General features: G+C 33.6%; 148 protein-coding genes and 2 tRNA genes (1 of these 150 only partly in view). 82 read left to right on the forward strand and 68 right to left on the reverse strand.

The window, feature by feature from the left end; all coding sequences use genetic code 11:
* The 4 genes from WDZ98_RS01390 to WDZ98_RS01405 form a co-directional block, all read left to right on the forward strand.
* The coding region (locus tag WDZ98_RS01390) for an Ig-like domain-containing protein (protein ID WP_368058316.1) at positions 1-3,789 on the forward strand (3,789 nt) is incomplete at its 5' end.
* A gap of 218 nt (positions 3,790-4,007) precedes the next feature.
* Complete coding sequence (locus WDZ98_RS01395) at positions 4,008-4,898, forward strand: tRNA (adenine-N1)-methyltransferase (RefSeq protein ID WP_368058314.1); 891 nt, start codon at positions 4,008-4,010, stop codon at positions 4,896-4,898.
* Positions 4,899-4,953: 55 nt separating this feature from the next.
* Complete coding sequence (locus tag WDZ98_RS01400) at positions 4,954-5,817, forward strand: NAD(P)H-hydrate dehydratase (RefSeq protein WP_368058312.1); 864 nt, start codon at positions 4,954-4,956, stop codon at positions 5,815-5,817.
* Between the two features lie 5 nt (positions 5,818-5,822).
* Positions 5,823-7,175, forward strand: coding sequence for a M20/M25/M40 family metallo-hydrolase (locus WDZ98_RS01405; protein WP_368058310.1), 1,353 nt, complete (start codon positions 5,823-5,825; stop codon positions 7,173-7,175).
* Here the strand turns inward: WDZ98_RS01405 and WDZ98_RS01410 are convergent.
* The gene (locus WDZ98_RS01410; protein ID WP_368058308.1) at positions 7,172-7,588 is read right to left on the reverse strand and encodes a DoxX family protein; all 417 of its coding nucleotides are present in this window, start codon (positions 7,586-7,588) and stop codon (positions 7,172-7,174) included. The two genes, WDZ98_RS01405 and WDZ98_RS01410, sit on opposite strands and share 4 nt — an antisense overlap.
* A gap of 95 nt (positions 7,589-7,683) precedes the next feature.
* Between WDZ98_RS01410 and WDZ98_RS01415 the strand changes: the two genes are divergently transcribed.
* Complete coding sequence (locus WDZ98_RS01415) at positions 7,684-8,280, forward strand: proteasome subunit beta (RefSeq protein ID WP_368058306.1); 597 nt, start codon at positions 7,684-7,686, stop codon at positions 8,278-8,280.
* A gap of 28 nt (positions 8,281-8,308) precedes the next feature.
* Here the strand turns inward: WDZ98_RS01415 and WDZ98_RS01420 are convergent, their stop codons facing one another.
* The 5 genes from WDZ98_RS01420 to WDZ98_RS01440 all read right to left on the reverse strand — a co-directional run bounded on the left by WDZ98_RS01420 (position 8,309) and on the right by WDZ98_RS01440 (position 12,314).
* Complete coding sequence (locus tag WDZ98_RS01420) at positions 8,309-8,785, reverse strand: PUA domain-containing protein (RefSeq protein ID WP_368058304.1); 477 nt, start codon at positions 8,783-8,785, stop codon at positions 8,309-8,311.
* Positions 8,782-9,792 carry a homoserine dehydrogenase gene (locus tag WDZ98_RS01425; RefSeq protein WP_368058302.1) on the reverse strand — a complete coding sequence of 337 codons (1,011 nt, stop codon included), beginning with the start codon at positions 9,790-9,792 and terminating at the stop codon, positions 8,782-8,784. The genes WDZ98_RS01420 and WDZ98_RS01425 overlap by 4 nt, the downstream gene beginning before the upstream one ends.
* A gap of 136 nt (positions 9,793-9,928) precedes the next feature.
* Positions 9,929-10,333: a peptide-methionine (R)-S-oxide reductase MsrB gene (msrB, locus tag WDZ98_RS01430; protein WP_368058300.1), complete on the reverse strand. Its 405-nt coding sequence runs from the start codon at positions 10,331-10,333 to the stop codon at positions 9,929-9,931.
* A 35-nt stretch (positions 10,334-10,368) separates the two neighbouring features.
* Positions 10,369-11,988 (reverse strand): FAD-dependent thymidylate synthase, encoded by a 1,620-nt coding sequence (locus WDZ98_RS01435; protein WP_368058298.1) that lies wholly within the window; start codon positions 11,986-11,988, stop codon positions 10,369-10,371.
* Between the two features lie 32 nt (positions 11,989-12,020).
* Positions 12,021-12,314, reverse strand: a complete 294-nt coding sequence (locus WDZ98_RS01440; RefSeq protein ID WP_368058296.1) for a hypothetical protein — start codon at positions 12,312-12,314, stop codon at positions 12,021-12,023.
* A gap of 132 nt (positions 12,315-12,446) precedes the next feature.
* Here WDZ98_RS01440 and WDZ98_RS01445 point away from each other — a divergent pair, with 132 nt between their 5' ends.
* Entirely contained in the window at positions 12,447-13,319 is an 873-nt protein-coding gene (locus WDZ98_RS01445; RefSeq protein WP_368058294.1) for a CdvA-like protein, read from the forward strand.
* Positions 13,320-13,375: 56 nt separating this feature from the next.
* Entirely contained in the window at positions 13,376-15,295 is a 1,920-nt protein-coding gene (gene acs / locus WDZ98_RS01450) for an acetate--CoA ligase (RefSeq protein ID WP_368058292.1), read from the forward strand.
* On the opposite strand, the gene WDZ98_RS01455 is transcribed toward acs, so the two are convergent.
* The 3 genes from WDZ98_RS01455 to WDZ98_RS01465 all read right to left on the reverse strand — a co-directional run bounded on the left by WDZ98_RS01455 (position 15,296) and on the right by WDZ98_RS01465 (position 18,432).
* Positions 15,296-15,826: a PAS domain S-box protein gene (locus WDZ98_RS01455; RefSeq protein WP_368058290.1), complete on the reverse strand. Its 531-nt coding sequence runs from the start codon at positions 15,824-15,826 to the stop codon at positions 15,296-15,298.
* Between the two features lie 212 nt (positions 15,827-16,038).
* On the reverse strand, positions 16,039-16,272 hold the full coding sequence (locus WDZ98_RS01460) for a hypothetical protein (protein WP_368058288.1): 234 nt from the start codon (positions 16,270-16,272) through the stop codon (positions 16,039-16,041).
* 42 nt (positions 16,273-16,314) lie between these two features.
* Positions 16,315-18,432, reverse strand: a complete 2,118-nt coding sequence (locus WDZ98_RS01465) for a CDC48 family AAA ATPase (RefSeq protein ID WP_368058286.1) — start codon at positions 18,430-18,432, stop codon at positions 16,315-16,317.
* A 365-nt stretch (positions 18,433-18,797) separates the two neighbouring features.
* Between WDZ98_RS01465 and WDZ98_RS01470 the strand changes: the two genes are divergently transcribed.
* The 7 genes from WDZ98_RS01470 to WDZ98_RS01500 all read left to right on the forward strand — a co-directional run bounded on the left by WDZ98_RS01470 (position 18,798) and on the right by WDZ98_RS01500 (position 21,519).
* A complete protein-coding gene (locus WDZ98_RS01470) occupies positions 18,798-18,929 on the forward strand; it encodes a hypothetical protein (RefSeq protein WP_368058284.1) in 132 nt (43 codons plus the stop codon).
* Entirely contained in the window at positions 18,930-19,361 is a 432-nt protein-coding gene (locus WDZ98_RS01475; protein ID WP_368058282.1) for a universal stress protein, read from the forward strand.
* A complete protein-coding gene (locus WDZ98_RS01480; protein WP_368058280.1) occupies positions 19,362-19,796 on the forward strand; it encodes a universal stress protein in 435 nt (144 codons plus the stop codon).
* Between the two features lie 346 nt (positions 19,797-20,142).
* Positions 20,143-20,358 carry a hypothetical protein gene (locus WDZ98_RS01485; protein WP_368058278.1) on the forward strand — a complete coding sequence of 72 codons (216 nt, stop codon included), beginning with the start codon at positions 20,143-20,145 and terminating at the stop codon, positions 20,356-20,358.
* Positions 20,359-20,572: 214 nt separating this feature from the next.
* Positions 20,573-20,764, forward strand: a complete 192-nt coding sequence (locus tag WDZ98_RS01490) for a hypothetical protein (protein WP_368058276.1) — start codon at positions 20,573-20,575, stop codon at positions 20,762-20,764.
* Positions 20,761-20,961, forward strand: coding sequence for a hypothetical protein (locus tag WDZ98_RS01495; protein WP_368058274.1), 201 nt, complete (start codon positions 20,761-20,763; stop codon positions 20,959-20,961). The genes WDZ98_RS01490 and WDZ98_RS01495 overlap by 4 nt, the downstream gene beginning before the upstream one ends.
* A 204-nt stretch (positions 20,962-21,165) precedes the next feature.
* Positions 21,166-21,519, forward strand: a complete 354-nt coding sequence (locus tag WDZ98_RS01500) for a hypothetical protein (protein ID WP_368058272.1) — start codon at positions 21,166-21,168, stop codon at positions 21,517-21,519.
* Between the two features lie 424 nt (positions 21,520-21,943).
* Here the strand turns inward: WDZ98_RS01500 and WDZ98_RS01505 are convergent, their stop codons facing one another.
* Positions 21,944-24,646 (reverse strand): HAD-IC family P-type ATPase, encoded by a 2,703-nt coding sequence (locus WDZ98_RS01505; RefSeq protein WP_368058270.1) that lies wholly within the window; start codon positions 24,644-24,646, stop codon positions 21,944-21,946.
* 106 nt (positions 24,647-24,752) lie between these two features.
* Here WDZ98_RS01505 and WDZ98_RS01510 point away from each other — a divergent pair, with 106 nt between their 5' ends.
* Positions 24,753-26,063, forward strand: a complete 1,311-nt coding sequence (locus WDZ98_RS01510; protein WP_368058268.1) for an alpha/beta fold hydrolase — start codon at positions 24,753-24,755, stop codon at positions 26,061-26,063.
* Between the two features lie 231 nt (positions 26,064-26,294).
* Here the strand turns inward: WDZ98_RS01510 and WDZ98_RS01515 are convergent, their stop codons facing one another.
* From WDZ98_RS01515 to fen, 3 genes are all read right to left on the reverse strand, one after another.
* The gene (locus tag WDZ98_RS01515) at positions 26,295-26,690 is read right to left on the reverse strand and encodes a CBS domain-containing protein (RefSeq protein WP_368058266.1); all 396 of its coding nucleotides are present in this window, start codon (positions 26,688-26,690) and stop codon (positions 26,295-26,297) included.
* 16 nt (positions 26,691-26,706) lie between these two features.
* On the reverse strand, positions 26,707-26,970 hold the full coding sequence (locus WDZ98_RS01520) for a hypothetical protein (RefSeq protein WP_368058264.1): 264 nt from the start codon (positions 26,968-26,970) through the stop codon (positions 26,707-26,709).
* Positions 26,971-27,103: 133 nt separating this feature from the next.
* Positions 27,104-28,126, reverse strand: coding sequence for a flap endonuclease-1 (fen, locus tag WDZ98_RS01525; protein WP_368058262.1), 1,023 nt, complete (start codon positions 28,124-28,126; stop codon positions 27,104-27,106).
* Positions 28,127-28,222: 96 nt separating this feature from the next.
* On the opposite strand from fen, the gene WDZ98_RS01530 reads away from it, so the two are divergent.
* The 9 genes from WDZ98_RS01530 (at position 28,223) to WDZ98_RS01570 (ending at position 33,784) form a co-directional block, all read left to right on the forward strand.
* On the forward strand, positions 28,223-28,486 hold the full coding sequence (locus WDZ98_RS01530; RefSeq protein WP_368058260.1) for a hypothetical protein: 264 nt from the start codon (positions 28,223-28,225) through the stop codon (positions 28,484-28,486).
* 44 nt (positions 28,487-28,530) lie between these two features.
* Positions 28,531-28,612: transfer RNA gene (locus WDZ98_RS01535), tRNA-Ser, on the forward strand.
* Between the two features lie 307 nt (positions 28,613-28,919).
* Complete coding sequence (locus WDZ98_RS01540) at positions 28,920-29,195, forward strand: hypothetical protein (protein ID WP_368058258.1); 276 nt, start codon at positions 28,920-28,922, stop codon at positions 29,193-29,195.
* Between the two features lie 552 nt (positions 29,196-29,747).
* Complete coding sequence (locus WDZ98_RS01545; protein ID WP_368058256.1) at positions 29,748-29,993, forward strand: hypothetical protein; 246 nt, start codon at positions 29,748-29,750, stop codon at positions 29,991-29,993.
* 18 nt (positions 29,994-30,011) lie between these two features.
* Positions 30,012-30,413 (forward strand): putative toxin-antitoxin system toxin component, PIN family, encoded by a 402-nt coding sequence (locus WDZ98_RS01550; RefSeq protein ID WP_368058254.1) that lies wholly within the window; start codon positions 30,012-30,014, stop codon positions 30,411-30,413.
* Between the two features lie 258 nt (positions 30,414-30,671).
* Positions 30,672-31,724 carry a hypothetical protein gene (locus tag WDZ98_RS01555; RefSeq protein WP_368058252.1) on the forward strand — a complete coding sequence of 351 codons (1,053 nt, stop codon included), beginning with the start codon at positions 30,672-30,674 and terminating at the stop codon, positions 31,722-31,724.
* A gap of 229 nt (positions 31,725-31,953) precedes the next feature.
* Complete coding sequence (locus tag WDZ98_RS01560; RefSeq protein ID WP_368058250.1) at positions 31,954-32,577, forward strand: hypothetical protein; 624 nt, start codon at positions 31,954-31,956, stop codon at positions 32,575-32,577.
* Between the two features lie 212 nt (positions 32,578-32,789).
* Positions 32,790-33,377, forward strand: coding sequence for a hypothetical protein (locus WDZ98_RS01565; protein WP_368058248.1), 588 nt, complete (start codon positions 32,790-32,792; stop codon positions 33,375-33,377).
* A 200-nt stretch (positions 33,378-33,577) separates the two neighbouring features.
* Complete coding sequence (locus WDZ98_RS01570) at positions 33,578-33,784, forward strand: DUF2061 domain-containing protein (RefSeq protein WP_368060916.1); 207 nt, start codon at positions 33,578-33,580, stop codon at positions 33,782-33,784.
* Here WDZ98_RS01570 and WDZ98_RS01575 read toward each other — a convergent pair.
* Positions 33,777-35,015 carry an MFS transporter gene (locus tag WDZ98_RS01575; protein WP_368058244.1) on the reverse strand — a complete coding sequence of 413 codons (1,239 nt, stop codon included), beginning with the start codon at positions 35,013-35,015 and terminating at the stop codon, positions 33,777-33,779. The two genes, WDZ98_RS01570 and WDZ98_RS01575, sit on opposite strands and share 8 nt — an antisense overlap.
* A 175-nt stretch (positions 35,016-35,190) precedes the next feature.
* Here WDZ98_RS01575 and WDZ98_RS01580 point away from each other — a divergent pair, with 175 nt between their 5' ends.
* The 5 genes from WDZ98_RS01580 (at position 35,191) to WDZ98_RS01600 (ending at position 37,012) form a co-directional block, all read left to right on the forward strand.
* Positions 35,191-35,376: a hypothetical protein gene (locus WDZ98_RS01580; protein ID WP_368058242.1), complete on the forward strand. Its 186-nt coding sequence runs from the start codon at positions 35,191-35,193 to the stop codon at positions 35,374-35,376.
* Positions 35,377-35,433: 57 nt separating this feature from the next.
* The gene (locus WDZ98_RS01585; RefSeq protein WP_368058240.1) at positions 35,434-36,078 is read left to right on the forward strand and encodes a nitroreductase family protein; all 645 of its coding nucleotides are present in this window, start codon (positions 35,434-35,436) and stop codon (positions 36,076-36,078) included.
* A gap of 53 nt (positions 36,079-36,131) precedes the next feature.
* Positions 36,132-36,365: an Lrp/AsnC ligand binding domain-containing protein gene (locus WDZ98_RS01590; protein ID WP_368058238.1), complete on the forward strand. Its 234-nt coding sequence runs from the start codon at positions 36,132-36,134 to the stop codon at positions 36,363-36,365.
* A 23-nt stretch (positions 36,366-36,388) separates the two neighbouring features.
* Positions 36,389-36,565: a hypothetical protein gene (locus tag WDZ98_RS01595; protein WP_368058236.1), complete on the forward strand. Its 177-nt coding sequence runs from the start codon at positions 36,389-36,391 to the stop codon at positions 36,563-36,565.
* Positions 36,566-36,631: 66 nt separating this feature from the next.
* Entirely contained in the window at positions 36,632-37,012 is a 381-nt protein-coding gene (locus tag WDZ98_RS01600) for a hypothetical protein (RefSeq protein ID WP_368058234.1), read from the forward strand.
* Positions 37,013-37,162: 150 nt separating this feature from the next.
* Here the strand turns inward: WDZ98_RS01600 and WDZ98_RS01605 are convergent, their stop codons facing one another.
* Positions 37,163-37,489 (reverse strand): hypothetical protein, encoded by a 327-nt coding sequence (locus WDZ98_RS01605; RefSeq protein ID WP_368058433.1) that lies wholly within the window; start codon positions 37,487-37,489, stop codon positions 37,163-37,165.
* A gap of 53 nt (positions 37,490-37,542) precedes the next feature.
* Positions 37,543-38,010, reverse strand: coding sequence for an SRPBCC family protein (locus WDZ98_RS01610; protein WP_368058232.1), 468 nt, complete (start codon positions 38,008-38,010; stop codon positions 37,543-37,545).
* A gap of 74 nt (positions 38,011-38,084) precedes the next feature.
* Between WDZ98_RS01610 and WDZ98_RS01615 the strand changes: the two genes are divergently transcribed.
* The 4 genes from WDZ98_RS01615 (at position 38,085) to WDZ98_RS01630 (ending at position 40,530) form a co-directional block, all read left to right on the forward strand.
* Entirely contained in the window at positions 38,085-39,371 is a 1,287-nt protein-coding gene (locus WDZ98_RS01615) for an exonuclease SbcC (protein ID WP_368058230.1), read from the forward strand.
* Positions 39,372-39,396: 25 nt separating this feature from the next.
* On the forward strand, positions 39,397-39,795 hold the full coding sequence (locus WDZ98_RS01620) for a Mov34/MPN/PAD-1 family protein (RefSeq protein WP_368058228.1): 399 nt from the start codon (positions 39,397-39,399) through the stop codon (positions 39,793-39,795).
* A 75-nt stretch (positions 39,796-39,870) separates the two neighbouring features.
* Positions 39,871-40,209 carry a hypothetical protein gene (locus tag WDZ98_RS01625; protein WP_368058226.1) on the forward strand — a complete coding sequence of 113 codons (339 nt, stop codon included), beginning with the start codon at positions 39,871-39,873 and terminating at the stop codon, positions 40,207-40,209.
* Between the two features lie 9 nt (positions 40,210-40,218).
* Entirely contained in the window at positions 40,219-40,530 is a 312-nt protein-coding gene (locus tag WDZ98_RS01630; RefSeq protein ID WP_368058224.1) for a hypothetical protein, read from the forward strand.
* Here the strand turns inward: WDZ98_RS01630 and WDZ98_RS01635 are convergent, their stop codons facing one another.
* On the reverse strand, positions 40,531-41,898 hold the full coding sequence (locus tag WDZ98_RS01635) for an ABC transporter permease (RefSeq protein ID WP_368058222.1): 1,368 nt from the start codon (positions 41,896-41,898) through the stop codon (positions 40,531-40,533).
* Entirely contained in the window at positions 41,895-42,944 is a 1,050-nt protein-coding gene (locus WDZ98_RS01640; protein WP_368058431.1) for an ABC transporter permease, read from the reverse strand. Before WDZ98_RS01640 ends, WDZ98_RS01635 begins: the two co-directional genes overlap by 4 nt.
* A gap of 94 nt (positions 42,945-43,038) precedes the next feature.
* Between WDZ98_RS01640 and WDZ98_RS01645 the strand changes: the two genes are divergently transcribed.
* The 3 genes from WDZ98_RS01645 (at position 43,039) to WDZ98_RS01655 (ending at position 44,059) form a co-directional block, all read left to right on the forward strand.
* Positions 43,039-43,392: a CxxC-x17-CxxC domain-containing protein gene (locus tag WDZ98_RS01645; RefSeq protein ID WP_368058220.1), complete on the forward strand. Its 354-nt coding sequence runs from the start codon at positions 43,039-43,041 to the stop codon at positions 43,390-43,392.
* 80 nt (positions 43,393-43,472) lie between these two features.
* Entirely contained in the window at positions 43,473-43,670 is a 198-nt protein-coding gene (locus WDZ98_RS01650; RefSeq protein WP_368058218.1) for a YwbE family protein, read from the forward strand.
* A 146-nt stretch (positions 43,671-43,816) separates the two neighbouring features.
* A complete protein-coding gene (locus tag WDZ98_RS01655; protein ID WP_368058216.1) occupies positions 43,817-44,059 on the forward strand; it encodes a hypothetical protein in 243 nt (80 codons plus the stop codon).
* Here the strand turns inward: WDZ98_RS01655 and WDZ98_RS01660 are convergent.
* The 3 genes from WDZ98_RS01660 to WDZ98_RS01670 are packed head-to-tail and all read right to left on the reverse strand — an operon-like array spanning position 44,056 to position 45,509.
* Positions 44,056-44,391 (reverse strand): arsenate reductase family protein, encoded by a 336-nt coding sequence (locus WDZ98_RS01660; protein WP_368058214.1) that lies wholly within the window; start codon positions 44,389-44,391, stop codon positions 44,056-44,058. The genes WDZ98_RS01655 and WDZ98_RS01660 overlap by 4 nt on opposite strands.
* 56 nt (positions 44,392-44,447) lie before the next feature.
* Positions 44,448-44,615 carry a hypothetical protein gene (locus WDZ98_RS01665; RefSeq protein WP_368058212.1) on the reverse strand — a complete coding sequence of 56 codons (168 nt, stop codon included), beginning with the start codon at positions 44,613-44,615 and terminating at the stop codon, positions 44,448-44,450.
* A gap of 54 nt (positions 44,616-44,669) precedes the next feature.
* Complete coding sequence (locus WDZ98_RS01670; protein WP_368058210.1) at positions 44,670-45,509, reverse strand: carboxypeptidase regulatory-like domain-containing protein; 840 nt, start codon at positions 45,507-45,509, stop codon at positions 44,670-44,672.
* 205 nt (positions 45,510-45,714) lie between these two features.
* Here WDZ98_RS01670 and WDZ98_RS01675 point away from each other — a divergent pair, with 205 nt between their 5' ends.
* On the forward strand, positions 45,715-46,374 hold the full coding sequence (locus tag WDZ98_RS01675; protein WP_368058208.1) for a hypothetical protein: 660 nt from the start codon (positions 45,715-45,717) through the stop codon (positions 46,372-46,374).
* A 191-nt stretch (positions 46,375-46,565) separates the two neighbouring features.
* Here the strand turns inward: WDZ98_RS01675 and WDZ98_RS01680 are convergent, their stop codons facing one another.
* Positions 46,566-47,246 (reverse strand): PAC2 family protein, encoded by a 681-nt coding sequence (locus WDZ98_RS01680; RefSeq protein WP_368058206.1) that lies wholly within the window; start codon positions 47,244-47,246, stop codon positions 46,566-46,568.
* Between the two features lie 221 nt (positions 47,247-47,467).
* Here WDZ98_RS01680 and WDZ98_RS01685 point away from each other — a divergent pair, with 221 nt between their 5' ends.
* Positions 47,468-50,467: an SNF2-related protein gene (locus WDZ98_RS01685; protein ID WP_368060906.1), complete on the forward strand. Its 3,000-nt coding sequence runs from the start codon at positions 47,468-47,470 to the stop codon at positions 50,465-50,467.
* Here WDZ98_RS01685 and WDZ98_RS01690 read toward each other — a convergent pair whose 3' ends face one another.
* Positions 50,468-51,082: a hypothetical protein gene (locus tag WDZ98_RS01690; RefSeq protein ID WP_368058202.1), complete on the reverse strand. Its 615-nt coding sequence runs from the start codon at positions 51,080-51,082 to the stop codon at positions 50,468-50,470.
* 85 nt (positions 51,083-51,167) lie between these two features.
* On the opposite strand from WDZ98_RS01690, the gene WDZ98_RS01695 reads away from it, so the two are divergent.
* The 8 genes from WDZ98_RS01695 to WDZ98_RS01730 all read left to right on the forward strand — a co-directional run bounded on the left by WDZ98_RS01695 (position 51,168) and on the right by WDZ98_RS01730 (position 59,954).
* Positions 51,168-51,791, forward strand: a complete 624-nt coding sequence (locus WDZ98_RS01695) for a superoxide dismutase (RefSeq protein WP_368058200.1) — start codon at positions 51,168-51,170, stop codon at positions 51,789-51,791.
* A 379-nt stretch (positions 51,792-52,170) separates the two neighbouring features.
* Entirely contained in the window at positions 52,171-53,742 is a 1,572-nt protein-coding gene (locus WDZ98_RS01700) for a hypothetical protein (protein WP_368058198.1), read from the forward strand.
* A gap of 197 nt (positions 53,743-53,939) precedes the next feature.
* Complete coding sequence (locus tag WDZ98_RS01705) at positions 53,940-55,001, forward strand: iron ABC transporter substrate-binding protein (protein ID WP_368058196.1); 1,062 nt, start codon at positions 53,940-53,942, stop codon at positions 54,999-55,001.
* A gap of 19 nt (positions 55,002-55,020) precedes the next feature.
* On the forward strand, positions 55,021-56,625 hold the full coding sequence (locus WDZ98_RS01710; protein ID WP_368058194.1) for an ABC transporter permease: 1,605 nt from the start codon (positions 55,021-55,023) through the stop codon (positions 56,623-56,625).
* 4 nt (positions 56,626-56,629) lie between these two features.
* On the forward strand, positions 56,630-57,742 hold the full coding sequence (locus WDZ98_RS01715; protein WP_368058192.1) for an ABC transporter ATP-binding protein: 1,113 nt from the start codon (positions 56,630-56,632) through the stop codon (positions 57,740-57,742).
* Between the two features lie 113 nt (positions 57,743-57,855).
* A complete protein-coding gene (locus WDZ98_RS01720) occupies positions 57,856-59,154 on the forward strand; it encodes a hypothetical protein (protein ID WP_368058190.1) in 1,299 nt (432 codons plus the stop codon).
* A gap of 121 nt (positions 59,155-59,275) precedes the next feature.
* Positions 59,276-59,650, forward strand: a complete 375-nt coding sequence (locus WDZ98_RS01725; protein ID WP_368058188.1) for a hypothetical protein — start codon at positions 59,276-59,278, stop codon at positions 59,648-59,650.
* Positions 59,651-59,702: 52 nt separating this feature from the next.
* On the forward strand, positions 59,703-59,954 hold the full coding sequence (locus WDZ98_RS01730) for a hypothetical protein (protein ID WP_368058186.1): 252 nt from the start codon (positions 59,703-59,705) through the stop codon (positions 59,952-59,954).
* A gap of 16 nt (positions 59,955-59,970) precedes the next feature.
* Here the strand turns inward: WDZ98_RS01730 and WDZ98_RS01735 are convergent, their stop codons facing one another.
* The 3 genes from WDZ98_RS01735 to WDZ98_RS01745 all read right to left on the reverse strand — a co-directional run bounded on the left by WDZ98_RS01735 (position 59,971) and on the right by WDZ98_RS01745 (position 62,112).
* On the reverse strand, positions 59,971-60,114 hold the full coding sequence (locus WDZ98_RS01735) for a DUF5679 domain-containing protein (RefSeq protein WP_368058184.1): 144 nt from the start codon (positions 60,112-60,114) through the stop codon (positions 59,971-59,973).
* A gap of 198 nt (positions 60,115-60,312) precedes the next feature.
* Positions 60,313-60,720: a hypothetical protein gene (locus tag WDZ98_RS01740; RefSeq protein WP_368058182.1), complete on the reverse strand. Its 408-nt coding sequence runs from the start codon at positions 60,718-60,720 to the stop codon at positions 60,313-60,315.
* A gap of 75 nt (positions 60,721-60,795) precedes the next feature.
* Positions 60,796-62,112 (reverse strand): HD domain-containing protein, encoded by a 1,317-nt coding sequence (locus WDZ98_RS01745; protein WP_368058181.1) that lies wholly within the window; start codon positions 62,110-62,112, stop codon positions 60,796-60,798.
* A 112-nt stretch (positions 62,113-62,224) separates the two neighbouring features.
* Between WDZ98_RS01745 and WDZ98_RS01750 the strand changes: the two genes are divergently transcribed.
* Positions 62,225-62,629 carry a hypothetical protein gene (locus WDZ98_RS01750; protein ID WP_368058179.1) on the forward strand — a complete coding sequence of 135 codons (405 nt, stop codon included), beginning with the start codon at positions 62,225-62,227 and terminating at the stop codon, positions 62,627-62,629.
* Here the strand turns inward: WDZ98_RS01750 and WDZ98_RS01755 are convergent.
* Together WDZ98_RS01755 and WDZ98_RS01760 are read right to left on the reverse strand one after the other, a co-directional pair.
* Positions 62,626-63,180 carry a DnaJ domain-containing protein gene (locus tag WDZ98_RS01755; RefSeq protein WP_368058177.1) on the reverse strand — a complete coding sequence of 185 codons (555 nt, stop codon included), beginning with the start codon at positions 63,178-63,180 and terminating at the stop codon, positions 62,626-62,628. The two genes, WDZ98_RS01750 and WDZ98_RS01755, sit on opposite strands and share 4 nt — an antisense overlap.
* A gap of 10 nt (positions 63,181-63,190) precedes the next feature.
* Entirely contained in the window at positions 63,191-63,634 is a 444-nt protein-coding gene (locus tag WDZ98_RS01760; protein ID WP_368058175.1) for an Lrp/AsnC family transcriptional regulator, read from the reverse strand.
* A gap of 122 nt (positions 63,635-63,756) precedes the next feature.
* On the opposite strand from WDZ98_RS01760, the gene WDZ98_RS01765 reads away from it, so the two are divergent.
* The gene (locus WDZ98_RS01765; protein WP_368058173.1) at positions 63,757-63,984 is read left to right on the forward strand and encodes a tetratricopeptide repeat protein; all 228 of its coding nucleotides are present in this window, start codon (positions 63,757-63,759) and stop codon (positions 63,982-63,984) included.
* A gap of 75 nt (positions 63,985-64,059) precedes the next feature.
* Positions 64,060-64,557 carry a tetratricopeptide repeat protein gene (locus WDZ98_RS01770; RefSeq protein WP_368058171.1) on the forward strand — a complete coding sequence of 166 codons (498 nt, stop codon included), beginning with the start codon at positions 64,060-64,062 and terminating at the stop codon, positions 64,555-64,557.
* Here WDZ98_RS01770 and WDZ98_RS01775 read toward each other — a convergent pair.
* Positions 64,544-64,717 carry a hypothetical protein gene (locus WDZ98_RS01775; protein ID WP_368058169.1) on the reverse strand — a complete coding sequence of 58 codons (174 nt, stop codon included), beginning with the start codon at positions 64,715-64,717 and terminating at the stop codon, positions 64,544-64,546. The genes WDZ98_RS01770 and WDZ98_RS01775 overlap by 14 nt on opposite strands.
* A gap of 75 nt (positions 64,718-64,792) precedes the next feature.
* Between WDZ98_RS01775 and WDZ98_RS01780 the strand changes: the two genes are divergently transcribed.
* A complete protein-coding gene (locus WDZ98_RS01780) occupies positions 64,793-65,890 on the forward strand; it encodes a radical SAM protein (RefSeq protein ID WP_368058167.1) in 1,098 nt (365 codons plus the stop codon).
* Here the strand turns inward: WDZ98_RS01780 and WDZ98_RS01785 are convergent.
* The 4 genes from WDZ98_RS01785 to WDZ98_RS01800 form a co-directional block, all read right to left on the reverse strand.
* Positions 65,887-66,192, reverse strand: a complete 306-nt coding sequence (locus tag WDZ98_RS01785; RefSeq protein WP_368058165.1) for an MTH1187 family thiamine-binding protein — start codon at positions 66,190-66,192, stop codon at positions 65,887-65,889. The genes WDZ98_RS01780 and WDZ98_RS01785 overlap by 4 nt on opposite strands.
* 256 nt (positions 66,193-66,448) lie before the next feature.
* On the reverse strand, positions 66,449-66,724 hold the full coding sequence (locus WDZ98_RS01790; RefSeq protein WP_368058163.1) for a hypothetical protein: 276 nt from the start codon (positions 66,722-66,724) through the stop codon (positions 66,449-66,451).
* A gap of 47 nt (positions 66,725-66,771) precedes the next feature.
* Positions 66,772-67,062 carry a hypothetical protein gene (locus tag WDZ98_RS01795; RefSeq protein WP_368058161.1) on the reverse strand — a complete coding sequence of 97 codons (291 nt, stop codon included), beginning with the start codon at positions 67,060-67,062 and terminating at the stop codon, positions 66,772-66,774.
* 26 nt (positions 67,063-67,088) lie between these two features.
* Positions 67,089-67,916 carry an MqnA/MqnD/SBP family protein gene (locus tag WDZ98_RS01800; protein WP_368058159.1) on the reverse strand — a complete coding sequence of 276 codons (828 nt, stop codon included), beginning with the start codon at positions 67,914-67,916 and terminating at the stop codon, positions 67,089-67,091.
* Between the two features lie 83 nt (positions 67,917-67,999).
* Between WDZ98_RS01800 and WDZ98_RS01805 the strand changes: the two genes are divergently transcribed.
* The 3 genes from WDZ98_RS01805 to WDZ98_RS01815 all read left to right on the forward strand — a co-directional run bounded on the left by WDZ98_RS01805 (position 68,000) and on the right by WDZ98_RS01815 (position 72,999).
* On the forward strand, positions 68,000-68,902 hold the full coding sequence (locus tag WDZ98_RS01805) for a sugar isomerase (protein WP_368058157.1): 903 nt from the start codon (positions 68,000-68,002) through the stop codon (positions 68,900-68,902).
* Between the two features lie 48 nt (positions 68,903-68,950).
* A complete protein-coding gene (locus tag WDZ98_RS01810; RefSeq protein ID WP_368058155.1) occupies positions 68,951-71,143 on the forward strand; it encodes an elongation factor EF-2 in 2,193 nt (730 codons plus the stop codon).
* 80 nt (positions 71,144-71,223) lie between these two features.
* The gene (locus WDZ98_RS01815; protein ID WP_368058153.1) at positions 71,224-72,999 is read left to right on the forward strand and encodes a cation:proton antiporter; all 1,776 of its coding nucleotides are present in this window, start codon (positions 71,224-71,226) and stop codon (positions 72,997-72,999) included.
* A 193-nt stretch (positions 73,000-73,192) separates the two neighbouring features.
* Here the strand turns inward: WDZ98_RS01815 and WDZ98_RS01820 are convergent, their stop codons facing one another.
* Positions 73,193-73,411, reverse strand: coding sequence for a hypothetical protein (locus tag WDZ98_RS01820; RefSeq protein WP_368058151.1), 219 nt, complete (start codon positions 73,409-73,411; stop codon positions 73,193-73,195).
* 211 nt (positions 73,412-73,622) lie between these two features.
* Here WDZ98_RS01820 and WDZ98_RS01825 point away from each other — a divergent pair, with 211 nt between their 5' ends.
* Together WDZ98_RS01825 and WDZ98_RS01830 are read left to right on the forward strand one after the other, a co-directional pair.
* A complete protein-coding gene (locus WDZ98_RS01825) occupies positions 73,623-73,931 on the forward strand; it encodes a hypothetical protein (RefSeq protein WP_368058149.1) in 309 nt (102 codons plus the stop codon).
* Positions 73,932-74,269: 338 nt separating this feature from the next.
* Positions 74,270-74,395 carry a hypothetical protein gene (locus WDZ98_RS01830; RefSeq protein WP_368058147.1) on the forward strand — a complete coding sequence of 42 codons (126 nt, stop codon included), beginning with the start codon at positions 74,270-74,272 and terminating at the stop codon, positions 74,393-74,395.
* Here WDZ98_RS01830 and WDZ98_RS01835 read toward each other — a convergent pair.
* The gene (locus tag WDZ98_RS01835; RefSeq protein ID WP_368058146.1) at positions 74,392-75,663 is read right to left on the reverse strand and encodes an RAD55 family ATPase; all 1,272 of its coding nucleotides are present in this window, start codon (positions 75,661-75,663) and stop codon (positions 74,392-74,394) included. The two genes, WDZ98_RS01830 and WDZ98_RS01835, sit on opposite strands and share 4 nt — an antisense overlap.
* Before the next feature lie 220 nt (positions 75,664-75,883).
* Here WDZ98_RS01835 and WDZ98_RS01840 point away from each other — a divergent pair, with 220 nt between their 5' ends.
* From WDZ98_RS01840 to WDZ98_RS01855, 4 genes are read left to right on the forward strand one after another with little or no spacing between them, the layout of a single operon-like run.
* Entirely contained in the window at positions 75,884-76,783 is a 900-nt protein-coding gene (locus WDZ98_RS01840; RefSeq protein ID WP_368058144.1) for a hypothetical protein, read from the forward strand.
* Between the two features lie 43 nt (positions 76,784-76,826).
* Positions 76,827-77,405, forward strand: coding sequence for a hypothetical protein (locus tag WDZ98_RS01845; RefSeq protein ID WP_368058142.1), 579 nt, complete (start codon positions 76,827-76,829; stop codon positions 77,403-77,405).
* A gap of 40 nt (positions 77,406-77,445) precedes the next feature.
* Positions 77,446-77,673, forward strand: a complete 228-nt coding sequence (locus WDZ98_RS01850) for a hypothetical protein (RefSeq protein WP_368060908.1) — start codon at positions 77,446-77,448, stop codon at positions 77,671-77,673.
* Positions 77,674-77,710: 37 nt separating this feature from the next.
* Entirely contained in the window at positions 77,711-77,941 is a 231-nt protein-coding gene (locus WDZ98_RS01855) for a hypothetical protein (protein ID WP_368058138.1), read from the forward strand.
* 1 nt (position 77,942) lies between these two features.
* Here the strand turns inward: WDZ98_RS01855 and WDZ98_RS01860 are convergent, their stop codons facing one another.
* Together WDZ98_RS01860 and WDZ98_RS01865 are read right to left on the reverse strand one after the other, a co-directional pair.
* Entirely contained in the window at positions 77,943-78,368 is a 426-nt protein-coding gene (locus tag WDZ98_RS01860; RefSeq protein ID WP_368058136.1) for a hypothetical protein, read from the reverse strand.
* Positions 78,369-78,469: 101 nt separating this feature from the next.
* Positions 78,470-78,694, reverse strand: coding sequence for a hypothetical protein (locus WDZ98_RS01865; protein ID WP_368058134.1), 225 nt, complete (start codon positions 78,692-78,694; stop codon positions 78,470-78,472).
* A gap of 506 nt (positions 78,695-79,200) precedes the next feature.
* On the opposite strand from WDZ98_RS01865, the gene WDZ98_RS01870 reads away from it, so the two are divergent.
* The 3 genes from WDZ98_RS01870 to WDZ98_RS01880 all read left to right on the forward strand — a co-directional run bounded on the left by WDZ98_RS01870 (position 79,201) and on the right by WDZ98_RS01880 (position 81,470).
* A complete protein-coding gene (locus WDZ98_RS01870) occupies positions 79,201-80,331 on the forward strand; it encodes a hypothetical protein (RefSeq protein WP_368058132.1) in 1,131 nt (376 codons plus the stop codon).
* A gap of 393 nt (positions 80,332-80,724) precedes the next feature.
* Positions 80,725-81,102, forward strand: a complete 378-nt coding sequence (locus tag WDZ98_RS01875) for a DUF6659 family protein (protein WP_368058130.1) — start codon at positions 80,725-80,727, stop codon at positions 81,100-81,102.
* Between the two features lie 50 nt (positions 81,103-81,152).
* Positions 81,153-81,470, forward strand: a complete 318-nt coding sequence (locus WDZ98_RS01880; RefSeq protein WP_368058128.1) for a hypothetical protein — start codon at positions 81,153-81,155, stop codon at positions 81,468-81,470.
* On the opposite strand, the gene WDZ98_RS01885 is transcribed toward WDZ98_RS01880, so the two are convergent.
* Together WDZ98_RS01885 and WDZ98_RS01890 are read right to left on the reverse strand one after the other, a co-directional pair.
* The gene (locus WDZ98_RS01885) at positions 81,467-81,673 is read right to left on the reverse strand and encodes a hypothetical protein (protein ID WP_368058126.1); all 207 of its coding nucleotides are present in this window, start codon (positions 81,671-81,673) and stop codon (positions 81,467-81,469) included. The genes WDZ98_RS01880 and WDZ98_RS01885 overlap by 4 nt on opposite strands.
* Complete coding sequence (locus WDZ98_RS01890; RefSeq protein WP_368058124.1) at positions 81,657-81,890, reverse strand: hypothetical protein; 234 nt, start codon at positions 81,888-81,890, stop codon at positions 81,657-81,659. Before WDZ98_RS01890 ends, WDZ98_RS01885 begins: the two co-directional genes overlap by 17 nt.
* Before the next feature lie 82 nt (positions 81,891-81,972).
* On the opposite strand from WDZ98_RS01890, the gene WDZ98_RS01895 reads away from it, so the two are divergent.
* Positions 81,973-82,248, forward strand: a complete 276-nt coding sequence (locus WDZ98_RS01895) for a DUF5615 family PIN-like protein (RefSeq protein WP_368058122.1) — start codon at positions 81,973-81,975, stop codon at positions 82,246-82,248.
* Here the strand turns inward: WDZ98_RS01895 and WDZ98_RS01900 are convergent.
* On the reverse strand, positions 82,240-82,806 hold the full coding sequence (locus WDZ98_RS01900) for a hypothetical protein (protein ID WP_368058120.1): 567 nt from the start codon (positions 82,804-82,806) through the stop codon (positions 82,240-82,242). The two genes, WDZ98_RS01895 and WDZ98_RS01900, sit on opposite strands and share 9 nt — an antisense overlap.
* Before the next feature lie 16 nt (positions 82,807-82,822).
* Positions 82,823-83,056: a hypothetical protein gene (locus WDZ98_RS01905; protein WP_368058118.1), complete on the reverse strand. Its 234-nt coding sequence runs from the start codon at positions 83,054-83,056 to the stop codon at positions 82,823-82,825.
* 78 nt (positions 83,057-83,134) lie between these two features.
* Here WDZ98_RS01905 and WDZ98_RS01910 point away from each other — a divergent pair, with 78 nt between their 5' ends.
* Entirely contained in the window at positions 83,135-83,383 is a 249-nt protein-coding gene (locus WDZ98_RS01910; protein ID WP_368058116.1) for a hypothetical protein, read from the forward strand.
* Here WDZ98_RS01910 and WDZ98_RS01915 read toward each other — a convergent pair.
* Together WDZ98_RS01915 and WDZ98_RS01920 are read right to left on the reverse strand one after the other, a co-directional pair.
* Positions 83,380-84,204, reverse strand: a complete 825-nt coding sequence (locus WDZ98_RS01915) for a hypothetical protein (RefSeq protein WP_368058114.1) — start codon at positions 84,202-84,204, stop codon at positions 83,380-83,382. The genes WDZ98_RS01910 and WDZ98_RS01915 overlap by 4 nt on opposite strands.
* Before the next feature lie 36 nt (positions 84,205-84,240).
* Positions 84,241-86,055 (reverse strand): CBS domain-containing protein, encoded by a 1,815-nt coding sequence (locus WDZ98_RS01920; protein WP_368058112.1) that lies wholly within the window; start codon positions 86,053-86,055, stop codon positions 84,241-84,243.
* 140 nt (positions 86,056-86,195) lie between these two features.
* Between WDZ98_RS01920 and WDZ98_RS01925 the strand changes: the two genes are divergently transcribed.
* Positions 86,196-86,621 (forward strand): bifunctional nuclease family protein, encoded by a 426-nt coding sequence (locus tag WDZ98_RS01925; protein WP_368058110.1) that lies wholly within the window; start codon positions 86,196-86,198, stop codon positions 86,619-86,621.
* Between the two features lie 60 nt (positions 86,622-86,681).
* The gene (locus WDZ98_RS01930; RefSeq protein ID WP_368058108.1) at positions 86,682-86,900 is read left to right on the forward strand and encodes a hypothetical protein; all 219 of its coding nucleotides are present in this window, start codon (positions 86,682-86,684) and stop codon (positions 86,898-86,900) included.
* Here the strand turns inward: WDZ98_RS01930 and WDZ98_RS01935 are convergent, their stop codons facing one another.
* Positions 86,901-87,095 (reverse strand): hypothetical protein, encoded by a 195-nt coding sequence (locus WDZ98_RS01935; protein WP_368058106.1) that lies wholly within the window; start codon positions 87,093-87,095, stop codon positions 86,901-86,903.
* Positions 87,096-87,131: 36 nt separating this feature from the next.
* Between WDZ98_RS01935 and WDZ98_RS01940 the strand changes: the two genes are divergently transcribed.
* Both WDZ98_RS01940 and WDZ98_RS01945 read left to right on the forward strand, forming a co-directional pair.
* Entirely contained in the window at positions 87,132-87,521 is a 390-nt protein-coding gene (locus WDZ98_RS01940; RefSeq protein ID WP_368058104.1) for a hypothetical protein, read from the forward strand.
* A 163-nt stretch (positions 87,522-87,684) separates the two neighbouring features.
* Complete coding sequence (locus WDZ98_RS01945) at positions 87,685-87,933, forward strand: hypothetical protein (RefSeq protein WP_368058102.1); 249 nt, start codon at positions 87,685-87,687, stop codon at positions 87,931-87,933.
* On the opposite strand, the gene WDZ98_RS01950 is transcribed toward WDZ98_RS01945, so the two are convergent.
* Positions 87,930-88,190, reverse strand: a complete 261-nt coding sequence (locus WDZ98_RS01950) for a hypothetical protein (protein ID WP_368058100.1) — start codon at positions 88,188-88,190, stop codon at positions 87,930-87,932. The genes WDZ98_RS01945 and WDZ98_RS01950 overlap by 4 nt on opposite strands.
* A gap of 628 nt (positions 88,191-88,818) precedes the next feature.
* A complete protein-coding gene (locus WDZ98_RS01955) occupies positions 88,819-89,910 on the reverse strand; it encodes a DUF1297 domain-containing protein (RefSeq protein WP_368058098.1) in 1,092 nt (363 codons plus the stop codon).
* Between the two features lie 95 nt (positions 89,911-90,005).
* Between WDZ98_RS01955 and WDZ98_RS01960 the strand changes: the two genes are divergently transcribed.
* From WDZ98_RS01960 to WDZ98_RS01970, 3 genes are read left to right on the forward strand one after another with little or no spacing between them, the layout of a single operon-like run.
* Positions 90,006-90,149, forward strand: a complete 144-nt coding sequence (locus WDZ98_RS01960) for a hypothetical protein (RefSeq protein WP_368058096.1) — start codon at positions 90,006-90,008, stop codon at positions 90,147-90,149.
* Between the two features lie 58 nt (positions 90,150-90,207).
* Positions 90,208-90,765 carry a UbiX family flavin prenyltransferase gene (locus WDZ98_RS01965; RefSeq protein WP_368058094.1) on the forward strand — a complete coding sequence of 186 codons (558 nt, stop codon included), beginning with the start codon at positions 90,208-90,210 and terminating at the stop codon, positions 90,763-90,765.
* Between the two features lie 7 nt (positions 90,766-90,772).
* Entirely contained in the window at positions 90,773-91,201 is a 429-nt protein-coding gene (locus WDZ98_RS01970) for an SRPBCC family protein (RefSeq protein WP_368058092.1), read from the forward strand.
* On the opposite strand, the gene WDZ98_RS01975 is transcribed toward WDZ98_RS01970, so the two are convergent.
* Genes WDZ98_RS01975 through WDZ98_RS01985 form a run of 3 tightly spaced genes read right to left on the reverse strand, consistent with a single transcriptional unit; the run spans position 91,198 to position 92,715 of the window.
* A complete protein-coding gene (locus WDZ98_RS01975; RefSeq protein WP_368058090.1) occupies positions 91,198-91,401 on the reverse strand; it encodes a twin-arginine translocase TatA/TatE family subunit in 204 nt (67 codons plus the stop codon). The genes WDZ98_RS01970 and WDZ98_RS01975 overlap by 4 nt on opposite strands.
* A 24-nt stretch (positions 91,402-91,425) precedes the next feature.
* Entirely contained in the window at positions 91,426-92,217 is a 792-nt protein-coding gene (gene tatC / locus WDZ98_RS01980; protein ID WP_368058088.1) for a twin-arginine translocase subunit TatC, read from the reverse strand.
* A 30-nt stretch (positions 92,218-92,247) separates the two neighbouring features.
* Entirely contained in the window at positions 92,248-92,715 is a 468-nt protein-coding gene (locus WDZ98_RS01985) for a hypothetical protein (RefSeq protein ID WP_368058086.1), read from the reverse strand.
* 282 nt (positions 92,716-92,997) lie between these two features.
* On the opposite strand from WDZ98_RS01985, the gene purS reads away from it, so the two are divergent.
* From purS to WDZ98_RS02015, 6 genes are all read left to right on the forward strand, one after another.
* Positions 92,998-93,264, forward strand: a complete 267-nt coding sequence (purS, locus tag WDZ98_RS01990) for a phosphoribosylformylglycinamidine synthase subunit PurS (protein ID WP_368058084.1) — start codon at positions 92,998-93,000, stop codon at positions 93,262-93,264.
* Between the two features lie 132 nt (positions 93,265-93,396).
* Entirely contained in the window at positions 93,397-94,077 is a 681-nt protein-coding gene (gene purQ / locus WDZ98_RS01995; protein ID WP_368058082.1) for a phosphoribosylformylglycinamidine synthase subunit PurQ, read from the forward strand.
* Complete coding sequence (gene purL / locus WDZ98_RS02000) at positions 94,074-96,239, forward strand: phosphoribosylformylglycinamidine synthase subunit PurL (protein ID WP_368058079.1); 2,166 nt, start codon at positions 94,074-94,076, stop codon at positions 96,237-96,239. Before purQ ends, purL begins: the two co-directional genes overlap by 4 nt.
* Positions 96,232-97,668: an amidophosphoribosyltransferase gene (locus tag WDZ98_RS02005; RefSeq protein WP_368058077.1), complete on the forward strand. Its 1,437-nt coding sequence runs from the start codon at positions 96,232-96,234 to the stop codon at positions 97,666-97,668. The genes purL and WDZ98_RS02005 overlap by 8 nt, the downstream gene beginning before the upstream one ends.
* A 51-nt stretch (positions 97,669-97,719) precedes the next feature.
* Entirely contained in the window at positions 97,720-97,998 is a 279-nt protein-coding gene (locus WDZ98_RS02010) for a DUF427 domain-containing protein (RefSeq protein WP_368058075.1), read from the forward strand.
* Positions 97,999-98,033: 35 nt separating this feature from the next.
* On the forward strand, positions 98,034-98,420 hold the full coding sequence (locus tag WDZ98_RS02015) for a hypothetical protein (protein WP_368058073.1): 387 nt from the start codon (positions 98,034-98,036) through the stop codon (positions 98,418-98,420).
* A 16-nt stretch (positions 98,421-98,436) separates the two neighbouring features.
* On the opposite strand, the gene WDZ98_RS02020 is transcribed toward WDZ98_RS02015, so the two are convergent.
* Positions 98,437-98,637, reverse strand: coding sequence for a hypothetical protein (locus WDZ98_RS02020; protein ID WP_368058071.1), 201 nt, complete (start codon positions 98,635-98,637; stop codon positions 98,437-98,439).
* Between the two features lie 194 nt (positions 98,638-98,831).
* On the opposite strand from WDZ98_RS02020, the gene WDZ98_RS02025 reads away from it, so the two are divergent.
* From WDZ98_RS02025 to WDZ98_RS02045, 5 genes are all read left to right on the forward strand, one after another.
* Positions 98,832-99,905 (forward strand): L-threonylcarbamoyladenylate synthase, encoded by a 1,074-nt coding sequence (locus WDZ98_RS02025; RefSeq protein ID WP_368058069.1) that lies wholly within the window; start codon positions 98,832-98,834, stop codon positions 99,903-99,905.
* Between the two features lie 117 nt (positions 99,906-100,022).
* Complete coding sequence (gene purC, locus WDZ98_RS02030; protein WP_368058067.1) at positions 100,023-100,847, forward strand: phosphoribosylaminoimidazolesuccinocarboxamide synthase; 825 nt, start codon at positions 100,023-100,025, stop codon at positions 100,845-100,847.
* Positions 100,848-100,868: 21 nt separating this feature from the next.
* Positions 100,869-101,171 (forward strand): hypothetical protein, encoded by a 303-nt coding sequence (locus WDZ98_RS02035; protein WP_368058066.1) that lies wholly within the window; start codon positions 100,869-100,871, stop codon positions 101,169-101,171.
* A gap of 326 nt (positions 101,172-101,497) precedes the next feature.
* Positions 101,498-102,001 carry a helix-turn-helix domain-containing protein gene (locus tag WDZ98_RS02040; protein ID WP_368058064.1) on the forward strand — a complete coding sequence of 168 codons (504 nt, stop codon included), beginning with the start codon at positions 101,498-101,500 and terminating at the stop codon, positions 101,999-102,001.
* A 152-nt stretch (positions 102,002-102,153) separates the two neighbouring features.
* Positions 102,154-102,558, forward strand: coding sequence for a PPOX class F420-dependent oxidoreductase (locus WDZ98_RS02045; protein ID WP_368058062.1), 405 nt, complete (start codon positions 102,154-102,156; stop codon positions 102,556-102,558).
* An 81-nt stretch (positions 102,559-102,639) separates the two neighbouring features.
* Here the strand turns inward: WDZ98_RS02045 and WDZ98_RS02050 are convergent, their stop codons facing one another.
* The 18 genes from WDZ98_RS02050 to WDZ98_RS02135 form a co-directional block, all read right to left on the reverse strand.
* Entirely contained in the window at positions 102,640-103,032 is a 393-nt protein-coding gene (locus WDZ98_RS02050; protein WP_368058060.1) for a histone, read from the reverse strand.
* 101 nt (positions 103,033-103,133) lie between these two features.
* Entirely contained in the window at positions 103,134-103,619 is a 486-nt protein-coding gene (locus WDZ98_RS02055; RefSeq protein WP_368058058.1) for a DUF4352 domain-containing protein, read from the reverse strand.
* A gap of 119 nt (positions 103,620-103,738) precedes the next feature.
* Positions 103,739-104,122 carry a nuclear transport factor 2 family protein gene (locus WDZ98_RS02060; RefSeq protein ID WP_368058056.1) on the reverse strand — a complete coding sequence of 128 codons (384 nt, stop codon included), beginning with the start codon at positions 104,120-104,122 and terminating at the stop codon, positions 103,739-103,741.
* 861 nt (positions 104,123-104,983) lie between these two features.
* On the reverse strand, positions 104,984-105,169 hold the full coding sequence (locus tag WDZ98_RS02065) for a hypothetical protein (protein ID WP_368058054.1): 186 nt from the start codon (positions 105,167-105,169) through the stop codon (positions 104,984-104,986).
* A gap of 61 nt (positions 105,170-105,230) precedes the next feature.
* Complete coding sequence (locus tag WDZ98_RS02070; RefSeq protein ID WP_368058052.1) at positions 105,231-105,680, reverse strand: DUF2299 family protein; 450 nt, start codon at positions 105,678-105,680, stop codon at positions 105,231-105,233.
* A gap of 121 nt (positions 105,681-105,801) precedes the next feature.
* Positions 105,802-106,029: a hypothetical protein gene (locus WDZ98_RS02075; protein ID WP_368058050.1), complete on the reverse strand. Its 228-nt coding sequence runs from the start codon at positions 106,027-106,029 to the stop codon at positions 105,802-105,804.
* A gap of 11 nt (positions 106,030-106,040) precedes the next feature.
* Entirely contained in the window at positions 106,041-106,289 is a 249-nt protein-coding gene (locus tag WDZ98_RS02080; protein WP_368058048.1) for a hypothetical protein, read from the reverse strand.
* Positions 106,290-106,480: 191 nt separating this feature from the next.
* A tRNA-Asn gene (locus tag WDZ98_RS02085) sits at positions 106,481-106,554 on the reverse strand.
* Positions 106,555-106,626: 72 nt separating this feature from the next.
* Entirely contained in the window at positions 106,627-106,914 is a 288-nt protein-coding gene (locus WDZ98_RS02090) for a hypothetical protein (protein ID WP_368058046.1), read from the reverse strand.
* Positions 106,915-106,930: 16 nt separating this feature from the next.
* Positions 106,931-107,488, reverse strand: coding sequence for a 50S ribosomal protein L6 (locus tag WDZ98_RS02095; protein WP_368058044.1), 558 nt, complete (start codon positions 107,486-107,488; stop codon positions 106,931-106,933).
* Positions 107,478-107,870 carry a 30S ribosomal protein S8 gene (locus WDZ98_RS02100; protein ID WP_368058042.1) on the reverse strand — a complete coding sequence of 131 codons (393 nt, stop codon included), beginning with the start codon at positions 107,868-107,870 and terminating at the stop codon, positions 107,478-107,480. The genes WDZ98_RS02095 and WDZ98_RS02100 overlap by 11 nt, the downstream gene beginning before the upstream one ends.
* A 6-nt stretch (positions 107,871-107,876) precedes the next feature.
* Complete coding sequence (locus WDZ98_RS02105) at positions 107,877-108,056, reverse strand: 30S ribosomal protein S14 (RefSeq protein ID WP_008300270.1); 180 nt, start codon at positions 108,054-108,056, stop codon at positions 107,877-107,879.
* Complete coding sequence (locus WDZ98_RS02110; RefSeq protein WP_368058040.1) at positions 108,056-108,577, reverse strand: 50S ribosomal protein L5; 522 nt, start codon at positions 108,575-108,577, stop codon at positions 108,056-108,058. The genes WDZ98_RS02105 and WDZ98_RS02110 overlap by 1 nt, the downstream gene beginning before the upstream one ends.
* Positions 108,578-108,581: 4 nt before the next feature.
* Positions 108,582-109,298, reverse strand: a complete 717-nt coding sequence (locus WDZ98_RS02115) for a 30S ribosomal protein S4e (RefSeq protein ID WP_368058038.1) — start codon at positions 109,296-109,298, stop codon at positions 108,582-108,584.
* Positions 109,298-109,756, reverse strand: a complete 459-nt coding sequence (rplX, locus tag WDZ98_RS02120) for a 50S ribosomal protein L24 (RefSeq protein WP_368058036.1) — start codon at positions 109,754-109,756, stop codon at positions 109,298-109,300. The genes WDZ98_RS02115 and rplX overlap by 1 nt, the downstream gene beginning before the upstream one ends.
* A gap of 4 nt (positions 109,757-109,760) precedes the next feature.
* Entirely contained in the window at positions 109,761-110,183 is a 423-nt protein-coding gene (locus tag WDZ98_RS02125) for a 50S ribosomal protein L14 (RefSeq protein WP_368058034.1), read from the reverse strand.
* Positions 110,183-110,506 (reverse strand): 30S ribosomal protein S17, encoded by a 324-nt coding sequence (locus WDZ98_RS02130; RefSeq protein WP_368058032.1) that lies wholly within the window; start codon positions 110,504-110,506, stop codon positions 110,183-110,185. The genes WDZ98_RS02125 and WDZ98_RS02130 overlap by 1 nt, the downstream gene beginning before the upstream one ends.
* On the reverse strand, positions 110,503-110,531 hold the 3' portion of the coding sequence (locus WDZ98_RS02135; RefSeq protein ID WP_368058030.1) for a ribonuclease P protein component 1. It continues 238 nt past the right edge of the window; 29 of the gene's 267 nt are visible here — the last part of the coding sequence; its start codon lies beyond the right edge, outside the window; its stop codon occupies positions 110,503-110,505. The genes WDZ98_RS02130 and WDZ98_RS02135 overlap by 4 nt, the downstream gene beginning before the upstream one ends.

Raw genomic sequence — 110,531 nt, forward strand, 5'->3', positions numbered from 1 at the left:
ATCTATGTTGCAGATACAAACAACAACAGAATTCAAAAATTTGATTCATCTGGTAACTTCATCTTAAAATTTGGACAACAAGGTAAGAATGATGGTCAATTCAAAGCACCAAGTGGAATAGCACTTGATTCTGCAGGAAACATCTATGTTGCAGATACAAACAACAACAGAATTCAAAAATTTGATTCATCTGGTACATACGTTTCGCAGTTTGGAAGATCTGGATCTGGAGATGGTCAGTTCCGTGTTCCTCAAGGAATATTTGTTGACAACTATAATCGAATATTGGTATCCGACACTGGCAATCATAGAATTCAGCAATTTGATATCTCTGGAAATTTTGTTCTAAGTTTTGGTTCATTTGGTACGGGTGCAGAGCAATTCAAGTATCCACAACAAATTACAATGGATGGATTGCGGGGATTTGTTGCAGATACAAACAACAATCGCATTTGGTCTTTTTATTTTCCTGAACCTCCTATCGCAGATGAACAGCGAGTATCTACTACAGAAGAAACGCCAATCTCAATTACACTTACGGCAACTGATGCAAACAATGACTCTTTGACATACTCTGTTGTATCATCCCCAATCCATGGGATACTAACTGGGACAGCACCGCTATTGACATACAGCCCAAATCCAGATTATTTTGGAACTGACTCGTTTACATTCAAGGCAAATGATGGAAGTCAGGACAGTAATGTGGCCACTATCCTCATTGACATAGGAAACATAAATGATCCCCCAACAAGTAACAGTCAAGCAGTTACAACAAATGAGGATACACAGTTGGCAATTACTGCTACAGCGTCAGATCCGGAGGGAGATGCACTTGAGTTTATTATGATCAACACAGTACAGCATGGAACAATTTCAGGTACGTTACCAAATGTGATCTATACGCCAGAATTAAATCATTATGGCTCTGACAGTTTTTTATTTAAAGTAAATGATGGTCTTGTGGACAGTATTACATCTACAATATCTATCACCATAAATCCAGTAAATGATCCTCCAATTGCATATGATGTTAATGCAACACTAAATGAAGATACTTCAATTTACACAAGCAGTATTCCTTACCAACAATCAGATGTAGAAAATGATTCACTGTCGTTGATTATTGTGTCATCCTTATCTCATGGTACTTTATCAGGTGATCTTACTGATTTAATCTATACGCCAGATCCGAATTATTATGGAATGGATTGTTTGACATTCAAGTTTAATGATGGTGAATTTGACAGTAATGTGGCTACTGGTTGTGCTATAATTCTTCCAGTAAATGATCCTCCTGTAGCAGATGCTCAATCCATACAAACAGATGAAGACATTCCAATTGACATTACGCTAACTGGCGCTGATGTAGAAAATGATTCTCTGACATATCAAATAGTTTCACAACCATCTCATGGCATTCTTTCAGGGGATGTACCAAATATTACATACACGCCAGATCAAAATGAACATGGACTTGATAGTTTTACTTTTCGAGTTTATGATGGAAGTGAGTATAGTACATCTAAAATAATCTCAATTACAATCAATCCAGTAAATGATTCACCAGTTGCACATTCTATGAATTTTACAACTGCTGAAGATACTCCGTTTGTAAATACAATTCCAGTTGCAGCAGATGACGAAGATTCACCGCTGACCTATATTCTTATCAGCCCACCGTCACACGGAACCCTTTCAGGGGATCCACCATTTATGACATATACTCCAGATTTGGATTATTTCGGTTCTGACAGTCTTCAATTTATGGTGAATGATGGAGAATTAGACAGTAATATTGCCACATTATACATGGCTATAGGTCCAGTAAATGATCAGCCTACAACATTTTTGCAATCACTTACAACAGACGAGGATATTCCACTTGATGTTATTTTACAAGCCTCAGATCCAGACAATGATTCATTAGAATATGAAATAGTTCATAACCCACCACACGGCTTGATTTCTGGCACTCTGCCAAACGTTACATATACGCCAAATCAAAATTACTATGGAACAGATAATTTTTCATTTAAGGTAAATGATGGTATTTCTGATAGTAATACATCAACCATATCAATTACAATCAATCCAATAAATGATGTACCAATTATACATGATGTTGACATAACTACACAAGAAGATACGCCATATCAAGGTATGAACGAATACTTGAAAATTTCATCAGATGTAGAAGATGATCCTCTGACATTTGTTTTACTGTCCCCACCAACTCATGGGGTTTTATCCGGAACAATTGGCAACCTTACGTATACTCCTACCACTAACTATTTTGGTTCAGACTGTGTTATGTTCAAGGCAAACGATGGTAAAATTGACAGTAATGTAGCATCTGCATGTATGACGATACAGTCAGTAAATGATCCTCCTGTAGCAGATGATCAACAAATCGCCATGGAATCAAACACTCTACAATCAATCACATTAACTGCAACAGATGTTGAAGATGATCCTCTTTCATATGTGATAGTTTCATCACCTGCACACGGGACTTTATTTGGACTTGCACCAGAAATAAAATATTTGCCAAATAGAAATTATATTGGTATTGACACATTTACATTCAAAGCTGATGACGGAAATGCTACTAGTGTATATGCCACAATATCGCTTACAATAAACCAATCAACAGAACAACAAACAGAACAACAAACAACCTCAACTGGAAATTCTAATAGTTTTACAATCCCAAGAATCTCAAAGGTCACTATCGATACAGAATCGGGAAATTCTCTTTTCTATGACTTTACAGGTTCGATAAATACACTAAGGGCAACAACTGGTGAAAAAATAACATTACAAGCAACGCTTGATGATGTAGAAGCCAGCAAAGGAATAATTCATTTTGGCATGTATACAAATATTCGAAAAACAACTTCTGACATCAAACACAGTAACGCATACGTTGTTTTTGATATTGGATCTCCGCTAAAAGTTGTAGATACAGATAAGATTTTCAAAGATATTCAACTTGATACCTCGTATCGTGATAAATCGATGATAGTAGATATAACATTTACATTTGATAAACCCATGAAGGAATCTGACATAATATTGGAGGTGTGGAATCAAGGCCGACATCCACGATATGAGACAATCCAATCATCTTTGATAGTGGAGTCATCTGATTATTCTGAATCTAACGTTTCTGGATCTGTAGTGATGGCTGAGACAAAGTTAACGGAACCGATAAGAGTGTTTTCTACTGCTGGGGGAAAAATCATTGAAGTGAAAAATAACGGAGTTTTAACTCTAAAAACTAAAGATGTTGGAATAAAAATTGACGGATTTATAGAAAATTCAGTACGTCGTGATAAAATTGATTTGATGATTTTGGGGCCTGATGACTCTGTTTACAAAACAAGTGGTTTTGTAAACCGTGATAACTCATATTCTGTCATAGGCAAGCTCAATACCAAATGGGCAAGTGGTTTTTATGACATTCTAGTTAGCTACAATGAAAAAGAAATAGAAAAAATCAGATTTTTTGTGACAGACAAGGAAATGCCAGATGGACAATATCCTGCAATTTTATCCCAACCTGAAAAAATTTCTGCTGTTTCTCAATATCTTAATGGTAACATGACAAAAGAGAAACTTAGTTTACATTTTCAAAATATTGGCTGGTCTGAATCTAGGATAAATGACTTTATTGCAAACAACAGCCTAGTACAAACAAATCCGTACACATTTTACATTCTGGCAGGGTTGATTCCATTACTGTATGTGCTAGTAAGTGTCTTGAGTACGAAAAAAACCTTGTAATCAAAATCTTATACTGGATATGCTGTATGGTTCAACAGTGACACTTGGATAGATTTTAAAAATAGAAAAAGCTTCATAATTCGGCAATATTCGTCATTTTTGAGGAAATCAGAGAGAACCCGTCGGAATAATCATCAGCACAAGTCTTCAATAGTTCAAGTAATTAACACTTTGACTTTAACCAGTAGATTCTTATCTAAAATTTTTAGGAAAAACCCATGGCCAAGATTAAACAAAATTCTCCAGTGTTATTCTTCTATAACAATTCCAAAAAATGGCTAACAAAAATCTCAAAAAAAGAATCTTTTCACACACATATTGGAGTAATAAAACACTCTGATGCTATTGGCAAGGAGTATGGTTCTAAATTAATCACTAACAAGGACAAGTATGTCTATCTTCTTGAACCAACAATGTATGACTATGTAATGAAAATTCAACATGGAACCCAAATCGTGTATCCAAAAGACATTGGTTATATCATTACAAGGGCTGGAATTGGTGATGGACAAAAAATTTTGGAAATTGGAACTGGCAGTGGTTCACTGACTTCCTTTATTGCAAGCATTGTAAAACCACGTGGACATGTTTACACTTTTGATGTTGATGAGAATTTTATGAAAATTGCTGAAAAGAATATTAGAAAAGCTGGTGTTTCAAAATATGTTACACAACATAATTTGGATTTAAAGATTGCAAAAAAAATGCCTCTGGAAGATATGGACGTAGCATTAATTGATTTGGGTGATCCGTGGGTTGTAATACCTCAAGTAAGACAAATGCTAAAAGGCAGTGGATGTGTCTTTGCTATTTGTCCTACCATGAACCAATTAGAAAAATTGACTATGGCATTAGTTGAAAACGAGTTTACTGATATTGAATCTACTGAACACATTATCCGAACCATAGAGGCTAGAGAAGGAAAAACTAGACATTCTTTCATGGGAATAGGACATACGACGTATCTATGTTTTGCAAGAAAGGCTTTTTTTGATAGAGATTCTAGAAAATCATCAGAAGAGCCAAAAACTGTTCCTGAAATAGATAAGAAAATACCAAAGATAAAAAAATCAACAACTACCAAAAAATCTGTCAAAAAAACTTCCTAAACCTTACTCGATCTTCAAAACAAGATTTATTCATCTATTTTTTAGAGTATATTGTATGGTAAGAAAAAACCTCACTTTGTCTATTGTTAAAAAATTCATTCCAGTACGCAAAGCCAAATCCCGAAAAGGCGATAATGGTATTGTCCTAGTCGTAGGTGGCAGCTACATTTACCATGGAGCTCCAATATTATCTTCCATTGCCGCATTGAAATGTGGTACTGATCTAGTATACACGTCTGTTCCAAAAATCAATGTTACTCCAACACGTGCCATCTCTCCAAATTTGATAGTGATACCTTTAGTTGATCAAAAATTAACTTTGGGGGCTGTGAATAAACTAATTGGTGCACTGCCACATAATTTACAATCTGCAACAATCGGAATGGGACTTGCAGTACAAGAAAAAAACTCTCTGTTACATTTTGTAAAGTCTTTACTTGATAGAGATGTGAGATTGTCTTTGGATGCAAGTGCTTTGATTCCTGATGTCCTTCCTCTTTTGGAAAACAAAAACGTGGTAGTGACTCCACATGCTGGAGAATTTAAGAGACTATTTGGTGAATCTCCTTCAAACTCAAAAAATGAACGAATTAAACTTGTAGAAAACAAAGCAAAGGAATTTGGAATTACTGTTTTACTAAAAGGCGCAATGGATGTGATTTCTAATGGAACTACTACGTATCTTTATGAGAAAAAAATACCTGCAATGACTGTTGGCGGAACTGGAGATGTTCTCTCTGGTTTGGTTGCAGGTTTATTGTCAAAGAATCGCAATGCCTTGGAATCTGCCGCTGCTGCAACATTCATCAACGGCTTGGCAGGTAAGGCAGCACAAAAGAAACTAGGATTACACATGACATCTATGGATCTTTTAAATGAAATTCCTAGCGTTATGAAACCATTTGATAAAATTGTATGACAAGCATGAATTCCATAAAATACATTGACGCAAATATGGGTAGTTTGATCTCCGATCTTCAATTATTGATTCGTCAACCCAGTGTCTCTGCAAAAAATGAAGGTATTGAAGAATGTGCCAAGTTAGTTCAAAAACTATTGAAAAAATCTGGAATAAAGTCCGAAGTCTTACGATTAAAGAAAAATATTGCACCTATTGTTTATGGTGAAATAAAATCCAAGCAAAACCCATCAAAAACTTTGATGTTTTACAATCATTATGATGTGCAACCTGCTGAGCCATTTGATTTGTGGGATGATCCTCCATTTAGTGGCATTAGAAAGGGAAACAAGATTTTTGGACGTGGTTCATCTGATGATAAAGGTGAGTTAATCACCCGCATCAAAGCTGTTGATGCATGCCTTAAGACAACTGGTGATGTACCATGTAACATCAAATTTGTAATTGAAGGCGAAGAAGAAATTGGTAGTACTCACATTGAAGATTATTTGAAAAAATACAAAAAGAAATTCTCTTGTGATGGCGTCATATGGGAATTCGGATATGTTGATTCTAAAAACAGACCTATCATTGGTCTAGGGATGAAAGGATTGCTCTTTGTCGAATTATCTGTCAAAGAATCCATCAGAGATGCTCATTCAAGCTTGGCAGTCTTGATAAAAAATCCTGCATGGAGATTAATCGATGCAATCAAAACACTAAGAGATTCTGATGGAAAAATTCTCATCAAAGATTGGTACAAAGAGGTTACTCCTTTATCAAGAGGTGATTTGAAAATAATTCAAAAAGAACCATTTGATGAAACTGTATTTAAAAAAGAATTTGGAATCAAATCTTTTGTAGGTAATAAAAAAGGAATGGCTGCAAAAAGAGCCCTGGTTGGAGATGCTACTTGTAATATCGCAGGATTTGTTTCTGGATATACTGGTGATGGCGCAAAAACTGTTCTTCCAGGGGAAGCATTGGTGAAAATTGATTTCCGATTAATTCCAAAAATGGATCCAAAAAAACAAGTGTCACGATTAAAATCTCATCTAAAATCAAAAGGTTTCTCTGATGTTAACATCAAGGTTTTTCATGGTGAAGCAGCTGCTAGAACAGACTCTTCAGATCCTTTTGTGTCTCATGTTAAGAATGCAGCAGACAAATCTTTTGGTAAATCTATTCTGAATGTTTCAAATGCTGGAACTGGTCCAATGCATCCTTTTGTTGAGATTCTAAAAGCTCCGTGTATTTCTATTGGAAGTACATACATGTTTTCTCGAATTCATTCTCCAAATGAATTCACCAGAATTGATTTGTTAAAGAAAACAACAAAGTGTATGTGTCTGATTATGGATAATTTTGGAACTTCCTAGTGTAGGCATCTTGGTAGTTTTTTGACAATCTGAGCTAGAGATATTCTTCCAGGACCGACTATCATAATTACTAGTGCTGATGAAAGTAAAATCAAATCAATCTCGACTCCCCCATTTCCAGTTATACTTTGTGCACCTTTGACTAGGAAAATTGCTCCTAACATGACAATGGAAATCATTGACGCTGATAATCTACTGAGAATTCCAATGATTATCAAAATTCCTGGAACTAATTCAGCTAACGCAATTGGAATTTGTAACTCTGCAGGAAGACCCATGTTTGGCAAATTATTAGCAAACCCAGGATCAAACTTTGATATTCCATGAAGTATAAAGATCACACCTAATGCTGATCTTAATCCAATAAACACAACGTCGTTTAGAGTCTTCTCTTTAATCTCAGCAGTAGTCAATGCAATACACTGCAATTTTCAGTATAATTATTTTGCTCATATGTTGCTCGTATAATGTAGAAAGCCCTTTATTATGCGGCAAAATTATTTGAATTATGTCAATGTATATGCCAGGAGCAACCGCTGTTGGGATTACTTTTGATGGTGGCATAGTTTTAGCTAGTGAAAAAAGGATCGCGTTTGGAAATTTTCTAGTAAGCAAATCTACAAAGAAAACATTTTCTATTACTCCTAAAGTTGGCGCAACTTGTGCTGGTCTTGTCGCAGACATGCAAATTCTTACTTTACAAATTGCAGCTCTTGCAAAAATTAGAAAAATGGATCTAAAAAGAGATGTACCACCAAACACTGTTGCTAAAATGATGTCAAATATGATGTATGAACGAAGATACTTTCCGTTATTAACACAAGTAATTGTCGGTGGTGTAGTTGACAAACCAATCATGTACACACTTGATCCTTTAGGTTCAGTACTACCTGATGAATATGCCGCAGTAGGAACAGGAGCTGAGATGGCTTTAGGTGTGTTAGATCCTCAATTCAAACCAAACATGTCTAAAGATGAAGCAATTGATTTAGCAAAACGCGCAGTTCGTTCAGCAGCACTGAGAGATTCAGCAAGTGGTGACGGATTAGATGTGCTTGTAATTACCAAAGACGGCACTGAAGAATTTACAGAATCTATCAAATAACATCCCTGTTAATTCTAGAAATTATATTTTAATCGTAAATTGTTTTACCTGTTTCCCAGAATCTATCTGATATGTAATGCATGTTTTTCAGAACTTCGCCTTTTTCCATATTTTCTAATTCTGTACTAGCAACTAGTGCTTTTCCAATTGCCAGAAATTTATGTTGAGATTCTTCAACTATGCATACAAGCTTGTCTTTTTCAAATTCTGTGAATGATTTTATTCCTGGTCTCATTAGATTTGCTCCTTTGCACATGAATTTGACTGCGCCCATGTCGACTGTAACTGATGGGAATCTCTTCAAAGTTTCGGTTTCTGATAAAAATGGAACATAGTCATCGTTGATTTTCAATATTTTTATTCCGTTACCTGTGATAATTTGTGCGTCATCTAAAATTTGATGTACTTTAACATTTTTTATTTTAGGAAATTCAATTCCCCATTTCTCTGAAACTGCTTTTAATAATGCTACAGTTTCGCTTTTTGAAATTAAATTAGATTTCAATTTCTTGCAATCTCTTGTCTGATGTCTAACAAATCTCTTAGAATTGAACTGGCAGTCTCCATGCCTCCTGCACCTTTTCCAATAATTGTTTGTGTGCCTGAATGCTCTGATGTAAATGCAATAGCGTTTAGAGTTCCATTGACACACAGAGGATCATTGTTTGACACTTCTTTTGGTTCAACTACAAGTTCCTTGTCACATGAAGCAATTAATTTTATTGCGCAATTGTTTTTAGATGCTTTTTTAATATCTTCCACTGTAACATTTCGTATTCCTACGCAATTGATATCTGGAAGTGTCACTTTCATATTCATTACCCAATTTGCAAGGATGACTAGTTTTGCTGCAGCATCTAAACCATCCAAGTCTAGCGATTCATCAGCCTCTACATACCCTTTATCTTTTGCGTCTTTTAATGCGTCATCAAACGATAATCCTGTTGCCATGTTTGTTAAAATATAATTTGTTGTACCGTTTAGTATTCCCGCAAACGATGTTATCCTTTCCCCCCTGAGACTGTTTTTAGCATAATCAAGAATTGGCGTCCCTCCGCCTACAGTACCACTAAATTTGAACATGACCTGATTGTATGTAGCAAGTTCCAATAACGATGGAAAAGCTAGGGCCAATGGTCCTTTGTTTACTGAAATTACATGCATGCCCTTTTTCATAGCCATAATGATGTGGGTCATCCCTGGTTCTGCATCTTTGTAATTACTAGCCGTCGTTTCAATGAGAACATCAGCTTCAATATTTTTGAGCATGTCTATTCCATCCATTGAATTTTTTGTATTTGCATAGTTTTTTACAGTGCCAAATTTTTTCTTTACTTCAACAAGTTTGTTAAAATCTAACCCTGATTGATCTACTGCACTTCCTTTACTGTCAAACACTCCTACCACTCTTGGTTTTAGTCCATATTTTGCATATAGATCATCTGCTCTAGAATCAAATAATTTAACTAAACTTTGTCCTACTACCCCAAAACCACATAATATTATTCTCAAATCATTTCGTTCCTTTCTGTTGTTTTATTGTGGCTCATTTTATTCCTCTTGATTTTCTTATCATTAATTGTGTTTTATTAATAATTTTTGAATATCGTTTCACAAAAATCACATTGATTTTATTTTATGACTAAATTCAGTCATCTGAGTCTTTTTCATGTTGCAGTGAGATGGAATTAATACAATATCTTTGGTTTGTGGGTTTTGGGCCATCATCAAATACGTGACCTAGGTGTGCCCCACATTTGTTACAATTAACTTCTGTGCGAACCATCCCGTAATCTGTATCTGAAACATATTCGATTTTATCTTCTGATATTGGCTTCCAAAAACTAGGCCAACCTGAACCTGAATCAAATTTTGTATCTGATGAAAAAAGTTCTTCCCCACAACAAGTACATTTGAAAATACCTTCAAGTTTGATGTTGTTATATTTTCCAGAAAATGGTGGCTCTGTTCCGTGATTTATGCAAATTTCATATTGATCTGGCGTAAGGCGTTCTTTCCATTCTTGTGGTGTTTTTATTATTTTTTCTGCCATGTTGTATTTTGTTTCTCCAGATATTAGAATATTGTTTACTTTTTAAGATTTTTTCTCTTTTCTTCTGTTCTTTTCTCAGATTCAAATCTTTCTAGGTCATATTCTTTCATATCTACATATTTCATAATTTTACTTAGATTTGGATGTACTTTGTTTATCTGTTTGAACATTTGTTGTGCGACTCTTCTATAATCAACATGACCTTGAGGCACTGTACGCAATTCTATTAAATGACATGCTTCTCTAAGATTGAATTTCATAAAATATGGATAATTGTATCCAAAGTTGACCACATACTGTGCTTGCTCTGGAAATTTCTTTCTCATATTTTCAAATGTTTCTTTAGTTTTGTTCATGCACTCTTTGTAATCTTTCTCTATGCCTAGAATTTTAATTTCATTTGGCATGTTATATCCATGATCAGTTGTAAGTAATTGTCTTTCTAATGTCAAGGCTCTGTGTCTATGAAAGTCTCTAAACATTCCAAAATTATTACACAAGTCAAACGTGTAATAGATATTTTCAAATGCTCTTGATGGCCTGTGTCGTCTGTTAGTTCTAATTTTTACAAATTCATTCATAATTTTCTTTTTGTTTTCTTTTGACATTTTTTTTACATATTTTAAAATGTCTTGATATGATGTACTTGGTGATTGCTCATACATTATACCAGTGATAATTTTATCAATGGCAGAGTTTTCTGGTTCGTAATCTACAAGTTTAGTAATTGTACCTTTTTTTGGATTTGGTTTAATCTCTCTTAGAGTTATTCTCCTAGATGTGTTTTTAATGTCCTTGAGATATTTTTGAAATGCTTTACCGTATTTGTCATCTGCTCTTCTAACAAATGACTTGATTGTTGTGTCGAGCTCTTTTTTGATTTTTGAGGCTAAATCTTGCTCTTCTTTTAGTTCTGATGAGCCTAAAATTGTTAAAAGATACTCGAATGCACGTCCATTTCCTGTAATTCCAACATTTGTTAATGTTGATGCTGGCAATAATCCTCTTAGAATATCTAGAGCTTTTGCTTTTGTTGAACCTTTGTAAATCATGTTTGCTGATTTTACATCTGTATCATTTTTTAATTTAGAAAATAATTTTTCTTTTCCATCAGTAGAATCTTTGAAACTGTATTTTTCAATTGGATATTTTTCTCTAACATAGTTTATCATCGGTTCAATATTTTTTGAATAAACATCAAATGAAAAATTACAACTTTCTTCATACATGTCTGCAAAACGAGATTTTGAAATCTCATCATCTCTGTAAAATCTGTATCTCCCATTTTCTTTTTTATTCCATGCAACATACCTTGATGATTTTTCTAAATAAGATAATCCTATTCGTCTGTCTTCAATTTTTTTTACTGCAATGTTTGACAATCCTTCTATTGCAATTTGCGCTTCTCCTAATTCTGCAACAGAATCATCTCCATATTCTAAAAGTACTCTATTGTAAAATTCCTCTCCTCTGTTCTTGTTTTTTAAAAACTCATCAAGAAAAATACGTCTCATGCTTTTGTCAGTTCTACTGTATCTTGACATCAATGCACCACGATCAACTTGTCTTGGAGTAATTATTGCAAATACATTTCCTTCTGTATTTGAAAAATGATCTGATAGAATTTTTCTTTCTTTATCTGAAAATTCTGGCAATACTAGTGTGCCTTTTCTCAATTATTAATAGTCTATTTCTTTTTTCCAATTTGAATTAGATCGGGACCTTTGTCTCTATTCTTGTCTTGACCTTTAGCTTGCCATCTTAACAAAACTTCTTTGAAAGATGCTGCATCTGCTTCATTTTCAGTATACATCAATGTCGTAACCCAAAAACCATTTTTGGCAGTTTTTCCTCCAACTGAATTCATCCAAAAATCACTTGGCAAATTCTCCATGGCTTTATTGTTTGGATCTTTTGTGGTTTCAGTCCATCTACTTGCTACAAAATTCAATATTTGTTCAAGTTCTTCTTTTTGAATCATGAGCCTGTTATTTCACCTCTAAATTTTAAAATTACTACAAAATACGGAATTTTAGTTTGTGAATTTAATCTTACTAAAACTAATAACATTACTTACACTTTGTCGGTTATACAAATCTCTTAACTATCTCACATGACACACGACGATATCGAAATTATCGGTAAAAACGTCAAAGACATGTACGGAACGTTCATGGGTAAAGTCGTAGGAACAATAACTGATATTGATGGCAGCATACAAACCGTTGGTATTGACTGCGGTTCTCAGGGATTACAGCAAATCCAATATGAGCAACTTGTAGTCCAAGGTGAAATTGTTATATTCATTCCAAAATGGCGACTTGACTCACAAAGACTCATTCGTGAAAAACAATTAACTCTACGTCGTCTAAAGGCATTGATTGATATTGTTTCAGAAAATGATGACATGAAAGCTGATGCAGAAATCATTCATGAAAAATACAAGTCAAAACTTACATCATTAGATGAAACAGAAAGTGAAATCAAAGCTATTCTTGAGACACGCTTAACAGAGTTAGATGAACAAATGAAGTCTGCAAAAATGTTATCATTTGATGCAAAAGTACAATACAAGAGCAACGAAATCTCTGAATCCACATTTGAGACTGTGAAATCATGCACAACTGAGGTAATTGAGCATGTAACTCACGAAACAGCAGAAATTGCAAATGTGAAAAGAAGAATTGCTGACCTTGAATCAGAAATGCACGAGGTAACTAACCCTTCAACACAAATCCAAGAATCTACCGCTACATCTCTGGAGACTACTGAGCAACAAATAGTTCAGACAATACTTCCAGAAGCCCCCACACAACCAATAGAGACACATTCAGAACCAATAGCAGCTGAGGCTCAATTCACGCCACGATACTCAACTGAATCTGAAGTCACATTTGCCTTTCCAGAACCACCCAAACAGGTGACACCAGTAACTTCCAAAGACGACAAAGACAATGATTGGCTTGCAAGAATGGAAGCACAATAATTTTTTTTAATTTATTTTTTTAACACTTAGAAAGATCTAAGTTCATACACTTTTTGATGCCTGAAATTTATTTCATAGGTCTTGGAAATCATGATACAAGTGTAAGGGAAAAGGCTAATTCTGATTTTGTATCGTTTTGGGATGAACAAGCAAAGAATCTCTCATGGTTTACTCCTTGGCAAAAAACCCTTGATTGGAAGCCTCCTTTTGCAAAATGGTTCCCTGGAGGCACGATTAATGCATCTTTTAACACTCTTGATGTACATCAGAGCACAAAAGCAAACAAACCTGCAATTCTATGGGAGGGCGAAAATGGCGATTCTAGAATTATTACATATGGTGAAATGTTTGTACAAGTAAAAAAATTCTCAAATGTACTAAAATCACTTGGAGTAAAAAAAGGTGATCGAATTACAATTTATCTGCCAATGATTCCTGAACTGACAATTACAATGCTTGCATGTGCTAGAATTGGTGCTGTTCACACTGTAGTGTTTTCCGGTTTCAGTGCATTATCTGTCAAGGATAGAATTGATGACTCAAAATCTAAAATAATCATAACTGCTGATGGCGGTTATAGAAGGGGAAACGTAGTCAAACTCAAAGAAGTGGTAGATGATGCAATTCAAGATCTTGATTTTGTTGAACATGTTGTGGTTGTTAAAAGAACAAAAAATGAAATTCAAATGTTTCCAAAAGATCAGTTTTGGGATGATTTAATGAATGATGTTTCTGATGTGTCTGATGCTGAAAAATTAGACAGTACTCACCCGCTCTACATTTTGTATACTTCTGGAACTACTGGAAAACCAAAAGGTGTGTTGCATGGAACAGGTGGGTATCTCACTCATTTGTATTCTACTTTCAAATGGGCTTTTGATATCAAAGATTCTGATATCTTTTTTTGTACCGCAGATATTGGTTGGGTAACAGGTCATAGTTATGTTGTCTATGCACCATTACTTCATGGTGCAACCCAAGTGATGTATGAAGGCGCCCCTGATTATCCAAATGCAACAAGAATGTGGGATATTTTACAAAAATACAAAATTACAATTTTCTATACAACTCCTACTGCTCTTAGAATGTTTATGAGATTTGGTGATGATGTTCCTAACTCATTTGATCTCTCGTCATTGAGATTACTTGGTACCGTAGGTGAGCCAATAAATCCTGAAGTTTGGAAGTGGTATTTCAAAACTATTGGAAAAGAAAAATGTCCTATCATTGATACTTGGTGGCAAACTGAAACCGGGGGAATGTTGATTTCTCCTCTTCCTGGCTTGGAGACAATTGCACTAAAACCCGGCTCTGGAACGCATGCTATTCCAGGCGTGAATCTTGATGTAGTTGATGAAAATGGGACAAGTGTTTCAGCAAATACTAAAGGATATCTTGTAATCAAAAACCCTTGGCCTGGAATGCTTTTGACATTGTGGGGTGATGATGAAAAATACAAAGAAGTTTACTGGTCAAAATATGCGAATTGTTACTATCCAGGGGATTATGCACTAAAAGATGATGATGGGTATGTCTGGTTATTGGGACGAGCAGATGATGTTCTAAAAATTGCAGGTCATCGTATTGGAACTGCTGAGCTTGAGAGTTGTATTGTTTCGCATAGTGATGTTGCTGAATCTGCAGCATGTGGAATTCCTGATGAAATCAAAGGTGAAGTAATAATCGCATTTGTTGTTTTAAAACATGGTGTGGTAACTGATTCTAATGTTTTAGAAAAAGAAATTTCTGATAAAATAAGATCTGATATAGGTGCGATTGCAATTCCCAAACAAATCTATTTTGTTTCAAAACTTCCAAAGACAAGGAGTGGAAAAATAATGCGTAGATTACTAAAGGCTATTGCCAGTAATGAAAAAATTGGTGATGTTAGTACTCTGGAAGATGGTACGGCTGTCACTGAAGTACAAAATGTATATGATGAACTTCAAAAATCTATCAAAGAAATTTCTAAATGATTATTTTTTTATCTCATCAAAATTAATATTTGATAGCATCTCAAACATTTTTTTTAATCCGTCGTATTCTGATTTTGAATTTTCATCTAACTGATCATATTCTTTTTCTTTAATTTCCTCTAGTTTTGAATTGGATTCTTTGAAAAAATTTTTATATTCTTTTATTTTTTCATCAGTTAATTCTGACAAATCAAAAATCACTGTGTTGCTTCCTAGTACATTATCTTTGTCGTCATACAAGCTTGTTGCCTGCAATAGCCCTGAAAATGTTTCACCGTCTTGTTTTTTGAATGTAATTTTTCTATCTGTTACTTTACCTGTGTCAAACCATATTTTCAGTGAGTCATTCATGTCTTTCCAGGCGTCTTTTGGTACATGTTCGAAGATTGATTTGCCTATAATCTCTGATTTGGCATAGCCTAATTTTGCGGCATACGTTGAATTACAGTCTAAAATTATGCCTATTGAGTTGATTCTTCTCCACATGACTGGTGCGTCTTTGAGTGTTTTTCTTGCTTCTGTTTGAGACATTTTTTGAAATTAGTTTGACTAGTTATTAAACTGAAATATTTTCAAAACCGCTGGTTGGGTTGGAAAATTTACATTAATTTTTTCAGACTTTTTACTTTAATGAAATACTGCATTCTAAAGAGGTCTTAATTAGACTCTTTTCTGATTATGTTTTAACTATTTTTTCCATCAGATTGCTTTAGAACTACATAGATCCATTTATTATTCCATTTTTATTTTCCAGCAAAGAAATTATTCATAACTGTTTGATACACTAAATTACAATTTTCATAGTCTTTCAACAATTTTTCATAAATACCATCTAATAGATTAAGCTGTTCTACCATTATCATCTGCTGATTTATCTCTGGAGTTGGGATTTCAATGATTCCTAACTTTCCTGTCATGATGATGAAGATTATGCGAGTGATTAGATTTGAACAGATTTTTGAAAGATCTGTTTGCAAATCCTGATGAATCACATGCTACTAAAATATTTTTAAAATTTATCATAATGGTTTTGTCTTTTTTATTTCATCTAAAGATTGCTCTAAATCTTTTTGAGCTATTTTAATTGACTTGACATCTTTTTCTTTGTTTTCAACAAATCTCTTAACCCCCAAAAGTGCTGCACGATTACACACCTCTTCAATCTCTGCACCACTAAACCCTTTTGCCATATCTGTCAGTTTTTTCAGATCAACATCTTTTGCAAGTGGTTTGTTTTTTGTGTGAATCTTAAATATCATCTCTATGCCATGTGCATCTGGATTTGGAACTTCAATTATTCTATCAAATCTTCCAGGTCTTAAAAGGGCAGGATCCACAATATCCAATCTATTTGTGGCACCAATTATCAAGACATTGTGTAATTCTTCCAATCCATCAATTTCTGTGAGAATTTGTGACACCACGCTCTCTGTAACGTGAGACCCTGAATCACTGCTGCCTCTTTTTGGAACAAGTGCATCAACTTCATCAAAAAATATTATACATGGCGCTGCCTGACGTGCTTTTCTAAAAATCTCCCGTACGCCTTTTTCTGATTCTCCAACCCACTTTGATAATAGCTCTGGACCCTTTATGCTGATAAAGTTTGATTCTGTAGTTGTTGCAACTGCCTTTGCAATCAATGTTTTTCCAGTTCCAGGTGGCCCGTAAAGCAATATCCCTTTTGGGGCTTTGATTTGAGCATATTCAAAGGCATCCTTGTACTTTAGAGGCCATTCAATTGCTTCACGTAGTGTTTCTTTTAATTGATCTAGCCCACCTACATCATCCCAGCTGACATTAGGTGTTTGAACCAGTACCTCTCTTAGAGCCGATGGTCTTACTTCTTTTAGTGCATCTGTAAAATCTTCGCCAGTTATCTTAATTTTTTGCAAAATTTCCTTTGAGACTTTTTCTTCTTGTATATTAATTTCAGGTAAAATTCTTCTAAGTGATCTCATTGCTGCTTCTTTACAAAGTACTTCCAAATCGGCACCAACAAATCCGTGAGTTGTTTTAGATATTTTTTTAAGATCTACTTTTTTATCCAATGGCATTCCGCGAGTGTGAATGTTTAGAATTTGTAGTCTTCCTTCCTCATCTGGAATTCCAATTTCTATCTCTCTATCAAATCTACCTGGTCTTCTAAGAGCAGGATCAATAGAGTCTGGTCTGTTAGTAGCTGCAATTACTATTACTTTTCCCCTGCTTTTCATACCATCCATCAAAGTCAATAGTTGAGAGACAATTCTTTTTTCAAGCTCCCCTGAAACCTCTTCTCTTTTAGGTGCAATAGAGTCAATTTCATCTATGAAAATTATACTGGGAGCGTTTTCTTCTGCCTGTTTGAAAATATCACGCAATTTTTCTTCACTTTCACCATAATGCTTTGCCATAATCTCAGGACCGCTAAGCGAAGTAAAATGAGAATTTGTCTCACCAGCTACTGCCTTTGCCAGTAGAGTTTTTCCAGTTCCCGGAGGACCATATAACAAAACTCCTTTTGGGGAATCTATTCCTATTTTTTCAAATAATTCTGGATGTCTCATTGGTAATTCAACCATCTCGCGAATCTTTTGGATTTCATTTTTCAATCCTCCAAGATCATCGTATGTTATTCGTGGTATGGATGGGTCATCTAGTTTGGTGATTTCACCTAGCTTGAATATTGTATCATCAGTCACACATACTGGTTTTGATGGTTTTGTATTGGTTATGACTAGCTGAATTTTACTTCCCATCTGTGTATTTACAATAACTGTATCACCTGTCGTAAATACATGTCCTTGGTAAAGTGAAGACATGTACTCCTGTAATCCATCTGCATGAATTTTTTCAATTGGGGATAGTGTGATTTGTTCTGCATCCACTCCTTCAACTGAATTGACAGAAAGATTTTCTCCTATGCTTGCCCCGATGTTATACCTAGTTAAACCGTCTATGCGGATAATATCACTACCATAATCTTCTGGAAATCCTGACCATAATCTGACATGACTTTTTTTCTTTGACGTTAGTTCTAGAATTTGTCCCGGTTGCCAATCATTCTCTTCTATTATCTTAGGATCTACAACAGCCACCCCTTTTCCAACATAAGCTTGTGGCATCTCTTCAATTTTTAATTCAATTTCAGACATGTCTTTTTGATATAACGGTCATTAGTTATGCTATATTCTTACATAATTATAAATGGTAAAATAGATTATCGTAATTGACATTCATCGTTTGTTTTAATATATTAAAAAATAATTTTTGTCATCAAACTAGATAGAAAATAAAGTTATGTAACCGATGTATTAGTTTTAGACAATACAAAATTTTGGATTTTATTATCGCTTCAGTTTTAAGTCCCTTTTTGCATATCTTTTCTCTTTGTTATGATCATCCACCCAATTTGGTTCTCACCAAGCTCACAATAACGAGTACATGCCAAACATCTTACTTTATGGTTTGCTAATCTTCCATAAACATCATTCATATATCAAACAAGTCATACTAAATCATGTCAGAAAAAGATGAATCAGAAAAAGAAAACATTGATGCAGAACAGGAGGAAATGAAAGAAGAACAGCATGAACTTGACTTGAAAGAAAATTATGAAAGTGATGAAGAGTATGAGGAGTCAAAAGATTAAATGAGTTTTAAAGAAGTTCTAGTAGCATATGATGCATCAAGTTTTTCAGACAGAGCGTTTAGAAAAGCACTAGATATTGCAGATCCAAAAAGCAACATCACAGTATTAACTGTGATTACTGGAATGTATCAACCATCAATAGGATTTTCTATGAAATTGAATAAAGATTTGTTGGAAAAACAAAATAAAGTACTCAAGAAAATATTTTTAAAATTACAAGCCATTGCCAAGAAAAAAGAAATTAAACTTTCTTTAAAAATTATTCAAGGTAATTCCGTATCAAATACAATCATTAAATATGTAAATTCACACAAATATGATTTGATTGTAATTGGTTCACATGGAAGAACAGGTTTGAATAAATTAATTCTTGGAAGCGTTGCAAATAGTGTAGCACAGCAAGTCAAATGCGCAGCAATGGTGGTAAAATAAATGGTTTTTAACAATATCCTAGTTCCATATGATGGTTCAGTTTCTTCCCTACGTGCTTTCAATAAGGCAATTGAATTATCTAAACAACATAACTCTCACATCAAAGTAGTTAGTTGTCTTGACATTGGAAATTTGGGCGGGTGGTATATCGATAAACGAATCAATAAAGACATCATGAAAAAGGCAAAAAAGATAACAGAAGATTTATTTTCTAAATTAGACAGTATTGCAAAAAAGAACGCTGTATCAGTAGATTTCAAAATTATAGAGTCAAATAACACTGTGAAATCCATCATATCATTTACAAAATCTAAAAAAATTGATCTTGTAATTATGGGGTCTTCAGGTAGGGGCAGTTTTGATAAAATATTGCTGGGCAGTGTAAGTAATGGTGTTCTGCAAAAAGCAAAATGCTCAGTATTAATCACAAAATAACTGTAATCTTTGAAAAATGAAATTTCATTTATAAATAAAATAGTAATCTCTTATGAATTTCATAAAACTCATTCCAGGTATTTGAAAAAATCTGGTTCACAGTCCTGCCATTTTGCGAAAATTGAATTGCATGCCAAGAAAGTTTTACGAAAAGGAAAGATCAACAACACATGATTATCACAATAACTGTTTTCATCGGACTAAGTATTCTTTTATGATTTCTATTAATCAAACCTTGATCAAAGACATTAGATTAAGCATCCTCAATGAAAATTTATATTCACATCTGTACGTATCTGTTTTTTATCTATTAATAATGGATTTATTTCTATGTAAATGATCATTTTTGTCTATTATTAATAAAACTCTCAAAGAACTACTTCCATTATCATTTACTTCTACTCCCGCAGTTAGCATTAGAAAAGAAAACGAGGTTTGGGTTGCAACAAGCATGTTGATACATTATTTAGAATCTTTTACGGATTCTCTTGTTGTAACTGAAGATAAAGAAATACCAATCGGGATAATTGGAGGTAAGGAAATAATTAAAAATATTTTTTAAAAATGCATCATCGAATTTTTTTGATGATACTACTGTTGAACAAATTTTTAACAAAAATCTAATAATATTATCTGAAGATACTACTCTCAATGAACTTCTTACCACATGGAAGAAGACTAGGCGTGCATTTTCCATAATTCCAAATTATTTGGGAGGATATTCAGCCATATCTGGGAGAAAATTGTTAGAGATCGGAGCGAACTGTGTTACGGATTTGACTATTTCCGAATTACCCAAAAAACAGATAGTTTCATTTGATAAAAACAGTACAATGAAAGAAATCATACAATTAATGCTAGAAAAAAATACAAGAAAGCTGTTACTGGAAGACACAAATTATTTTATCAGTGATCGTTTACTAATTCAGAGCATTGCTCAAGATTATGATTTTTTTTTAGAAATGTGAAATTCTTAGAAAGGAGATTTGAAGAGTCATTCAGACTTGAGGAATCTGTAAAAATTTCTAAAGATATGAATTTGGCAGAAATTTCAAAGAAAATGTATTCGATGCAGCACCCATACGTGATCTATAAAGACCAAGTAATTACGCCTTGGGATATTTGTATGAGTTTAGAATCCCATAGAATTGAGTTTGTCGGATAAAACGATAAAGTTTGATTTAGATTTAGAAAACAAGGTATGTATCAAGGTCCATGCATGAATCAGTGTCAATAGTGAAAAAATTTTGGACAAAACCAGATATTTGTGCCTATTTTGGGAGGGTTTCCTGTGATCTCAACCTATTTTACAATTATAAGCATCATTATGTTATAATGTTAAATACCGTTCTAATTACAAATTCATGAAATGGATAGAATCAAGTTAATTTCTGGATACGATTCTAAAATAGTAAGAGAAACACTAGATAGAATTCTCAGAGATAAACAAAATGAGTTCAGGGAACTGGCAGAAGTACTAAAAGTTCCAAGAGGCTCAGAAGACTGGGAGGTAATAATATTGAAGTTTTGCCTTGATTTTGAGGACTGCTTGAACATATGGACCAACTTAGAAGAGCCAAACTCAGTTAAAAATACAAAATGCATGACAATAATGCGTGAACTTGCAAGAGGCAAGAAAAATCTCAAAGATGTAATACATCTACAAAACATAGCATATACAATATTCAAGGAATTTCATGAGACCTACAAGAGGCTCAAGTAATTTTGATGTACAGAATAAAAATATTCAGTATTTTCGTAAGGGAAGATCCATAATAGAACATACAACGTACAAACCAAAGTCAGCACAGGAAATCTCCGTTGAGATAAATCCCAACCAGTATGGTTTACAAGAGAATTCAAATACCATATGACAATAAACTGCTACAGACAAGCAGATGATTAGTCAGGATGGAAAAAGTTCTTTTTGTACAAAAGCAAAATCAAGGGAATTCAGAATAGTTACGACAGTGGTGTAATGGAATTTGAATTAATTTTCAACAAATAATTTTTTTCAATACCATCAATGAAATTTATCTTAAATTTCATATTTTTATGAAAGAATTATTCCTCAAGTAATGGATGCCAGAGACAAAAAGATAAAGAAACACTGCAAATGCAAAACCAAAAGAACCAAAATGTTTGGACTATACATGTTTACTCATCTTGTTGCCAACAATTTTTTTTACCTCAATTATTAAAAACGTTGTAAGGGACACTCCAAGTATCTTTAACCACCACTCTATGCTGATTGGCTGGCTCTGAAATATCTCGTTCATGAAAGGCACATATGTAAAAACAACCTGCAACAGAATCATAATCCCGACTCCAACAAAGATCATCTTGTTTGAGAATGGAGCAAGCTTAGCAATTGATTTGGTCAAAGATCTGCAGTTAAACAAGTAAAACGCCTCTACCATAACAATTGTGTTTACTGCAATTGTTCTTGCCTCATTTACATTACTGCCCTCAATTATTGCCCATTCAAACAGACCATAAACAGATACCAGAATACAGATGCTGACTATGGCTATCTGGATTATCAACCCTCTTGCAAGTATTGGCGAGTTGGGCTTTCTAGGAGGACGCTTCATCACGTCTGGTTCCTTTGGCTCAAAGATGAGCATCATTCCAAGTGCCAAGGCAGTAGTCATGTTGATCCATAAAATCTGCACTGGAAGAATGGCCATGATGAAACCGGCAAAGATAGAGGCCAGTATAATCATACCCTCACCAAAGTTTGTGGGAAGCGTCCAGGCTATGAACTTGATCAGTGTGTCGAGGATCCGTCTTCCCTCCTCTACTGCTGCCTTGATTGATGCAAAATTATCATCAGTTAAAATTATGTCAGATGCCTCCTTTGCTACATCCGTACCAGAAATTCCCATCGCGATTCCCACATCAGCCTGCTTTAAGGCCGATGCGTCGTTTACGCCATCACCGGTCATGGCAACAACATTTCCCTTGGCTTGAAGTGCCTTGACTAGAGAGAATTTCTGCTCAGGCAGGACCCTTGCAAAGACATCAGTCTTGTGGGCAACCTCGATTAGTTCCTCAGCAGAGTAACCCTGCAGTTGACTGCCTGTTACTGATATGATCTCGCATTGCTTTCCATGTACTTTCCTATTGAGGCCGATCTGATTCCCTATGCTGACTGCCGTATTCATGTTATCACCTGTTATCATTTTAACACATATCCCTGCGTTCTGGCATTCCCTTATTGCGTCGATTACTTCAGGTCTTGGAGGATCCAGCATTGCCTGAAATCCTAGAAAGACCAGCCCGCTTTCCACATCGGAGGTGGTTATGCTGTTTTTTACAGTATTCTTTTTGGCAAAACCAAGCACCCGCAGTCCCTTTGAGGCCATGTCTTCTGCAATTTTTGATAGTTCTGCAACGTCGTTTCCTGAAAGTTTCTCACCGGAGTGATCAATTAACTGGTGTGAAGACATCGAAAGAATCTTTTCAACAGATCCCTTTACGTAAACTATCCTGTTTTCAGAATCCTCATGCAGTGTTGCCATAAACTGTAGGTGAGACTCGAAGGGAACCACATCTATTCTGGACATCAATTTCAAGGCATGTTTTAGGCCTGCCTTGTGTGCAGATGTAATCAATGCAACTTCTGTAGGATCGCCCTTTGCCTCCCAACTCTTTCCTTTCTGAACCAACTCAGAATCATTACACAATAGACCCGCAGTAAGACATTCTCTTAATGCCTCGTGTTCGTTTAGGGTTACATCGCTCTGCTCATATGTAATATGTCCTACTGGCTCAAACCCAGTTCCCGACAACTCAAAGAATTTTCTGCCAGCATAAATCTCAGACACTGTCATCTGATTCTCGGTGATTGTTCCTGTCTTGTCTGAGCATATTATTGTGGTGCTACCCAAAGTCTCAATTGCTGAAAGCTTGCGTATTATGGATCCTCTCTTTGCCATGTAGCCTACCCCTATTGCAAGAGTTATTGTCATGGCAGCTGGTAGTCCCTCAGGGATTACAGATACTGAAAAGGCCACTATTTCCATGAACGATTCTGTTGTCGAAGTTTGGGTGACCAACACTCTAAATACAAATGTCAGAATGGAAAGGCCAAGTATTACAAAGAGAAGAGTCTTGCTAAAATGAGACATTCTCTTGGTAAGTGGAGTCTCAATTTTTTGGGCCTCGGTTATTGTCTGAGATATCTTTCCGGTTTCAGTATAGTCACCTGTAAGTGTGATTATCCCTATCCCATAACCGTTCGTAACCAAGGTTCCTCCATATGCCATGTTTTTGCGCTCCGCAAGATCTGTGTACTGACTAAAAACGCTAGAATTTTTCCGAACAGAAACTGATTCGCCAGTAAGGATAGACTCGTCAATCTTTAGATCCTTTATGTGGTATAGGCGCATGTCTGCTGGAACCTTGTCTCCTGAGCGAAGCTGTACTATATCTCCTGGAACGATCTGGTTTGATAACAACCTGATCTTTTCCCCGTTTCTGATTACTGTGTTTTCGCTCTTTACAACTCTCGCGAGGGCCTGAATTGTCTTACCTGCCTTGCGTTCCTGTATAAAGCCGATAAATGCGTTAGCTATCACAACCCCAAAGATTACGCTAGTATCTATCCACTCCTGCAGTACTGCAGTTATGGAACCTGCTACAACAAGAATCAAGACCAGCGGCTGCCTAAACTGCAAAAGAAACGATAGTACATGACTCTTTTCCTTTCCTACAGAAATTGTATTGTTTCCAAACCTTTCCAGTCTACTGTTAGCCTCATTAAGGTCTAAGCCTTGCTTGGGATCAGTCTGCAGAATCTCTGCAACTTTATCGGTTGACAGAGAATGCCACGATTCCTTTGACAATTCTTGCAGTCTGTGATCTGGCTGCCCATATGTAATTAGATTATCCAAAGAAATCATTTTAATACTGAAGAACATCAATATATGTCAGTTTTTAAAAACATCATAATTGAAAGATCAGATAAGTTATAATGATCCGTTTTCCAAGTTCGCATGTTTTGCAGCAAACGCATTTGGTTTCCAAAGCCAGTATGGTCTTGCACTTTTCAACTCGTTTTCCAAGGCAGTGCAAACTGCATCTTCCCTGCAGGAACTAACAAGCAAAAAGATTCAAGGAGAATTTAGAAAAACCTTTGATGCCCAATTACAAACAGCCATAAAAGATTCTGTTTTTTCTGAATCCCTATCCGAACTGCTCAGATCTTATACTGACTTTGCATCAACTGTTCATCATGATAAGATGTACAGGTACATTGAAACCATGATTGGCAATTACGATTCTCTAGTAGAGCCTGTCAGGGACAGCGTCAACCGGACCCCTTCGGAGGTAGTTCCAATGAGTGGAAAGTTTGAGATACACCACTACAAGACACAGTTTCCAAAAAAATTCAAAACGCCAATTCTTGTAGTAGGATCACTGATCAACAGGCACTACATTTTGGATTTGCTTCCCGAGACAAGCGTGATTAGACACTTTCACCAACTTGGCTTTGACGTATACGCCACAGACTGGAGAATGCCCACAGTCAACGACGAAAACATGTCGCTTGAAAGCTATGCGCACGACTATCTTGAGAAAGCAATTGAAAAAGTGCAAGAGATTTCCGGCTCCAAGGATGTAACCCTGTTTGGGTATTGCTGGGGAGGAATACTTTCCCTGATATACTCTACATTGCATCCAGAGAACGTAAGAAACTTGATCCTTCATGCAACTCCAACTGACTTTGGAAAAAAGCCAACTGTCCTCGAGTCTTGGATCAAGCATTTTGATGTCAAAAAGTTTGTAAAAACATTTGGGAACGTTCCATCATCGTTTCTCAACGTTGCATTCATTCTGAGGAATCCGTTGGAGGCTAGCCTAAAGTACTACTTTTATTTCAGTCAGCCCCGTACAGCAAAGGAGATTGTACAGTTTTTTGCAGTAGAGTCCTGGCTCTATGACAGCGTCCCAATTATTGGCAAGGCCTTTGAGCAAATCATACAGGACATCTACAAGAACAACCTCCTGATTCAAAACAAGATGGTGCTTGACAAAAACCCAATTGATCTCAAAAAGATCATCATGCCCATACTGAATATAGTCGGAACAAACGATGATCTTGTCTCTGCAGAGTCAAGCAGGACAATTATAGATGTAGTATCAAGCAAGGATAAAAAGACACTCGAATTTCCAACCGGCCATGTGGGACTGTGTATCAGCAAGTCCGCACACAAAAAGCTGTGGCCCCAAGTAGGCAAGTGGCTCACAAAACACTCCTAAACAAACACACATGTCAATGATTTGCAGATGCAAAATTAGATTTCTGCCCCCTCACAATGATAATACCCTGATAATACCTTTTTTATTTTTGTAATTTTGGGATTGTTCTAGAATCATCATTGTAACAAAAAGGATTTGATAAAATCAAAAACAGAGATTATCACATCATCAAAAATGTGTAAAACAGTCTTTACACTTCAAAATTCGGTTGATTCTGATTTTGATGTTCAATTAAGGTTTTGAGATCAATTCAAGAATATCTCTAAACGTTACGATGCCTTCAAGAACATCTCCATGGTTAACTAAACAACAAGAAGTGTCAGTTTTTAGCATAGAATTTAGAATCTTCTCAAGATCATCATCAGGAGAACAGTGAGGAATTCGCATACTGCCAATATTTCCAATTTTAAATTCTAATTTATGTATGGTTCGTATTCCAATGGACCTATTACCTTGATGCTCTGATGTTGTAATATATTCTATTATATGCGCAGGTGTGAGAACTTGTTTTATTTTTCCCTTATTCATCACAGGAAGATGATCTAATCTTTTCGGGGTCATTATTTTCTTGGCATTACTGAGATATTTTTCTGAAGATATTGTTATGGGGTTTTTAGTGTAAATCATTTTGGCTTTTATTGATTTATTGCCTTTTTTTTTTGAATCTGCTCCCTCTGTGTTGTTTCATAAAATATACAATTGATTTTATTTTGATAAAATCCTCATCTGGTATTCCGTATCCTAATTCTACTGTAGATGCCACTTGCAAAATTTCAATTTTTCTGCCTAGCATGAATGCGTGATAAACCTCATCTTCTCCTGCTTTCTGTGTGTCTTTACTCGTAAATTCGTGCCCAAATTCTACTGCAAAGTCTTTTTGATTGATTTTTTGACCTACCTTTAGCATCGATAGGCATTTTGCATATTGCGGTCTAACTTTTACACCAGTCTTTTTGTGGATTAAATTTTTTTAGAACTTTGTAGAATTGCTTGACCATAAAATTAGTCAAACTATGAAGTATGAAAGATGAATTTGTTAGCTAAAACCACTGATCTAGATTCTGGCTCTTTTTTTCAAGTGCTTTTTTTAATCTGTTCAATGTGGATTGAATTCGATCCTCAGAAAAACTCCTTTCTTTGACTAGGTAGTTGGTTATTCCTTCATAATCTACTTCGTTAAACACAATTTCATCTACATCTGCAACTTCTGGATTTAGAAATATTTTTCTTATCTGTTGAAAATCTATCGCTTCTAACTGTTCTTGAATTTGTGGAATATCTTCTAATCTTGAATATTGTTTAATTAATTTCATTGCAGTCTTTGGTCCGATTCTTTCAAAACCATTAGGATTAAAATCAGTACCAATTAAAATTCCAACATCAATTAATTCTTCTCTTGTTATTCCAATTGCGTCAAGAGTTTTTTGTGTTTCAATGATTTCTGGAAGTACCTCAATGTATGTATTTCTATTTGGAATCTTGCGTCTGCCACTGTTTGTAAAATTTCTTACTAGTCTTTTAGCTCCACACAATATGGAATCATAATCTTGACTTGCAGAAGCAAATGCCTGACCTGTGTTTGTTAAATGAGCTGCAGTTGCTTCTCCTTCAGATGGTGCTTCAATATATGGAATCCCAAAATATGTGAGAAATTGTTTTGATTCTTTTACCATTCCATCTTTCATACTAGTTGTTTGCTGTGCAAATTTTCTTGCGTCTTCCATGTTCCCTTCTGCAACTGCTTTTTCGTATTTTACAGTAGCATCTTTTTTGATTTGTTTTCTACGCTCAATTTCTGCAGTTTTTAATGATGGTGGTTTGCCATCAAAAACATACACTGGTTTTATTCCCAATGATAGAAAATTGACATTTCTGTATAGTAATCCACTTAGGTGACTGGTGATTCTTCCTTCTCCGTCTGTTAACTGTAATCCATCTGGTCCCCTAATACTTGCTAAAAACTGGTAAATTGCATTGTATGCATCTATTGCAATAACTTTGTTTGAAAATGCCTCAAGTGTGGTCTTTTCTCTTACTACCAACTCCTTTAGGTTTAATCCCATGGAATATGTGGTTGATTTGGAGGTATTTTGTGTTTATCTTTCAAAAAGATCGGCCTCTTGAAATCGATTTAATATGGAAATTACATGACATTAAGAATGACTGTTAATTTTCCCTCTCATTTAAAAGATAAAATTTTTGAAATTCGTTACTCTCATGATGATTCTGTTTCAAAAATATTATCATACTTTCCTTTTTCCGAATCTGAAAAACAAGAAATAATTTCCGTTCTGAATATTAGCATCTTTGATGGATTTAATTCAATTTTTACAGATACTGTAAGTGATGAAGAATGGGGAAAAACAAAGGATCAAATAAAAAAGAAGTTTCAAGATGAATTATTTGATATTGACAATTCATGATATTTTCTAATTTGCTTTATTATGGAGCAAATCTTACCCTCTGTGCCGGGATAGCCAAGTGGTACGGCGGCCGTCTCGAAAATGGCTACGCGCAAGCGTGCAGGGGTTCAAATCCCTTTCCCGGCGTTCATACTATCATAAAATATTCATTTTATGAATGGCATAACCTGAAGACTATCAAAAAATTCTCAATAGATGAATTATGCAAAAATGTTTGTTCAAATGAACGCACAATTCTGGTGTTTGTTCAAATGAACATTTTCCAATTATACACTTCAACTGTAAAATACATTCAATCTGAATTGAAGTAAATGATAAATATCATGAAATTAATAATATCATACTCTAATATTTGATGTATAATTTCTTATTTAGATAGAGAGTTTAAAATGTGCTAGTAAAGCTTATGAATTGGTATTCAATATCATATCTTATGAATTATTTTCTAACTATGTTTTTCTTTGGATTATTATTTATGTTTTCAATTCCAGATGTTACTGCACAATATATTGGAAATGTTTCTACCAGTGCATCTGATTCTGAATTAGAAGAACGACTTGGTACATCTGTTTCCAAATTTCATCAAATTAGTAAAGAAAAGAAAGAATATGAACAACAATCAATGTTGATAATTTCATTAATTGTACTTTCTTTTGTTATTGGTTATGCAATATACCATGCTTTCAGACACAATAAAAAAGGACATTAATTTCGACAGATACTTAGATGGTTATGGGTTTGGGTTAGAACATATAAGATGTAGACAAGACGTAGTATTAATTAAAAAATACAATGACATTCCAAATTTTGTTTTAACATACTCATTAATTCTTTTCATAGATTCTTTTTCAGAATCTCCAAAAACAAAAAACCTTTCAATTGCTGAATTCTTAAATAATTTTATTAACTCACACAATTTCTAGTAATCATTGGAAGAAGATAAAGTCTATTATCCTGAAATTAGTTCATCCCCTAACTGAGAGATTAAGATCACGGTTTGTATGGAGCAGGGGCAGACGTTACCACATCATGGCAAAGCTAGACCCAGTCAAGATCACATGGATAAGAAGTCGTTTTGATGAGACAGCAAAGATACTATGTGTACAGTCAGATAGATTTCAATAATGAATCAGAGAAAATCGAGATAATGTTGGACGAATCGTTATAATGTGCAAATCCGTGATAGCTAAACTATATAAGGTAAGAAAGTAAAATATTACTACAGGTAAGAAAAATGTCACAAGAACTTGAAATAACAACCATGAGCGAGAAGGGTCAAATTGTGATCCCACAACTATTTAGAAAGGAAATGAACCTAAAGGCAAAAACAAGGTTTGTCGTAATGCGCAAGGGAGACATCATAGTAATGAAAACACTTCGTGTTCCTGACGTGCAAAAGGAATGGGATCGTATCTTTAACAAGATGGATTCTAAGAAGATCAAGGTATCAGATGAAGAGATAATAGCTAAAGTCAAAAAGTATCGAAAGGCTAAGCGTAAAAAGTAGCACTGTGAGATGTTTTAGATGTATCGTATTGTGCTTGATACAAACGTCTTGATCAGTGCAATGTTTCATAACGGGAAACCAAGACAGCTTTTGAAGAAAGCCATAGATGACGAGAAATATGTTCTAGTTACATCCCGTGATATAATCAACGAAGTGTCTGGTGTTATACGTAGACCTAAGTTCAAAATGACAAACGATGAAATTAATGATGTATTGATTGCACTTGCATCTTCCAGTGATATCAAAATGATAACTTCAAAGTTCAAAGTCTCAGATGATCCTGATGACGACATGATTATCAATACAGCATACGATGGAAATGCGAATTATATCGTTTCAGGAGATGATGATCTTCTCAGGATAAAAGAATTTAAGAATATTAAGATAGTTACCGTTGCCCAAATGCTCAAGATCTTGTAAAATAATTACTAATTGTACAGTTGTTCCTTATCTGATACACTTTGAGTGTATGCTGATGTAACATCACTCAATACTTTCATCGTCGTAACAGATATCAGAAAAAACTAGATGTTACATTTGATAAAAAATACAATGATGTTGTATCAATTCTGGACTGACACTTAGCATATAGATACTATCTATATCGATAGTATGCGATCACATACTATCTATGTACTGAGCGCGACTTAATAGAGTATTCCAATATTGGAAATGGTAATGACTATGAATAACAAAAAAGCAACAATAGTGTTGGCATCTTCGGTATTGATAGTGTTGGCCTTTGTTCCAATGCAACTTAATGCATTTGGAGTCGATGAAAATCAAGCAAGCGGTTCATTAACTATTATTGAGCAAACAAAGATACCAAAATCCATAAAATCTTTTGAAGTAAAAAACTTTGAACCTGAGAATATTCGTAACGATATAAGCAAAAACCATCTCTCGATCAATTACAAGGGAGACCAGTATGACTTGCGATTATTTGAGGACAGAAGTATTTTGGATGAAAACTTTAAAGCTTATGAAATGGTTGATGGGTCTGAAACTGTAGTCTCCATAGATCATATCAAAATCTATACTGGCTATGTGAGTGGCGATTCAGACAGCAGGGTAAGCTTGGTAGTTTCAGATGACAATGTATCTGGTTTTATCAAAACCGCAGATACTGAAATTGCAATTGAGCCATTATCCTTCATGGATAAAACACTTCAGGGAGACAAGCAGATCATGTATGATCTTTCCGATCTTACATCAAATCTTGACTTTGGTGATGATGTCAGACACATGCCAGATATGAAAGCGGAATCTAAAACAGTGGATTGGATTGAAGACGGCATTATTCCACTAGCAAGTGCCGACCCTGGTCACCAAGCTGGTCTGATAGTAGTTGCAGATACTGACTACATCACATTACACGGCGGATCCTGTACCACGCAGATCCTGACAATTGTAGGCGGCATGAACTCTATCTATTATGATACTGAGGCAACAATGAACTTACTTTCAGTTGATTGTGCGGGAAACACCTATCTTGACAGCAGCTCGATTGGTGGTAACCTGACTGATCTGGAAGAAGAGTGGGATGGTCTTGGCACTACAAGGGACATGGTCTTGGCTTTCCTAGGAGATGACAAGGACTATGGCGGCCTTGGAGAAGCATGGGACATTCCTGGAATTGATGATCCGACGAATAATGGATATGCAGTTATGCAAATGGTCGATGATACGTACGTCACAGACGGTTATGATGCACGGTATATTTATCGTTGATTTCCGCATCTGTGTGTTGTGCGCCCATAAGATGGCCTGATTCATGAGTCGCCAGTACTTTTTGTTCTAGCAAAGTACATGAAAGGCGGCGTCTCTTTAAATGAAGATGATTTTACCGATGAATTCCACAGCGGAAGCATAACCGAAATCAATAGCGCAGCTGACTCCTACCTCTAAGCACAACACCCCATTTTTTCTTTTTAATATGAGATAACAGTGAAAAAATATCATGAAAACTAGTTTTCTGATAATCTTTGCACTTGTCTTTGTATTCCCCGTAGCCTTTGGCCAATACATGGGTGGATCATCTGAAATGTTAGAAGAACGTCTCGGAACTGATTTGCTAAAAGAAAGGGAATGCATTGAAAATCCTGATGAAAAACCTGCAAAGAACTTTGTATTCTTTGATTGTAATTGGGTAGAAGTTCCATACGGCTGGATCTTCAAGGATGGTATGTGGCAAGAAGATCCTTCTGTTCAGAGACTTGGACCTGCACCCCTTCCAACCTGTCCGCGAATTGATATCTGTACATGTGATGGAAAGGATATCTATTACAATTCAACAGATCAACAATGCCACTCGTCTCCCTATATGCCCTCCTCCAACCAAGAACTGTGCGAAGAGTTTTCACAGATGAAGTTTGAAGGCTGGAATTTTAACACCAAATACTGCGATTGGGTACCTCTTTCTGACCCATATGAGACTGATGAATCAATGAAACTTGCATCTAAAAAAGTTGGAGTGGGCGGATTGGGAATTGACCCTGAATTTGATATTGCAACAATACTTGTTGGGATGGCAACTGCAATGGGAGTTGCATTGGGACTGTTGTTCTACTGGAGAAGAAAATGAAAACCAGACTCTTTAGGCACATATGCGTCCAAATTTGACCCCAAAACGTAGCTGAATCCCCGTGGTGCGGATACCATCCGGTCAAATCTTAATTTTTGACATGTGGGGGCGTCAAACTTTTTGTACCGTTCACTTTCCCGGCGCTATGGCTTTGACACAAATTTCAAAACCATTACTTTTTGGCATGTTTTTATCGACATTGTGATTACATAATGAAAGAGATGCAAAAATGTCCATTGTGTCAAACAAAGTATAGCGATATTACCAAAGTTTGTCCACTAAAACACTGCTCCAATTGTGGCTCACTTAAAGTACTGATACATAAGAAAAGAAGTTTTCAAACCTCAAGAGCAAAACAGAATTTTGTTTTTGTTTTGCCGCCTTTTGGATTCTTTGTTTTAGTTTATGGTTATCTTTTTGTACGTGGAGATTTGATTCCTTTTCTTAGCATTGTTGCAGTTTTTTCTGCATTTTTTATTGCTGTTTTGTTTAAAATCACAATAAAGAATGTCAATTGTACCAAATGTAATGCAAGAAATTTCCCTTTTGTAAGTAACATCCATCTTGACGCAATTAAACAAAATGGCACTTTGGTTGATGAGGATATGACAAAAAAAATATCTAAAATAGTTCTTGATGGACTCTCAACAGAACAGCGAAAACATAACAAAAAAGACCTTGTTGTAAGGATAATCGGTGCGTCATCTCTGGTAATCATTGCAATTTTTGGAACTTTTTTTATAAATTCTGATGATATTCTATTAGGGGAAATCATAGATGTGATAAAATCTTTTCAATAGTACATCCGTGAATTAAAATTAATCTATACAGAATAATAATATTTTTGCTCAAAAAATATGTTAGAATAATTGAACAACTCTATTTCTTGGCATTGTTTTTTCAACTACTTGCTTAAAAGGATGTTTAGAATATGTCTGGACAACACAATGAATATACTAAAACACTACTCTGACGATTATTGGAAAATCAGAAACGAACTTTGGCAAAAACTATCATATATCGTGGTACAACTACAATACTGTTGTTTGCCTTGAGTTATATTTTGACCAATAGCCTGTATGATACATCTTTGATTACTATACTATTCAATATTTTTGCAACTGTGATTTACTATTTTCATGAAAGAATGTGGGGTAAAATCACGTGGGGCGTCAATCAAAATAAAGAAATTTTAGATATCAAATAATCTTCTGTGACAGTCGATGTTTCAAATAACATCTAAACATTACTAGTGCTAGTATTATCAATATCGCTGCAACTCCAAAAGAAATTGAATAGTTTATAGCATTAGAAAGAAATCCTGCAGTCAAAGAACCAAAAAATATTCCTATTCCAATCATGAAGCTATGTACTCCTAAGTATGTTCCTTCAAATCCTCTTGGAATGGCTTTGAATAAGATTAATGAATTTGCAGTACTGTATATCGAAAATGCACCTACCATTAGACATGATGATATTACTGCAGCAAGAAATGGCTCTATCCCCATCATCTGTGGGATTAGAGTAACTGCAATTACAATTCCGAGTATTCTTGGTATGTAAGCTAATTGTATGGCCCGTTCTTCTGAAATTTTTGCTATCATTTTAGGAACCAAAAAGAAAATTACAAGCAATGTTACTGTTTGGATCATGTATACTAGAAAAACTTGAGAATCTGTAAATTCATATTTTTTTAAAAATGGAATGAATGCAGTAAAGTACGTATTACTTCCAAAATAAAATAAAAAATTTGAAAACAACAAGATTCCAATTTCATGTGTGATTTTACCTTTGAAAACTGAAATGATGTGTTTAAAGTCGTGAATTTTTGGAACTTTTGGATATATGATTTGAAAGTGATATCTGTTATAGCTGAAAATGTGTTTTAGACCATGAATTGAATGAACCAGTGTCTCTCTCTCAATCAGGTTTTTCCTTTCCACTGCCATGCTTAGTATCACTGCAATGATGCTTACTATTGCACAGAAAATAAAATACGGTCTTAGATCGAAAAATGATTCCCATATCACTCCAACCAAAAATGCTATGAGACTACCAAAACTTGAAATAATTGAAATTCTTGAAAACAAAACTCCCCATTGGTTGTTTGAAACTGATTCCATCACTAAAAGATGTGTAACTGGGTTTTTTCCAATTATGAAAAATCCCATAATTGCTGAAAGAATAAAGACCATGCTAATTTCTGATACAAAAAACATTGTCAAACTAGATGCAGATATTACTGAAAAACAGATGATTAAAATTCTTTTTTTTATGTGATACTTGTCAATGACTTTTCCCCAAAAGATAGACCCTAATGAAGAAAGTCCATAATGCACTGCAATTACAATTCCAACGTCTGCAACATTTCCACCAAGAAATAACACAAACAAGGGTATTGCAATATGTATGCCTTCAGCTGTGATGCTTGCTGGCATTATGAAGAACATCCATTTTTTTGTGGAAATCATGAGATTATTCAATTCAGGTGAAATATTGTTTTTGAAATTAGATAGTCAAATTTATGGTACAAAGAAACAATGTTTTGTCTAGTGTGTATGCGATAAAACTAGAACTGCAAATGTTTAAAGTCCTATCTCCTCCAAATCGTATATGACCGAGCAGATAGGATCAAAAATTAAAGAATCTGGAATTTCAACTGCAGAATTGATATCTCATTTTAGAGAAAAATGCAAAATCTGTGGGCATCATAGAATTATGCATAACGAATTAGGTGCATGTGAAGGCGTAATGAATAAGCCTTGTACTTCTGGATGTGATTCTTTTGACGCAGAATAGCCTTTAATGATATTTGAGTTTGCAATTCTTTAATAGGTTATTTTCTGTACCATATCTGTGGATAAACCCAAAGAAGAAAAGATTTACCCTTTAGGATATGAACCACAAGAAATTCCTGAGTCACTTGATGATGACGTTAGAAATAATCTACTGAATTTTATTTTAAAATCTGGACCTTCGGAAGTTGTAGACACTGATTTGTTTGCTGTGATGGCAAAGCGACGTTCGACAAGAAAATTTTCAGATAAACCTGTAGAGACTACAAAAATCGATAAAATTATTGCTGCTGCTGATACGGCTCCTACTGCTGGAAACTATCAAGGATTTGAAATATTTTATGTGAAAAGCCCAGAAAAGAAAAAACTCCTAGTTGAAGCATGTAATAAGCAACCTTATGTTAACGCACCAGTTGTCCTAGTCTTTTGCAAAAATCCTTCAAGAGTAAAATTTGATTTTCCAGATTATGTACTAAAGAAATTTGCCATACAAGATGCAACTCTAGCTGCAGGATATTCACAACTTGCTGCTCAGGCACTAGGATTGAGTTCAATTTGGATAGGAATGTTTGATGAGCAAAAAGTGATGGATGTAATTGGAACTGATCTAGTTCCTTCATCTGTTCTGTGCATTGGTTATCCTGAACAAACTAAATTCCCTAAACCTAGAAGAAACCTAAAAGATTTGGTTCATGTAACTTGGTAATCTTTCACTTATAATCACCCATCTTTAAATAATCATGGATTGTTGTTTATTTTATGACTGATGCATATGTGATGCTTAACTGTGAGTTGGGTGCTGAAACAGAAATCCTAGAACAATTAAAGGAAATTGAACAAGTTGTAGATGTCTTTGAAACAATTGGAACCCATGATATGTTGGTGAAATTACAAGCAGAAAACTTTGAAAAAATACGAGAGATTGTTTCATGGAATATTCAAAAACTCAAAAATGTTCGTTCTACTGCGACATTGATAAAAAAAGATAATTAAGATTAGTTCCCTACCAAATAACATTGACTGATGAAAAAAATGATATTGATAAACTCATTGACAATATGATTACTAGCGGAGACGACCTTGTAAACAACCTCAAGTCTGTTTTACCAAAATCCCTATCTGAATCAATGATGATGTTTCATGAGTCAAACGTTACAAATCTAAAGAAAATCAAAGAATTTCTTAATAAATAGATCTAGGAGGATTGGATCCTGTGATTTCTACTATATCTTTTTTAATCATTATCGGTGTATTGTACTATGAATAGATCCAGGACTGTTTCTATTACTGTGGAAAAGAAAACAGGTGATGCCTTTGATGCCATACTACAATTACCGTCAAAAATGATGCCTGATGCTAAAATCGCATCCGATGGATGGTGGTCATTTACTGGCCCCCATGGAAAATCTAAATTAAAATTCAATGAAAATAGGTCTCTTGGACTATTAAATCATCAGTATGTTGATGAAGAATCTTCTTGGACTGTCCCGATGCGTGTCATTTCCAATGGTGATTTCTCTGAAGTGGTAATTACTTTTAACAAACCTGAAGAACTAACTGATGAACAATTTGATAAGCGTATGACTGAGATTGGTGATATGGTAACTTCGATGAAGCATATTATCGAATCTGAATTCTAGTGTCGTACAAATTATTCTTCAAGCTTAAATGCAAATTTGGTAATAGTAAAACTGAGAAAAATGCCATATGAAGAAGTATGTTATCAGAGATTAGAAGAGGATAATCCTGAGGATTATGAGAAGTTAAAATCTAAAAAATCACCTCAAAATTCAGTCTTTATCTGAATCATCATCTTGATTTCTACTTGGACCTACCATGTCTTTTGGATTCACCTTATTATCCCAGTCTCCTCTCACACCTTTTATCAAAGCAGTAATTCCACCACCAATAAATCCAACCACTAATCCAAAAAATAACATCTGATCAACTATTTTAAATGAGCAATTGATTTCTACTGGAGGCAAGTCTTTTGAATATTCATAACATGTTTCAAATTCATTTGATTCAAGAGTGGCTGCTTGATAATTTGGACCAAATCCTCCTAATATGATCAACCCTACAAAAATTAATCCAATCCCTATTATGGTAAATCTCATGTCACTCAATGACTTTTTTCTTAATTCACAGTATTTACATTTTGACTTGAAATCTAGTGCTGTTTTTCAAGTAATATTTTTAGATTTTCAAGTGATGCCTCATAAAATGATCCTAGAAATACTATGAAATCCAAGAATTCAGTCTCAGACATCTTCTTACTGTTTAGATATGATTGCCATGTCAATTCTATGAGATTTTTTGCTAATACTTTCATTGAAATTGTTGCAACATATACTCTTAATGGTAATCCCTCAGTTGCAATGTATGTGAAATACTCTCCATCTCTCCATGCTACTACATGCTCTTCAATTTCGTTCCCGTCTGAGAATGTGATTAGCCTAATTGCTCCTACACCTTTTTTCTTTTTGGAAAGATATACTGTTTTTTCTACATCTACTAGCCATAATGGTAATCCTACTATGTTGCTTATTTTTTTCCATACTTTGTCTTTTGATGCCTTAATTTTGATTATTTTTTTAACTGTCCCTGTATGAAATGATTTTTTTGTAGTTTTTACCATTCACTTCCTGAAATATGATGGGTTTTAAATTAGTCGTACAACCATTTTTAATCCCCCGAAGTGAATAATATCAAATGGTCTTTGGATGGGGTAAAAAAAAACAAGACGATGTGTCTGTTGAAGAAGTTCCTCAAACTAAAGAGATCGTACTCTCAAATATCCCTAAAATATTGTCTGATCTTGGTGAATTAAGAAAATCAAAAACTTTGACTGAGATTAAAAATTTAAGAAACAGTACAGAGCCATTGATTAACGAATTAATGAAAATTGGTAACGTTCTTGAAAAAGATAATCTTAATGTCGATGATATTGATAAACATCTTGCAATAATTGTAGTTAGAGGTAAAAAACAAGTAATTGATGTTATCAAAAAAGATGTTACATCGTTACCTAAAGTTTCTTCTTTAGATGATGCTGAAAAATTAAATTTGGCTTTAAATCAAATACTCAAAAAAGTAGGGGATGTTTTAGGAAGACAAACTAGAGTAATTCATATTTTTGCAAAAAAATATGCGACTCAATTAAAAGACAATCTTGAAGTTATGAATAACAATCATTCTGAAATTTATAAATTACTAAAAAACTATAATTCGACAAAATCCCTATCTGATGAAATATCTGAAACATTAAATCAAATTAATGCTTTGATTGATTCGCGTAAAGAAAAATCTCATAAATCTATAGATGCTGATGAAAATAGTCATTCCATTCAGGTTGAAATCGCTTCAATTCAAAACTCTATTGATAAAGTGCGTTCTTCTGAATCTTATAAGCGATATCTTGATTTAAAAAATAGTTTAGATGAGTTTGGCCAACAAAAACAAAAAATCATAAATGAAATCAATGATCAATTCACAAAAATTTCTCGCCCTTTGAGTAGATACGAGCATGCATCATCATTAGATAAAGATCAAAAAAATCTTCTCTCTCTTCTTATCGCAAATCCTTTTTCTGTATTGGTGCCTTCTAACAAAGATTCAATAATTATAATTCTTGAAAATGTTCGAAAAGGTATTGCGTCTGGTTCTATTTCTGTAAAAGATATTGATAAAACATTCTCCAATATTACTGAAACAGTAGAGGCTCTAGATGGGTTTGTATCTCAAGTTTCAGAATATTTTGAAAAATACAATAAAATGAAAAATGATCTTAATTCTTTAAAACCCTCTGATCTAATGTCTTTGGAAAATGATCTTGATAAAAACACGTCATTATTGGAAGAGTCTCAAACCAAATTCAAGACATTTCAAAATGAAATTGATGAAATCGATTCAAAAATACCTCGATTGATATCTGATATTGAATATAAATTACAACAGTTCTCAAGTACAAAATATACCGTACTGATGTCTCAGAATTAAAATAGTTTCAAATTGGTGATTATGTGTGTTGTTTAAAAACAAAAAATTTGAACGAAGGGTATCTCTTCAAAAAGATGTACGTGATAGTATCTTATCTTACTGTCAAATGAAACATCCTAATGAAGGAATTTTGATCTTAAAGGGAAAATCAAAAAATGGAGAGATAGATGTAAGCGGACTGGTTATTCCTCCATTTAGTGAATCAGGGCCAACATTTGCTGGATTTCCGCATTCGTTTCTTCCTTTTGATACAAGTTATGTTGGAATTGTTCATTCTCATCCAAGTGGGTCTGCTGAACCATCTGTAACTGACTTGCATAATTTTTTTGGACTAGTTTCAATGATTGTACAATCTCCATATGATGACGATTCCATTTTTGCATGGGATAGAAATGGTAATTCTATTCCAATCTCAATACTGTAATTCACGAAATACTATTGAACAAGTCTAGAAAAAACTGACAAAACTTTATAACCTTTTTCAAAGGCATTTTGTATATTGAATCCTCAATTGAAACGATATTACATTTTTCTAGGCGCCTCTCTAGTTTTTAGTATTGGCTTACAAATTGGGCTAGGAATGTTAGGTGTTCCATGGTTTATTAGCATAGGTGCGGTAATGGCAATTTTTATTTTACTACCTATGATTATGAGGCGACGACAAATGAGTCGTATGGGAAATTATGGTGGTGATTCTGGGTCTGGTGGTGGATTCTTTGGTATTGGCTCACAAGGTGGCTCCAGCAGTGTCAGATATGTTTGCCTTGTCTGCAATAACAAACACAAAGGAGGCACTTGTCCTAGATGTGGTTCTAAAATGCAAAGAGCAGATTTCTAACCAAGAAAAATGTCTTTAGATGAAATTCGTAAAAAGGTAATCTTTCATAATTCTGTTGATGTTTGGATTGCAACATGTTTGGAAAAAAACATGAATTGGACAAATACCGAAGATTACAAAAAATTCATTGCTTATTTACTTGCAAATAATCTAAATCTAAAAGCGTTTAATCTGTGTGCCCATGAGGCAGGTGCCACTGAAGATGAAAAGATAAAATTCACTGAAACTTTGGCTGAAACAAAAGAAGATCCAAATTCTTTAACATATACAGTAAAGCTAAATGATGCTGCTTTGAATATCATTCGCAGTTTTTCTCTGTGATTATCTTTTGAGTTTTGGATTGATTATTGCATCTAATGCATTTCCAATAAACACAAAAGCCAATCCTGTTATTGCGATCATTATTCCTGGTGGGATAATCCACCACCATAATCCTCTTGCAGCTGCCCCAAACGTATTTGCGTCATGTAATATTTGCCCCCATGTTGGAAATGATGGGTCTCCCAATCCAAGAAAACTCAAACCAGCTTCGGTAGTAATTGCAGCTGGCACTGAAATTGCAATACTTGCAAAAGCATAGGGAAGCAATTGTGGTAAAATGTGTTTCAGCATTATTTTGGAATCTTTCTGTCCCATCATATTTGCAGCATCAACATACCCTCGAGTTTTGATTTGTAGAGACATACTTCTTGATACCTTGGCTATACCCACCCACCCAAAAATCATCAAAAATCCTACCATCAAAAATATACTATTGCTTATTGTTACTGAAAGTATTATGAGAAATGGCAATGCTGGCAATGCATAGATTACATCATTAAACCTCATCATGATTTCATCTGTTTTTCTGCCTTTGTATCCTGCATACACCCCATAAACCAATCCTAACACTACTGACGCAATAGATACTACAAGACCAATAAATAATGCAAGTGGTGTTCCCCACAGCAGTCCTATTGCTAAATCTCTTCTTAATTCATCTGTACCCATGATTCCAAAAGCCTTACCTCCTATGATTAATTTTGATTCTGAAATTTGATTTTCAGAATTTACTCCATAGAGGTTTATCAAAAAAATATAATTTCCTTTTAACGGTTCATTTGCTTGATTTTTTGAAAAAATAATGTCTTCTGCAGATAATCTCTCAAATAGAAATCCAAATTTTTCAGACTGTAATGATAAATTTTTCTTTATGCTCCTATCTGTTGAAAAAATTCTTTCTTCATAAACTGTATCTGAGTCTGAATAAGGAAGAGATGTTGATATCAAATTAAGTTTAATCCCGTCTGGTCTGATTACTGACATTTCTAATAACGGTGAACCTGAATACTCTGCTGAAAATACATAGATGAAATCATTTGGGAAATAATCATAATCAAAATTTAATCCAAATTGATGTGATGCTAGTGATATCTCGTTTTCTGAAATTGCTTTGATGTTGGGGCTCTCTAAAATCTGATGTTCTGGTATTTTTTCCGTCCTAAAGATATTGACCCATATTGGGGTTGCAACTTTTGGATTTAAAATCCAATTTCCAGGATTATTCCATTCCTGAAATGTTTCAATTGGAATTGTAATTATGGCAATAATTGAAACTGCAATCAGAATCACAAGTATGGTAATCCCTGCAATTCCCATCTTGCTTTTGAGAAATTCACGTTTAATGTCATCTGGTGTAATACTGCTCATTGCCCTGTTCTCACTCTAGGATCAAAGTATCCATAAAGCAAATCTGCAATGAATATACTGATTAAAAAAAATACTGTAAGCAGATATGTTGCACCAATAATTACCGGCAAATCCATCACTGTAATTGCTTCAAAATATAATCTGCCCATTCCTGGCCAATCAAACACTGCTTCTGTAATTATTGCCCCTCCCAATGATCCTGATAGACTCAATGCCAAAATTGTAATAATTGGTGGTGCAGCATTTTTTAATGCATGAGTGTAGATAATTTTTTTTTGCTTTATGCCTATTGTCTTTTTTGCTATGATGAAATCTTCTTGCATTATTCCCACCATGAAATTTCTTACTAAATATGCCCATGAACCAAATCCAATCATTACTATTGTGATTAAAGGTAATGCCATATGGTATAACAACGAACCAATGTATCCTGGGTCTGATGATGGAATGTCTGGTGTTGCTCTGGCAGGGAATATTTGGTATGTGAATGCAAATAAAAATATCATCAACATCCCTATCCACCAAACGGGAAAACTGGAACTAATAATTGCAAAACTTGATGTAATTCTATCTGTTACTGATCCTACTTTACTGCTAGACAGTGCTCCTAAAAATATGCCTATGATTGATATGATTACTGTTGCTGTGGTAAATAATAAAACGGTTCTTGGAAGTTTTTCAAATAATATGTCTTTTACATCCGATGAGCCTTCATCACTAGTAAGAAATGTTGCATGTCCAAAATCCAACAACATTATCTTGTACATTGTAATTCCAATTCTTTGTGGAGAATACCATGGCTCCTCCAATCCTAAAATTTGAATACGTTGGTCAATCTGAGATTGAATAAATTCTTCTAATTCTGTAACTGACGAAAAACTTTCCGCAATTGCTGGATTTTCTGATATTTCCGATCTTACTTGAAATACAATGCCTTGTTTTAGAATTGTATCCATATTGGAGCCTACCAGAACAATTGTGATCAATAATGTGACTAATAATACTCCAAACATCGTTGCAATTCTGGTGGCGATGTATTTTTTCATGCTCAATAGTATCAAGGCATAGAATTAGTTTATAACGATAGATATTTTTCCCACAGTTTAATTACCGTCTAATTTTATCGAGGATTAGAAAGACATGTCCTTTGATAGAGAAAGAGAAATGCACACCGCAACATGCGGAGACTGTGGAAATGAATGTCAAGTACCATTCAAACCAAAAGACGATAGACCTGTTTATTGTAGAGAATGCTTCCAAAACCACAAACCAGCACCAAGATCTGGTGGCGGTAGATTTGGAGGATCAGGTGGAAGATCTGGCGGATATGGTGGCGACAGAGGCTCTAGATTTGGTAGACGAGACGATAGACCACGTGAAATGTTTGACGCAAAATGCGGAGACTGTGGAAATGATTGTCAAATACCATTCAAGCCAAAAGACGACAGACCTGTATATTGCAGAGACTGTTTCCAAAATCACAAACAACATTAGAAAATCGTTTTGAGTAATTTTCAAAACTACTTTATTTTATAACCCAAAGATTTAGAATCTTTCGATTTTGCCAAATGTTATTGAATGAGATTCCCTCAAGAAACCAAATAACTATTGGCATGATGGTTCAGATAGTACAAAAACAAGATCAACGTACAGGAAATTTGACTGATGGTAAAGTTAAGAGAATTCTCACTTCCAGTAACTTTCACCCCCATGGAATTAAAGTCGAATTGGATGGTGGAAAAATTGGTCGAGTCAGAAATCTCTTATTATGATGTAGACGAGAGTGAAACGAATTCTAGGCTTTACTTTGGCAGAAAAGCAAGTCTCTCGTCTATATTCTGTATGTAGTTATATCATTTAAAGATTGTATGAAGATATGAAAAATAACAGATAAACCTTTGATTATCTATGGTATTTTATGAGTGCAAATACTATTCGTAAAGCAAAGAAATTAGTTGAAAATGGGGGAGTAGTAAAAATTGATGATGACTTGTTCCAAATAAAATCTTCATCTGATCCTGAAAAATCTTATTTTGTAACATCTGATACTTGTGAATGTCCTGGATTCAAAAATTTCTATAAATTTCATCATGGTAAAGGTCTAAAAGCTAACTGTTCTCATTTAGAAGCCATTCGTATCTTCAAAAAAGAAACTGGCTAGTTTAATTTTTTCATATCTATTTTGCCAACAAATGCCTTGTTTTTTGTTATGATGATTGGGCGTAAAATTAATCCTGGGTATTTTACCATTAATTTGACAATCTGGTTTTCTGTTTTTTTACTATTCTCCAAATCTAGATCTTTGTACATTTTGTCTCTTTTTCTAAGAAGTTCAGATGGCTTTTTGCCTGTCATTTTGCATATTTTTTGAAGCTCTGTCTCTGTAAATGGATCTTTGAAAAAATCTCTTTTTTCAATATCTGCTTTCATTCTTTGAAATTCTGAAATTGTTTTTTTACAAGTAATACATGATGTTTTATGGAATATTTTCATTTTCTTTTCTTTATTTTATATGGTTTAAAAATTGTTCAGAAAAATAAGAAATGCTGTTATGCACAGCAAATTGATTTTTTGAAATCTTCTGAGTTTCTTTCAAAACTACACTCTTTGCATGCCTGCCAACTTCTCTTTTTAAGAATTGAAAATGATGATTCATAACTTATAGAATACATTTTTCCACCACATGCAGGACATTCCAATGGGATATCTATTTTCATTAATTTTTATTATATTATTTTGAATATAAGGCGCACGTAGAATTGATCAATCGTTCATTCTTCGGTTGGTTGATCTTTTTCTAATTGATTTTGATTGAATTGTTCTAGTATTTCTCTTGGAATTGAAATTATCTCCAAGTATGCTTTTCTTGCTTCTTCATATGTGCCACCATTTGCAATAATGCTGTCTCTTACACTTTGAGCCTCTTCAAAATTGTTTTTTGTAAAGTTCAATTGATTGATAATTAATTCTCTGACTTCTGGCTTTAGACTCTTGATATAATCTTCATATTGTAATCCCCCATATGTTCCTGTACCTACTCTGTATTCTTCGATTGCTTGATTTCTTAAATTCTCAGATATTCTTCTTTGCTGTTCTAAGAATATCTTTTCTTCATCTGGTTCTTGAGATTGTTTTTGTTCCTGTATTAACTCATTCAGTAATTTATGATAATATTTGAACAATGTTTGCCCTATTGGATTTTTTACAAAATCACTCTCATTTGAACTCAGATATTTTCTTGCTTCATCTGTGGATAATTTTTGTTGTAATTCTGACACTGGAGAATAGTCTCCATTTACTTGAAATTCAGTACTTGACATTCCTGTCATTCCATACCATGATGCTATTACATTCACTTTGTATATTCCTGGCACTCTCTGAAAATCTTTGAATTCCCCTCTGAATACTCCATCTGGATCTGTAAATGCTTTTGTTGTGTCTGCACCTGTTCTTATGAATACTTCAACCCCACGAGTAGGCTCATATGCGTGATTCACTACTCTGCCTGTTACTACAACAGTATCTCCTGGATTGACTGTTTTTTCCATCTCTACCTCTACAATGAATTCCCAAAGTTCTGCCTGCGAAGTTTGAATCGTTGAAAACAGCATCAAAAATGAAAATAACCCTACAATAATGGCTTTGTTTCTATACACATGGCTACATTTTGATTTGTACAGTTAAGATAAAGTATGAATTAAATTTCGCTCTTTTTCAATTTTTGTTGAGTAGTTTTATTGATTGAGACCTCCAAATCCTGTTAATTTTTCAATCCATACTACTTCTTAAACCCCAAAAATAATCTTATTTTGAATCATGGATTTGGAAAAATTCAGAAATGATGTTACTGAGATGACTGAAAAACTCTCAAAAAACCTTCACAAAAATGATGTCTCTAAACTAAACCATGTTAAAGAACAATTAATTGGAATGTATAAAAAAAATCTAGTTAAAATTAATCATTCTATTTTAGAATTAATCTGTGCTAGTAATTTAATTTCTCGAGGATATGATGTTGATGTGGAAAAAGATATCTCAGAAATCTTGGTTTGTGATATTTATGCAAAAAAAGGAGGAGGTGATACTATTATTGAAATCGAAACCGGTTTTACTCCGCCTGAACATGCAATGGATACTATAGATTATTTTGCTGCAAGAATAATGAGCAAAGTTGCAAGGTACAGTCAATACTGCTCCAAATTTTCTTTAGCGACTCCTGCAGTTGGTTTATTGCCAATCTCTAAAATTTTTCTATTGCCTCCTAATGCTCGTAACAAAGATGATGTGCAAAAAATTAAAGATCTTTGTGATCGCTATTACAAGAATCCTCCAATTCAATATGATGACATTTTAAATGCACATTTGCATTCAATTTATCTAATAAACATCGATAAAGGGTTTGCCAAGGAACTTGATCCTCAGGGGTATGTTGATTTAACTACCAATCTGCTTAATCGTAGTGAAGTGGTATACTGAATATGTTATTAGAGAGACAAAATTCAAATTCTCCTATGATTTAGTATTGGTAAGATGATTTGTGCTGCATGTGAGACAAGAAAACATTTTGAGTGTATTGACTGTATGAATAACCACAAGACCCATTTGTGCAGCTGTGATTGTCATGATGAGAATACCGAACCTCATGAAGTTGGGAACACTCATTAGATTTAATTTCTGAATTTCCTTTCAATTTCTTGAGCCATTGTTTCTAATTGACTAGTGTCCCCTAATTTTCGATATGTCAATTTTTCAATAGTTTTGATGATGCTGATAGCAGATCTATACTGTGGAATCTCTGGCTCGTTTAACTCTCCATACATTCCTATTCCATGTATGTCATTTTTCTTTGCAAATCCTAGTATGAGCCCATTAAATCCGGTAATGATGGATTTTTGAGGCGTAGTTTCTACATCTAATCCTTTCATCTGTTTTGTTAGTTCTTTTGACGTTGTGGTGATGAATGTTTTAGGATTTCTTTCAAAAATTCTATTTGTGTGAAACCCTCCTAATGTATAGATAAATTTTGCAGAATACTTTTTTGCCACCTCTATGACGTCTTGGCATAGCATGTTTAATTCATCATTACTTTGTGGTTGTCCTTTACCTCCTCCAAAAATTATTAGATCCTCGGTGTATTTGTATTCCCACTGCTCTTCTGGAAGATCAATGTATCCTCCTCTATCTATAATATATGTTGGAAAAAGTGTTTTTACTGTTCTGAATGTTTTTGTTCTAAGTGAATCATTGATGAAATTTATTACAATGCTCCCAACATTTCCCATATCCTGCATTGCTGCTATTATGATTGGTTTTTCTATGTTGGGCTCTATGTCTTGAATAAACTCCATAATTTAATTAAAAGTTAATGAATTTTAAACGTATGTTGCTATGAAATTTTTAGTGTATGAGATGCATTGTTATTAACTGTGATGACTATTCAAAGTAATAATTTTACCCTTTAGTAGAAACTATCATCATATTTTAACTCTTGTCTATTTTTGATTTTCTTTTTAATGATCGACAAAAATATGAAGATTCATAAGTCAAAAAAACTTTCTATCGACAAATTATGGAAACATCCATGGAAAACATCGGCACACTAGAGTATGTTCTTGACAAATATTCTAAAATTTGGAGTTGGAAGGTAACTGGTGATCGTGCAGTCAATATGATATCTAGGCTTGTTTCTGAAGCATGGTATGGCGAAAATATCAACGAAATAATTATTCCTGATAGTACTGAAACTGTAAAGCAATTAAAATTAATCATGGATAGATATCCTCTAGAAATTCTCTCTAAATCTATCTGGCAAAGGAAGATTGTAAAGACATATGCTCCAAAACCTGTCTTACCACCAATTAAATTAAAATTAAAACGCGCAAAAACTGGCGAGCAATTTAGAGGCAAACTTCTAAATTTCCAAAAAGAAGGGTTAGATTTTTTGTTAAAATCTGCTGGCAATGCATTACTGGCCGATGAAATGGGCCTTGGCAAGTGTGTGTTGGGTTCATCCTTGATCGAAGTTATTGATGGTCAAATTCCGATTGAGAATCTGTGGAAAGATTCTGTCATATTGGAACAGCATGAAGATGAGTGCTGGGCAAAACTATCAAAACCTATTACAGTACAAACATTTGATGGAAAAAAAATTATTGCTAAAAAAGTAAACAAAGTTTTCAGGCAGAGAATAGATGAAGGTGTTGTAAAAATTACTCTTGATGATGGTTCTGTTTTAGAATGTACTAAACGTCACAGGTTTCTTACTCCTGATGGATGGATGATGGCAAACAATCTGAATATTGATGATAGAGTTGCAGTTCCATCTATTACATTACATAAATCTAAACATGATCTTGATGTAGATTTGGCCGAACTGATGGCATGGCAACTTGCAGAAGGATATGAATATTTTGAGAATAAAAAATATGCTCATGGACGATTCTACAACTCTGATCAAGATATTCTGAAAAGAGTGCGTGAACTTGCAAAGAAATTTAACATTGATTTGCCATATCCTAAAAAAACTACTACTTCATATGTAATTGCTACAACTCGCTTGCATTCTTTATTTTCAAAATTTGGATACAATTGGGGCAAAAAATCTGCAGAGAAAATAATTCCTACACGTATTTTAGAATCCTCATTAACAACACAAAAGGCGTTTGTTCAGGCAATTTTTGATGCAGAAGGACATGTTGGAAAAACCCATTGTGAATTTTCGACTGCAAGCAAGTCCATTGCATACGGAATGCGTGATATATTGCGTCATTTTGGTATTTGGCTTCGTATTCATATATCTATGAAAAGTGCAACAAATGGGACAAAAATAAAACGACCTTATTTTGTTTGTACCTTTGGTGGGAATTCTGTAGATAAATTTGCTGCTCAATTCAAACTACAAACACGACGTAAACAACAAGCCTTGGAATTATTGGCAAAGAAACATCACAATACAAACATTGAGGGCATTCCATCACAGAAAATTGTTCAACAGATTGCAGATAAGGGAATTTCACTGCGTTCACTGCATCTTTCCACTCCGTACAAATATACTCAAGGTATGAGCAAAAATCTTGCATATTTTGTAATAGACAAACTAGAAAAGATAAACAATCATTCTCTTGCTTGCGACCTACAATCACTATCTTTAGAATCCATCAACTGGTGTCCAATCAAAACAATTGAGACAAAAAGATATTCAGGATATGTGTATGATCTTTCTGTACCTGAAACTCATAATTATGTAGTTAATGGTGTGATTACACATAACACTGTACAAACACTATCTTACTGTGCTACTGAAAAACAAACATTCCCAATTCTTGTTATTGCCCCACTTGTAACATTAAACAATTGGGAACGAGAAATTCAGAAATTTCTAAAGAAAAAAAGTAGAAATGGTCGAGTCATTGAATCTGACTCTCCAAGCGTTACTATAATTAGAACTGGCAAATCTCAAGAATTACCTGTAACTGACATTTATCTTATTAATTATGAATTACTTTTCAAAAGAAATAATGATCTATCCAAATTAGGAATTAAAACAATAGTCTGTGACGAAGTGCATAATCTAAGATCTAAAACAACGCAAAAATACAAAGCTGTGAAAAAGCTAGCAGCATTACCCTCGGTCTTGTATAGAATTGGTCTTTCTGGTACTCCAATTTATAATCGTGGTTCTGAAATTTGGCCTATTATTGATATTATCAAACCGGGATTATTGGGAAGTTTTAAGGAATTTTGTGAATACTTTTGTTATGTAAATGATAAAGGCAAAGCAATTGTTCTGGAAAATAAGCGCGCATCTTTAAGAAATGAGTTACAAAAACATGTAATGCTACGAAGAAAAAAATCTGATGTATTAAAGGAATTAAAAGACAAAGTTCGTTACAAAGAAGTAATCGCAGCAGATACTGATTTTTATCTTGAAGAACTAGACAAGATTTGGAAGAAAGTTGAAGCAGAACAAAAAGACGCTGATTCTGAATTCTCCAAATCTGCATCCTATAACAGAGCAATTCAAAGTGAACGACAAATTGCAGGTATTGCAAAACTTCCACATGTGATTAACTTTGTCAAAAATATTATGGAAATTGAAGAAAGTGTTGTTGTGTTTTGCCATCACAAGGTCATTCACAAATTATTAAATGAAAGTCTTCAAGAATTTTCTCCTGTTGCAATTATTGGTGGGCAATCTGACACACTAAGACAGGATCAGATAGACAAATTCCAAAGGGGTGAATCCAAATTAATGATTGCAGGTATTCGCGCAGGTAATGTTGGTATAAATTTGACCAGAGCTAAATATGTAATTTTTGCAGAGCTGGATTGGAGTCCTGCCATTCATAGACAAGCAGAAGACAGGTTACATAGAATAGGACAAAAGAATACCGTTTTTGCATATTATCTGATTGGTAATGGTACCTTAGATGATCATGTTGCAAATATTTTGGTTGATAAAAGCTATGAGATTGATGAAATTATGGACGAAACAAAAGAAAACTATGAAAACAAAGACAAAGCAGAACTCATCCTAGCTCAGATTCAAGACAAAATACGCTCAAAATAATTAAATTTCTAATTTGTATTTTAATTTAGATAGTTTTTCAACAATTTCTTCTTTTTTTGTTTGCTTTATTTGTAAGGCTTGTATTTCTTTTATGATTTCATCTAGCATGCTTAGAATTTCTACTGCATGATCTGTTTTTTCAAAATCTATGTTGTTAAATCCGTTGATTTCAGTTTTGTCTATCTCTTGAACTCCTTCCGGTAGAATCTCAAAAACTTTGACTATTTTATCTCCTTGTCTTTGCGGCGACATCAATATGAGTTGTTTTTTCCTTAATTTTTCAATGTCTTCTACCAATTCATTTTCTGAAATCTTTAGAATATCTACAATCTGAGTAATGTTACATGATTTTATTTGTAATAGTCTTAGTATTTTTGCCCATCTTGGAATGTTATCACTCCATAAAATCTCTCTTGCCATATTAGTGATGGAAAATGATCCATCTACATTTAGTGAAATCATTTTTCTATCTTTTAGTGTGGCAAGAGAGTCTAGGATTTTTCCAACTCCTAATCTTTTTAATTCTGAATTCTCCAAATTATTTTCATTAAATGTTCCATTTGCATTAATTGCTAAATGTAAAATCTCTAAATCTATAGTTCCTAATTTTCTCATGTTGTTGTTCCGTCTTTATGATTTATCATTCTTTCACATTAATTTTGTTCTTGAAGAATATATGTGGATTATGTCCAATTAATTCATGGTTCAATATGAACTTCCTAAATTACCTTACAAGTATGATGAATTAGAACCGTTCATTGACACTCAGACAATGAAAATTCATCACACAAAACATCATCAAGCTTATACTGATGGTCTAAACAAATCCCTTGAATCAATTGGTGGCGCATCTCATCCTCAATACATTTCATCTATTTTGTCTGATCTAAAATCGATTCCTGAATCGGGTAGAGGTGACATTAATTTTTTTGGTGGAGGTTATGAGAATCACAAATTGTTTTGGGATACGATGACTCCAAATAGCGATGGTACTCCTGGAGGGAAATTAGAAGATGCAATGGATGTTTACTATGGCAACTTTGAGAATTTTAAAAAAGTTTTTTCTGAACAAGCAATATCAATTAAAGGTAGTGGTTGGTGCTGGTTAGTTTTTAATTCAACCTTTAACAAAATAGAGATTATCCTAACCTCTAATCAAGACAGTCCTTGGACTTTACAAAAGCATCCTTTATTGGGATTGGATGTTTGGGAGCATGCATATTACCTAAAACATCAAAACAAAAGACTTGATTATGTAGAATCCTGGTGGAATGTAGTTAATTGGGATTATGTTGGCAATAGATTCTCTGAACTTACTGACTGATTTGGACAAATTCGTTTAAAGAAAATTTGTATTTTCTAATATGAACAAGAGTCTAAGACACATTACAATTCTTTCATAACATGTTTGTATTGTATAGTTGTAGAATAACTATGTGGAATAATGTGGCGTTTTAAATAATATATATTTTTCATTGATAAACAAACCCGTATGGATTATCAGAATACAATATGTTCATGTTGTATACTTCGTCTATGCTCTAAATGTAAAACATAAACACAAATCAGATTAATTTGCTGTCTGTATTTTTTTGCAATCTCTTTTTTTGATATTTGATTGAAGTTTTTTTATTTCTGTATTTGTGTTCTATGTGTTAAGAATCATGTTATGGCTTATACGTCCTTGAAATTATTTTCCTGTAATGAATTTCAAAGACGCAATAACAGCATTGAGTATGATTACAGTATTGTCAATCATTTCATTTTCTGTATTACAACAAAATACATTTGCTGAACCCCAATACAAATACGCTGACGATGTAAATGTTGTTACGACATTTACATTTCGTGACGGAGTAGAGATTTACAAATATCCTGTATTTGTAATGCTTAATGATTTTGCAGAAAACTCATTCACAGAATTTAGACTGCAAGGTACAGTTGATCCATCACCACTTCTCAATAAAGCTCTAGATGAGACTTTCAAACACAAGCAGAATAAGAATAGCGGCATTGACTGGAACTCTAAATATTTCAGCGTTACAGCTGATTTTATTAAAAATGGAACCTCAATCAAAAAACTCGACTATTATGACTGTAAAATCACTGACTATCGTGTAACCACACTTCATGACGGTCAGGATTCATACATCTCATCATCAAGTGGATTTGCCATTGTTAATTCCATCGATTTTATTTGTAGTGGTATTGATCTGGTAACACCAAACAAACTTCCATACAAAACATCATTTACGACAACCGATTATGGCATGACTTCATTTAAGTTCAAAGAAGATGTTCGCACATTTGTAACATTTGAGTTTGACAAGGGTATGGAAAAGATCGAGTTTCCAGTATTTCATCTGACATCTGGTTATGCGGAAGATACACGAAACACATCTGTTGGCTTTACGGTAGAAGGAGTAGTCGGCAATCATTCTCTGCTAAATGATGCAATTGAAAATGCACGCAAGGTCTCAGGAATTAAACATGGTATAAACACTGACTTTGAAGCATCTGTCCAATTTGTTTCTGGAGATAAGGTTCTACGCGAGTTTGACTTTAATGATTGTCGTATAGACTCTTACATGCTTACCACTCTATTTGACAAGGAGGAAGGATTTACTGGAAAAAGTGGATTTGCACATGTTGATGACATTGATGTCGAGTGCGCCGGACTGTCTCCAAAAAATACTATGTATGAGAAGATGATCAAAGAAGTATCTTGGAAGAACACTTTATTGGAACACAAAACCACTCCACATGAATTTCCTATTGGTAATGGTCCTAGGGCAGTTGCCACATTCACATATATGAACGGAGTTGAGACAATTGACTTTCCAATGTTTATCCAAGGTGACGTGCTTGTAAACTCAAATCCAACATTTACAGTACAAGGCATGGTTAAGGATACTCCAATGTTGTACAAGAGAGCAGATAATAATCTGGAAATGACAAGTTCAACTGGGACAAATCCAATGCTTGAGTTGTTTAATGTAGACATTCAGCTTATACTTGGCGAAGAGTCTGTACGCGGTTTCAACTACGCTGATTGTAGAGTGGTAGACTATGAAGTTCAAACAATAAGAAATGGTGAGGAAAATTACTTCAAAACATTTTCCCTGTCCAATACATTTGAGTTTGAATGCCTTGGTTACCAACCATATGATCCGGTAGCTGAAAGTATGTCAAAGATGCATAAAAAAGCAGTTACTGAAAATACAAGTGATATTAGAAAAACCCATTCATGGGGTCCTGACTTTCACGTACAGTAATTCATTTTTTTATTTTTTTATTTTAAATATTTTCTGAATGATATTGCGTTGTCTTTATGGTTAGTATTGAAATTTTTGTTTTGATGTTTTACATTGTAATTCTTTCATAACATGTTTGTATTGTGTAGTTGTAGAATAACTATGTGGAATAATGTATCCTTTTAAATGTGGATATTTTCTACTCATAACGAATCAGTATGGCAAACAACTCAAAATTTGCAATAATTGGAGCCGTAATTGCTGCAATCATTGTAGTAGGTGTAGTTGCATTTGTTAGTGTTCCAACCAACACCGTTTCTGAAGAAACATCTGCACCAAACATGGTTTCTGAAGAAACTCCTGTACTCACAATCTATTCTGGAAGAGCCGAAACACTAGTCGGACCCATAATTGAAAAATTTGAACAGGAAACAGGTATTGACGCTCAAGTTAGATATGGCAGTACTGCAGAGCTAGCACTTGCAATCTTAGAAGAGGGACAAAACAGTCCTGCAGATATTTACTTTGCACAGGATGCAGGCGCTCTTGGAGCTCTTTCCAAAGAAGACCGTCTATTGAAAATCTCTCCATCGGTACTAAGTCTGGTGGATTCTGATTTTAATTCACTAGATGGTGAATGGATTGGCATTACTGGAAGAGCAAGAGTTGTGGATTACAATACAGACCTAGTGTCTCCATCCGAACTACCTGACTCTATTTGGGGATTCTTAGAACCAAAATGGAAAGGTAAGATAGGCTGGTCTCCACAAAATGGCTCATTTCAGTCATTTGTTACTGCACTTAGAGTCTTGGAAGGCGAAGACAGAGCCAGACAATGGCTAGAAGGAATAATGGCAAATGAACCAGTAGTATATTCTGGCAACACCCCTATCGTTGAAGCACTTGGACGTGGAGAGATACATGTTGGCTTTGTAAATAACTATTATTTACAAAAATTTACTAGTCAAAATCCATCATATCCAGTAGCACACCACTATACAAAGGCAGATGCAGGTTCAATGATCAATGTTGCAGGCGTAGGTATAGTTGACACTACAAGTGACAAAGCACTTGCAGAGCGTTTCATACAATACATGCTAAGTGACAGCGCACAAACGTACTATGCAACAAGCACATACGAATATCCTTTGACAAAGAATGCACAGGTGGCTGGCTCACAAATACCAATTGGACAAATAGATCATCCAGAAGTGGATCTGAACAAGTTAGATGACCTAGAAGGTACATTGACTTTGTTAAAAGATATAAGAGCATTGTAGAGATCCATGATAATTGGTTTTGTTGAATTTTAAGCCGTTCAACCGTGAACATGTCAGAGCTCCCTTTCTTTTTATCATAGTTGGAATCATTGTTGCTTTTGCAATGATGCTCCCATTGGCATATTTGGGAATTCGAGCATCAGAAGCAGGTACTGATGCAATACATGCTCTTGTTTCTTTTCGCACATTGGAAGTTTTTACAAATAGTGCAGTTCTTGCACTTGTTGTAACTGCATTATCTGCTGTGATTGCAGTAGTTGGCGCATTTTTGACTGTGAGAACTGATCTTCCCGCAAAAAAGTTTTGGTCAGTTATTTTTGTACTACCACTTGCTATTCCAAGTTTTGTTGGAAGTTTTGCTCTTATTGCAACTTTTGCTCCAAGAGGAAGTGTTGTTCACAATCTTCTTCTACCTTTGGGAATAGATGCACTTCCATCCATATATGGATGGCCCGGCGCAATCATTGCTCTGACCATTTTCACATACCCTTATGTTTTTTTGACTACTAGAACAAGTCTACGTGGAATGGATCCTGCTCTTGAAGATGTATCAAGATCACTAGGGTATGGAGTATTGTCTACGATTCGTAGAGTTACTTTGCCTCATCTCTATCCTTCAATTGCAGCTGGCTCTTTACTTGTGGCATTTTATGTTTTGAGTGACTTTGGCACTCCTGCACTTATGAGATTTGATTCTTTTACAAGAATAATCTATGTTGAATACCAATTAGCATTTGACCGTGTATCTTCTGCAATTCTATCTCTTCTTCTTGTGGCTTTTGTTGGAGTTATATTATATCTTGAACATCGCATTAGGAGTAAAGCAAAATATTATAGTTTAGGACCTGGGGCAAAACGCCAACCTGCTATATTGCCTTTGGGACGCTGGAAGGGACCTGCTATTGCTTTTTGTTGCACTATTGCAACTCTAGGAATTTTCATTCCAGTAGGTGTCTTGCTTTATTGGTTTTTCCAAGGAGTTGTAGCAGGAGAAATATTTCCTGACATACTGGAAATTACCCTGAATACTGTATATGTAGCTGCTCTGGCCACTTTGGTTATAGTTTCACTTGCAGTACCGATGGCATTGTTATCAGTCAGATTCCCAAGCAAGTCTACTAGTTTTATAGAAAGAATCTCTTATCTTGGATTTGCAATGCCTGGAATAGTAGTGGCATTATCTCTGGTGTCTTTTGGCGCAAAACACCTTCCAGCATTATATCAGTCTATGAGTATGCTAGTTTTTGCATACGTGATACTCTTTATTCCTTTGTCAATAGGTGCAATTCGCACTTCGCTATTACAAATAAGTCCAAGAATGGAAGAGGCAGCAAAATCTCTTGGATCTAATGCAAGCAGGACGTTGTTTACAGTAACAATACCCATGATAAAGACCGGATTGTTGTCAGGTGCCGCACTGGTAATTCTTACGATTATGAAGGAATTACCTGCCACGCTTTTACTCTCTCCTATAGAGTTTAAGACTCTGGCCACGCAGGTCTGGACAGGTTCAGAAAACGCATCGTTCTCGTACGCTGCTTTACCTGCCTTGATATTGATAGCAATTTCGGCAATTTCAGTAACTCTTATACTCTCACAGGATAAAGTGGTTGCAAGGAGATAGCTGAATGTCTTACAAAAAATACTTTGGTGTATCTGGATTAAAAATTATTGGAATTCATGGTGTAGTCAAACATTTAGGCAAAGAGAATATTGCTGCAGTTGATGATCTAAATTTAGAAGTTAACCGAGGACAAATCCTCACAATTTTAGGTCCAAGTGGTTGCGGTAAAACTACTACTCTGCGACTTGTTGCAGGGTTTGAATCTCCTGATGCCGGTGTAGTTTTAATTAATGGTATTTCTGTAGCTGGAAATGGAACATTTGTTCCACCTGAAAAAAGAAACGTCGGTATTGTATTGCAAGAATTTGCATTGTTTCCTCACATGAACGTTAAACAGAACATTGCCTTTGGTCTGATTGGTATGAATAGAAATGAATCTAATTTGAGAGTAAAAGCCATGATTGATTTGACTGGACTTGAGGGTCTTGAAGAGCGTTATCCACATCAGTTATCTGGAGGACAACAACAAAGAGTGGCATTAGCAAGAGCCTTAGCTCCGTCACCATCAATAGTTTTACTTGATGAGCCTTTTGCCAATATAGATCCTGATTTACGTTCACGTGTTAGAATTGATTTAAAACGTATATTGAAAGATGCAGGTGTTACTGCAATATTTGTTACACATGATCAAGAGGAAGCATTTTCAATTGCAGACAGAATTGTCGTAATGAACAAAGGTAAGGTACACCAGATTGGCACTCCTATGGAAATATATCACAATCCAAACGATCGTTTTGTAGCAGAGTTTGTTGGACATGCTGATTTTATTTCTGGCAAGATTCGCTCTGCAAAAATTATCACTGAAATAAGTGAGTTTTCATTAAATAATGATAATGTAATTGATGGTGAAGATGTACATATCATGCTCCGACCTAGTGATATAGATATAGTTCCAACAGATCTTGGTATTGGAACTATTGATTCTGTAGAATTTAGAGGTCATGAGGTGCTATACTCAATCAAGCTAAAATCTGGTCAGATAATACACAGTTCTCAGCGTTCATCTTATGTCTCTGAAGTAGGTACATCAGTAAATGTTATCATACATTCCAAACATCTTACTGTATTCAAGGCTGATGGAGTTTCCATCAAAAATGAGATTCCAATTACTATCTAGATTTCATCCCAATTATCAAACACTAGATATCTTTTGAATTGTTTTCCAAATAAATAAACAGAGGCTGACTGATTTGGACAAATTCTTTTAAAGAAAAATTTGTATTTTCTAATATGAACAAGAGTCTAAGATACATTGCAATTCTTGCAATCCTTCCTCTGTTTACTACAGGACTGACAACTGATTACTTTACAGATGCTGAGGCAATCAAATCCAAAGGCACTGCAACGTCACAATATGGTTCTAGTACTGATGTCTGTGGATTACAGTTATGTTCTGAAATTCCAGGCGGTAAATCTGCTTGGATGGCAGAAAAAAACAAATCAACTCCTGCAGCACCAGTCGAAAAAGTTCCTGAGAAGGTCATGAAAATGGACGAGTCTATGAAAAAAGATTCACTCATGATGGAAGAAACTATGATGGAACAAGAGACTGAAACAGATATGGATTCTGTACTTAGATTATCAAGAGCAAATGTTCCAGCAACAATACCTCTGCATCATGGATACTATGATGGTGGTGATGTTTATTTTATCATCACTGACTCTAGTGATCCAACTCATGCAGATCTCATAACAAAAAATCAAGGATGGAAAGTTGAACTTGCTCCATTATTGAAGAATGCTCCACAGGATGCCCTCTCAAAAACCTACATGTTCACCAACGGTGTTCAAGGAATGGGTGTTCATGGATTCCAAGATGAAGTATTCACCAGTACGCCTGCACAAGCAGAAATGTACAGCGCATTAACTTCGCATGTTCACGTAACATGGAATGATGGTGCAACTCCACGAATTCTAGATTCTGAAGAAATGATTATGAGTGCAGCTGATAAAAAAGAAATTACATTAACTGAAGTTAGTGTTGTTTTGAACATGCCACAAATAGTTTGGCCTGAGGGTCAGATGTTAGTCAAAGAGGACAAAACTTTGACTGATGAAACACCATACGGTGGTGGACAAGTTCTTGATATTGATACAGAAGAGATGACTGTAACTTTCATTGCTCATCGTGGTTGGGGTCCAGATGGTAGAACAATCTATTACATTGTAACAGATGCTACTCCCAGTGATCCTGCAGGCATGATGGGTGTTGTTAGTTCACCAACCTCTGCAAAATTAATTGCAAATTCAGCAGCAGTTGACTTGTTTCAATTCAAAAATGGTCTGAAAGGTACTGGTCCTATGGGATTCCAACCTGGAATTGCAGCAGGAGCTCCCGGTGATGCAAACTATTCTCCCATGTGGAGAATTTTCATGACAGGATGGAATGATCCTGCAGAAGCACAATTGCTTGAAACCATTGATGATTTGAATGCATACAAGGAATCTGGCTTGATAGACATTGGTATTGCGCGTCCAATGGATAGTGACCATATAGTTAACTGTCCATTTATTGATCCATTCCAATAAAATCAAAACCTTTTTTTATTTTTTTAAATTCTTTACATTTGTTAATTATTTTTAAAAAATTGTTACATATTTTCAGAGAATCAACTATGTGCTTTATCTCTGAGTATGAGAATAGTATAACATGAGTATAGCTGGAATGTATATGTTGAACTCTCCAAAGTACAATGAGAATAAAATTAGTAAAGCTCTTGACATGTTGTACGTTGATAGGAAAAATGAGTTTAGAGAATTATCTCATGTGCTTTTAACTGAAAAAGCGCTAAAATCGATGCCAAATTGGAAGGAGTTTGTTTTAAATTTCAGTTTGGATGTGGATGATGCTTTTAAGACATGGTCTGGACAAAACTCATTGTCTGTTAGTTCTCCTCAAAAGGCTTTGACTATTCTACGGCAACTTGGCCATGATAAAACATCAATGAATCAACTAGCTCACTTGCTGAACATATCATATAACCTGTCTTTGGAATTCAAAGAGATCTATAGACGTCTAAAATAATCTCTTTTTTCTAATCTTAATACCTAAATTTGATTATTACACATGATTTGTAATGGATTTCATGTTGGAAGAAGAATTGATAGATTTAATGACGTTCTGTCTTCAAAACTTTGACTCTATAGAAATATCTGAAAAGCATAAAAGAATTACTGAGATTGGACATGAATTGTATTCTGATGGTGGTGTTGATGCTTTGGAGAATTTTTTCTTCGTATTGAAAAATAGGATCACTCAAGAAATAGAAAAAGATCCATCCCCAATGCGCTGCCTATGGAATGGCCTTACTAGTGAATGGCAGTACTAAACTTCTCGTGAGAATTTTATCCGCTGCCAATTCTGAATATGGCAGTACTGCATTTTGGGCATGTGCCTTTTATTGCTGGTTTGCCATTTTTCATGGTGTATGGTTTAGCGCCTCCGATTTCTCGTTTGTCTCGGCACTTTACACAATATCCTATTGTCATACACGTATTAGGCTCAAGGTTATATTAGCGAAGACTTGTTGAACTTTTTTTACTATTAGACAAACCTCTGATCTTAATTATTGTGTTACAGAACAACTTTTTTCGTATAGGGTGCAATCATGATCATTTTCAGGAACAAATTCTTCGTATTTTTTAAATATTGATACTATTTTCATCTAAAATTATTTCATCCATTTCTTAACTTACATTGATTGTCAATTCTACATTATTGGATAATGCACTGTGGTCTTTAAACCCTGACCAAACAAAAATTTCTGCAGTAAATTTGCCAGGATCTTTTGGTGACCATGACAATGATGGACTAAGTTTTTGATCTGGTGTTAACTGTCCACTAATCCACCCCAATGATACCACTATCCTTGATTCATTTTTTATCTGAACAAGATATATGAAATTCTGGGATTTTTCTTGATGATTTGTAATGTCTGCTGAAATCTGAACTTGTTGGCCTGCGTTTATGTTTCCTATCATAGGTGCTCCAAATGCATTTTCTAATCTTGGATTCACAATTGATCCTCTTTCTAATTCACTTAGTGCAAATGCCGGAGTGATACTTATTGTGATCATCAAAATGATCAGAACCATGATGCCTTTAATCCACACGGTTTTTGGGATGATTTTTAGTTACTAAAGGGTTTCTGAATTTTATAAATTGAGAATTTAGATTTTAATTCTATAGTAATCCCATCTTTCGGGGTCAAACATTGTAACAAATTCTGCCTCTTCCTTCTCTATTCTAGCTCTGATTACATCTCGTAACGCAAAACTTGTCAAATATTTGTATTTCATAGAATGTGATTGCATAATGAACATGTGGCGCATTTCACTGCCTCCTTTTAACCCCCAATACCCCATCTTCAATGCTAATGGTTCTAAAAATACTGTATTCTCTAAACCATAATTTTCATCTCTTATTTCTTCTCGCAATTTGTAGTTTTCAAGTGGTCCTCCTTTTGAAAATCCAATAATCTCTCCGTTTTTATCATTCAGTCTTAACGTGTTTATAATCACGTGTGGGTCTTTCACTGATTCTTCAAATTTTTCTTTTTGAAATTGTAGTGGCAATGGTAATTCCATGAAAATGTCATATAGTGTTTTGATGAAATTTGGATCCTCTCTTGTAGTCATTGATTCTATTGTTGGAATAAACTTGAGATTTTCATAAGCACAATCAGCTTGAATTGAAATTTCTTGTTGTCTTATTCTCATAAATGATAACACTGTATCAAAAAAATTCTTTCTCATTTCTTTTGAGAGAACTTTTAAAACTTCTCTTGTCATGTCTGCTTCTTTATTTAATAACTCTTCAAAATATGCAACTGCACTTCTTACGATTAATGATGGTTTCCATGCTAATGCATGCGCGTTCATTTTTGCCATCATCATTGCTTGTGAAAAATCTCCCAATGCATAGCCGCTGATTCTGTCTACTACTGATAGATACCATCCCATTTCAATAATGTGTTGTTGATATTGGATGTTATTTCTTGTCAAATCTGACTTTTCAAAACATTGTTTGATTTGCATCTCTGCATTTTTTCTTAATTCTCCACTCCACGGATACGTTGTTCTTAAAATCAATACCTTGATTATTTCTAAATCAATGTTTGCAGTTTTAATTAATTGACTAAGCTTTTTATCCATAGAAATAAATTTTATGACGCTCTCTTCGTGTGGTTTATCTACATTTTTTTGAGGATCAAAATCGTGAAACAATGCTGCAACATACAGATATTTCATGTCTTCATTTGTAAATAGAATTTTTTTTTGGTCTTTGGCTAAAAGTGAAACATATGTGACTTCTAATTCATGGTTGATATTGTGATATCCGTAATAATCTCTCCCAAGCCCTTGACTTTCAAACAAATCAATTGTATAATCTAGCATCTCAACATAACAATCATCTTCTAATCCATTTTGTACCATTTGATTGAGAATTTCATTTCTCATTGAAAGAGTATTTGCAAACTGCTGCAATAATAATCGATCAAAATTCTTGTTTTTAAATATGATCTTTGACCTCTAATTACATATCTTTTTCCTGATTATTTAGAAACACTCAATAGAATTATGATTTGGTTATTTTTCAATGTCATTTAACAAGGATTTGTTAGAGCAAATAATGAAAATACATCGACAAAATTCTCAAAACTTTACATTATGTCTAAATGATAAATCATATCCTCTCACATCTGTCTCCATCACGAACTCTCCAATTCCTGTCAATGAACCTACAACTCGTGGCGGTGTGTATTTTTCAGATAAATTTGCCTACAAAATGAAGGGCATAATTAAAGATCTTTCTATTGTTTCACTGTTGACAAAAAAGATGCTTGGACCTAATACTGAATTTGGCGAATTAAAAATCACATCTCAGATTGACTCTGATGGCAGTATAATTGATCTTGAGATGTTCACTAATCTGATAAATAGTGTTCAAACTCCAGATTCCATTGAGCTTAGCATGATTATTGTGAAACTAGATTCTGTCTAGTCTACTTTAAGATATTTGTCATATTTTTCTCTGCGCTCTTTGTCTGAAAGAATTTCATATGCTTTGTTTAATTCAGCCATTTTTTCTTCTGAATTCTCTTTTGTTTTATCCGGATGTGTTTTCTTTGCTAATTCTCTAAACTTATTTCTGATTTCTTCTACCGATGCATCTTTTGACACTCCTATGATTTCATAATAGTTTGGTAATTCATCATTAATTGCAGCATCACGAAATTCTTTATCTTCTACTGTGTTTTGTCTTTGTCCTAATTCTTCATAATCCTCTCCCCAATCTGAATGATATTTTTCAAATGTTTTGTCTTTTTTAGATTCCAATTCTTTTTTATCATATGATGTTTTTTTCCTTAATATGATGTCTCTTGCTAAAAATAATAATATTCCAATCACTGCAACTGCAAATCCTGAAAACAATATGATTTTTTCTTCATCTGTCACTTTAAGATCCATGTCAAGATTTTCATTTTGTGCATTTGTCATCTGTCCACCACCTAACATCATCAATACAATTACAAAAACACTGAACTTGTTCATTTTTTAATTCCTATGATAATCTGAAATCTTCTTTTGCAGTATTTAGAACTACATGTGTTATTGTATTTTCTACATTTGGAATGGATGCTAAACCCTTTACAAATTTGCTTAATTCATTTCTCTCTTTGAATTTTGCGATGATTATGGTGTCTGTTGAACCTGTAATATCGTACACTCCACAGACATTTTCAAACTTTGACAGCTCTTTTTCAATATCTACAATTTTATCATTTTTTGCCATAATTTCAATAATTGCAGTTAGAGTGTATCCAATTTTTTCATGGTCAATGATTGCAGTATACCCATGAATTATTTTCTCTTTTTCCATTTTTTTTATTCTTGATAATACGGTAACAGTTGACATTCCAAGATTTAGTGCTAGTTGTCTTGCTGACTGTCTTGCATCAACTAATAGATTTCTGAGAATTTTTTCATCTGTTTTATCTAAAACCATACTAGCATATAGTACAAAATTTATTTAAATTTTCGGTTAATTCTTGAAAATTTGTTTAATTTTTCTCATTATTTTTAATTCTGACTTTTCAAATTTAATAGCATTATCATGATGTATCATTTATGGAGAAAATCAAGGAATTTGTTGAAAAGGGAAACCATTTGATGAGTGAAGGAAACTTTGATGATGCCCTTGGACTTTTTGAACAAGCGTTACTTTTGAATCAAAGTGATCCGGATCTTTGGAATTTGAAAGGTGTTGCACTTAGAAGTTTAGGCAGATATGAAGAGGCAATAGATTGTTTTAACAAATCTTTAGAAATTGAACCAAGAGATAGAAATGCATCATAGATGACTTGTTAATTATATGTAAACAGAGCTCACTGAAAGTCAATCTATATTATTAACGAAATATTATCCGTAACCGTGAATAAAGATATAGAGAATATGTTATCTCAGGCATTTGAATATGTAGAAGATGGTAATTATTCTAATGCCTTAAAATTATATGATTCGGTGTTAAAGCAAATGCCTGATAATGTTGGCGCACTGATTGACAAAGGAGTAACGTTACAAAATATGGGAAAATTTAAACTTGCTATTCGCTCATATGACAAAGCACTTGATATTTCTCCTAACAATCTTGATGCGTTATTAAACAAGGGTACTGCCTTACATTCAAGCCAAAAATATCTTGAAGCAATTGAATGCTATGAAGCTGCTTTAAAGATTGATAAAAAATGTACGATGGCACTTGCGTATAAGGGGCTTTCATTAGGGGAGATGGGTAAATTGCAAGACGCAATTATGCATTTTAAAAAGGCATTATCTATTGACAAGCATTATGACTTGGCAAGTATTTCTAAAGACATTGCTCAAGATCTTTTAAAATCAATTAAAGAAAAAAAATCTAAAACACGGTAACATCGCCAGGAGCTGGCTCTCGTTTATTCTGTATTTGATTATCTTGAAAAAAATCTGCATGTGTTATTTTTTGATGTTCTCTTAATTTTTCAATATTCTCAAATCCCTCATGGCACAAATAACATTTTGGTTTATGCTCGTCAACTAGTGGTAATACCATAACTGATTGTATTCTTACTGTATACTTATCTCTTGAGACTATAAGAAATATATCATGATAGGCAAACAAACTCGTATGTTAGAAAATTTAGTCAAGGACTCTCAAGCGTTAGATCGTGCTATTGCTGGAGAAGAACTCTCTTACAATGATGGGCTTGAATTGATGAATTATGATAATCTACACTTACTTGCAGCCGTTGCAGATAATGCTAGAAAAAAACTAGTTGGGGATACTGTGACTTTTGCTGCTTCATACTACATGAACTATACTAATGTGTGTGCTGCTAGTTGTCAAATGTGCGCGTTTTATCGTAAAGATGGTGCAGATGATGCATATACATTGACTCCACAAGAAATTGAAACAAGAGTTGGTATTGCAAAACAAATGGGTGCAACTGAAGTTCATATTGTCGGAGGATTCCATCCAAAACTTCCATTAGAGTATTACGAAGACATGATGAGAACCATAAAGAAAAGCCATCCTCAACTTAACATTAAAGCGCTAACCGCAGCCGAGATTTTTTATTTATCTAAACTAACAAAGAATTCTACTAAAGAAGTTTTATCTCGTCTTAAAGATGCAGGACTTGATTCCATGCCTGGTGGCGGCGCTGAACTATTTCATCCAGAGATTCGCGAAAAAATTGTGAGGGGAAAATGTACTGGACAACAATGGCTTGATGTAATTGAAGAAGCTCACAACATGAATATTAAAAGTAATGTTACAATGCTTTATGGTCACATTGAAAAACCTGAACATATTATTGATCACCTTATAAAGATTCGTGAATTACAAAAGAAAACAAATGGTTTCATAACGTTAATTCCTTTAAAATTCAGCCTAGATAATACTGAGTTAGAACAAGAACATTTGGTAACCAATGAATGTTCATCTGTTTATGATTTGAGAATTATTGCATTGTCTAGATTGATGCTTGCAAATGTTCTGAATAATATTTCTGTTTATTGGGTTGCATATGGCAAGAAACTGGCACAAGTTGCATTATCTAATGGGGGTAGTGATTTAGTTGGAACTGCATTTTCTGAGGAGATTTACCGTGCAGCTGGAAAAGCAACATCTTCATCTGTTGAAGAATTGGCAACGATGGTTAAAGAAATCGGACGTATTCCAGCCCAAAGAAACACTCATTTTGGAATTTTAAAAAAATTCTAGCTCATCTGTTTTTTAATTGATTCTAGTTTTTCTTCCATTTTGACATGCTTGTCTCTTCTTGAATCTATTTTGATTATTACTTCTACTCTAGCAATCCCCAAATTGTGAACCGTTTCCATCATTTGTTTTGCAGCTAAATTAATCACATCCATGTTGTCTGATTCTAGAATTGTACCCATTGCATTGATCTCATATCTGAGATTGTCTATTTTTTTAATTGATTCTATTGCCTTTGCAATGTAAAAACTAGCACTAGTAGTTCTAGTGGCCATTGGGTATATGCTGATTTCAGCTTGAATCAAGATAATTCTATGTTGTTTTCTGATTAATAATATCTGTACTTATTTTGGTTATTTTTATACCCTGTAAAATACAATCAATGATATAATCAACATTCAAAGCCAAGATACTTTGATTGAATTCAAGTTGGAACTAAAATCATGATTAAAACCAAATGTGACCGTTGTGGGGCTGATTTAGGTACAGAAAGTAAGAAAACCAAACAAAAATTCTGTGGTAATTGTAAAAAGAAATTCGATTTATACCGTTAATACGATACTATTCTGCAGGCTTTTTTTCTGCTCTTTTGACACTGCCTTTTCTTCTTCTTGCACCAAAACTGATCAAAACTAGCAAAAATCCTACTCCTATTAAAACGCCTGACAATAACTGATAAGCTTGATTTTCATCCTCTGCTATCATCAAGTCAATTATTTCTTCTTCAGTCATACCTGCTTGACCTGTTGGCTGTTCTGCAAAGACAACCGTGAGAATTATTCCCACACTAATCATGACTAATCCTCCACTTAGAATTTTTTTATCTACGAGAACCATTCTAAATCACAATTGTATTTCATCATATATTAGGTATTTTACAAACTTTAGAATCCTTCAGGTGGTCTTTGAACAAAGACATTGCATACTAGTGCATCTGTATTTTTATCTCTATATTGAACATTGCATGAAACAAATTTACCTTTTAATGCACGTTCCAAGTCCTCCTTTGTTTTTTCTTCATATTGAGGATGTTCAGGATCATCAATTTTACTCATAATGATTTTTTCTACTTTTCCATATTGTTCTTGATTGTCTTTTCTTGTATGGCTGATTAGCAATTCAAAAGCATTATTTGTAAGAATTGAAATTACTGCCCCCCCAATTCCGTCTCCCATAATTGTTAATTTTTTTTGTACTATAATTATTTGCTGGCAATATTAATTTCAAAGTCTGGCACCAACCCTTTCTTTTTTGCCATTTCAAATAATCTTCTGATTGATTCTTCTCCTGACTCTCCCATATTGACAGTCACTTGATTTACATACATTTTTACAAATTTTTCAATTAAACTGTGTTCTTTTCCTCTGGCATATTGCATTGCATATTCTAATGCATCATCAAAATTTGCCAACCCAAACTCAATTGAATCTTGTAGATATTTATCAAATTTTACAATGGTTTCCATGCCCAAATCTGTTCTCATTACATTAATTCCAAGTGGAACAGGTAATCCATTAGTTATTTTATTCCACCACTCACCCACATCTAAAATTTTGACATTTCCCTCTTGCTCGTAAGATAACTGTGTTTCGTGAATAACTAGACCTACATCGACTTTGCCTGATTTAACGGCTTCTGGAATCTCGCTAAAATTCATTTCAACATAATCAAATTTCCCAATCATTAACTGCAATAGTAAAAATGCAGATGTCATTTTACCTGGTATTGCAATTTTAGATTTCTTTATCTCCTCTATTGTCATTTGTTTCTTTGCAGTTACTATTGGCCCATAGTTTATTCCGAAACTTCCACCACTCCTCAATATTGTATACCCTGGAATGTATGCACATGCATGAACTGAAACTGCAGTCACGTCTAATTCTGGGTTTGTTGCTTTACGATTTAGTTTCTCAATATCTTCAATTACATGATTTACTTTAAAATCAGGTGATGGAATTTTACCTGTAAACATTCCGTAAAACATGAATGCATCGTCTGAATCAGGTGTATGTCCAACAGAAATCTCCATGCAATTTTTCTAAATTCTCGTAATAAATATCAAAACCTGCATTAAATCGTTTTTCTAATATATGTCAGAAAATATTTGAAATTATGAATTCTATTGAAGCATATGAAAAAGATATCCACTTGCAATTAGACTTTTTAAAATCATTTAAAAAACAAAAAACATTATCATTCAATCAACAAAAAAATATGATCTTCTCTGGCAGTGGTGATTCTTTAGTATCTGCAATGCTTGCAGAATCTTTTTCTGATGGGCTAGTAAAAGCAATGGACCCACTAGATCTATATCAAAATAAAAAATTGGCAAAAACAAAGCACGTCTATTTTGTATCCGTATCTGGAAATACAATAACAAACATCAATACTGCAAAAATTGCAAAAAAAGCAATCGCAATTACATCTCAACCTCAGAGTAAATTGGCAAGGGCCTCTGATAGAGTAATCTTGCTGAAATCCCCCAACAGCGGTGTTTTTACTGCAGGCAGTATCTCTTTTTTGGAGAGTGCATTAACCTGTATTTCGCTTGTTAAAAATATCAAAATTCCAAATACTATGCTATTTGAAAAATCTGTATTGTTTTCTAGAAAAGCAAAAATATCAAAGAGGATTTTTGTTTTAGGTAATCAGCATACCTTTCCTTTGGCCATGTATTGTGCTGCAAAATTTTATGAGATTCTGGGATATGACGTTCATTATTCTAGACTTGAGCAATTCTCTCACATGGAATTGTTTTCTGTTAAAAAAAGAGATACTGTAATAATATTTGAGACAAAAAATTCACACTCTGCACAATTGGAAAAAAATCTCAAAAAACTTGGAATCAATGTGATACATCCTGACGTTCCTGCTGAGAAGTTTTCTCAAATGATCTACTGCACTTTTCTTTCTCAGTTGCTACCACTCTATGAGGCTAAAAAGAAAAGAAAGAAAGAATGTCATTTTGTTACGGAAAAAAATATCCGTAATGTCTCTAATCAAATGATCTACTGATCTTTTAGAAGGCTAAGGTTTAATACCTGAATCCAAAGTTTTTCGAATATGGCAAAATTCAAGTCAACTGCTGAGGTTATGAAGATTATCAAGAACAAGGCAAACATCCGTAACTTTGGTGTTATTGCTCACGTAGATCATGGAAAGACTACAATGAGTGATAGCCTTTTGGCGTATTCTGGAATCATTGCACCATCAGCTGCTGGAAAAGCACTTGCAATGGATTTTGATAAAGAAGAACAACAAAGAGGAATTACAATTTACCAAGCAAACGTAACACTGCTTTTCACTCAAAAAGATCAAGAATATGTTATTAACATGATTGACACTCCTGGCCACGTAGATTTTAGTGGCAGGGTAATTCGAAGCCTTAGAGCAATCGATGGTGCCGTAGTTGTATGTGATTCAGTAGAAGGCATTATGACTCAAACTGAGACTGTGACTAGAATGGCTCTTGAAGAAAGAGTAAGACCAGTTTTGTTTATCAATAAAGTAGATAGACTCATCAAAGAACTTCGCCTAACTCCTGAAAAAATGCAAGCACAGTTGGCAGAAGTAGTTTCAAATTTTAATCAACTAATTGACACATATGCAGAACCTGAATTCAAGGAAAAATGGAAAGTCTCAATTCAAGATGCCAGTGTAACGTTTGGCTCTGCAAAAGACAGATGGGCAATCAATGTCGATATTATGAAAGAGAGGGGAATCACATTCAAAGATGTAATTGATGCTTATACTAATGAAAAAGTGTCCGATCTTGTAGAGCGAGCACCACTAGCTGACGCGGTTCTTGGAATGGTTGTTAAACATCATCCGGCTCCTGCACAAGCAGTTCAATATAGAATTCCACAAATTTGGAAAGGTGATTTAGATTCAGATATTGGAAAAGCATTACTAGCATGCAGTGATGATGGTCCGACAATTATGATGGTCGTCAACATGGTATTAGATCCTGCCGCAGGTCCTGTTGCAATTGGAAGATTATTTTCTGGCACTATCAAAGACGGGCAAACCATCAATATCATAGATGAGAAAAAAGAAGCAAGAGTTCAATCTGTTAACTTCTTTATGGGAAACCAAAGAGAACAAGTAGGAGAATTAGGAGCTGGAAATATTCCTGCATTGCTTGGATTAACTGAATGCAGAGCAGGTAACACATTATCTTCAGTCAAAGGCATACCTGTGTTTGAAGGTGTACATTATGTTTCAGAACCTGTGGTTCAAATTGCAATCGAGCCAAAACATCCTAAAGATTTACCCAAGCTAGTAGAAATTCTAAGACAACTAACAATTGAAGATCCAAACTTGATTGTAAAAATTGATGAAGAAAGTGGCGAAACAATTGTTGCCGGTATGGGCGTATTACACTTGGATGTTGCAACCCATAGAATTCAAGATGCTAAATGTGATATTGTAACTTCTGAACCTTTGATTAATTATAGAGAAACCGTTAAAGGTGGATGTGATCCAATCATGGCAAAATCTCCTAATAGACATAACAAGCTTTTCATGAAAGTAGAGCCTCTTGAACCAGCAATTGCACATATGTTAAGAACTGGTGAAATCAGTGATATGAAAGACAAAAAGGTCGTTGCAGAATTATTAAAGAAAGCTGGATGGGATACGGATACAATTAAGAGAGTTATGAAATTTGACTCACGTGGTAATGTTTTGATTAACGGAACAAAAGGTGTTCAGTTCGTTCAAGAATCAACTGATTCAATCAATTCTGGATTTGAAGAAGTAATGAAAGAAGGACCTCTTTGTAAAGAACAGATGAGGGATTGTAAATTCACCTTTACTCACTTTGTTCCTCATGAAGACACTGCACATAGAGGTTTGTCTCAATTAGGACCTGCTGCACGTCGTGCCTGTATGGGTGCTTTACTTACTGCAGGTACTGCTGTTTTAGAGCCAACCCTTGCAATTGAGGTGCGTGTCCCAACGGATTTGGTTGGAAACGTGGCAACGATTCTTTCTGGTAAACGCGGTAAAGTACTTGACATGTCCCAAAAAGGCGCATCAAGTATTGTTGTAGGTGAACTTCCAGCTTCTGAGACATTTAATTTGTCTGAAGCAATGAGAGGTCAAACTGCAGGACGTGCAACATGGAACACATCATTTAAAGCTTGGACTGAAGTTCCAAAATCTATGTTAGGTCCGGCAGTAGCTGATATTAGAAAGCGAAAAGGACTTGCCCCAGAACCACCAGGTGTTTCTGAATTTATCGACAGAGAGTAAAAATAGAATGCCCCCCCATTTTGTGAGTCCATCTAAAGTTGTTAAATAAATTTTTAATGTAGAACAATGCGTGTAACATAGTGGTATCTGCAGGAACAACTGAATTCCTAAGCCTCCTTGCAATTCTTTTTGGTGGAGGTATGATCGGAGCATGGCTGATGCACAAGATAAGATTTCCAACCATAATTGGATTTATTTTAGTTGGAATAATTGTAGGACCATATGGATTAAGCGTAATAGATAATGCAGAATTAGTCAATCTTTTAGCAGAATTTGGAATCATAATTTTGCTTTTTGTTGTAGGATTAGAATTTAGTATTAACAAGTTAAGGCGTGTCGGGTTAAGCGGAGTTATTATTGGAACAGTTCAGCTCGGGATTGTTTTCTTTTTAGGATATATTGTTGCAGTGGCACTTGGCTGGTCTCATCTTGAAGCACTTTTCTTAGGAAGTATTTTGTCAATTACAAGTACAGCGATATCGCTCAGATTTCTGCGAGATCTTAATCTAGTAAATACAAAAGAATGGGATACAGTAATTACCATATTAATAATAGAGGATCTTGCAGCGGTTCTTCTTTTGACATTACTTGGAAACGCTTCGGCTGGAGATAATTTTGCTATAACCGACGTAGGATCACTCATAATTCAAAGCATATTGTTTTTTGTTCTAACTTTGGCAATTGGCATAAAGATAGTTCCAAAGTTATTGGAACGAGTATCAAAAATTAACATGGAGGAAGCTCCATTTATCACTGCACTTGCTCTGACATTTGGCTTGGCAGTTCTTGCGCATTTCTTGGGTTTAAGCAGTGCAATCGGGGCATTTTTAATGGGAATGATAATTGCATCATCCAAGTTCTCTGAAAAGATAATTCCTAAGGTGTTACCATTAAAGGATTTTTTCATTGTAATATTTTTTGTCTCAATTGGAATGCTTGTAAACATCACATTGATTCCAGATGCGATATGGATTGCAATCCCAATAGTAATTGTAGCAATATTTGGAAAATTCATTGGAAACATGTTTGCCGCATCCATGTCTGGTAACACCTTCATCAGTGCAACAACCATTGGCGCTATGATGATTCCTATTGGAGAATTTTCGTTTATCATAGCTAAATTAGGCGTAGATAGTGGAAGCATAAACGAGTCCATTTATCCTGTTACCATAGTCGTATCTCTTACTACTATGCTTGCAATGCCTCTTCTTTTACGATCTTTACCTACGATTGCAGATCAGAGATCAATAATTCCAAAAAAACTCTTGAACTACATTTTCTTTGCAGGTAGATTTGTAGGGGCTGGTTCGTTAAAAGAAAAAACCGTTCCTCAGATCAGTAAAAAAAATAATTTCAAAAAATACGGACCAACGATATTGGTTCATTTTATAATAATCACATCATTGCTTGCATTGTTGAATTATTTTACACCGTCAATAATTTCGCTTTTAGAAGATCCAGACGTTCCATTCTTTATGAGCCCATCGATTTTTCTTGGGATATTGACTTCACTCATTATAGCATATCCAATATTTTTGGTAATTGGAAAAACAGAAGGGATAATCGATAAAATCTCAAATACGATTACGATCAGATATGGACAAAAAGAAAAACAACTTATCAATAAACCAATACATCGAGTTTTGCGTGATATTATTTTTATTGGTTTGATTTTACTTTTAGTTGCAATATTCATTAGTTTTGTAGATTTCCAAATAGAAAATGCCAAGGTAATAATTTCTACAATAGGATTTGCGGTGATGATACCACTGTTTCTTGATATCATTTTTTCTATACGTAAACTTACACAGACTCATTTGTTTGATAATTGGCTATCTTCTGATGATGAAAAATAATCTAATGATCGGATCCTTTCCTTTTTATTCACTAAAGAGTAAAAATGACATCCATCTGATTTAGATGTGAAAATACGTTATTGTTGTAATATAAGATCCTCTCTGATACGTAAATTTGGGATAGATTTCAGCAATGACTAGATGATGTTGAACAGTATGATTTGTTGGAGGTTTGAAAAAATAAAAAGAAGGATTATTCTTTCTCGAACCCTTCTCGGTGTAACCAGTAATATGTTACCTTATCAGCTGGAATCCAAATTGTTTCAGTACCTGCATCGATTACAATCTCTTTTCGCGAGTCTTCAAAGGTAACATTGTGTTTATGCAGTTCGATTTTTTCTCCAGTATCGATTCGAATCATCAATTCACCGTTTTTTTCAACACTGGATTTTATTGCATTATAGTCTGCCATAGTATGTTCATGAAGACTGTGTTATTTAAAAGAAATCTTTACCTGAGATATAATCTCGATTCAAATGGTGCCTTCCTGAAAGTGCTTTCATTTGTTAGAACACTGTAACACAGAGTAAAAAATTCATTATTTCTTGATTTTAGTATTTTTTTTAAAGAATATGGCTATTGTTTGTTGAAAAGAACATAAGATCCTATACACTAAGAACAACATGGCAAAATCATTAGGGGATTATAATATTGAACAATCTTCATCATCTGATTTTAAAAATATCAAATGGACCAAAAAAAGCACATTAGATAAAAAACCAAAAAATACCAAGAAAACAAAAAAAATTTCTCCTACTAATATAATTGCAAAACAAAATCAAAGTACAAACTCTGTCAAAAAAATTTACAAAATTAAAAATGACTCTACTGATGATCTAAACAACAATCCATCCCTCTTGGATAAAAAATCACAATTAGCTTCTGCTTCAAATTGTAATATTATGCCGAGTTTTAAGAGACCTGCTCGATGACTTTTTAATTTTTAAATTCATCAATATGCTTAAGTTTCTACTTCTTTTAGTTATAGTGTGAAACTAGGTATCAAGCTTTTGATAATTGGTGTGATTGCAATTCTTGTACAGGTATTTGGCAATCTTTTGTTTTAAATTATAATTCATGAAATTTGATGATTTCTCATCAAACCTCATGGTGTGTTAGGTGATATCTATTTCAAAATTTGTATTTAACCCAAATGGATGATTTCTCTGTGGTTTCATGATGCACACTTTATTTCTCTTAAGATAATTTCCTAGCCTCAAAATCGTCGAAGCCCTTATTTCCAACTTGTTTAAATCTGATATGAATAATAATGGTAAAAAACTATTGGGAAAAACGCTTCAAAAAAGAACTCATTGAAGAAGAAGACAAGCTCAAACAAGAAATCGAAGAGGCGGTAAGAAAAAAACTAAATTCTATATCTGACGATGAATCCTAGTCTTCATGAACATGCAAACCATCATCTCTTAATTCTAGGGTGTGAATATGTTGGCTGTGTTCAATTCCACGTAATTTTGTAATTTTGATGGTTCGTTTTATCTCATTGTTTATGATTTGATTGTCTAATTGAATTATTCCAGACGTTGCAAAACCTTCCAATGGTGTTTTGTCGTTTTCAGAGACTTCTGAAAGAAGTAAACTTGTCACTCCAAAATTTCCCAAGGCTTGAAGCATCCCTTGTAATCCCTGTCTCATGTAAAATTTATCCGAGTATTGCATTTGAAGAATTGAGATTGAATCAATCACGACTCGTTTTGCATTAATTTTTTTTATGCTATTTAAAATAAATTTTGTTAAATGCTCAAATGCAATCTGTTCTCCTCTGTATAGTGAATCATCTCTTTCAATTGATTTTTCTTTAATTTTAAATGGTCTTAAATCAGCCATCAAAATTTTTCCATTATGAATTAATTTCTCAATATCCCATCCAAATGATTTACAGTCGTTCTTTATTTCCTCAATATTTTGAGCCAAAGATAGGTACACCCCAGGCTCATCAAACTCTTTTGCTCCTGAATAAATATATTGTAATCCCAATGTTGTTTTTCCACTACCTGGAGGACCTGAAATTAATACTGAACTATTTTTTTTGAAGCCTGCTGATAAAAATAAATCAAAACCTGGAATGCCTGTTTTTACAATGCCAATTGTTTTTTTCTTTGATCTGATTTGTGGCTTGAATGTTACAAAAAATAATGATGCTCCACAAATACCCACAATTGCAGTTATTACTTCTCCTACAAGAAAATATGTTGTTCCAACTAATGATACTAGTAATCCTCCAGTAAAGATCATTTGAGGGTATGATGTTTTTGATTTAACAATTTTCTTTGGTTGTATTCTGTCTGGAATTTTTTCAATTTTTTGTTGATGTGTTGTTTTGATTATTGGGATTTTTTCAAAGCATTTGTCATGAAACCAAAAACTGTTTTTTCTAATTGATTTGGAATCTAGTTTAATTTGCATCTCGCAATGATGGCATTTTACCAAATCTTCTGATAAACTGTTCTCGATAATTTTTTTATCTTCACATGCTTCAATTACTGGTTCACACAACTTTATCATTCTATCAATATACAAATAATCTGATTTTGGCAATTGTACATTTTTTTGTAGCTTTTCAATAATGTATTGTGTTCGACCGTAATCCCCATAATCCTTTTCAAGACTTTCTTTTAGCTTGAAAACAATTTGATCTAAATCCAATAGTTACAGATTATGTATTTTCAAGTAATGAGTTATGAATAATCAAAATTCTCTTTAGAGTCAATTATTTGTGCGATCAGAATTGGATTTGGATTGAAAATTGATCTATTATTCTTAACCTTTGAATTCACGTATGTTAATTTCTATTTGGAAATATCATGAATCCTTCATATTTTTGATGAATCTGAATATCTTGCTAATTTTGCCTTTGATGTTGATCATGTCTGTAAGCCTCTTTCCTACTTCGTTTGCTTCTGTTGAATCTGAAGCCCAAGAAGATATTCAAGCTGGTTGTAGAGAAGGTCAGATTTTGATACATAGGTTAACCCACCAAGATTATGTCTGTGTTGATCCTTCAACTGCAATATCTTGGGAACGTTTGGGAATCGCTGAAATCATTTATTCAGTCAGTTCTAATGAAATTGATGAATTTCCATTATCTGACATACAATTAGAAGATCTAGAAACTTCTTTGCCCATTAATGAATCTGATGAATTAATAGAAAAATCTGAAACTATTTCTGAAATAAAAACTAATCTTGATAATGCTGGTACTTTAGGTGACTCTGTTGAAACACAACTTTCAAATTATCCTCAAATATTTTCACTCGATGATCATATTTGGTTAATTGTTGATTCTCTTGGAACACAAAGTATCATTATCGAAGGTGATGATGGATTAATTGTTATTGATACTCCAAATTCATATGACTCTACAAAGAAAGTGTTTGAAGAATTAAACGAATTTCCTAACAAAGATGTGAAACATATTATTCTTACTCGAAATCATACCGGTGTCATTAATTCTGTAAATGCTTTATTAGAAGAAGGTGACGGAAATGTGGAAATTATCATTCCTGAAACATTGTTAGAATATTTTAAAGCATCTTCAGATTGGACTTTCCAAAACACTATTACATTTGACTCAGAGTTTACAATTAATACTGATCTTAATATGGAATTGATTTTTGCTGATGGCAATATCAGTCATCAAACATACATTTTTTTGTCTGACTATGACAGTCTAATTATTGGTGATAGCGTGTATGGTGTTGCTCCTTTCATCCTGCGTTTTGAATATTTACAATCATTTTTTGACTTTGTAGATGTGTCTGAATAACAATATTTATTAGTTAACCTACCTAATATAGGTCGACCTACTAATGATGAGCCAATCAAAGCCTAATCCGGAAACACTTGAGCGTGAACGAGTTGTGTTTGAATTCATTAAAAATAATCCTAATCAACATCATAATGCCTTGATGAAAAAGATTGTTCCTCAATTTATGGCAAAAACAACCTTTGAGAAAACACGTGATTCGTTATTGGAAAAAGAAGTTATTTTTGTTAGGGCGGATGGCAACATGAAATTTTATACAGCTACAGAAAATTATGATCAAAAATTACAGCGTAGAATTGAGAGAAATACTACTATTGCCTATCATGATCTGAAATTAGAAATAAAACGCCTTGACATTGATTATTCTCATAAAACAATCGATGAAAAAATTTTAATTGTCGATACTCTTCTACAAAACTTGATTCGTACAGACAACGGTTTTACTATTTTGGATTCTATAAAAAATCCTAAAAAAACACTATATCGAGATGAACACCTTACAATTCAACAATTAATTCATCAAGTTTTATCTATAATTCGGAAAGATAAAGATTTTGAAATAGTTTTACCTTCAATTTCAAGTAATATGGAGATATACGTCCCTATCTTTCATAATACATGATGTACATCTAGTTATTATTCAAGTCTATTTCATTATACTTATGGGATTGTTGTATACTAAATTTTACATGGATTTTGATGACAGTGATTGGAAACAAACATCAAATAATCCAATTGTTTTTCAAACTCTAAAGAATAATGTTTCTCTGGAGATAGAAGATACGTCACATAAATCTTATAAATTAAATTTTAAAGAAGGAGGAAAACTAAATATGTTCCGAGTAACTGGGAAATTCCGTCTGACTTGGAATGATGATGATCTTTTGTAACTATATAAAATAATAATGGGTATTTGCAAAAGATCACATGTCTTTAAAAGAACAAATTGATTCTATTTTAGCTGATTTTGAACATGTTTCATCTAGTGAATTCATTGAAGTCTTAAATTCCATAAAACCCCATTTTAAAAATAAACTAATAGTGGAATATCTAGAAGGAAAAATTCAAAAAATAGAGAACATTCAAGACGAAAAAGAAAAATTGATTCAATGTAAAACACTACTTCCATATCTAGATTGGTATTTGCAAGGTTTGTAAATTATTCAGAAAATTGATTTATTTTTGATAATGCGATTTTAATTATTCCTAAATCTTTTCTAGCTTGTAACATATTTCCGACCAAATTTAAAAAATATTCATAACCTGTATCTTCTGCTTTGTGAATGTCTGATTCATAACAAGTAAGTGCTTTTTCTAAAAATGAAATGTCCTCATCAACAAAATTTACATCTTGAATATCTTTTAAACAATTGAGAATTTTTTTAATCATTTCATCTATCTTTGGAATTGTCTTCATTGCTTGTTGATTTAAAATTGATGCAAACATTGCTCCAGAATTTTTTAGCTCGGGACTATTATCAAGTGTTTTTAATCTGTTTTTATAATGATTTAATGATTTTACGATTATTTCATAACCTCCTTCATTTTTTAAATAAATTTCACCTAGCCAAATTTTTTCGGTCACATTAAAATTAATTTTGTTGTATTATTATAATTTATTTAACAATTTTTTCAATCAATTTATCTTTGTAATTTACTATTAATTCAAAATATGTGATATCCAATTCATTCATTTGTATATTCGCGCATTGATGGTTCATTTCTGTTAATCAGATATAGTAAAATCCCTGCTAAACCTACGCCCATCCCGCTTATCCCGACAAATGTACCTGTATTTTTAATCAGTCTTAATACTGGCTCTGTTTGACCTAATTCTATTGTGTAAAACAAAATAAGACCGCTGACAAACATAATTACTCCGATAATGATTACACCAAGCGCCATCTTCATATTCAAAGTAGATTTTTCTGATTAATAAATAACAAGAACAACAATACATCATTTCATTTAGCCTGATTTTTTGTTTTGACAATTCCAATCAAAAATCTCATTAATTTGTAGTGTTTTTCAGATCTAATCATCTAAAATTCATACATATGTGAATTTTTTTATAAAGTTATTTTTAGTAGATTAATTTAAAAATAATCGACAAGGTGATTTAATTACAAAATCTATCTCTATCCAAAACCCTATTTGAAATAGAGTCTTTAATTACTGATGGGGATGGGGATGTTGGAAGATTATATCATATTTCAGAATCTTTAAAAAACAATCGTTCTCTATATCACTCTGATAAAATATATCTTGAAAAAAAATTACATTCTTCATTTTCTGTTGAAGATGAGCCTGTACAGGAAAATACACTATTACCAAAAATTAAAAATCTAATTGACTCTGGAATTGGGGAACCTGGCAGATTACAATACATCTATGATGTTCTTTTAAACAATAAAACTTTGTATGATTCTGACTCTCAATACTTGGAGTCAAAATTAAAAATCGCAAACCAAGAATTCAAAATTACAAATAAAGAATCACATTTAGAAAATCATGAAATAAATTCTACTCAATTTGATAAGGAAATTATAACTACAACACATCCAGTTAAAATTAAAGGCACTCTGTCTAAAGGATGGCATGTAAATGTTGAACCTCAGATAGACGAAATTACTGAAAACATCAAAAATGAACAAAATAAGATTGAACAACAACAAAAAATCAATAATGAGATTTTGTTACAACGTAAAAATCTCTCTCAATTAATCACTCATAGACAAGAATACGATGAAAAAATAAAACAAGAAAAACTGTCTCTTGAATCTCAGATCAATGAAGAACGCAATAGAATTCAACTTCAAACAAAACTTTCTAATGAAATTATTTTACAAAAAGAAGAGCTAGTAAAAATAAAACAAGAAAAATTATTCATTGCCAAAAAAATAGAATCAGAAAAAATTAAAATTTCTAGAGACCTATTATTACAAAAAAAGCAACTTGTGCAGGCACAATTAGAACAGGAAAAAATTGAAAAACAAATACAAAATGAAAAAGAATTGCTAGCACAAATGGCCAATGATCAGAAATCTAGACTTTCAGTACAGGCTCAAATTGCGCACGAAATTATATCAAAACAATCTGAATTAGAAAAAACAAAGAAAGATTATGAGTATATTGTTTCACAAGTCAAAGAAGAAAAAGCAAAGTTTACAGAATCTGAGAAATTAAAAAAATTGATCAAAATCCAAGAACAGGATTTAATCAAAACTAAAAAAGAACGACTTGATCTCATTGATATTATTACAAAAGAAAAAGAATTGATTATTAAAAAAACTGAGGAAGAAAAATCAAAATTAAAATCTCAATCTGAATTGGCCAAACAATTGAAAAAAGAGGAAAAAATGTATGATACATTAAAGAAAAAACGAGAGAAATTAGAAATTCACATTAAAGCTAAAAATCAAAAACTAAAGGAAAAACAACAAATACTTAAAAATCAAATTTTAAAAAAAGATAAAGAATTGAAATTAGTCTCAAAAGTTACAGTGAAAAAATCTGCAAACAAACCTACAATACAAAAAACAAAATAACTATCTGATTTTAATTGTAATTTCCTCCTGTTCATTTGGAGATGTCGTTGTTATTGTATTGATATTTTGTTCTTCCTCTTTTTGTTCAATTATTGTTTAAGATTATCATGTTGTAGTTCAGTCTACATTCCTCATTTCAAGCATATTTTTTGCTTTTTTTAGGTGTAAAATCATGTTTAGTAACACCTATTTTGTTATCCAAAGCACTCTATTTTCTGGTGTAATGTTTACACCTGAATTTTTCATGAATTAACTATTTTTCCAATTCTAATGCTTTGAGGATGAATTCTCTTATACGATCTGAATTTTTTCAAAGAACTTTAAATTTATCCTGATGAATTATTTTTTTGACTGTTTCATAGCTTATATTTAGTAAATATTTTTTACTCACTCATGGCAGTTAAGAAAACAGGTCTTTTGCTAATAGTTCAAAAAATTATCCAACTTGATTCTAAAATGAGATTTGCCGCCATCATTGATCCTAAAGGTGAGATTAGAGAAGCAATAATGAAAGCAGGAAAAACAAGTCTAAAAACCCAAAAAGAAGAAGAGCATTTTTGTAAACAAGTTGCTCAAAGACGAGCCATGAGAAAAGAATTCGATAAATCTCTTGGCAAAGTAAGATATGTTCATGTTGAGAGAGAGAAAGTTTCTCAAATGGTAATTTATACAAAAAGAAATATTGTTTACTTTACTATGGAGCCTGAAATGCCAATTAATACAAAAATTCGATTAATTACAAAAATCAAAAAAATTACATCTAATCTTTAATCACAAATTTTTATCTCATGGCTTCTCACAAATATTTTGGTGATTCTAAAATGTTTGAGTTCGATAAATTTTATCGTGACTGTAAACAACAAAATAAACCGTTTATCAAAGCTAAAATCAATCCTGTCCATAAAAATTATTTTGTTCAAGTTGATTTAATGACCTGTGATTATAACTTGTCAAAAAAGACTCAAGATGAAATTGATAAATTAATCCACACTGAGATTGATTATGTGAATTTCAACTCAAAATATGCTTTTGAGGGATATAATATTGATAAAGAAATTGCCTGGTTTGATGGTGTATCTATTGAACACATTGATGATTTTTGTAATGCTCTTTATGATGTGATTGAAAAACTCCATTAAAATCGAATCAAATTTTTTAATATTTTATCGATTACTTGTATCTCTTCTTTTCTTTCTTTGATTGTATTTTTGTTCCATTCTTTTGCAAATTCTGACTGTTTGTCTATTTTTTCTAATGTTTCTACATATTTTATTAAATAAATTTTATAGTCGTGTAGTAAATCTAGATGTTTGTTGTGATTTTTTTCAGTTGGTGTAGCCATCCCACTCCTCTTTTTTAGTGTCTGGAAACATGTCCCTGATTCGTTTCTTGTCTTTCTCCATCGCATCAATTCTATTTTCAAGATGTTCTTTGATGGCAGGCTCGGACTCTTGATTTTTTTCATCTTGAATTTCTGAAATAGTCCTATTCAATGATCTGTAATATGAAATATGGTTTTTCTTTGATTCCTCAGTTATATCATCGTCTTTTACATCCATAGTTGTATAGTTTTTTTTGAAAATAAGTACTTGATTACTGATATCTGTTTACACTAATATTGAAATAAAATTAACAAAAAATATGAAAATTTTGATTGATGAAATGGATGATGGCTGGGATGACAAACTTCGTGAGTTAGGCTATGATGCTTACAGTGTAAAAAAATTACGATCTGATGGTCATAAATTAAGGACTGATTATTCTATCATAAGCTTTGCCAAAGAAAATGATATGATTCTTGTAACTCGTGATACTGAAAGTGGACAGGCATGTGAAGAAAATGATTTACCCTATATTTTGCTAGATAATAATGAAATTTTTAAACTAGTTTTAGAAAAACTAAAATCGCTAGTTTAAATTCTTTGAATCTGTATGCATCATTCTTAAATTAGCAAGAATTTCATTTAGAAAATTGCCTTCTTGTTGATGTGTTATATTATCCATAATTGCTTCCCAACAGTCATTTATCTTTCTAATAATTTGGGAGTACATTTTGTCTTTTTTAAATGTTGGATAATATGAAAGCATTTTCATGATTCCATCTGTTGATTGCACTATGTGTATTTGATGAATGACTGATCTTAATCTTTGATGAAATGAAAACCCTTCTTCTTTTATGATTTCATCAAAATTCACTATTTCTTCATAAACCATTTCTATCTCACTGTGCAAATCTTTGAGTTGATTGTTGACTGATTCAGATAGGTTGATCAGTTCATATTCTATATGTGCTCTACTGTGCACTTTTTTTTCTATCTCTCCTGCTTCTACTAGTGCACTAATTTCACGATACACTGTTTTTTCATTACCTACTTTTTCTATCACTCTTTTAGCAAGATCCGTACCTCTTGTTTTGCCATTTTCATTTAGAATTCTGATGATTTCAATTCTGATAATTTCTGAATTTTTATCCATTATTTTTTCCTACCCTTTACGTCTGATATTTTTCTAACACTACATTTTGCCCTAATTCGTTAATTTCTTTAACTATTTCTTCTAAAATCTCTATTCCTTTTTTAATTGGCTCTTTTTCTAAATTCTTGTATTCTAATTTTTGTTTTAACACCATTTTTTCATTATTTACAAAGCTCAAAAGAGTGACATTTTCACCCATGTTTAGATTTATAAAAAAATCGACATATTCTTGAATTGTTTTAATTGCCATGTGTGTTATTTTTTTATCCAGTATTTGTTTGAAGTCATACAAATTAAGTTTATTTACAATTTCGATGATCATCTAAATGTGGATGCCTGTGATAGGCGTGTAAATGCCTACAAAAATGGGAAAACCTTTGATCATTGTCGCAATATCGCCGAATCAATGAATCCTGATTTTAAACAACTCATTGAAGAGAAAGGCAAAGTATTGTGGACTGAGATTCTAGATATGGTAGATCATGATGAAATAATCTATAAACTCACACTAAAATTTTTACGTCGTGATGGTTATGATATTGGCAATCATAAAATTCCTGAAGTAAAGAAATTCTAGTTTGGATTTATTTTACAACTTCCATCCGTATTTCGTAATTTTTTTGCCATGATATACGGTGTCACAAGTAATATTGGTATTGAAATCGCAATGAACAATGTTTGTAACTGTGTTAATGCAATTGATAATGCTATTCCACTTGCGGTTCCAATAAATATTGATAAAAATGATCCTGCACATGTTGGACATGCAATGAACAGTCCTGCAATGGCTCCAACACTACTTGCACCTCTGCCTTTCTTAGAGATTGTGTATGCATTCACAGCAATTGCTGAGTTTAATCCTACCAAGTATGAAACAATAACTTGCAACACCAAATTTATTGGAATTATTTGTAATCCTATATGCTCTGTTAAGTATATGATTATTTTTGGCATATATCCTGGTCCATCACAACATGGGGCGATAAATCCTGATGGGATTGTAGCTCCGTAATGATATGAAAAATTAACTTCAGGTTGATATACTAGTGTTCCAGAAACCAGTGAAAAAAATATTCCATAACCGATAAATGTAATGACAAAAATTTTACGAGATTTTGAATTCCACGTTGTAAGCGCGATTATTGAAGATAGATCTTTTCCTTTGTTCTCCACTTTTTCTTTATGATATCTATACATTCCAAAAGCGATGCCTCCAAATGACACTGTTAGAATTATGTAAAATCCATACGCAATTCTTTGAATAGATTCAATTGCACTAGGTGTTAAAAGCTCTGGATCTTGATATCTTCCATACAGCAAAAAGATAATTGCTATTGTTACAAATCCTATAATGATTAATTTTTTTCCTTTATTGGTATTTTTGTCTGTTTTAATCATGATTTTGAATTTGTTTTTGCAAAATTAAATCCTGTCCTAACTTAGTTTAGGAACAAAAATGTATACTAGTGCAATAACTTCTAACCTTCCAAATATCGCCAAAAATGACAAAATTATTTTAGTAGCAGGATCTGTATCTATATCAATCACTCCGGCCGATAATCCTCCTGTTGTAATTACTCCCACTGCTTCAAAAAATGCTATTTGATATGACACTTCTTCTGCATATGCAAGATGCACTCCTGTTATTGCAGCAATAATGGGTAACAAAGCAATAATGATAAGAGTTGCAGTGAGATCTTTTTTTGCAGTACTTGATAATCCCTTTCTTCTTGCTTTGCTAAAAAATGCTTTACAGTCTTTCAAATGCATGATTCTGAATATTTTCAAGCCACCTGCAGTTGAAAATCCACATCCTCCAATCAACATCAGAATTATCAAAACAGAATGAGCTCCTCCATTTAGTCCTGCAAGACTTTCCATTTGAAGTCCTGCGGTGGTACTTGCTGACACTGAGTAAAATGCACTTTGTAACGGTTCTAGTCCGCTGATTGTAATGAATAAAATTGTTGCGCTACCTAATACAGCAAAATAAATTAAAACTTCTTTTCCAAGTTTTGGGGATAGGAATTTTTTTCTTACAAATGCATAATGGAATGTAAATGGTAATGCACCTAATATCATTGCTCCCATCAAAACCAATTCTTCTTGCCACAACAAATCATCTAAAATAGTTGATGTAGGCACAAATCCCCCTGTCGCAAGTGTACTCATTGCTAATGAAAAATTATCTAGAATATTTCTTTCACCAAATAAATACAATAACACTGCAACAATGACAATATACACTGTAAAAATTATTGTAATTGTGGAGAAAAGCTCTTTCATATGAAGAGTTTTTCCAGAAATAAAGCTACGCATTGATCGTAATTTTGATTCTGGATAAAACGCTGTAATTACCAAATAGATAAAACTCATTCCTCCTACAAGCTGTGTATAACTACGATAAAATGTGAAACTTTGAGAAAGTTTTTCTGGTTCGTCATAAAGTGATATTCCGCTGGTTGTAAATCCTGCAGCACTTGAGAAAAACGAATTGGCAAACATTTCTATTCCTGTAGAGTCATTTGGTTGAACATACAGATAAGGAACAGTTCCAAACAATGTTAGTAAGAATAGACTTGAAAATACTAGTATTGACGCCTGTTGAAGGTTGAGAGCCGCTTTTTCACCATAAGAATTTAGAAAAAATCCTGTTACAAGTAAAAGAACCGTGGTGAGATAAATTCCTGTGGCCGTAGTGGTGTCTTCTAAAATTGTCGCAACGATTGCTGGTACTAATAACAAAACTCCTGCAAACTGTAATACAAATCCTAAATTTCCTAATATTGCTTTTATTGGAGGGCTTAAATGACGTGGATTGGTTGCAGTTGCATCTCGTATTGCCGTTGCAATTGTTGTTTGAAAGATCATTCCAATCACCACGTTTTTCTTTGATACTACTGGAAGTTTTCTAATATGAGAATCTCTCATTTTGTGTAATGCATCTTGTAGTGTTGCTTTTTCATGAATTGTGATTAATGGGGTACTCATAATGTCTTTTAATACTGTATTTTCAGCAAATACTGTAGCATCACTAACTTTACTTAGAATGTCATCATCTGTTACAATTCCTACTGGGTTATTATTTTCATCAGTCACAATTATGTCATCTGTTTCATAATGTTGTAACATCCTTGTAGCTTCTCGTGTGTGTGTATTTTGATTTAAAGTTAGAAAATCATTATGCATGTATATTGAGACTAATTTGTTAAGTACATACGATACGGCTTGTTCTGGATTTGTTGACATTATGCTAAACACCGTTGGGGATTTTAAATAATTTGGGGTCAGGTATTACTGCGTGATCGTTTCAAAATGATTCTCTTTTTTCAACATGATCTTGTTTGCTATCTTTATAAACACTGAATGACTAGTTTATTCGTAATACGATGGAAATTGATCAAGCACAAGAGCCTGATTATGACTCTGTAAAAATTGATTATGTTGGATTCGTTGACCCTTATGCTGTAGAGGGAATGGTTGTTCTAAAGGCTGACAATGGCAAAGAATTCCACATGCGTGCATTTTCTGGTGAAGTTGCAAAACATATCTCCAGTTTTGGTGATCGTGACGGTGAGGCGGCCCCATCTATTTACAAGATGATTGAAGAAATTTGTGAACAAAATGAACTAGTTCTGGTTAAAGTAAAAATCTACGAAAGTGGTCAAGTACTGCGAGCAAACTTGTATTTTACTGGTAAAAAAGACCTTGTATTAAGAAATTACAGGGCATCTGATGCTATGGCTCTAGGTGCATTTTATAATATTCCCATTTTGGTTAGAAAAAATCTATTAAAAGAAAGTATGGAAGCATAGAATTACAACATATGTGATTTGATTAGAATGGTTTTTCTTCTAGTGTGATAGAAGATTTTTGTGAATGAACAAGAACAATTGATGGATAATTTACTAAATGTGGATCTTGAAATTATCGATGTCGTAAGAGAATTACAACAAGAAAATTGGGGCTCTGAATCTATGAAACAACAAATTGGTGATTTACTTAAAATTCGTGATGAAATGGTACAACAACTAATGTCTCTAAAAGATGATGATCATGAATGTGGTTGTGGTCATGACCATTCACATGAATAACTAATCAAATTCATCCAAAAAACTCTCTGGAAACATTTCTTTAATTTTATTCATTTCTAATTTGTATTTCTTGACTTTTGTTTCTATTTCGTTTGTTTCATACCGTTCTATGTTTTTCTTTATTTTTTTAATCTGTTCTGATAGGGTTTTATACATAATCAAATATTCTGGAAATTTTTCAGGTAGTTTTTTCATTATCTAAATTAAATGCCACTCTTACTAATATTCATCATGAAAATTCTTATATTTTTATTAGTGCTGATCCCTGGATTGGGATCAATATTTGCAGATCCTGTTACAACGCAAACATTTTCTGAAAATAAAATTCATTATGTTGATGAACAAATTATGATTATGGCTGATATTTCAAACAATCAAGAAACACAGCAAAATTTTGCATATATTACACAAGTGAGAAATAATGACGATATTGTGATTTCGCTTTCTTGGTTAACTGGATCTTTGTCTCCAAGACAATCCTTTTCTCCTGCACAATCTTGGATTCCACATGAATCTGGAGTGTATCATATACAGGTATTTGTTTGGGAAAGCATCGATAATCCTAATGCGTTGTCCCCACCATTGTCTATGACTGTAAATGTAGTTGAAAGACACACCTAATTTGACTTTAAAATTGCTTCATAATTCGGCAAACTCATCATCTATCAGTTATAGCTTAGTTTGTTGGTTAATCATCAGCACTTTGTCTTTTAATTTCTAATGTATATTATTATTCAATATGGAAATCAGAACGTTTTTGATATGATTGTATCTATCTCATTCCATGGTCAATTTTGAAAAAATCTACCAACAAGTAGCTTTGCAAGTAATTCAGAGGTGTCATGGTGCAATTAAAATCACAAAACATGGAAAAATTATTGAAGTTTATGATACAAAACGTCATATTTGGAGTAATGGTTTGGCAGGACTGATTATTAAAGAAGAATGTCGTAATGCTAATCTGCGAGAATGGGAATTTGCCAATGTTCGCGGATATGTTATTAAGGAATTGCTTGGAAAATCAGAAAACTAGTATGCTACCTTTCTTATTAGATGTGGTTCTTTTAGCATAATTGTATCGTCTCTAATTGATGACAATTTTACTTGTTTGAGATTATAATTTGTTACAACTGTTAATGCCTCACATCTTGAACACAAAATTGTTTTTCCTCCTGATCTTTCTTCTCTCACAACGTTTTTTTCTAATCTGTCTTGTTTTTGACATGTAGGACAAAGTATTGGTTCTTTAGTAATTGTGATAATTTCTTTAATGAAAATGGTCTTTCCCATATGTGATTGATTAGAATAGATACTAAAGAATTGTACTGTTAATTGGTATCAGCAATCCATTTTGAATGTCAAACCGTTTTAATCATTCAAAATTAGAATGATTGGTATTCAGTATATTCCCAATCTAACCAATTAACACTATTTGGAGTTTTTTCTTGAAAATATATTTTTGTAAATTAATTGGCTTTTAGCAAATTTACAATACTTGTATGATTAAACATTGAATTTTGTTTTTACATATTTTTAACCTAACAAATCTCATTTTTTATTCACATTATTTTGAATCTTGATTGGTAGACTCAATTCAAGTATCTTTTACTGTACAATTGTCTGTATTTTGTTTAGTTTGTTATTTTATGACTATAGTTCTGTTTAGTATTAATTAATATAAAATTTATATTTTTACTATATTTTTATTGAAATAAATTGCATTAAATCTTAAATACTAATTTATCTTATAGTAATTGATGTCGTTAGTTGTAAAATCTGGCGATTAGATTGCGCTGCCCCGCAGAACAAAAGAGGCAATCAAACGTTTAGACGCTTGACCACGAGAGGGAATCTCTCAGAGTTCTGCAGTTAGGGGTATGCGCCTTATTTTCTTTTCAGATATTACATATGTCTAAAATTATGTAACAATCTCGTCTAATCGCCCTTCTTCTTGGGCACGTTTAATTTCAATGGCAATTCTTCGACCTACCCCAAATGTTTTTCCGTATTGATATTTTGTATATGGGCTCGTTGTTGCAACAATTGGATTTCCTGGAACTCTTAATGATACATCATACACCACTAATTCCAAATCTTTTGTAATCACACTTTGTAGTGAAAATGGTCCTATTATTCCTGGCGCATATTCTTTTTTTACTGCAGATACAAATTTGTCTCCCATTTTGATTACCTTTTCAAGCAATGATTCTCGGATACTTGCTGGAGTGTGGCCTACCTCAATATTTTGCAAATCTACGTCAATATCTAATTGTTGTTTTGCTGGGAGTGCATTATAATCATGAATGTTTGTTTGCAGTCTCCTTTCAATTCCAATAAAATCTACTTGATCTGAAATTGGCGTATGAAAGAAATTAAAATTCATATATGTTCCAATCGCTAATTCTTCAATACTTGCTTTTTGAAGATCTTTTCTTGCAATAACTCCCTGCTTAATTTTTTCTTCTGATTTGTCTACATAATCTTTGTATGATGAAACTGTAAAGAATGCTCTTTCAAGTGGTCTGTTTTTTTCTTGTACTTTGACAATACATGGTTTGTTAATTTGTTTTGGATCTTTGAATAATTTTGGATATTTTATTCTGGCTTTTTCCAAAAGATAGTATTGTCCTTTTTTTGCAGTTCTTTCTTCTGCTTGGAATAATTTCCTGTTTCCAAAAATTGGCACTTTAAATGAATTTTCAATTGTTTTGTATCCAAGATACACTGTAAGTGATCTGTGAGGAACAATGATTGTACTAGAATCTCGTAACTCTTTTTGATGTTTGGCTGATGCCATATCTTTGAATTTGTCTAAAACTGTAATCTCATCCGCAATACGTCCAAATCTTTGGTATGGTCCCTCTCGTCCTTTTTGACAAAAGACTCTAGTTTGAAAATCTTCATCTTTTGCACCATCCATTATTTCTAGTGCTGAGTGACTACCAAGAACGCCGATTTTCACATCTGAATAACCGTTGACTATTTTCTTAATCTCCGAACTTTTAATCACATTATGCCTAAATGTTGGGATCTAATATAGCTAATTTTTGATTAATCAGATCGATTGATCAATAGACTTTTTTCAATTAGTGTTTGATACAAACCATGCTGTATCACTTTGAACTTCAAATGCTTGGTGTGCTTATTCTTCCTGTTATGCTTGCTGCAGGTATTTTCATGTGGTTTAAGCGGAAAAAAACAACCCAAGAATTATCTAATACGGATAATACTGACTCTACAAACATCTAGTGTTAATTTTCTCTTTCTATCTAATACATAAAATACTCTGACGTTTAATGATTAATCGTTGAAACTAGTAATTGGAATAACTGGTAGTACTGGCGCAATCTATGGAGTTAGAATGCTTGAGACACTAAAAAAACTAAACGTTGAAACTCATTTGATAATGTCTGAATGGGGCGAAAAATGTATTTCGATGGAAACAGAGTATACTTCTGATTATGTAAAATCACTCGCAACACATACTTCTGATGAAAAAAATATGGCAGCAAGTGTTTCTAGTGGCACTCACAGAATTGATGGAATGGTTGTTGCTCCATGTAGCATGAAAACACTATCTGCAATCGCAAATGGTTATGATGATACTCTTGTATCCAGAGCTGCTAGTGTTACAATAAAGGAATCTAGAAAGTTAGTATTGATGGTTCGAGAAACACCTTTGTCTGCAATTCATTTAGAAAACATGTTAAAACTGTCTAGAATTGGGGTTATAATTTTGCCTCCAGTAACTGAATTTTATACCAAACCAAAATCAATTGACGATATGGTTAATCATGGTGTTGGAAAATGTTTGGATCAATTTGACATAGAACACAATTTATACCCTCGTTGGGGTACATTTTAGATTACTCTTGCCAAAGTTTTCTTTACAAAGAATAGTCAACGCAAAACGAGAGTTTGTATTTGAAGTTTTTTCTAATTTTGAAAACTATCAAAAATTATTTCCACAACATTTTCCATCTGTACGTGTACGTTCAATTCGTAACAATGTCTCAGTTGTAGAAGAATATCTGAACTTAGGTAGACAAGAATTATTAATTATGGCAAAACATGTCTCTGAGAATCCTGTGTCTCATGAGGTTTTTGTAATTGGTGGTGATATTAAAGGGAGTTATTTTAAACAGCAATTCATTGAACTTGAAAACACTACAAAAATTATCGTTGACGTTGATTTAAAATTCAAAGGAAAATCATTGATTTCTAGTATGTTTAGAAAAAATGACTATGAACAAGAGTATAGTAAGATTTTAGATGACTTTGTAAACATTATTGAAAATTAGTCTGATTTAATTTTTTTATCCTTGTTTGACTCGTCAATTTCGCCTTTGAATTCTTTGAGTTCTTGTTCTCCTTCAATCTTTCCTTTCTCAAACTCTCCCTTTGCTTTTCCAAATGTCTTTGCAAGCTCTGGAATTTTCTTTGCACCAAAAATTAATACTCCTATGACAATTACTATGATGATGATCTCAGTTCCTTGCATACTGCCTATTCTTTGATTTGAGATTTAAGTGTTAGACTTTTTACGTTCTTTACGCTCAATTACCGTCATACCTGCAATATAGAGTGCCATCATGGGAATTGAAACAAACCACATTGTTATGCCGCTACCATCAGGGGTGATTACTGCACCAAAAATTACAATTACTACAATTGCATATCTGATATTCTTTCTCCAAAAGCTTGAGTCTATTATTCCTGATGCAGATACAGCATACATTACAATCGGAAGCTGAAATGAAAATCCAAATGCCAATAAAAATTGTAAAACAAATGTAACAAAATCCATGATGTTGAGAAAAGTTACTAATCCTGCTGATTCTCCATATCTGTATAAAAATTCCAAAATATATGGAATCACAAAATAGTAAGAAAATACACATCCTGCAATAAACAATCCTAATGCTGGAAGAGAAATGCTTCTACTGATCTTAATCTCGTTCTCTTTTAACGCAGGTTTGATAAAACTCACTAATTCAATAATGATCACTGGCATTCCTATCACTATTCCAACTAATGCCGCAATGTACACTTGAGCAAAAAATGCTTGACCTGGCGCTGTTTGAATCAATTGTACGTTTTCTGGAACAAGATTTGTTTTCATATAATTTGTAATCTGGGCTGAAATATTGTTTAGTGGATCAAGTGTTGGATAATACAAAGTAATTTGTTCTATCTGTATTGGCTCTATATGCAATGATAAAAGACATGCAGTAACTATTCCAATAACTAATACTATTCTAATTATTCTTTTTCTTAATTCCTCTAAATGTTTACCAATATCTTCTAACTCTGCCATCTGATATCATTGTGTTTTAAACTATATCAATTATGTTGGAATTGGCAAGAGTTTTGATTCTGGAAGTCCTGCTGCTTTAAGTGCATCTGCAGTAATGCCCTCAAATTCTAAAGAAATGATTGCCTTCATGTTAAATTTTGATTCCATTTCTTTTGCCAATGACGCAATATCTTTAGCTGAGAAAATTTCTTTTGAACCTTTTAGGAATATTCTATCTCCTTTTTCCATATCTTTACCTCCAAATTTTCCTTGCAAGAAACTAGTGATTGTTGGTAATTCCTTTCTGTCAATATTGTTGTGGAAATAACATATCCCTCTAACTGATTCATAATCATATGCGGTTCCATGTCGATACATGAAAACTCCAATAAAATGAGCCTCATTCTCTGGCTCTCTCACACACTTGATTTCCCAATTTAGCAAATTCTTTTCATCATATGTGTATCCTGATAATTCATCAGAAGTGATTTTCCAATATCTCATTCTGCCTTTTGCCATGTATCCTATTGTAAATTATTCTGGTATAAATTCCAATATCTACACGACTAGACTTTCTGTCATGGTTCATCGTAAATCTGTGCAATTTTTTTATAACTTAAGGATATGTGCTGAATTCTACAAATATTGTTAAACTCGTGTCTAGTCAAATATTATTTTCTCTCACATAATTTTTTACACATTCGTGAATTGAATTTAAAATCAGATGCCTTTAAAATTACTATAAAAATATAAAATTATTCGGAAGATAGATTAACCTCACTTTTATTTTTAGATTTGTTAATGGCTTCTTTTATTGTTCACGTAACAATTGAAAATAAACCTGGTATCAGTGATCCTGAAGGCGATACAATTCTAAATGATCTAGTTCTAAAAGGAACTCATAAAATAGTTTCTAAAATCAAGGCCGCAAAGATGTTAAAATTCACAATTAAAGAAAAAGACAAAAAATCTGCCAAATTCAAGGTTCAAGAGATTTGTGATGAACTAAGAATATACAATCCCATGGTGAGTAAAGTTACAATAGACGTTTTTGATGCTGAGAAATAATCACATCTGATTTGGCAAGTACAAATCACACATCAAATGTTCTGGAAAATCAACAATAATCTCCGAAATTCTGATCGTAAAAACCATCTGATTAATCATAGGGTATTATAATCTCTCAATGCTAATACCATTGTGAAAGTTGGGGTTGTAGTTTTTCCTGGCAGTAATTGTGATCGTGACATGTATCATGTTCTAACTGATGTCTTTAATCTTGACGCAGAATATTTTTGGCATGAAAAAGGACTACCTAAAAATATTGATGCAGTTATTCTTCCTGGAGGTTTCTCCTATGGCGATAGACTTCGTGCAGGTGTAATTGCGGCTCACAGTCCAATAATCAAAGACGTACGAAAAATGGCTGAAAAAGGTATTCCTGTTTTAGGTGTATGTAACGGATTTCAAATTCTTGTAGAGTCTGGGTTACTTCCTGGGGTGTTACTCAAAAATCAATCTCTTAATTTTATGTGTGAATGGACAAACTTAGTTGTTGAAAATAATAAAACTGCATTCACTAATCAATTCAAACTCCATCAAAAAATCCCAATCCCAATCGCAAATGGCGAAGGTCGATATTATGCTGATGATGAAACTCTGAAAACTTTAAAGGAAAAAAATCAAATCGTGTTCAGATATAGTGAAGTTGTTAATGGGTCATCTGATAGAATTGCTGGTGTATGTAATGAAGACGGAAATGTTGTTGGAATGATGCCTCATCCTGAAAGAGCTGTAGAATCTGAAATTAATCCAATTGATAACAAACCCTCTTCCCTTATCTTTGAATCGTTGTTGACAAAAATAGGTGTGGGTAATTGAGTTTAGAAGAACAAGAATTATCTGAATTAAAATCAAAAATTGGTAGAGATCCAACATCGACTGAATTACAGATTGTAGCTGCTGAATGGTCTGAGCACTGTTCATACAAATCATCTAAAAAACATCTAAAAATGCTTCCAATGAAAGGTCCACTTGTAATTAATGAAAAAGGATATGATTCTGGTGTTTTAGATGTTGGTAACGGATATGTTATAACTGCACATATTGAAAGTCACAATCATCCATCTGCAGTAGAGCCTTATGGTGGTGCTGCAACAGGTGTCGGTGGAGTAATACGAGATATATTATCTGCAGGTACTAGACCTATTGCAATCTTTGATGGATTACGATTTGGAAATATTGAAAAAGACATACATGCAAGATGGCTTTTTAAAAATGCTGTAACTGGAATTGCAGATTATGGGAATTGTTTGGGAATTCCAACTATTGGAGGAGAAGTAGAATTTGATGAATGCTATCAAAACTATGCTCTAGTTGATGTTGCCGCAATAGGCTTTGGGAAAAAAGAAAATTTGATAAAAAACCATGCCACAAAAGATGACTTGGTTATATTGCTCGGGGGTTCAACTGGAAGGGATGGCATTGGCGGTTCTCAATTTGCATCTGATTCTCTTGAATCTGAAGATCGTTCTGCTGTCCAAATTCCTGATCCTTTCATTGAAAAACTAATCATTGAAGCGGTTTTGGAGGCAAGAAATCAAAAATTGATTCATGCAATGAAAGATCTTGGAGGTGGTGGATTGTCTTGTGCAATTTCGGAAACTGCTGATGCATTAGAAATTGGTATAGAAATGGATGTTGCCAAAGTCCACACTCGTGAATCTGATATGCGTCCTGATGAAATCATGGTGTCTGAATCTCAGGAAAGAATGTTGATTATAACTAGCAAACCTAAATTTGAACAATTAAAAGATATTTGTAAGAAATTCCACATTAGCTGCTCTGTAATTGGTCACGTGACGTTTGATAATCAAATGCATGTGAAAAAAGGCAACAAAACATTTGCTAATCTTCCTACTGATGTAGTAGCAAATGCAACCTTGCTTGATTTACCTTCATCAAAACCTTCCTATCTGAAAACTATTGAAGCTGAAAAAAAATTCAAACCTATACTTGATTACTCTAAAGTTATGATGAAATTACTTGCTTCTCCAAACATTGCAAGTAAGCTTTGGGTTTATGGACAATTTGATCATGAAGTTGGAATTCGAACTGTGGTAAAACCTGGGCGAGATGCATCAGTATTACGATTGGATAATGGAAAATACCTCTCTGCAAAAATTGATGGAAATCCAAAACATTGCTACATCAATCCTCGTGAAGGGGCAATCGGATGTTTTGAGGAAGCGTGCAGAAATGTTGTTTGTACTGGTGCTACTCCAATTGGCATGCTTGACCATCTTCAATTTGGAAACCCAAAAGACCCTGAAATTTTTTGGACATTTTTAGAATCTCTGAAAGGTTTGACTGATTTTGCAAAATATTTTGATATCCCATGTGTTGGAGGAAAGGTTAGTCTGTACAATGAAACTCCTGCAGGTTCGATAAAACCTACTCCTGTAATTGGAGTGTTGGGACTGATTGACAAAAAACCCTCAATTCCTCAAAAGATTTCATCTTCTGATTGCCTAGTTATTGTAGGTGATACTAAAAATGAGTTGGGTGGCTCTGAGTTCTTTGAATACATTCACAATTTTGTAGGTGGCAAATGTCCCTCTGTTGTTTTCGAAGATTCAAAGAAAAATATGACTGCGGTATTGGATGCCATTAAAAATAATTTGGTCAAAGATGTACATGATTGTTCAAAAGGAGGATTGGCAATTGCAATATCTGAAATATGTATGATAAATCAAATTGGCTGTAATGTTTCTCTAGATAAAATACCTGGCGAAAAGATGGATGTTGATAGAATTTTATTTTCTGAAAGTCATTCTCGCTATCTTTTATCTTTGGAGAAGAAAAATCTAAAAAAACTTGAAACTTTTCTTAAAGAAAATCATATCTCATTCAAGGAGATTGGTCAATTTGGTGGAGATGTAATTCAATTTACAAATGGCGCAAAGACAGTTGTAGATCTAAGAGTTGATAAAGCGCAAAAAACTTGGTTAAATTCGTTAAGGGATTTGATGCTTAATGGTTAAAGAAAATTGTGGCGTTGTTGGAATTTACAGTTTATCTGGAACTAATGTCGTTCCTATGGTCTTTGATGCTTTACGTGCATTACAACATAGAGGACAAGAAGCTTGGGGATTTGCAGTTCCAAACAAACTTCCGTTTAAAAAAGTAGGACTGGTTTCACACTCTTCATCTGATTTTAAAAAAATTGCTCAAGAATATGCTTCCCCATGTGTTATTGGACATGTTCGATACTCTACAATGGGCACTAGTACTCTGGAAAATGCACAGCCATTGAAAGTAAAAGATCTCTGTATTGCACATAATGGCACAATTGCAAATGCTCAAGAACTATCTAATTTAGTTGGTGGATGTTCTTTTACTCCTCAAAACGCGAGTGACACACTTGTTGCAGCACAAAGACTTGTTTCATTAATTTCTGAAAATGGTGATATGGGTAAAGCGTTATCTATTCTTAAAAATGAGATGGTCGGATCTTATTGTTTTACATTTATTTCTGATGATAATTCTGTTTATGCAGCACGTGATCCTAAAGGATTTCGTCCTATGGTTTTAGGATATAAGGAATCTGATGATACATACATTGTAACTTCTGAATCGGCCGCAGTTACTGCAGTTGGTGCAATACTTCAAAGAGATGTAGTTCCTGGAGAACTAATTAAATTAAGTAAAAGTGGATTGGAGACTGAATTATTTTCAAGTGATCCTTCTCGTGCACACTGTTCTTTTGAATTTACTTACTTTGCACATCCTTCAAGCAAAATGGAAGGACATAACATATACGTTTCAAGGAAAAAAATTGGACAATTAATGGCAAAGAAATTCCCAATCAAAGATGCTGATTTGGTAATTCCTGTACCTGATTCTGCAAGGCCTGCGGCACTAGGCTATGCACAAGAACTTGGCATATCTTTTGATGAAGGTTTACTAAAGGACAGATATAGTAAGAAAGGTCCATTGAGAAGTTTTATTGAACCTCATCAAAGTGACAGAGTTGAAATAAATCGCTGGATAATTCCGATTAGTGAAATAATTAAAGACAAACATGTTGTAGTAATTGATGATAGTCTGGTTAGAGGTACTAGTTCCAAAGCTATTATCAAGGCTCTTCGTCGTGCAGGTGCCAAAAAAATTAGTATGTTAATTACATATCCTCAAATTAATTATCCGTGTTATGCTGGAATTGACTTTCCTTCTCAAGAAGAACTTGCTACATTCACCAATGGGAAAACTATGACTAGTGATGAGATTACTGAGATGGTTAGACAAAGTATAGGTGTTGACTTTTTAGGATATAATGATGCTGATAATTTAGCTAATGCAGTTGGAATTCCAAAAGACTCCATGTGTTTTACGTGTTCTTCTGGAAATTATGATTCGTTGGGAATAAAACCTGATTTTACTAAACGCGAACAAGTCAAAGCCACAAATTAAATTCAATTTATTTCAGGTTTAATTAAATATAGTTTGAAATATTCTATTGCTATGCAAGCAATCTGGAATGATGTTATAATTGCAGAAAGTGATGATACTGTGGCAGTGGAAGGAAATCATTATTTTCCATTTGATTCAATCAAACAAGAGTATTTCCAAAAAACTGAACTGACTACTGTTTGTGGTTGGAAGGGAATGGCCAATTATTATTCTGTAGTTGTGAATGGAAAAACTAACAAAGATTGTGCTTGGTACTACGCTGAACCTAACGAGGCTGCTGAAAAAATCAAAGGTAGGATTGCATTTTGGAATGGCGTTAAAGTACAATAATCATTCTTAATTATCTGAAAGTCTATAGAGAATCTGTGAAGCAGTATACAATAATTATCGGTGTCGGTGTTATGGTAATTGTAATCATGACAATAGTTTTTGGCATGGATATTTTGAAATTATCTATATCTACTCAAGAATATGATATTTTCGTTGATCCTATATTGGACAAACAAAACATGTTTGTTATGGGTCGTGTTACTATCCAAAACACTGGCTCACAATCATTGACAAATGTTCGTGTGAATTTTGGAGGGGGAGATACACTAGATTTGGGAACTTTGAAATCTGGACAAAAAATAATAGTTTCACCTCCCCCTGAAAACTCTATGGAATTTGTAATGGTTAGTGCCGATAATGCTATTTTTGTAAACAAAGCATACCGTGAAATGCCTAAAATGGTTGGAATGATGGGTTCTTGAAACCCCTCATGTGGTTCTAATTCTCGTCGATTTTTTTATTATATTCATCTATTTCTAAATTATATTTTTCAATCTCTTCATTATCTCTATCACTATCTGCTTCAAAAAGTTCAGGATTTTCTTTTTGAGCTTTTCTCATAAGTTCTTTGAATGTGCCAGGATCACTTTTTTGAAGTTCTAATAGTATTTTTCCTATTGATTCATCTAGATTACTCATATGTTGGGTATCCAATGGTGGGTATTTTTGAATATCTCTCTCAAGGCTATGTATTGATTTCAGAATTTACGATACTTGTTTCAATTAAATTCTGATTTAATATCGTGTTCGAAAATTTAGATTATTTGGATATCTTAATCAACACAATTCTGCTCATTCAGAGGCTGATGTTTTAGTTTATCCATACTCTTAATATGACTGCAAGCATACTAATCAAAAATCAAGTAAAAATGCACACAGAAATCCTTAAAATTAATCCAAAAAATCCACAACTTTCAAAGATAAGACAGGCTGCTAAAGTAATAAAATCTGGAAATCTTGTCGCATTTCCAACAGAAACAGTATATGGTCTTGGAGCAAATGCATTAGATTCACGTTCAGTCAAAAAAATATTTGTTGCAAAAGGTAGACCGTCAGATAACCCGTTAATCGTTCACATTTCAGATATTTCAGATCTGAAGATGTTAGTAGATCACATCCCAAACACTGCACATAAATTAATTGCCAAATTTTGGCCAGGACCTCTCACATTAGTTTTGAAAAAATCAAAAATAGTTCCAAAAATTACTACTGGTGGAATCAACACAGTTGCAATAAGAATGCCTGAAAACAAAATTGCACAAGCATTAATTCGTGAAACTGGTGTGCCTATCGCAGCTCCTTCTGCAAATATTTCTGGAAGGCCAAGCCCCACCATAGCAAAACATGTCTTTGATGATCTGGGTGGTAAAATTAACATGATACTTGATGGCGGTAAAACAAAAATCGGAATAGAATCCACAGTGATTGATCTTTCTAGAAAACATCCATCATTGTTAAGACCAGGAGGCATATCCTTAGAACAATTACAATCTCTTATTGGTAAAATTGCACTACCTTCATCTATACATGAAAGAAAATCAAAATTAATTCATCGTTCACCTGGTATGAAATATAGGCATTATTCTCCAAATGCCAAAATAATTCTAATTGAGGGTTCAAAAGATAAAGTAAAAAACAAAACTCTGCATCTTTTGGCGCAATTCCAAAAACAGGGGAAAAAAGTTGGGATAATGAGTATTTCCAATACAAAATACAAATCAGACATGACTGTTTTTCTAGGAAATAAGTTAGATGTGCTAGCTGCTAACTTGTTTAACACATTTAGAGAATTTGATGTAAAAAAAATAGATGTAATCCTTGTACACGGTATAAATCGTAAGGGGTTAGGTCTTGGAATAATGAATAGACTCGAAAAAGCTGCCTATAAAAAGATCAAAATCGACTGAATTTAAGATAAACAAGATACAAACAAAACATGAAATTAAAATAAACTTCTCTTATGAGTATTATATCATAATTCAGTGCCCTAGCAGTTAAATTCTGTCAAAATTAATCATAATTAGTTGAAGTTTCTTACAAGTGGTAAAGTAAAGGATCTTTATGAAGTGGATGAATCTAGTATTTTATTCAAATTTTCAGACCGGGTTTCTGCATTCGATGTTAAATTCAAACAAGATATTCCACGAAAAGGTGAAGTTCTTTGTAAATTTGCAGAATTTTGGTTCAATGAATTATCGGTACCAAATCATTTTGTGAAACGAGCATCTGATACTGAGATTGTAGTAAAAAAGATGAAAATGTTACCAATAGAATGTGTCGTTCGAGGTTATTTTTATGGTAGTTTGGTTAGCAGATGGAAAAAAGGTGAAGTCATATTGCCTGAAGGAACTAATACTATACTAGCTGCCAAATTGCTGGAACCAATATTTGATCCTACTACAAAATCTGAACATGATGTTCCAATAAACAAATCAAAAGCACTAGAGATGAATTTAGTTACAGAAGAACAATATGTTTGGTTGGAGCAAACTTCAATTGATATCTACAAAAAAATGGTCAAAATCGTAGATGCTGCAGGATTTATCTTGGCTGATTTAAAATTAGAATTTGGATTATTAGATGGAAAAATCACATTAGGTGACTCGATTGGTCCTGATGAATATAGACTGTGGCCTAAAGACTCATTTGAGATTGGAAAAATTCAAGAAGCATATGACAAGCAACTACTCCGTGATTGGTTAACCGCTAATGGATATCAAAAACAATTTGATGATGACCGTGATGCAGGACGTGAACCCACTCCTCCTATAATGCCATTTGAATTAATTCAAAAAATGACTCAACGATACATAACTGCATACGAGAAATTAACTAGAAATACTCTTTAACTCTCTCTAAATTGATGAATCATGGGAATTGAGGACAAAACAGAAATTGAAACATTAATGGATATTGTAATCAATCAAATTCCGTCGTATGTGAATATGGTGAACTCTGAAAATTGGGATGTACATTTAGCTGATTGTATACTTGGAATGGTTTACCATTCATTTGTTGCAAAATCTACTGACTATCTAAAAAATAAACTAACTGACACTGGACAAGAAAGTACTGCCGAATCAACTTTTGAAATGATGAATTTAGTATCCGATGTATTCAATGATAAATTGGCAGTCATCAAACAAGCAATTGTTTCTTCATTGAATTCTTAATCTACGTACACTGTCTTCTCTCAACTCGAATTACATTTTTTATGATTTATGATGTGGTGTATTGATGGCAATTTTTTGACATAATTTTCTAATTTTTCTTTTTTTGTATTTTTTAATTTTTTTTAAAACCGTTCCAATAATTTTTTTACTTGTACAATAATTATCATATCGCTATCAATAATATTGAATGCATTACAATGTATCTCGTACTGGTTACTGTATTTTTGATAACGGTATCACATTTATGCAAGTAAACAAAAATTGATGCGATTAGACAAAAAATATGATACATGGATCTTTTAGATCGCTTTGAGACGTAGTTTTGTATGTCTACCCTACTAGAAAAGCAAATCATAGTTAATCGTACCGTTACAACAAGTATTGGTCAGGCACGTGCAATTGACGACCCTGCACGAGCTAAAATTGTGGAAATTCTTTATCATCAGACACTATCTGCTGATCAGATTTCTACTGCCCTTAAAAAAACAGGATACAAAAAAGCACTAACTACTGTTCGTCATCATTTAGAAATTCTAAAAGAATCTGGATTGATTGAAATTGCAAGAATTGAAGAATCTCGTGGCGCTATTACAAAATTTTATAGCACCTCAACTAAACTATTGGATTTTCAGATTCCTAAAGACTTTGATTCAACATATTCCAAAGTGATTACTAACACTTCTACAAAAATTGAAAAAATCCTCAAAGGATTATCACCAAAAACTGGCAAATCAAAGGGTAAAAAATCTGAAGACTACTCACAATACTTGGTCATGGAGATTATGAATAGAGCAATGACTAATGTTCTTGAAAAATCCAATACAAAATAGTCTTTTGAGCAGAAAATGACAACACAAACTAACTTCATGCGATCAAACAAAAATTTGATCTGTGTTACAAAATATGTGAAAAATTCTCAAAAATTACTATCTGTCTTTGTACCTCAAAAGGTATTGTTACTAATACTGTGAGATGAAAATTAATGGATGAAAAAATAATAAAGTTGTTTTCAGAAAAAAATCTGGTTTTTGTTGCAACAATTATGAAAGATGGTTCTCCGCAGGTGTCTCCTGTTTGGGCAAACTATGACGATGGATATGTTTTGGTTAACACTGCTGAAGGAAGAATAAAGCACAAAAATATTTTACGTGATCCTCGCGTTGCAGTATCTGTTGTATCAAAAGATAATCCACTTGACATGACTACTTTTCGTGGTGTTGTACAAGAAATAATTCCAGATTATGATTACACACATGCAGACAAGCTTACCCGGCAATACATGAATAGAGAACACTATCCATTCAAGCAAGATAATGAAAAACGAATAACTCTAAAAATTAAACCCCATAAAGTTTTTGTTTTACCTGAATTAAAGATGTCAGAGTAGAAATTTAATATGTTTCTAAATTCGAATTTAGAAATATAATTAAATCAATATAAAAAATTAGAAAAAAGATAGCGGGACAGCTTAACGACGACGTTTAGCTGCCTTTCTCTTTGGAGCGGCTCTGCGTTTAGCTGCCTTTCTCTTTGGAGCTGCTTTTTTAGCTGCAGTTCTTCGTTTTGGAGCGGCTCTGCGTTTAGCTGCCTTTCTCTTTGGAGCTGCTTTTTTAGCTGCAGTTCTTCGTTTTGGAGCGGCTCTGCGTTTAGCTGCTGCCTTTCTCTTTGGAGCGGCTCTGCGTTTAGCTGCCTTTCTCTTTGGAGCTGCACTACCTGCATTCTTCCTTCGAGTTGCTGCTGCCTTTCTCCTACGACTTGCTGCTGCTTTTAATGCCTCGTCTGCTGCTTTAGCTGCATTTCTCTTTCGAGTTCTTGCTGCTTTTTTAGCTGCTTCGGCTCGTTTGGCTTTGGATGTTGCCATGGTATTTTTCAAAAATCATGTGTGTTATATGGTAAAAGTCACACATTACTATGCAAACCATAATAAAATTTGACACATTTTTTGTTTTTACAAAATATCGATCAACAGTTTGTTATGCAAATAGATGCAGTATCTACAGTCGATTGTTCTTTTTGTGGTCTAATGATAATCTTGTATTGTTTTTCTTCATCAAATGGAATATCAAATTGTGTTGTTCTCTGTATTGGTTTGTTTGGCTCTAATGTTTCTAAAAATAAATCACTTGGCGAAAATTCTCCAAATACTGCTTCGTGCTTTTGTTCTTTTTCATCAACAATGTAAAATTGTCCTCCTGAAATGATTGTTGCATCACTGCTGATGTTTTTTGCATTAATTCCAATCATCACAAATGTGTTTTCCGGCATTTTTTCTTTATTTCCTTGATGAGTTCCTTCAAATGTTATTATATACTCCACAGGCCCTACTTTTACCATCTCTCCTTCAACTGATTCGATATAATTTGCTTGATACTGAGTATAGGCGTATATCCCTGCAGCCATTGACGCAATTATTGCACCAAATACCACAACAATTCCAAGTCCTGTCATGATTACTGTGAAATATTTTGATATATAGTTGAAACGCCTCTATAATGGTAAAAATACGTCTAAACTTCTGGATTAATTCATCTAATTACATGTTAATGCTGTATTTGTGACTTTAAGAGTTAACTCAACGTATCTTGTATGATTTTAGTATCTGTAAATTGTCTAAATTGTTTGATTTTATTTCCTTGCATGTGATACACATGTGAAAACGGAACATCAAAATCCTTACCTGTTTTTGAAATTCCTTGATATTTTCCGATAACTGTTACATGATTTTTTGATTCAATGTATTCCTCAGGAATTGCATGAAATTCCTCAAAATTTGATAACATATTTGAAAAATAATCCTCAAAAATTGCTTTTAGACCAACATATTTCCCGCCATGAGGCATACCTTTCAATGTATTCCATTCTATGGCTTTATCACACACTTGACTGATGGTTTGCATATCCTTATTTTTAAAGGCGATATAGAATTTTTTGATCAATTCTTTATTTGACATAATGTATTCTAATCCATCATAAATTAAACACTTTCACCAATCATCTGATCACAATACTGTTTATTTTTGATGTTTTATGGCCCTTTTTTTAGGGGTTGAGCTTTTACGCACGACTATAATAGTTTGGGGATGTTTAGATGGGAGAGCTTGGTGGAATTAGTGTTGCCTTTCACCTCTAGGCACAAGTGTCATACCCCCCTCCAAAATACCCATTTTTGAAAATTTCATAATGTGACTAAACTACATATTTTTCAGGGGGGGTTTAACGCCTAGGCGTATTATCCCCAAATTGATTATTTTGCTAAATTTTGTAAAAGCATTGTGATTTCATCCATGATTTGAGAAAATAAACTTGATGTGAATAATCTGAATTGATCAAAGAGGTTGTTAGTTGACTCAAATGATTCGTTTATTGTAGTTTCACTAATCTGCAAAACTGTTTTTATCACATTTTTTTATGTTGTTGTTTTGATTTTACTGGATGGATGTGCATTTGAACACACATTTTATGTCAAATAAGGGGGGGGGGTTTTTAGAAAAAATATTGCCAAATAATGCCCCGTTGTCGATCCTCTGATTGACTATTCTGTTACGTTCATTGTTGTTTCAATTCTCCCTGGATTGTCTTTACAATGAAATGCACTGCTAATACTAATCCCATCACTTTGAATAAATTATTCATGTAATTGTACCTCTGTTTTCTCATACGTGTCCAAAATTTCATCTATCATTTTGATTATATTCAATTCTGAATCAACTCCAATTTTGTTGTTGCATTTTCAAGCCTGAGTTTTCTGATGTTAATACTGACATTAATCTCAAAATTCTTTGTAGTATGTTTGAATAAAATATCACAAATATTCATTTTACAAACACCATCAAGGTTGCTATAACTGTCATAACAAAAACCTTGTTTTTTGAAGCCTTGAATCTGAGAATTTGACTTTCCATGAAACCTGCTTTTGGTTTGCATGTTGTTGTGAGTTTTGTTGTAAGTTTTGTTGTAAGTTTTGTTGTAAGTTTTGTTGTAAGTTTTGTTGTTTTCATACTATACAATGATGAGTTTTTGATATAAGGTCCGCGTAGAACTGATAAATCATCTATTTTTTTAAAATGTCTTCATAAGAAATCTTGCTGTTTTATCATGTTTTTCAGAAACTACATCTATTGCATCTAACATCGTTTGTTGATTGATGTTTTCCTTATCATCTAATACCAAATACACACCTATTTTCTGTTTACCATCTTCTGTGATCAATTTACTGATTACTTGTATTGAATAACAAAAATCTGCAACTTTTTTTTCAAACTTGTTTTTTTCCTCACTACTGAATCTCAGATATCTTTCGATTTGGTTATTCTTCATCACTACTTTTGAACCTATTACTAGTATTCCTAGCTGTCCTTTTGGTTCAAATATGTCTACTGGTACATCGTATTTGCCTGCATGTTTGACTAGAATTTGAAATATGCTTTCAGGATTTTTTACTTCCTCAAAAGAAAGTCCTTCGTGAATTACCCATCTTTCAACACTATCTCGCATTTTTGACATATTCATATTATGCAATTTAGGCTAGTTCTATATGATTTTAATTCTAATGATTACGCTGATAATTTTTTAATATTTCTAAATTCGAATTTAGAAATATTAATTATCTTTACTAGTTAAACAATACGTATCAAATATTTACGTTGAATCCTGATTCGATACCTGGAATTGATGCTGTTACAAAAATATTGAAAATAATGCCAATTATCATGAACACCATCCCCAAATACAGACAATTTTTAGCTTTATTTGGATCATCATGACGCAGAACAAAAAATGCTATGACTCCACCAATTATTCCAAAAAATATTGGTAACAAAAACCATGTATTACTTCTTGATTTTATTGGGTAAGACATTGTTTTTACTGTTATTTTGCAACTATTGTTTTTTTCTGTAATTGGGTGATCTCTATTTCTACTGTTTCCAATGGATCTTCTACTTGATTGCGTCTAATTGAGAACATTTTGGGTTTTTCAAAGTCTTCTGTACAATCTGGACATGCATAAACTAACACTCTATGTTCGTTAGGGGCTTTTGGATTAGACAGTCTTGGGTAATACACAAGTCTTGCTCCACAATCTACACAATATCTGTTGGCCCTCCTAGTTCTGACCAATGTAAACCTCCTGCATCATTCTATGTATGCGATCATCTATTAGATCTATGTTGTCTAATAGTGTAAACCAATTACTAACAACCGATCAATATTTCTAAATTCGAATTTAGAAATATTAAAAATCTGATATGAATTATCATATAAGATTGAAGAAAAGTAATATTTCAAAACTCGAGTTTAGAAATAAGAAGCGCCTCCCACCAGACTTGAACTGGTGACCAACCGGTTAACAGCCGGTTGCTCTACCACGCTGAGCTAGGGAGGCACACGATTGTACCTTGACAAAAGTGATTTAATCTTTGCGACGATTCAATTTAGACTGAAATTCATTATACTATCAATTGAATTTGGCAAAGAATTCTATAATTTCTTTTGAATGATTTTCAACTAATTCGATGATTTCAAGATGTTCGTCAGGTGTTGGTTCTCTTTTGTGCACTATTTGAAACGCACTAAGTGCGGAACCCACCATTTCTCCTACAAAAAAGCCACACAAGAAATCCCCAATGTTTGCACAGTTCCATGTTTCACCTATTCTAGGTGAAGCTCCTGCTGACTTGTATAGTTCTAATGTTTGTTGAATCAAGTCTGTTGTTTGTTTTGCAAATTCAGGATCTAGAGTCATGGAATGAAAATAGGTTTTACTTTTCTATACCTTTTTTCTTTTCAAAAGAATAGATACCATCAAGAAATACTCTATGATCTTTGTCTTTTACTTTAGTTTTTAATTCGATGTTAGCTGCAGTTTGTGTAATGTCTGTCCATACTTCTCCTGTAAGGATGACATCTTCCCCTTTTGGAACTACTTTAGTATTTCCAACAATATGTGTGATTCTTGCTGAACGTTCCCCTTGAAAGTTTTCGATTAGAATTTTCTTTCCTTCTATTTTCACTGTAATTGGAAAATGTGCATAAACTACTTTCATTTTAATTGTATATCCTGTAATCAAGCCTTCACAAATGTTTCTGATAATTGATCTAGCAGTATGTAAAATTGCGTAATCTCTTTTTTTTGTGTCAATTGATTTTAGTAATACTTTACCATCTTTGATCTCAATGTTCACTGGTATGGCACGAAAGTTTTTGAATGTCTTGCCTAGCGGTCCTACAAATTTTAACATGTGATTGTTCAAAGTGACAGTAACTCCCTCTGGAATTACTACTTCATCTTGGAATTTTTCAATTTGACTAGTAGACATAACCTATCAAAAATCCTCCAATTCCTTTTTCTGATGCTTCATGATGTGACATCACACCTTGATTTGTAGTAACTAAAAGCATACCTCTATCATATGCTGGTAAATATTGTTGCTCCCAACTATTGAATTCGTCATTTTTTACTTTGAATCTTGGTGATATTGCCCCACATTTTGTTATTTTTGCTAATAATTTTATTTTGAATTTTCCGCCTCTTTTATCATCAATATGTTCAAACTCTCCAATGTATCCATCTTTTTGGAGTGTCTTTAGAACCTCTATGCCAAGTTTTGAAGTTGGAAGAATTATGCAATCTCCCTTTCTTCTTGCTTCATTATTGTATAGTGTTACAAACAAATTTGCTAATACGTTAGTTGCTGGCATTATATCTCACTTATTTTTCCTGAACCCTAAAGATGTTGCTACTTCTCTAAAACATCGTCTGCATAACATTAAATCGTATTTTTGAATAACTGCGGTATAGTCTCCACATCTCTTACACCATCTTGAACCTCTTCCAAAATCATGTTTCTTTCTTCCTGTGGCTTCATATGATCTATCTTTTGCCATTATGTTATTGTCACTCCAAATTCTTTTACTAGATAATCCTTTGCTTCTTGATTTTTAATAACATGTTTTTTTCCAACTCTTGCTTTGTGTTTACTTCTAGTTCTGACTCCGTATCCTGGTCTGGTAAGTGTAATTGAAATTCCTAATCCTAAAATTCCTATCTGTGGATCATATTTTACACCTGGAATGTCTATGTGTTCTTTAATTCCAAATGAATAGTTTCCAAAATTATCAAATGACTTGCCATTAACTTTGTGTCCTTTTGCTTCAAATAATCTTTTAGCTAATTCTATTGCATCTTTTCCTCGCACTGTTACGGCTGCACCTATTGGCTCTCCTTTTCTAACTCCCCAATCTCTCTGTGTTTCTTTTGCATTACGCGCAGATGATTTTTTTCCTGAGATTTGATCAAGTGCTTTTCTTGCAATGGTGATCACATCACCTGATTTTCCTACTCCCATATTCAGTACAACTTTCTCTAAAGAAATTTTCTTCATTGGGGATTCTGTTATTTGAGACATATGATCACTTTAATTGAATAACTGGCTCCTCTTTTCCAATCGGCATAATAATGTCTGCAGGTATCTCGATTTTTTTGTCTCCTAATGAAAGAATCACTCTTTTTGGAAGGATGAATGTTCCTTCTTCAACAGTTTCAATTTTACCAATTCGTCCTGTATTATTTCCACGTGTAACTAGTCCTTGGCATCCTGGCTCTAATTTTATTATTTCAAGAATTTTTTGCTCTGGAATTTGTATAAGGCAAGTGTCTCCAACGTTTATTTTACTATCAGAAATTGTTGAACGTCCGTCGTGAAACCCAATTTGTAATTTTCCTTTACTAATTGTAGTTTTACTAATCACTCTTACAAGTTTTTTTGTTTTTTCTGATTCTTTGATCTTTATTGGTTTGAGAAGCTTGTCTTCAGCTGGAACAAGACGATAAACATCTGAAACGTTTTCTAATTCCACTACATCCATTAATCCAATTGCATGATGAAGTGATTTCCTTACAACTCCATCTATTTTTACACTGCCTGAATAAATTGCAGATTTTGCTTCTCTAAGGCTTGTAACTACTTTTAACATGTCTCTTAGAAATACTGCAGTTGGTATGGAATAACTTTTTTTGTGTGGGCCTGGTCTTACTGTAACTACAAATCGACTGTCTTTTCTGCCAATTCCCCAAAACTGTGGAGCCATTTGACGTTTGAGTTTTTTACTACCTGAAATGCTTACCATTATTCATCCTTTTCCTCTTTTTTGGTTTTTTCTACTTTTGTTTCTTTAGGAACTTGTTTAGTTGATTCCTCTTTCACTGTTTCTGCTTGTGTTTTTGGTTGTTTTCTTGGATCTTTTCCTTCTAGTTTTAAAATTCTCCACTTATCATTAGTGTTAAGTGAAGTCACTATTAGATTTGATGTGTGAATATATACATCAAATTTATCTCCTTTTGTTTTTTCTTTCTTTACTCCATCAATTGCAACACTATTTTTTTGTGTAGATATTTTTGATATTTTGCCATCCACTCCTTTGAATTCCCCTCTTAGGATTTTTACGCTGTCTCCTTCTATTACTCTGACGCTTCTTTTGCCATATTTTTTATGAAGTTCTTTTGATAATGGACTTGCAACTTGTTTACTTTTTGTTTGGAAAGTTGCTTGATAAATCAAATTGTTACGCATTTTTGTTGGTTTCATTTTGTTATACCACCATTGATGCCAAGTTAGCTACTCTTGGCCATTTTTCTGAAGCTTCTGCTGCTACGGGTCCTTTAATGTCTGTACCTTTTGTTTCTCCTTCAGGAGTGATTAATACTGCTGCATTATCTTCAAAACAAACTCTCACACCATTTAATCTGCGTACTGCATATTTTTGTCTAATGATAACTGCGCCATAAACCTGTTTTCTTAATTCTGCCGGTCCTTTCTTTACTACAACATTACAAAAGTCCCCTACTGATGCTGATGCAAGTCTAGATGATCTTGTGTGGTGTCTTGGAACATTAATTATTTCTAATGTTTTTGCACCTGAATTATCTGCACATACAATATTTGCACCGACTGGAATTGCTTTGGTGACATACGGACGAAACTCTTCTACTCCTTTACCTGCTTGTTTTGCCATTATTCTTTAACCTCCACAACTACATATGATACTGATTTTGAGATCGGTCTGCATTCTGCAGTTAAGACATGATCCCCTTCTTCCACATCGATACAACCTGGTACATGTGCATGAATAGTACTTGTACCTCTTGCATATCTTTTGAATTTACTAAAATAAATTGGTGCATCTTTTTGTAATGTAATTGTCTGTTTTGCTTTATTTCCTGTTACTTTACCGTCGAATAGCTTTCCTCTAATTGATAGACCTCCGTGGAATGGACAATGTTTGTCTTCACATTCTCTTTTTGGTTCCTTAACTTTTAATCCTATATTTTGAGTCATGCTTTACCTCCAATTCTATCAAAAG

The organism is Candidatus Nitrosopumilus sp. (assembly GCF_040878665.1).
In the GTDB taxonomy this organism is placed as follows: domain Archaea; phylum Thermoproteota; class Nitrososphaeria; order Nitrososphaerales; family Nitrosopumilaceae; genus Nitrosopumilus.

What these genes read in the sequence shown, in the direction of transcription:
- WDZ98_RS01395 (WP_368058314.1), top strand. Translation starts at nt 4,008, where the DNA reads ATGGCCAAGATTAAACAAAATTCTCCAGTGTTATTCTTCTATAACAAT.
- WDZ98_RS01400 (WP_368058312.1), top strand. Translation starts at nt 4,954, where the DNA reads ATGGTAAGAAAAAACCTCACTTTGTCTATTGTTAAAAAATTCATTCCA.
- WDZ98_RS01405 (WP_368058310.1), top strand. Translation starts at nt 5,823, where the DNA reads ATGAATTCCATAAAATACATTGACGCAAATATGGGTAGTTTGATCTCC.
- WDZ98_RS01415 (WP_368058306.1), top strand. Translation starts at nt 7,684, where the DNA reads ATGTCAATGTATATGCCAGGAGCAACCGCTGTTGGGATTACTTTTGAT.
- msrB (WP_368058300.1), bottom strand. Translation starts at nt 10,333, where the DNA reads ATGGCAGAAAAAATAATAAAAACACCACAAGAATGGAAAGAACGCCTT.
- WDZ98_RS01440 (WP_368058296.1), bottom strand. Translation starts at nt 12,314, where the DNA reads ATGATTCAAAAAGAAGAACTTGAACAAATATTGAATTTTGTAGCAAGT.
- WDZ98_RS01445 (WP_368058294.1), top strand. Translation starts at nt 12,447, where the DNA reads ATGACACACGACGATATCGAAATTATCGGTAAAAACGTCAAAGACATG.
- acs (WP_368058292.1), top strand. Translation starts at nt 13,376, where the DNA reads ATGCCTGAAATTTATTTCATAGGTCTTGGAAATCATGATACAAGTGTA.
- WDZ98_RS01455 (WP_368058290.1), bottom strand. Translation starts at nt 15,826, where the DNA reads ATGTCTCAAACAGAAGCAAGAAAAACACTCAAAGACGCACCAGTCATG.
- WDZ98_RS01465 (WP_368058286.1), bottom strand. Translation starts at nt 18,432, where the DNA reads ATGTCTGAAATTGAATTAAAAATTGAAGAGATGCCACAAGCTTATGTT.
- WDZ98_RS01470 (WP_368058284.1), top strand. Translation starts at nt 18,798, where the DNA reads ATGTCAGAAAAAGATGAATCAGAAAAAGAAAACATTGATGCAGAACAG.
- WDZ98_RS01475 (WP_368058282.1), top strand. Translation starts at nt 18,930, where the DNA reads ATGAGTTTTAAAGAAGTTCTAGTAGCATATGATGCATCAAGTTTTTCA.
- WDZ98_RS01480 (WP_368058280.1), top strand. Translation starts at nt 19,362, where the DNA reads ATGGTTTTTAACAATATCCTAGTTCCATATGATGGTTCAGTTTCTTCC.
- WDZ98_RS01500 (WP_368058272.1), top strand. Translation starts at nt 21,166, where the DNA reads ATGGATAGAATCAAGTTAATTTCTGGATACGATTCTAAAATAGTAAGA.
- WDZ98_RS01515 (WP_368058266.1), bottom strand. Translation starts at nt 26,690, where the DNA reads ATGATTTACACTAAAAACCCCATAACAATATCTTCAGAAAAATATCTC.
- WDZ98_RS01520 (WP_368058264.1), bottom strand. Translation starts at nt 26,970, where the DNA reads ATGCTAAAGGTAGGTCAAAAAATCAATCAAAAAGACTTTGCAGTAGAA.
- fen (WP_368058262.1), bottom strand. Translation starts at nt 28,126, where the DNA reads ATGGGATTAAACCTAAAGGAGTTGGTAGTAAGAGAAAAGACCACACTT.
- WDZ98_RS01530 (WP_368058260.1), top strand. Translation starts at nt 28,223, where the DNA reads ATGACTGTTAATTTTCCCTCTCATTTAAAAGATAAAATTTTTGAAATT.
- WDZ98_RS01540 (WP_368058258.1), top strand. Translation starts at nt 28,920, where the DNA reads ATGAATTATTTTCTAACTATGTTTTTCTTTGGATTATTATTTATGTTT.
- WDZ98_RS01545 (WP_368058256.1), top strand. Translation starts at nt 29,748, where the DNA reads ATGAGCGAGAAGGGTCAAATTGTGATCCCACAACTATTTAGAAAGGAA.
- WDZ98_RS01550 (WP_368058254.1), top strand. Translation starts at nt 30,012, where the DNA reads ATGTATCGTATTGTGCTTGATACAAACGTCTTGATCAGTGCAATGTTT.
- WDZ98_RS01555 (WP_368058252.1), top strand. Translation starts at nt 30,672, where the DNA reads ATGACTATGAATAACAAAAAAGCAACAATAGTGTTGGCATCTTCGGTA.
- WDZ98_RS01560 (WP_368058250.1), top strand. Translation starts at nt 31,954, where the DNA reads ATGAAAACTAGTTTTCTGATAATCTTTGCACTTGTCTTTGTATTCCCC.
- WDZ98_RS01565 (WP_368058248.1), top strand. Translation starts at nt 32,790, where the DNA reads ATGAAAGAGATGCAAAAATGTCCATTGTGTCAAACAAAGTATAGCGAT.
- WDZ98_RS01575 (WP_368058244.1), bottom strand. Translation starts at nt 35,015, where the DNA reads ATGCCAGCAAGCATCACAGCTGAAGGCATACATATTGCAATACCCTTG.
- WDZ98_RS01580 (WP_368058242.1), top strand. Translation starts at nt 35,191, where the DNA reads ATGACCGAGCAGATAGGATCAAAAATTAAAGAATCTGGAATTTCAACT.
- WDZ98_RS01590 (WP_368058238.1), top strand. Translation starts at nt 36,132, where the DNA reads ATGACTGATGCATATGTGATGCTTAACTGTGAGTTGGGTGCTGAAACA.
- WDZ98_RS01600 (WP_368058234.1), top strand. Translation starts at nt 36,632, where the DNA reads ATGAATAGATCCAGGACTGTTTCTATTACTGTGGAAAAGAAAACAGGT.
- WDZ98_RS01605 (WP_368058433.1), bottom strand. Translation starts at nt 37,489, where the DNA reads ATGAGATTTACCATAATAGGGATTGGATTAATTTTTGTAGGGTTGATC.
- WDZ98_RS01610 (WP_368058232.1), bottom strand. Translation starts at nt 38,010, where the DNA reads ATGGTAAAAACTACAAAAAAATCATTTCATACAGGGACAGTTAAAAAA.
- WDZ98_RS01615 (WP_368058230.1), top strand. Translation starts at nt 38,085, where the DNA reads ATGGTCTTTGGATGGGGTAAAAAAAAACAAGACGATGTGTCTGTTGAA.
- WDZ98_RS01630 (WP_368058224.1), top strand. Translation starts at nt 40,219, where the DNA reads ATGTCTTTAGATGAAATTCGTAAAAAGGTAATCTTTCATAATTCTGTT.
- WDZ98_RS01635 (WP_368058222.1), bottom strand. Translation starts at nt 41,898, where the DNA reads ATGAGCAGTATTACACCAGATGACATTAAACGTGAATTTCTCAAAAGC.
- WDZ98_RS01640 (WP_368058431.1), bottom strand. Translation starts at nt 42,944, where the DNA reads ATGAAAAAATACATCGCCACCAGAATTGCAACGATGTTTGGAGTATTA.
- WDZ98_RS01645 (WP_368058220.1), top strand. Translation starts at nt 43,039, where the DNA reads ATGTCCTTTGATAGAGAAAGAGAAATGCACACCGCAACATGCGGAGAC.
- WDZ98_RS01655 (WP_368058216.1), top strand. Translation starts at nt 43,817, where the DNA reads ATGAGTGCAAATACTATTCGTAAAGCAAAGAAATTAGTTGAAAATGGG.
- WDZ98_RS01660 (WP_368058214.1), bottom strand. Translation starts at nt 44,391, where the DNA reads ATGAAAATATTCCATAAAACATCATGTATTACTTGTAAAAAAACAATT.
- WDZ98_RS01665 (WP_368058212.1), bottom strand. Translation starts at nt 44,615, where the DNA reads ATGAAAATAGATATCCCATTGGAATGTCCTGCATGTGGTGGAAAAATG.
- WDZ98_RS01670 (WP_368058210.1), bottom strand. Translation starts at nt 45,509, where the DNA reads ATGCTGTTTTCAACGATTCAAACTTCGCAGGCAGAACTTTGGGAATTC.
- WDZ98_RS01675 (WP_368058208.1), top strand. Translation starts at nt 45,715, where the DNA reads ATGGATTTGGAAAAATTCAGAAATGATGTTACTGAGATGACTGAAAAA.
- WDZ98_RS01680 (WP_368058206.1), bottom strand. Translation starts at nt 47,246, where the DNA reads ATGGAGTTTATTCAAGACATAGAGCCCAACATAGAAAAACCAATCATA.
- WDZ98_RS01685 (WP_368060906.1), top strand. Translation starts at nt 47,468, where the DNA reads ATGGAAACATCCATGGAAAACATCGGCACACTAGAGTATGTTCTTGAC.
- WDZ98_RS01690 (WP_368058202.1), bottom strand. Translation starts at nt 51,082, where the DNA reads ATGAGAAAATTAGGAACTATAGATTTAGAGATTTTACATTTAGCAATT.
- WDZ98_RS01695 (WP_368058200.1), top strand. Translation starts at nt 51,168, where the DNA reads ATGGTTCAATATGAACTTCCTAAATTACCTTACAAGTATGATGAATTA.
- WDZ98_RS01700 (WP_368058198.1), top strand. Translation starts at nt 52,171, where the DNA reads ATGAATTTCAAAGACGCAATAACAGCATTGAGTATGATTACAGTATTG.
- WDZ98_RS01705 (WP_368058196.1), top strand. Translation starts at nt 53,940, where the DNA reads ATGGCAAACAACTCAAAATTTGCAATAATTGGAGCCGTAATTGCTGCA.
- WDZ98_RS01715 (WP_368058192.1), top strand. Translation starts at nt 56,630, where the DNA reads ATGTCTTACAAAAAATACTTTGGTGTATCTGGATTAAAAATTATTGGA.
- WDZ98_RS01720 (WP_368058190.1), top strand. Translation starts at nt 57,856, where the DNA reads ATGAACAAGAGTCTAAGATACATTGCAATTCTTGCAATCCTTCCTCTG.
- WDZ98_RS01725 (WP_368058188.1), top strand. Translation starts at nt 59,276, where the DNA reads ATGAGTATAGCTGGAATGTATATGTTGAACTCTCCAAAGTACAATGAG.
- WDZ98_RS01730 (WP_368058186.1), top strand. Translation starts at nt 59,703, where the DNA reads ATGGATTTCATGTTGGAAGAAGAATTGATAGATTTAATGACGTTCTGT.
- WDZ98_RS01735 (WP_368058184.1), bottom strand. Translation starts at nt 60,114, where the DNA reads ATGACAATAGGATATTGTGTAAAGTGCCGAGACAAACGAGAAATCGGA.
- WDZ98_RS01740 (WP_368058182.1), bottom strand. Translation starts at nt 60,720, where the DNA reads ATGGTTCTGATCATTTTGATGATCACAATAAGTATCACTCCGGCATTT.
- WDZ98_RS01750 (WP_368058179.1), top strand. Translation starts at nt 62,225, where the DNA reads ATGTCATTTAACAAGGATTTGTTAGAGCAAATAATGAAAATACATCGA.
- WDZ98_RS01755 (WP_368058177.1), bottom strand. Translation starts at nt 63,180, where the DNA reads ATGAACAAGTTCAGTGTTTTTGTAATTGTATTGATGATGTTAGGTGGT.
- WDZ98_RS01760 (WP_368058175.1), bottom strand. Translation starts at nt 63,634, where the DNA reads ATGGTTTTAGATAAAACAGATGAAAAAATTCTCAGAAATCTATTAGTT.
- WDZ98_RS01765 (WP_368058173.1), top strand. Translation starts at nt 63,757, where the DNA reads ATGGAGAAAATCAAGGAATTTGTTGAAAAGGGAAACCATTTGATGAGT.
- WDZ98_RS01775 (WP_368058169.1), bottom strand. Translation starts at nt 64,717, where the DNA reads ATGGTATTACCACTAGTTGACGAGCATAAACCAAAATGTTATTTGTGC.
- WDZ98_RS01780 (WP_368058167.1), top strand. Translation starts at nt 64,793, where the DNA reads ATGTTAGAAAATTTAGTCAAGGACTCTCAAGCGTTAGATCGTGCTATT.
- WDZ98_RS01790 (WP_368058163.1), bottom strand. Translation starts at nt 66,724, where the DNA reads ATGGTTCTCGTAGATAAAAAAATTCTAAGTGGAGGATTAGTCATGATT.
- WDZ98_RS01795 (WP_368058161.1), bottom strand. Translation starts at nt 67,062, where the DNA reads ATGGGAGACGGAATTGGGGGGGCAGTAATTTCAATTCTTACAAATAAT.
- WDZ98_RS01800 (WP_368058159.1), bottom strand. Translation starts at nt 67,916, where the DNA reads ATGGAGATTTCTGTTGGACATACACCTGATTCAGACGATGCATTCATG.
- WDZ98_RS01805 (WP_368058157.1), top strand. Translation starts at nt 68,000, where the DNA reads ATGAATTCTATTGAAGCATATGAAAAAGATATCCACTTGCAATTAGAC.
- WDZ98_RS01810 (WP_368058155.1), top strand. Translation starts at nt 68,951, where the DNA reads ATGGCAAAATTCAAGTCAACTGCTGAGGTTATGAAGATTATCAAGAAC.
- WDZ98_RS01820 (WP_368058151.1), bottom strand. Translation starts at nt 73,411, where the DNA reads ATGGCAGACTATAATGCAATAAAATCCAGTGTTGAAAAAAACGGTGAA.
- WDZ98_RS01825 (WP_368058149.1), top strand. Translation starts at nt 73,623, where the DNA reads ATGGCAAAATCATTAGGGGATTATAATATTGAACAATCTTCATCATCT.
- WDZ98_RS01830 (WP_368058147.1), top strand. Translation starts at nt 74,270, where the DNA reads ATGGTAAAAAACTATTGGGAAAAACGCTTCAAAAAAGAACTCATTGAA.
- WDZ98_RS01840 (WP_368058144.1), top strand. Translation starts at nt 75,884, where the DNA reads ATGTCTGTAAGCCTCTTTCCTACTTCGTTTGCTTCTGTTGAATCTGAA.
- WDZ98_RS01845 (WP_368058142.1), top strand. Translation starts at nt 76,827, where the DNA reads ATGATGAGCCAATCAAAGCCTAATCCGGAAACACTTGAGCGTGAACGA.
- WDZ98_RS01850 (WP_368060908.1), top strand. Translation starts at nt 77,446, where the DNA reads ATGGGATTGTTGTATACTAAATTTTACATGGATTTTGATGACAGTGAT.
- WDZ98_RS01855 (WP_368058138.1), top strand. Translation starts at nt 77,711, where the DNA reads ATGTCTTTAAAAGAACAAATTGATTCTATTTTAGCTGATTTTGAACAT.
- WDZ98_RS01865 (WP_368058134.1), bottom strand. Translation starts at nt 78,694, where the DNA reads ATGAAGATGGCGCTTGGTGTAATCATTATCGGAGTAATTATGTTTGTC.
- WDZ98_RS01875 (WP_368058130.1), top strand. Translation starts at nt 80,725, where the DNA reads ATGGCAGTTAAGAAAACAGGTCTTTTGCTAATAGTTCAAAAAATTATC.
- WDZ98_RS01880 (WP_368058128.1), top strand. Translation starts at nt 81,153, where the DNA reads ATGTTTGAGTTCGATAAATTTTATCGTGACTGTAAACAACAAAATAAA.
- WDZ98_RS01885 (WP_368058126.1), bottom strand. Translation starts at nt 81,673, where the DNA reads ATGGCTACACCAACTGAAAAAAATCACAACAAACATCTAGATTTACTA.
- WDZ98_RS01890 (WP_368058124.1), bottom strand. Translation starts at nt 81,890, where the DNA reads ATGGATGTAAAAGACGATGATATAACTGAGGAATCAAAGAAAAACCAT.
- WDZ98_RS01895 (WP_368058122.1), top strand. Translation starts at nt 81,973, where the DNA reads ATGAAAATTTTGATTGATGAAATGGATGATGGCTGGGATGACAAACTT.
- WDZ98_RS01900 (WP_368058120.1), bottom strand. Translation starts at nt 82,806, where the DNA reads ATGGATAAAAATTCAGAAATTATCAGAATTGAAATCATCAGAATTCTA.
- WDZ98_RS01905 (WP_368058118.1), bottom strand. Translation starts at nt 83,056, where the DNA reads ATGGCAATTAAAACAATTCAAGAATATGTCGATTTTTTTATAAATCTA.
- WDZ98_RS01915 (WP_368058114.1), bottom strand. Translation starts at nt 84,204, where the DNA reads ATGATTAAAACAGACAAAAATACCAATAAAGGAAAAAAATTAATCATT.
- WDZ98_RS01920 (WP_368058112.1), bottom strand. Translation starts at nt 86,055, where the DNA reads ATGTCAACAAATCCAGAACAAGCCGTATCGTATGTACTTAACAAATTA.
- WDZ98_RS01925 (WP_368058110.1), top strand. Translation starts at nt 86,196, where the DNA reads ATGGAAATTGATCAAGCACAAGAGCCTGATTATGACTCTGTAAAAATT.
- WDZ98_RS01935 (WP_368058106.1), bottom strand. Translation starts at nt 87,095, where the DNA reads ATGAAAAAACTACCTGAAAAATTTCCAGAATATTTGATTATGTATAAA.
- WDZ98_RS01940 (WP_368058104.1), top strand. Translation starts at nt 87,132, where the DNA reads ATGAAAATTCTTATATTTTTATTAGTGCTGATCCCTGGATTGGGATCA.
- WDZ98_RS01945 (WP_368058102.1), top strand. Translation starts at nt 87,685, where the DNA reads ATGGTCAATTTTGAAAAAATCTACCAACAAGTAGCTTTGCAAGTAATT.
- WDZ98_RS01950 (WP_368058100.1), bottom strand. Translation starts at nt 88,190, where the DNA reads ATGGGAAAGACCATTTTCATTAAAGAAATTATCACAATTACTAAAGAA.
- WDZ98_RS01960 (WP_368058096.1), top strand. Translation starts at nt 90,006, where the DNA reads ATGCTGTATCACTTTGAACTTCAAATGCTTGGTGTGCTTATTCTTCCT.
- WDZ98_RS01975 (WP_368058090.1), bottom strand. Translation starts at nt 91,401, where the DNA reads ATGCAAGGAACTGAGATCATCATCATAGTAATTGTCATAGGAGTATTA.
- tatC (WP_368058088.1), bottom strand. Translation starts at nt 92,217, where the DNA reads ATGGCAGAGTTAGAAGATATTGGTAAACATTTAGAGGAATTAAGAAAA.
- WDZ98_RS01985 (WP_368058086.1), bottom strand. Translation starts at nt 92,715, where the DNA reads ATGGCAAAAGGCAGAATGAGATATTGGAAAATCACTTCTGATGAATTA.
- purS (WP_368058084.1), top strand. Translation starts at nt 92,998, where the DNA reads ATGGCTTCTTTTATTGTTCACGTAACAATTGAAAATAAACCTGGTATC.
- WDZ98_RS02005 (WP_368058077.1), top strand. Translation starts at nt 96,232, where the DNA reads ATGGTTAAAGAAAATTGTGGCGTTGTTGGAATTTACAGTTTATCTGGA.
- WDZ98_RS02010 (WP_368058075.1), top strand. Translation starts at nt 97,720, where the DNA reads ATGCAAGCAATCTGGAATGATGTTATAATTGCAGAAAGTGATGATACT.
- WDZ98_RS02020 (WP_368058071.1), bottom strand. Translation starts at nt 98,637, where the DNA reads ATGAGTAATCTAGATGAATCAATAGGAAAAATACTATTAGAACTTCAA.
- WDZ98_RS02025 (WP_368058069.1), top strand. Translation starts at nt 98,832, where the DNA reads ATGACTGCAAGCATACTAATCAAAAATCAAGTAAAAATGCACACAGAA.
- WDZ98_RS02035 (WP_368058066.1), top strand. Translation starts at nt 100,869, where the DNA reads ATGGGAATTGAGGACAAAACAGAAATTGAAACATTAATGGATATTGTA.
- WDZ98_RS02040 (WP_368058064.1), top strand. Translation starts at nt 101,498, where the DNA reads ATGTCTACCCTACTAGAAAAGCAAATCATAGTTAATCGTACCGTTACA.
- WDZ98_RS02045 (WP_368058062.1), top strand. Translation starts at nt 102,154, where the DNA reads ATGGATGAAAAAATAATAAAGTTGTTTTCAGAAAAAAATCTGGTTTTT.
- WDZ98_RS02050 (WP_368058060.1), bottom strand. Translation starts at nt 103,032, where the DNA reads ATGGCAACATCCAAAGCCAAACGAGCCGAAGCAGCTAAAAAAGCAGCA.
- WDZ98_RS02055 (WP_368058058.1), bottom strand. Translation starts at nt 103,619, where the DNA reads ATGACAGGACTTGGAATTGTTGTGGTATTTGGTGCAATAATTGCGTCA.
- WDZ98_RS02060 (WP_368058056.1), bottom strand. Translation starts at nt 104,122, where the DNA reads ATGTCAAATAAAGAATTGATCAAAAAATTCTATATCGCCTTTAAAAAT.
- WDZ98_RS02065 (WP_368058054.1), bottom strand. Translation starts at nt 105,169, where the DNA reads ATGAAAACAACAAAACTTACAACAAAACTTACAACAAAACTTACAACA.
- WDZ98_RS02070 (WP_368058052.1), bottom strand. Translation starts at nt 105,680, where the DNA reads ATGAATATGTCAAAAATGCGAGATAGTGTTGAAAGATGGGTAATTCAC.
- WDZ98_RS02075 (WP_368058050.1), bottom strand. Translation starts at nt 106,029, where the DNA reads ATGTCTTACCCAATAAAATCAAGAAGTAATACATGGTTTTTGTTACCA.
- WDZ98_RS02090 (WP_368058046.1), bottom strand. Translation starts at nt 106,914, where the DNA reads ATGACTCTAGATCCTGAATTTGCAAAACAAACAACAGACTTGATTCAA.
- WDZ98_RS02095 (WP_368058044.1), bottom strand. Translation starts at nt 107,488, where the DNA reads ATGTCTACTAGTCAAATTGAAAAATTCCAAGATGAAGTAGTAATTCCA.
- WDZ98_RS02100 (WP_368058042.1), bottom strand. Translation starts at nt 107,870, where the DNA reads ATGCCAGCAACTAACGTATTAGCAAATTTGTTTGTAACACTATACAAT.
- WDZ98_RS02105 (WP_008300270.1), bottom strand. Translation starts at nt 108,056, where the DNA reads ATGGCAAAAGATAGATCATATGAAGCCACAGGAAGAAAGAAACATGAT.
- WDZ98_RS02110 (WP_368058040.1), bottom strand. Translation starts at nt 108,577, where the DNA reads ATGTCTCAAATAACAGAATCCCCAATGAAGAAAATTTCTTTAGAGAAA.
- WDZ98_RS02115 (WP_368058038.1), bottom strand. Translation starts at nt 109,298, where the DNA reads ATGGTAAGCATTTCAGGTAGTAAAAAACTCAAACGTCAAATGGCTCCA.
- rplX (WP_368058036.1), bottom strand. Translation starts at nt 109,756, where the DNA reads ATGAAACCAACAAAAATGCGTAACAATTTGATTTATCAAGCAACTTTC.
- WDZ98_RS02125 (WP_368058034.1), bottom strand. Translation starts at nt 110,183, where the DNA reads ATGGCAAAACAAGCAGGTAAAGGAGTAGAAGAGTTTCGTCCGTATGTC.
- WDZ98_RS02130 (WP_368058032.1), bottom strand. Translation starts at nt 110,506, where the DNA reads ATGACTCAAAATATAGGATTAAAAGTTAAGGAACCAAAAAGAGAATGT.